Annotated in this window: 114 protein-coding genes and 2 pseudogenes (1 of these 116 running past the window's edge); 48 read left to right on the top strand and 68 right to left on the bottom strand. The window is 60.2% G+C overall.

The genetic code is table 11. The features are described from left to right. Together BUS06_RS30200 and hydA are read left to right on the top strand one after the other, a co-directional pair. Positions 1–85, top strand: the final stretch of a protein-coding gene (locus BUS06_RS30200) for a dihydrodipicolinate synthase family protein (protein WP_074268005.1). 872 nt of this gene lie to the left of the window's left edge; 85 of the gene's 957 nt are visible here — the last part of the coding sequence; its start codon lies beyond the left edge, outside the window; the stop codon is at positions 83–85. Then, the gene (gene hydA / locus BUS06_RS30195; protein WP_074268004.1) at positions 82–1509 is read left to right on the top strand and encodes a dihydropyrimidinase; all 1428 of its coding nucleotides are present in this window, start codon (positions 82–84) and stop codon (positions 1507–1509) included. The genes BUS06_RS30200 and hydA overlap by 4 nt, the downstream gene beginning before the upstream one ends. Before the next feature lie 5 nt (positions 1510–1514). Here the strand turns inward: hydA and BUS06_RS30190 are convergent, their stop codons facing one another. Together BUS06_RS30190 and BUS06_RS30185 are read right to left on the bottom strand one after the other, a co-directional pair. Next, the gene (locus tag BUS06_RS30190; protein ID WP_074268003.1) at positions 1515–3065 is read right to left on the bottom strand and encodes a methyl-accepting chemotaxis protein; all 1551 of its coding nucleotides are present in this window, start codon (positions 3063–3065) and stop codon (positions 1515–1517) included. A gap of 210 nt (positions 3066–3275) precedes the next feature. Next, entirely contained in the window at positions 3276–4160 is an 885-nt protein-coding gene (locus BUS06_RS30185; protein WP_074268002.1) for a LysR family transcriptional regulator, read from the bottom strand. Between the two features lie 125 nt (positions 4161–4285). Between BUS06_RS30185 and BUS06_RS30180 the strand changes: the two genes are divergently transcribed. From BUS06_RS30180 to BUS06_RS30140, 10 genes and pseudogenes are all read left to right on the top strand, one after another. Further along, positions 4286–5134, top strand: a complete 849-nt coding sequence (locus tag BUS06_RS30180) for a transporter substrate-binding domain-containing protein (RefSeq protein WP_074268001.1) — start codon at positions 4286–4288, stop codon at positions 5132–5134. Between the two features lie 13 nt (positions 5135–5147). Further along, positions 5148–5831, top strand: a complete 684-nt coding sequence (locus BUS06_RS30175) for an amino acid ABC transporter permease (RefSeq protein WP_074268000.1) — start codon at positions 5148–5150, stop codon at positions 5829–5831. After that, positions 5821–6483, top strand: coding sequence for an amino acid ABC transporter permease (locus tag BUS06_RS30170; RefSeq protein WP_074267999.1), 663 nt, complete (start codon positions 5821–5823; stop codon positions 6481–6483). The genes BUS06_RS30175 and BUS06_RS30170 overlap by 11 nt, the downstream gene beginning before the upstream one ends. A 53-nt stretch (positions 6484–6536) precedes the next feature. Then, positions 6537–7502 (top strand): agmatinase, encoded by a 966-nt coding sequence (locus BUS06_RS30165; protein WP_074269374.1) that lies wholly within the window; start codon positions 6537–6539, stop codon positions 7500–7502. A gap of 31 nt (positions 7503–7533) precedes the next feature. Continuing rightward, complete coding sequence (locus tag BUS06_RS30160; RefSeq protein ID WP_217272857.1) at positions 7534–7941, top strand: RidA family protein; 408 nt, start codon at positions 7534–7536, stop codon at positions 7939–7941. A 255-nt stretch (positions 7942–8196) separates the two neighbouring features. Then, entirely contained in the window at positions 8197–9126 is a 930-nt protein-coding gene (locus BUS06_RS30155; protein ID WP_083611679.1) for an ABC transporter substrate-binding protein, read from the top strand. After that, the gene (locus BUS06_RS38615) at positions 9126–10742 is read left to right on the top strand and encodes an amino acid ABC transporter permease/ATP-binding protein (RefSeq protein ID WP_074267997.1); all 1617 of its coding nucleotides are present in this window, start codon (positions 9126–9128) and stop codon (positions 10740–10742) included. Before BUS06_RS30155 ends, BUS06_RS38615 begins: the two co-directional genes overlap by 1 nt. Before the next feature lie 130 nt (positions 10743–10872). Further along, positions 10873–12105 (top strand): annotated as a pseudogene (locus tag BUS06_RS30145) (acetamidase/formamidase family protein); the annotation flags it as partial. Continuing rightward, the gene (locus BUS06_RS37620) at positions 12102–12308 is read left to right on the top strand and encodes a hypothetical protein (RefSeq protein WP_143787682.1); all 207 of its coding nucleotides are present in this window, start codon (positions 12102–12104) and stop codon (positions 12306–12308) included. The pseudogene BUS06_RS30145 and the gene BUS06_RS37620, both read left to right, overlap by 4 nt. 86 nt (positions 12309–12394) lie before the next feature. Beyond that, positions 12395–14806 carry an acetamidase/formamidase family protein gene (locus BUS06_RS30140; protein ID WP_074269371.1) on the top strand — a complete coding sequence of 804 codons (2412 nt, stop codon included), beginning with the start codon at positions 12395–12397 and terminating at the stop codon, positions 14804–14806. Between the two features lie 27 nt (positions 14807–14833). Here BUS06_RS30140 and BUS06_RS30135 read toward each other — a convergent pair whose 3' ends face one another. The 20 genes from BUS06_RS30135 to BUS06_RS30040 all read right to left on the bottom strand — a co-directional run bounded on the left by BUS06_RS30135 (position 14834) and on the right by BUS06_RS30040 (position 33889). Next, entirely contained in the window at positions 14834–16360 is a 1527-nt protein-coding gene (locus BUS06_RS30135; protein ID WP_074267996.1) for an amidase, read from the bottom strand. Between the two features lie 34 nt (positions 16361–16394). Next, positions 16395–17039 (bottom strand): GntR family transcriptional regulator, encoded by a 645-nt coding sequence (locus BUS06_RS30130; RefSeq protein ID WP_254369000.1) that lies wholly within the window; start codon positions 17037–17039, stop codon positions 16395–16397. A 40-nt stretch (positions 17040–17079) separates the two neighbouring features. Continuing rightward, entirely contained in the window at positions 17080–18360 is a 1281-nt protein-coding gene (locus BUS06_RS30125; protein ID WP_074267994.1) for an amidase, read from the bottom strand. Next, on the bottom strand, positions 18357–19379 hold the full coding sequence (locus BUS06_RS30120) for an ABC transporter substrate-binding protein (RefSeq protein WP_367946973.1): 1023 nt from the start codon (positions 19377–19379) through the stop codon (positions 18357–18359). The genes BUS06_RS30125 and BUS06_RS30120 overlap by 4 nt, the downstream gene beginning before the upstream one ends. Further along, entirely contained in the window at positions 19376–20194 is an 819-nt protein-coding gene (locus tag BUS06_RS30115; RefSeq protein WP_074267993.1) for an ABC transporter permease, read from the bottom strand. The genes BUS06_RS30120 and BUS06_RS30115 overlap by 4 nt, the downstream gene beginning before the upstream one ends. After that, positions 20191–21060 carry an ABC transporter ATP-binding protein gene (locus BUS06_RS30110; RefSeq protein WP_083611678.1) on the bottom strand — a complete coding sequence of 290 codons (870 nt, stop codon included), beginning with the start codon at positions 21058–21060 and terminating at the stop codon, positions 20191–20193. The genes BUS06_RS30115 and BUS06_RS30110 overlap by 4 nt, the downstream gene beginning before the upstream one ends. A gap of 113 nt (positions 21061–21173) precedes the next feature. Further along, the gene (locus tag BUS06_RS30105) at positions 21174–21974 is read right to left on the bottom strand and encodes a carboxymuconolactone decarboxylase family protein (RefSeq protein ID WP_074267992.1); all 801 of its coding nucleotides are present in this window, start codon (positions 21972–21974) and stop codon (positions 21174–21176) included. A 66-nt stretch (positions 21975–22040) separates the two neighbouring features. Further along, positions 22041–22427 carry a cupin domain-containing protein gene (locus BUS06_RS30100; protein WP_074267991.1) on the bottom strand — a complete coding sequence of 129 codons (387 nt, stop codon included), beginning with the start codon at positions 22425–22427 and terminating at the stop codon, positions 22041–22043. 17 nt (positions 22428–22444) lie between these two features. After that, entirely contained in the window at positions 22445–23350 is a 906-nt protein-coding gene (locus BUS06_RS30095; RefSeq protein ID WP_074267990.1) for an NAD(P)-dependent oxidoreductase, read from the bottom strand. A 33-nt stretch (positions 23351–23383) separates the two neighbouring features. Next, positions 23384–24733: an MFS transporter gene (locus tag BUS06_RS30090; protein ID WP_074267989.1), complete on the bottom strand. Its 1350-nt coding sequence runs from the start codon at positions 24731–24733 to the stop codon at positions 23384–23386. Between the two features lie 32 nt (positions 24734–24765). Next, the gene (locus BUS06_RS30085; RefSeq protein ID WP_074267988.1) at positions 24766–25161 is read right to left on the bottom strand and encodes a carboxymuconolactone decarboxylase family protein; all 396 of its coding nucleotides are present in this window, start codon (positions 25159–25161) and stop codon (positions 24766–24768) included. A gap of 147 nt (positions 25162–25308) precedes the next feature. Beyond that, a complete protein-coding gene (locus tag BUS06_RS30080; RefSeq protein WP_074269368.1) occupies positions 25309–26739 on the bottom strand; it encodes an aldehyde dehydrogenase family protein in 1431 nt (476 codons plus the stop codon). A gap of 28 nt (positions 26740–26767) precedes the next feature. Next, positions 26768–27655 (bottom strand): NAD(P)-dependent oxidoreductase, encoded by an 888-nt coding sequence (locus tag BUS06_RS30075; protein ID WP_074267987.1) that lies wholly within the window; start codon positions 27653–27655, stop codon positions 26768–26770. A gap of 12 nt (positions 27656–27667) precedes the next feature. After that, positions 27668–27994: an NIPSNAP family protein gene (locus BUS06_RS30070; RefSeq protein WP_074267986.1), complete on the bottom strand. Its 327-nt coding sequence runs from the start codon at positions 27992–27994 to the stop codon at positions 27668–27670. Between the two features lie 67 nt (positions 27995–28061). Next, entirely contained in the window at positions 28062–29015 is a 954-nt protein-coding gene (locus BUS06_RS30065) for an NAD(P)-dependent oxidoreductase (RefSeq protein ID WP_302050892.1), read from the bottom strand. A gap of 33 nt (positions 29016–29048) precedes the next feature. Further along, the gene (locus BUS06_RS30060; protein ID WP_143787749.1) at positions 29049–30425 is read right to left on the bottom strand and encodes an MmgE/PrpD family protein; all 1377 of its coding nucleotides are present in this window, start codon (positions 30423–30425) and stop codon (positions 29049–29051) included. 10 nt (positions 30426–30435) lie between these two features. Next, positions 30436–31221, bottom strand: a complete 786-nt coding sequence (locus BUS06_RS30055) for an SDR family oxidoreductase (protein ID WP_074267983.1) — start codon at positions 31219–31221, stop codon at positions 30436–30438. A gap of 12 nt (positions 31222–31233) precedes the next feature. Then, positions 31234–32034 carry an N-acyl homoserine lactonase family protein gene (locus tag BUS06_RS30050; protein ID WP_074267982.1) on the bottom strand — a complete coding sequence of 267 codons (801 nt, stop codon included), beginning with the start codon at positions 32032–32034 and terminating at the stop codon, positions 31234–31236. 74 nt (positions 32035–32108) lie between these two features. Beyond that, the gene (locus BUS06_RS30045) at positions 32109–33509 is read right to left on the bottom strand and encodes an MFS transporter (protein ID WP_074267981.1); all 1401 of its coding nucleotides are present in this window, start codon (positions 33507–33509) and stop codon (positions 32109–32111) included. Positions 33510–33595: 86 nt separating this feature from the next. Then, complete coding sequence (locus tag BUS06_RS30040) at positions 33596–33889, bottom strand: SDR family NAD(P)-dependent oxidoreductase (RefSeq protein ID WP_074267980.1); 294 nt, start codon at positions 33887–33889, stop codon at positions 33596–33598. A gap of 89 nt (positions 33890–33978) precedes the next feature. Between BUS06_RS30040 and BUS06_RS30035 the strand changes: the two genes are divergently transcribed. Next, entirely contained in the window at positions 33979–34227 is a 249-nt protein-coding gene (locus BUS06_RS30035; RefSeq protein WP_143787681.1) for a type 2 periplasmic-binding domain-containing protein, read from the top strand. Between the two features lie 49 nt (positions 34228–34276). On the opposite strand, the gene BUS06_RS30030 is transcribed toward BUS06_RS30035, so the two are convergent. Both BUS06_RS30030 and BUS06_RS30025 read right to left on the bottom strand, forming a co-directional pair. Beyond that, positions 34277–35251, bottom strand: coding sequence for a 2-dehydropantoate 2-reductase (locus BUS06_RS30030; RefSeq protein WP_074267978.1), 975 nt, complete (start codon positions 35249–35251; stop codon positions 34277–34279). A gap of 55 nt (positions 35252–35306) precedes the next feature. Then, complete coding sequence (locus tag BUS06_RS30025) at positions 35307–36275, bottom strand: AraC family transcriptional regulator (protein ID WP_074267977.1); 969 nt, start codon at positions 36273–36275, stop codon at positions 35307–35309. A 157-nt stretch (positions 36276–36432) separates the two neighbouring features. Between BUS06_RS30025 and BUS06_RS30020 the strand changes: the two genes are divergently transcribed. Then, a complete protein-coding gene (locus BUS06_RS30020; RefSeq protein WP_074267976.1) occupies positions 36433–37827 on the top strand; it encodes a dihydrolipoyl dehydrogenase in 1395 nt (464 codons plus the stop codon). 5 nt (positions 37828–37832) lie between these two features. Here the strand turns inward: BUS06_RS30020 and tehA are convergent, their stop codons facing one another. Then, on the bottom strand, positions 37833–38804 hold the full coding sequence (gene tehA / locus BUS06_RS30015; RefSeq protein ID WP_074267975.1) for a dicarboxylate transporter/tellurite-resistance protein TehA: 972 nt from the start codon (positions 38802–38804) through the stop codon (positions 37833–37835). Positions 38805–38969: 165 nt separating this feature from the next. Next, positions 38970–40547 (bottom strand): UxaA family hydrolase, encoded by a 1578-nt coding sequence (locus BUS06_RS30010; RefSeq protein WP_083611676.1) that lies wholly within the window; start codon positions 40545–40547, stop codon positions 38970–38972. Positions 40548–40675: 128 nt separating this feature from the next. Here BUS06_RS30010 and BUS06_RS30005 point away from each other — a divergent pair, with 128 nt between their 5' ends. Further along, positions 40676–41653, top strand: coding sequence for a LysR family transcriptional regulator (locus tag BUS06_RS30005; protein WP_074267974.1), 978 nt, complete (start codon positions 40676–40678; stop codon positions 41651–41653). On the opposite strand, the gene BUS06_RS30000 is transcribed toward BUS06_RS30005, so the two are convergent. The 15 genes from BUS06_RS30000 to BUS06_RS29930 all read right to left on the bottom strand — a co-directional run bounded on the left by BUS06_RS30000 (position 41623) and on the right by BUS06_RS29930 (position 57617). After that, positions 41623–42528 (bottom strand): SMP-30/gluconolactonase/LRE family protein, encoded by a 906-nt coding sequence (locus BUS06_RS30000; protein ID WP_074267973.1) that lies wholly within the window; start codon positions 42526–42528, stop codon positions 41623–41625. The two genes, BUS06_RS30005 and BUS06_RS30000, sit on opposite strands and share 31 nt — an antisense overlap. Before the next feature lie 78 nt (positions 42529–42606). Continuing rightward, positions 42607–43527 (bottom strand): ABC transporter permease, encoded by a 921-nt coding sequence (locus BUS06_RS29995; protein WP_254369089.1) that lies wholly within the window; start codon positions 43525–43527, stop codon positions 42607–42609. A 74-nt stretch (positions 43528–43601) separates the two neighbouring features. After that, positions 43602–44567 carry an ABC transporter permease gene (locus BUS06_RS29990; RefSeq protein ID WP_074267971.1) on the bottom strand — a complete coding sequence of 322 codons (966 nt, stop codon included), beginning with the start codon at positions 44565–44567 and terminating at the stop codon, positions 43602–43604. Further along, positions 44564–46075, bottom strand: a complete 1512-nt coding sequence (locus BUS06_RS29985) for an ATP-binding cassette domain-containing protein (protein WP_074267970.1) — start codon at positions 46073–46075, stop codon at positions 44564–44566. The genes BUS06_RS29990 and BUS06_RS29985 overlap by 4 nt, the downstream gene beginning before the upstream one ends. 64 nt (positions 46076–46139) lie before the next feature. Next, a complete protein-coding gene (locus tag BUS06_RS29980) occupies positions 46140–47156 on the bottom strand; it encodes an ABC transporter substrate-binding protein (RefSeq protein WP_074269366.1) in 1017 nt (338 codons plus the stop codon). 204 nt (positions 47157–47360) lie between these two features. Continuing rightward, positions 47361–47987 (bottom strand): DAK2 domain-containing protein, encoded by a 627-nt coding sequence (locus BUS06_RS29975; RefSeq protein ID WP_074267969.1) that lies wholly within the window; start codon positions 47985–47987, stop codon positions 47361–47363. A gap of 14 nt (positions 47988–48001) precedes the next feature. Continuing rightward, complete coding sequence (locus BUS06_RS29970) at positions 48002–49012, bottom strand: dihydroxyacetone kinase subunit DhaK (protein ID WP_074267968.1); 1011 nt, start codon at positions 49010–49012, stop codon at positions 48002–48004. Between the two features lie 19 nt (positions 49013–49031). Continuing rightward, positions 49032–50033 carry an ABC transporter permease gene (locus BUS06_RS29965; protein WP_074267967.1) on the bottom strand — a complete coding sequence of 334 codons (1002 nt, stop codon included), beginning with the start codon at positions 50031–50033 and terminating at the stop codon, positions 49032–49034. After that, positions 50030–51502 (bottom strand): sugar ABC transporter ATP-binding protein, encoded by a 1473-nt coding sequence (locus BUS06_RS29960; protein ID WP_438803570.1) that lies wholly within the window; start codon positions 51500–51502, stop codon positions 50030–50032. The genes BUS06_RS29965 and BUS06_RS29960 overlap by 4 nt, the downstream gene beginning before the upstream one ends. 147 nt (positions 51503–51649) lie before the next feature. Next, positions 51650–52753 carry a sugar ABC transporter substrate-binding protein gene (locus BUS06_RS29955; protein WP_074267966.1) on the bottom strand — a complete coding sequence of 368 codons (1104 nt, stop codon included), beginning with the start codon at positions 52751–52753 and terminating at the stop codon, positions 51650–51652. Positions 52754–52830: 77 nt separating this feature from the next. Next, the gene (locus BUS06_RS29950; protein ID WP_074267965.1) at positions 52831–53487 is read right to left on the bottom strand and encodes an L-fuculose-phosphate aldolase; all 657 of its coding nucleotides are present in this window, start codon (positions 53485–53487) and stop codon (positions 52831–52833) included. Next, positions 53484–54563, bottom strand: coding sequence for an S-methyl-5-thioribose-1-phosphate isomerase (mtnA, locus tag BUS06_RS29945; protein WP_074267964.1), 1080 nt, complete (start codon positions 54561–54563; stop codon positions 53484–53486). Before mtnA ends, BUS06_RS29950 begins: the two co-directional genes overlap by 4 nt. 44 nt (positions 54564–54607) lie before the next feature. Continuing rightward, positions 54608–55864, bottom strand: coding sequence for an S-methyl-5-thioribose kinase (gene mtnK, locus BUS06_RS29940; RefSeq protein ID WP_074267963.1), 1257 nt, complete (start codon positions 55862–55864; stop codon positions 54608–54610). A gap of 39 nt (positions 55865–55903) precedes the next feature. Beyond that, on the bottom strand, positions 55904–56599 hold the full coding sequence (locus BUS06_RS29935; protein WP_254368998.1) for a GntR family transcriptional regulator: 696 nt from the start codon (positions 56597–56599) through the stop codon (positions 55904–55906). 88 nt (positions 56600–56687) lie between these two features. Beyond that, a complete protein-coding gene (locus BUS06_RS29930) occupies positions 56688–57617 on the bottom strand; it encodes a LysR family transcriptional regulator (RefSeq protein WP_167379448.1) in 930 nt (309 codons plus the stop codon). Positions 57618–57780: 163 nt separating this feature from the next. Between BUS06_RS29930 and BUS06_RS29925 the strand changes: the two genes are divergently transcribed. Then, positions 57781–59184: an MFS transporter gene (locus BUS06_RS29925; RefSeq protein ID WP_074267962.1), complete on the top strand. Its 1404-nt coding sequence runs from the start codon at positions 57781–57783 to the stop codon at positions 59182–59184. Positions 59185–59229: 45 nt separating this feature from the next. Continuing rightward, on the top strand, positions 59230–60291 hold the full coding sequence (locus tag BUS06_RS29920; RefSeq protein ID WP_074267961.1) for an isocitrate/isopropylmalate dehydrogenase family protein: 1062 nt from the start codon (positions 59230–59232) through the stop codon (positions 60289–60291). A gap of 16 nt (positions 60292–60307) precedes the next feature. On the opposite strand, the gene BUS06_RS29915 is transcribed toward BUS06_RS29920, so the two are convergent. Next, positions 60308–60664 carry a cupin domain-containing protein gene (locus BUS06_RS29915; protein ID WP_074267960.1) on the bottom strand — a complete coding sequence of 119 codons (357 nt, stop codon included), beginning with the start codon at positions 60662–60664 and terminating at the stop codon, positions 60308–60310. Positions 60665–60851: 187 nt separating this feature from the next. Further along, positions 60852–61793: an aromatic alcohol reductase gene (locus BUS06_RS29910; RefSeq protein ID WP_074267959.1), complete on the bottom strand. Its 942-nt coding sequence runs from the start codon at positions 61791–61793 to the stop codon at positions 60852–60854. A gap of 302 nt (positions 61794–62095) precedes the next feature. Between BUS06_RS29910 and BUS06_RS29905 the strand changes: the two genes are divergently transcribed. Beyond that, positions 62096–62998, top strand: a complete 903-nt coding sequence (locus BUS06_RS29905; protein ID WP_074267958.1) for a LysR family transcriptional regulator — start codon at positions 62096–62098, stop codon at positions 62996–62998. A 347-nt stretch (positions 62999–63345) separates the two neighbouring features. Here the strand turns inward: BUS06_RS29905 and BUS06_RS29900 are convergent, their stop codons facing one another. Next, positions 63346–63804, bottom strand: a complete 459-nt coding sequence (locus BUS06_RS29900) for a hypothetical protein (RefSeq protein WP_074267957.1) — start codon at positions 63802–63804, stop codon at positions 63346–63348. 383 nt (positions 63805–64187) lie between these two features. Between BUS06_RS29900 and BUS06_RS29895 the strand changes: the two genes are divergently transcribed. The 3 genes from BUS06_RS29895 to BUS06_RS29875 all read left to right on the top strand — a co-directional run bounded on the left by BUS06_RS29895 (position 64188) and on the right by BUS06_RS29875 (position 67915). Then, positions 64188–65426 carry an aminoacyl--tRNA ligase-related protein gene (locus tag BUS06_RS29895; RefSeq protein ID WP_254368997.1) on the top strand — a complete coding sequence of 413 codons (1239 nt, stop codon included), beginning with the start codon at positions 64188–64190 and terminating at the stop codon, positions 65424–65426. A 381-nt stretch (positions 65427–65807) separates the two neighbouring features. Beyond that, positions 65808–67526 carry a methyl-accepting chemotaxis protein gene (locus BUS06_RS37230; RefSeq protein WP_143787680.1) on the top strand — a complete coding sequence of 573 codons (1719 nt, stop codon included), beginning with the start codon at positions 65808–65810 and terminating at the stop codon, positions 67524–67526. Between the two features lie 14 nt (positions 67527–67540). After that, the gene (locus BUS06_RS29875) at positions 67541–67915 is read left to right on the top strand and encodes a hypothetical protein (protein ID WP_074267955.1); all 375 of its coding nucleotides are present in this window, start codon (positions 67541–67543) and stop codon (positions 67913–67915) included. Positions 67916–67972: 57 nt separating this feature from the next. Here the strand turns inward: BUS06_RS29875 and BUS06_RS29870 are convergent, their stop codons facing one another. After that, on the bottom strand, positions 67973–68857 hold the full coding sequence (locus BUS06_RS29870) for a LysR family transcriptional regulator (RefSeq protein WP_074267954.1): 885 nt from the start codon (positions 68855–68857) through the stop codon (positions 67973–67975). A gap of 126 nt (positions 68858–68983) precedes the next feature. Here BUS06_RS29870 and argC point away from each other — a divergent pair, with 126 nt between their 5' ends. Then, the gene (gene argC / locus BUS06_RS29865; RefSeq protein WP_074267953.1) at positions 68984–69913 is read left to right on the top strand and encodes an N-acetyl-gamma-glutamyl-phosphate reductase; all 930 of its coding nucleotides are present in this window, start codon (positions 68984–68986) and stop codon (positions 69911–69913) included. A gap of 35 nt (positions 69914–69948) precedes the next feature. Here the strand turns inward: argC and BUS06_RS29860 are convergent, their stop codons facing one another. Further along, entirely contained in the window at positions 69949–70725 is a 777-nt protein-coding gene (locus BUS06_RS29860; RefSeq protein ID WP_254368996.1) for an SDR family oxidoreductase, read from the bottom strand. 103 nt (positions 70726–70828) lie between these two features. On the opposite strand from BUS06_RS29860, the gene BUS06_RS29855 reads away from it, so the two are divergent. Together BUS06_RS29855 and BUS06_RS29850 are read left to right on the top strand one after the other, a co-directional pair. Next, the gene (locus BUS06_RS29855; protein WP_074267952.1) at positions 70829–71260 is read left to right on the top strand and encodes a winged helix-turn-helix transcriptional regulator; all 432 of its coding nucleotides are present in this window, start codon (positions 70829–70831) and stop codon (positions 71258–71260) included. A gap of 470 nt (positions 71261–71730) precedes the next feature. Further along, entirely contained in the window at positions 71731–72768 is a 1038-nt protein-coding gene (locus BUS06_RS29850; protein WP_074267951.1) for an HAF repeat-containing protein, read from the top strand. A gap of 75 nt (positions 72769–72843) precedes the next feature. On the opposite strand, the gene BUS06_RS29845 is transcribed toward BUS06_RS29850, so the two are convergent. Both BUS06_RS29845 and BUS06_RS29840 read right to left on the bottom strand, forming a co-directional pair. Continuing rightward, entirely contained in the window at positions 72844–73185 is a 342-nt protein-coding gene (locus BUS06_RS29845) for a DnaJ family domain-containing protein (RefSeq protein WP_074267950.1), read from the bottom strand. 353 nt (positions 73186–73538) lie between these two features. Further along, positions 73539–73829 carry a hypothetical protein gene (locus BUS06_RS29840; protein ID WP_074267949.1) on the bottom strand — a complete coding sequence of 97 codons (291 nt, stop codon included), beginning with the start codon at positions 73827–73829 and terminating at the stop codon, positions 73539–73541. 498 nt (positions 73830–74327) lie between these two features. Between BUS06_RS29840 and BUS06_RS29835 the strand changes: the two genes are divergently transcribed. Continuing rightward, positions 74328–75317 (top strand): hypothetical protein, encoded by a 990-nt coding sequence (locus BUS06_RS29835; RefSeq protein WP_074267948.1) that lies wholly within the window; start codon positions 74328–74330, stop codon positions 75315–75317. 20 nt (positions 75318–75337) lie between these two features. Here BUS06_RS29835 and BUS06_RS29830 read toward each other — a convergent pair whose 3' ends face one another. Further along, on the bottom strand, positions 75338–76591 hold the full coding sequence (locus BUS06_RS29830; RefSeq protein ID WP_074269360.1) for a serine hydrolase domain-containing protein: 1254 nt from the start codon (positions 76589–76591) through the stop codon (positions 75338–75340). Positions 76592–76813: 222 nt separating this feature from the next. On the opposite strand from BUS06_RS29830, the gene BUS06_RS29825 reads away from it, so the two are divergent. Continuing rightward, complete coding sequence (locus BUS06_RS29825) at positions 76814–77821, top strand: LacI family DNA-binding transcriptional regulator (protein ID WP_254368995.1); 1008 nt, start codon at positions 76814–76816, stop codon at positions 77819–77821. On the opposite strand, the gene BUS06_RS29820 is transcribed toward BUS06_RS29825, so the two are convergent. The 5 genes from BUS06_RS29820 to BUS06_RS29800 all read right to left on the bottom strand — a co-directional run bounded on the left by BUS06_RS29820 (position 77787) and on the right by BUS06_RS29800 (position 82589). Beyond that, positions 77787–78707 carry a sugar phosphate isomerase/epimerase family protein gene (locus BUS06_RS29820; protein ID WP_217272840.1) on the bottom strand — a complete coding sequence of 307 codons (921 nt, stop codon included), beginning with the start codon at positions 78705–78707 and terminating at the stop codon, positions 77787–77789. The two genes, BUS06_RS29825 and BUS06_RS29820, sit on opposite strands and share 35 nt — an antisense overlap. Further along, positions 78707–79957 (bottom strand): NAD(P)/FAD-dependent oxidoreductase, encoded by a 1251-nt coding sequence (locus BUS06_RS29815; RefSeq protein WP_074267946.1) that lies wholly within the window; start codon positions 79955–79957, stop codon positions 78707–78709. Before BUS06_RS29815 ends, BUS06_RS29820 begins: the two co-directional genes overlap by 1 nt. Next, positions 79954–80319 carry a non-heme iron oxygenase ferredoxin subunit gene (locus BUS06_RS29810; protein WP_074267945.1) on the bottom strand — a complete coding sequence of 122 codons (366 nt, stop codon included), beginning with the start codon at positions 80317–80319 and terminating at the stop codon, positions 79954–79956. The genes BUS06_RS29815 and BUS06_RS29810 overlap by 4 nt, the downstream gene beginning before the upstream one ends. Positions 80320–80380: 61 nt before the next feature. Next, complete coding sequence (locus tag BUS06_RS29805) at positions 80381–81448, bottom strand: fatty acid desaturase family protein (protein ID WP_074267944.1); 1068 nt, start codon at positions 81446–81448, stop codon at positions 80381–80383. A gap of 193 nt (positions 81449–81641) precedes the next feature. Next, positions 81642–82589, bottom strand: coding sequence for a GlxA family transcriptional regulator (locus BUS06_RS29800; protein WP_074267943.1), 948 nt, complete (start codon positions 82587–82589; stop codon positions 81642–81644). A gap of 191 nt (positions 82590–82780) precedes the next feature. On the opposite strand from BUS06_RS29800, the gene BUS06_RS29795 reads away from it, so the two are divergent. Together BUS06_RS29795 and BUS06_RS29790 are read left to right on the top strand one after the other, a co-directional pair. Then, positions 82781–83602, top strand: coding sequence for an SDR family NAD(P)-dependent oxidoreductase (locus BUS06_RS29795; RefSeq protein WP_074267942.1), 822 nt, complete (start codon positions 82781–82783; stop codon positions 83600–83602). A gap of 172 nt (positions 83603–83774) precedes the next feature. Beyond that, a complete protein-coding gene (locus tag BUS06_RS29790; RefSeq protein WP_254368994.1) occupies positions 83775–84767 on the top strand; it encodes an alpha/beta hydrolase family protein in 993 nt (330 codons plus the stop codon). Positions 84768–84882: 115 nt separating this feature from the next. Here BUS06_RS29790 and BUS06_RS29785 read toward each other — a convergent pair whose 3' ends face one another. From BUS06_RS29785 to BUS06_RS29765, 5 genes are all read right to left on the bottom strand, one after another. Then, positions 84883–85374 (bottom strand): GNAT family N-acetyltransferase, encoded by a 492-nt coding sequence (locus tag BUS06_RS29785; protein WP_074267941.1) that lies wholly within the window; start codon positions 85372–85374, stop codon positions 84883–84885. A 623-nt stretch (positions 85375–85997) separates the two neighbouring features. Beyond that, entirely contained in the window at positions 85998–86825 is an 828-nt protein-coding gene (locus BUS06_RS29780) for a class I SAM-dependent methyltransferase (RefSeq protein ID WP_074267940.1), read from the bottom strand. A 280-nt stretch (positions 86826–87105) separates the two neighbouring features. Next, entirely contained in the window at positions 87106–88179 is a 1074-nt protein-coding gene (locus BUS06_RS29775) for an energy transducer TonB (RefSeq protein WP_167379447.1), read from the bottom strand. A gap of 67 nt (positions 88180–88246) precedes the next feature. After that, the gene (locus tag BUS06_RS37970; protein ID WP_074267938.1) at positions 88247–88447 is read right to left on the bottom strand and encodes a hypothetical protein; all 201 of its coding nucleotides are present in this window, start codon (positions 88445–88447) and stop codon (positions 88247–88249) included. Between the two features lie 310 nt (positions 88448–88757). Then, on the bottom strand, positions 88758–89303 hold the full coding sequence (locus BUS06_RS29765; RefSeq protein ID WP_174567551.1) for an arsinothricin resistance N-acetyltransferase ArsN1 family B: 546 nt from the start codon (positions 89301–89303) through the stop codon (positions 88758–88760). A gap of 186 nt (positions 89304–89489) precedes the next feature. Between BUS06_RS29765 and BUS06_RS29760 the strand changes: the two genes are divergently transcribed. From BUS06_RS29760 to BUS06_RS29670, 18 genes and pseudogenes are all read left to right on the top strand, one after another. Continuing rightward, on the top strand, positions 89490–89822 hold the full coding sequence (locus tag BUS06_RS29760) for an ArsR/SmtB family transcription factor (RefSeq protein ID WP_074267936.1): 333 nt from the start codon (positions 89490–89492) through the stop codon (positions 89820–89822). Further along, a complete protein-coding gene (locus tag BUS06_RS29755) occupies positions 89819–90259 on the top strand; it encodes an ArsI/CadI family heavy metal resistance metalloenzyme (protein ID WP_074267935.1) in 441 nt (146 codons plus the stop codon). Before BUS06_RS29760 ends, BUS06_RS29755 begins: the two co-directional genes overlap by 4 nt. A gap of 27 nt (positions 90260–90286) precedes the next feature. Further along, complete coding sequence (locus BUS06_RS29750) at positions 90287–90808, top strand: arsenate reductase ArsC (protein ID WP_074267934.1); 522 nt, start codon at positions 90287–90289, stop codon at positions 90806–90808. After that, positions 90795–91880 carry an ACR3 family arsenite efflux transporter gene (arsB, locus tag BUS06_RS29745; RefSeq protein ID WP_074267933.1) on the top strand — a complete coding sequence of 362 codons (1086 nt, stop codon included), beginning with the start codon at positions 90795–90797 and terminating at the stop codon, positions 91878–91880. The genes BUS06_RS29750 and arsB overlap by 14 nt, the downstream gene beginning before the upstream one ends. Further along, positions 91877–92299 carry an arsenate reductase (glutaredoxin) gene (gene arsC, locus BUS06_RS29740; RefSeq protein ID WP_074267932.1) on the top strand — a complete coding sequence of 141 codons (423 nt, stop codon included), beginning with the start codon at positions 91877–91879 and terminating at the stop codon, positions 92297–92299. The genes arsB and arsC overlap by 4 nt, the downstream gene beginning before the upstream one ends. Further along, complete coding sequence (arsH, locus tag BUS06_RS29735) at positions 92299–93063, top strand: arsenical resistance protein ArsH (RefSeq protein ID WP_074267931.1); 765 nt, start codon at positions 92299–92301, stop codon at positions 93061–93063. Before arsC ends, arsH begins: the two co-directional genes overlap by 1 nt. Beyond that, positions 93032–94297 carry an MFS transporter gene (locus tag BUS06_RS29730; RefSeq protein ID WP_074267930.1) on the top strand — a complete coding sequence of 422 codons (1266 nt, stop codon included), beginning with the start codon at positions 93032–93034 and terminating at the stop codon, positions 94295–94297. The genes arsH and BUS06_RS29730 overlap by 32 nt, the downstream gene beginning before the upstream one ends. 10 nt (positions 94298–94307) lie before the next feature. Beyond that, entirely contained in the window at positions 94308–94742 is a 435-nt protein-coding gene (gene arsN2 / locus BUS06_RS29725; RefSeq protein ID WP_074267929.1) for an arsenic resistance N-acetyltransferase ArsN2, read from the top strand. A 650-nt stretch (positions 94743–95392) separates the two neighbouring features. Beyond that, positions 95393–96205: a hypothetical protein gene (locus tag BUS06_RS29715; protein ID WP_074267927.1), complete on the top strand. Its 813-nt coding sequence runs from the start codon at positions 95393–95395 to the stop codon at positions 96203–96205. Between the two features lie 285 nt (positions 96206–96490). Continuing rightward, positions 96491–96892 (top strand): GFA family protein, encoded by a 402-nt coding sequence (locus BUS06_RS29710; protein ID WP_074267926.1) that lies wholly within the window; start codon positions 96491–96493, stop codon positions 96890–96892. A 678-nt stretch (positions 96893–97570) separates the two neighbouring features. Next, positions 97571–97684 carry a helix-turn-helix domain-containing protein gene (locus BUS06_RS38610; protein ID WP_083611671.1) on the top strand — a complete coding sequence of 38 codons (114 nt, stop codon included), beginning with the start codon at positions 97571–97573 and terminating at the stop codon, positions 97682–97684. 431 nt (positions 97685–98115) lie between these two features. Next, a complete protein-coding gene (locus BUS06_RS29700) occupies positions 98116–98634 on the top strand; it encodes a hypothetical protein (protein ID WP_254368993.1) in 519 nt (172 codons plus the stop codon). 25 nt (positions 98635–98659) lie between these two features. Then, positions 98660–99227: pseudogene (locus BUS06_RS29695) on the top strand (hypothetical protein). 52 nt (positions 99228–99279) lie between these two features. Beyond that, the gene (locus BUS06_RS29690) at positions 99280–100446 is read left to right on the top strand and encodes a metallophosphoesterase family protein (RefSeq protein WP_074267924.1); all 1167 of its coding nucleotides are present in this window, start codon (positions 99280–99282) and stop codon (positions 100444–100446) included. Next, complete coding sequence (locus BUS06_RS29685; RefSeq protein ID WP_302050874.1) at positions 100443–101705, top strand: MFS transporter; 1263 nt, start codon at positions 100443–100445, stop codon at positions 101703–101705. Before BUS06_RS29690 ends, BUS06_RS29685 begins: the two co-directional genes overlap by 4 nt. 21 nt (positions 101706–101726) lie before the next feature. Beyond that, entirely contained in the window at positions 101727–102977 is a 1251-nt protein-coding gene (locus BUS06_RS29680; RefSeq protein ID WP_074267922.1) for an arsenic transporter, read from the top strand. Between the two features lie 15 nt (positions 102978–102992). Continuing rightward, complete coding sequence (locus BUS06_RS29675) at positions 102993–103442, top strand: DMT family transporter (protein WP_074267921.1); 450 nt, start codon at positions 102993–102995, stop codon at positions 103440–103442. 27 nt (positions 103443–103469) lie between these two features. Then, positions 103470–103649, top strand: a complete 180-nt coding sequence (locus tag BUS06_RS29670; RefSeq protein ID WP_074267920.1) for a hypothetical protein — start codon at positions 103470–103472, stop codon at positions 103647–103649. A 67-nt stretch (positions 103650–103716) separates the two neighbouring features. Here BUS06_RS29670 and BUS06_RS29665 read toward each other — a convergent pair whose 3' ends face one another. The 4 genes from BUS06_RS29665 to BUS06_RS29650 form a co-directional block, all read right to left on the bottom strand. Further along, positions 103717–104010 (bottom strand): DUF1330 domain-containing protein, encoded by a 294-nt coding sequence (locus BUS06_RS29665; protein WP_074267283.1) that lies wholly within the window; start codon positions 104008–104010, stop codon positions 103717–103719. Between the two features lie 236 nt (positions 104011–104246). Further along, positions 104247–104753 carry a GNAT family N-acetyltransferase gene (locus BUS06_RS29660; RefSeq protein ID WP_074267284.1) on the bottom strand — a complete coding sequence of 169 codons (507 nt, stop codon included), beginning with the start codon at positions 104751–104753 and terminating at the stop codon, positions 104247–104249. A gap of 45 nt (positions 104754–104798) precedes the next feature. Next, on the bottom strand, positions 104799–105260 hold the full coding sequence (aac(6'), locus tag BUS06_RS29655; RefSeq protein WP_074267285.1) for an aminoglycoside 6'-N-acetyltransferase: 462 nt from the start codon (positions 105258–105260) through the stop codon (positions 104799–104801). A gap of 164 nt (positions 105261–105424) precedes the next feature. After that, complete coding sequence (locus BUS06_RS29650) at positions 105425–106228, bottom strand: lipid II flippase Amj family protein (protein ID WP_074267286.1); 804 nt, start codon at positions 106226–106228, stop codon at positions 105425–105427. A gap of 718 nt (positions 106229–106946) precedes the next feature. Here BUS06_RS29650 and BUS06_RS29645 point away from each other — a divergent pair. Next, a complete protein-coding gene (locus BUS06_RS29645) occupies positions 106947–107420 on the top strand; it encodes a hypothetical protein (RefSeq protein WP_143787677.1) in 474 nt (157 codons plus the stop codon). A 271-nt stretch (positions 107421–107691) separates the two neighbouring features. Here BUS06_RS29645 and BUS06_RS29640 read toward each other — a convergent pair whose 3' ends face one another. The 4 genes from BUS06_RS29640 to BUS06_RS29625 form a co-directional block, all read right to left on the bottom strand. Next, on the bottom strand, positions 107692–108138 hold the full coding sequence (locus tag BUS06_RS29640; protein WP_074267918.1) for a GNAT family N-acetyltransferase: 447 nt from the start codon (positions 108136–108138) through the stop codon (positions 107692–107694). A gap of 372 nt (positions 108139–108510) precedes the next feature. Beyond that, a complete protein-coding gene (locus BUS06_RS29635) occupies positions 108511–108957 on the bottom strand; it encodes an NUDIX domain-containing protein (RefSeq protein ID WP_074267917.1) in 447 nt (148 codons plus the stop codon). 237 nt (positions 108958–109194) lie between these two features. Then, entirely contained in the window at positions 109195–109656 is a 462-nt protein-coding gene (locus BUS06_RS29630; RefSeq protein WP_074267916.1) for a GNAT family N-acetyltransferase, read from the bottom strand. 145 nt (positions 109657–109801) lie between these two features. Next, positions 109802–110338, bottom strand: coding sequence for a GNAT family N-acetyltransferase (locus BUS06_RS29625; RefSeq protein WP_438803569.1), 537 nt, complete (start codon positions 110336–110338; stop codon positions 109802–109804). Between the two features lie 776 nt (positions 110339–111114). On the opposite strand from BUS06_RS29625, the gene BUS06_RS29620 reads away from it, so the two are divergent. Beyond that, positions 111115–111960, top strand: a complete 846-nt coding sequence (locus BUS06_RS29620) for an MBL fold metallo-hydrolase (RefSeq protein WP_074267915.1) — start codon at positions 111115–111117, stop codon at positions 111958–111960. Between the two features lie 265 nt (positions 111961–112225). Here BUS06_RS29620 and BUS06_RS29615 read toward each other — a convergent pair whose 3' ends face one another. Beyond that, the gene (locus BUS06_RS29615) at positions 112226–113680 is read right to left on the bottom strand and encodes a hypothetical protein (RefSeq protein ID WP_167379446.1); all 1455 of its coding nucleotides are present in this window, start codon (positions 113678–113680) and stop codon (positions 112226–112228) included. Positions 113681–114009: the final 329 nt, after the last annotated feature.

The following is a 114009-nucleotide window of genomic DNA, read 5'->3' as shown; positions in this document are numbered from 1 at the left end:
GCGCCTGTCCGCTGCAGAAATCGGCCGTCTCGAGGACGCCCTCTCCTTTGCCCTTGCCACTGACCATGAACGGAGCGATTCATGACTCACGACCCGACACGCACGCTGATTCGCGGAGGACGCCTGATTACCGCCGTTGACGACTACGTCGCCGATATCGTGATCGAAGGCGGACGCATCGTCTGTATCGGCCAGCAGCTCGAAGCCGGACCCGACACTCACGTAATCGACGCGAGCGGCCTGCTGGTATTTCCAGGCGGCGTCGACGCCCACACGCATATGGAGAATACCTTCGGGCCCTCGGTCACCTGCGACAATTTCGCGTCCGGTACCCGCTCGGCGGCGTTCGGCGGCACCACGACGATCATCGACTTTGCGCTGCAAAACGCCGGCACCAGCCCACTCGATGCAATTGCGCGCGCGCAATCGAAAGCGGCCTCGGTTGCCAGTATCGACTATGCCTTTCACGTGATCGTCACGCAGGTCGACGACAAGGTCCTCGGCGACATGCAATACGCGATCCGTCACGAAGGCGTGTCGAGCTTCAAGATGTTCATGGCGTACCCCGGCACGGTGATGTCGGACGATGCGGCGATTTTCCAGGCCATGCGCATGGTGGGTCAGCATGGCGGCATGATTGCGTTGCACGCCGAGAACGGCACCGTGATCGACCTGCTGATTCGCGAAGCGATTGCCCAGGGTCATACATCGCCGCGCTATCACGCGCTCACACGTCCAGCCATCATGGAAGGCGAGGCGACGCATCGCGGCATCAAACTCGCAGAGCTCGCCGAGGCGCCGGTGTACTTCGTGCATCTGTCCGCCAAGGAAGCGCTAAAACATGTGATCGAAGCGCGCGACCTCGGCATTCCTGTGTTTGCGGAAACCTGCCCGCATTACCTGTTCTTCGACGAGTCGGCCTACGCCGACGAAAGCTTCGACACCGCACGCTATGTAATGAGTCCGCCGCTGCGTTCGAAAGACGCGCAGAACGCGCTATGGACGGCGCTGAAAACGGACGACCTGCAACTCATCTCCACCGATCATTGCCCCTACTGCATGAAAGAAGGCCATCGCGGCAACGTGAACCAGAAGCCGCTCGGGCAGGACGATTTTTCGAAGATTCCGAACGGCGTGCCCGGTGTGGAAACTCGCATGACCGTTGTTTACGACGGAGGGGTGCGCACGGGCCGAATTTCGCTGAACCGCTTTGTCGAACTGACGTCGACCGCGCCTGCGAAACTGTTTGGGCTGTTCCCGAAGAAAGGCACGCTGGCGATAGGCAGCGATGCCGATATCGTGCTGTTCGATCCAGGTGAAGTACATACGATCAGCGCGCATACACAGCACAGCGATTGCGATTTCACGCTATTCGAAGGCCACTCTGTGACGGGACGCGTGAAGAAGGTATTGCTCCGCGGCGAGTTGCTGATCGACGACGGCGAGTGGGTGGGCCAAACCGGACACGGGCAATTCGTCCCGCGCGGCGAGTTGGGCGCGCACTGGTAACAGCGTCAGGCCTTCCTGGAAGGCTTCAACCCGTCACCGCGGTTCACGCTGCACTGCACGGCCCAACGGCCGCCGAGCGCGGGCGCGATGTAACCGATCTTCTCCACTGGTTGCTTCGTTACAGGATGCCGCCCGTTGAATTCGATCCAGCCGCCGCCCTGCTCGACCGCGCGCCAACTGGCCTCGCGGATCGCGCTCTGGTCGTCGCCGGGCAACGCATCTTTTCGCAGCTTGCCGGCCTTGCCCGGGTCGGAGCCGAAGGCACGGAAATAGTCGTCGCGATCCGCCACCACGATATAGAGGTCGCGGTCGCGAAAGCCGCCCTGCGGGTCGTGAAAACGACGCACGGCAACTTCGGGCCCCTCGCTGTCCACCAGTTGCGCCGCACGCTGCGCCATGGCGCGTGCCTCGTCGGCACAGCCCTGGCGTAGCCGGATATATTTGACGCCGTCGCTGAGCCGGTCGGCACGGGCCTGCAACTGACTTGCCGTTTCCACCGACCCGCCGACCATCTGGCCATTGCGCTGGGTGATGTCGTCCAGCACCTCGACTGCCTGGGCGATCTCCTGCAAGCCGATGGTCTGCTCGCTGCTCGAGCGTGCGACGTCGCGCAGCAACGCGGCTACCTGGCTGACCGCATCGACTGCACGCGTCAGCAGATTGCGGCTGCCTTCAATGGCTTGCACGCCGTCCGTCACCTCGTCGCGAGAATGCTGGATCAGTTTTTTGACTTCCGCGGCGGCCTGCGCGCTACGCTGCGCCAGGGCCCGCACTTCGGAGGCGACCACGGCGAAACCGCGGCCGGAATCGCCAGCGCGGGCCGCTTCCACTGCGGCGTTGAGCGCAAGGATATTGGTCTGGAAAGCGATGCCGTCGATCACGCTGAGCATCTCGCCCATCTCGTGCGAGCGCTGCTCGATGCGCTCGATGCTTTCGACTGAAGCGCGCACCGCCTCCTGCCCCGCAACCGCATCGGCATGTGCACGGGCGGAGCGCTCATCGGCTTGCTGTGTCTGATTGGTGTTATAGCGCACGGCTTCCAGCAAGGTCTCGAGCGAGGCACGGGTTTGCTGAAGGCTCGCAGCCTGCGATTCGGTGCGCTGCGACAGCGAGGTGGCGTGTTCGGTCGCCTCGGCGCCGCCCATCGCGATCAGTTCCGCTTCGCTGCGAATGCGAGCCACGATCTGCGAAAACTGGTGGGCCAGCAGACGCCCCTGTTCGCCGAGCGCCGCCAGTTCGTCGCGTCCGGGCAAGGATACGTCCCGCACCAGATCGCCTTCGCACAGCGCCTCGAGTTGGGCCCGCAAGATTGAGATGGCGCGGAACAGGCCTGCCCCGAACCAGCCGAAAATCACCAGGAACTGCGCAAGGCCAAACGCGGCGCCATAGTAGCCGTACCAGCGGGCCGCGGCGACCGCGCCAATCGCGCTAAGCGCGACAATCGCCCATTGCACGCGCAGATTCCAGCGGCGCAATGCGGAGCCAAGCGGGAGAGGCGAGGATGATGAATGCGACGGGCCCGCGGCAACGCGTGGCGTCTGTTGACTGGCTGACATGGATCTCCCCCAAACCGCAGTGGCATTGCCTCCGATCGCCGGCCAGATGCATGGGATGCAACCTGGAAGCACGTCGCGGTGGGCATATACGTTCTTCTGGCGATTCTGCCATAGCGGGTGTCGCGCGGTTATCGCAAGTGGCCTCATCTCGCATCTATTCTGTTTATCGGACGAGCGGGACGCAAACGGGACGCGCGCGCGGCAGCGTCGTCAGCGGTGCGCCGCAAGCAGCAGGTCCAGGAATGACTCAGCGCTGCGAGTCAGGGGTCTTGATTCCTCGACGATCGCGCAAAACGGTATGTCGTAGGACGGCGATTGCGGCAGCACCGCGAACTCATAACGCGGCGACAGTTGCGCCGCATAGTGTTCGGGCAGAAGACCGACGTAGCGCCCCGTCGCCACCAACGTTGCGACTGCTTCGAGTCCGCTGGCTTCCGGACCTTGCCGGAAGGCGTGAGTCGCGAGCGCGTCTTCGACGAACGGATGCGGGCGATACACGAGCGGCCACTCGCCCTTCTCGCCGGGTGCATCGCTAACCGCGCCCTGCGCCGGCCGGTAGTAGACGCGATGCGTTTCGGTGAACAACGGATAGTGACGGAAGGCCCGCGCACGTTTATAGACACCTCGAATCGCGATCTGCACGCGTCGCTCGGCGAGCGCCGTGCCAAGATCGCCGAACGTCATCACCTTCAGCGTCGGCGTGACCAGCGGTGCGATGCGGTTCAACTCGCCGAGCGCATCCGCGACCTTGCAGTCCTTGTGCGTCATCACGTGCTCGGACATGCCAAGCACCAGCGGCCCGGACAACAGGCCACGTACCGCATCGACTTCCGGCTTGATCCGCTCGAGTGCTTCGAGCGCCTGCAGCGAGACGCGCAACGCCACCTGGCCGCCTTCGGTCAGTTGGAAACCTCCGGGTCCCCGTTCGCAGAGCTTCAGCCCGAGGCGCGCTTCGACCTCGTTGATATGCCGGCTGATCGATGCTTTAGACATCAGCAACGTGCGTTCGGCGGCAGCGAAACCACTTGCTTGCGCGGCTGCGCAGAAGACCCGCAGCGAACGAAGGTCGCGCTCATCGAGAGGCATCTTTTTCATCGCGGCAACGTCGTCGAAAGGTCTTGGTTTTCGGAACCATATCAGCACAAAAATAGTTATTCAAAACTATTTTGACTGCCTACATTGGCTGCTCAGCAATCGCTTAACCCCTTGCCGGAAAATCCATGACCACGCTCAATCGACGCAAATTCATTACGCTGGCAGGCGGTGTTTCGCTTGCGTTGGCGGCGCCTTCCTTCGCGTTCGCCGAAGGCGGTTCGTTAGCCGACATCCGCAAGCGCGGCAAGCTGACGGTCGGCACCGAAGCCGCTTACGAGCCGTTTGAATTCGTCGAGAACGGCCAGGTGGTGGGCTACGGCCACGACATCCTGGGATACATGGCCGGCAAGCTCGGCGTGCCGCTCAACCAGGTCAATCTGCCGTTTCAGGGCCTGCTGCCGGGCTTGATGGCACACAAGTTCGACTTCGTCGCGACGAGCGTCGGCATCAACCCGGAGCGGGCGAAACGCTTTGCGTTTTCCGAACCCGTGGGCGTCGTCGATACCGTGCTGGTGGCGCGCGCCAGCGACGCTGGCATCACCAGGCCCGAAGATGTTGCGGGCCACGTGGTGGGCACGCAGATGGGATCGTCGTCGCAGCCTGTCGCGCAAGCCTTCGATACGCAACTGAAAGCCAAGGGCGCCGGCTACTCGGATCTCAAGCTGTTTCAGGCCTATCCCGACGTCATGGTCGCGCTATCCAACAAGACCGTGGACGTGAGCATCATGCCGTCGAACATCGTCGCGGTGCTGATGAAGCGCGAGCCGGGGCAGTATCGCGTGATAGGTAAAATCGGAGATCCGAAAGTGCTGGCGTGGGTCGCCCATCCAGACGACAAGGAAATCCGCGCGTTCATCAACAGCTCGCTCGACGAGCTAACCAGGAACGGCCAGCTCGCCGGCCTGCAAAAAAAATGGTTCGGCTACACGATGAATCTGCCGACCAGCGGTTACCTGCCTGAAGGCGCGGTCTGACGCGGGACGCTCAATGCCGTCCTTTGTCAGCGCACAGATCACCGCGCTTGAGCCCTTCCTTCACGACGTGCTGGGTGGCGCGCTGATCACGATCGCGGCGAGTGCACTCGCATTTGCGATCGGCATTGTGTTCGGTTCGATCCTGCTGGTTGCGCGTCTGCTCGGCGGCCGTGCGCTGGCGTGGCTGGTAGTCGGCTACGTCAGCGCGATTCGCGGCACGCCCGCGCTGATCCAGATGATGGTGGCGTACTACGTGCTGCCCGCGGTGCTGAATCTGCCGCTGTCGCCGCTAGAAGCCGGCGTTCTTGCGCTTGCCATGAATACCGGCGCATACGTGTCGGAAATCCTGCGCGGCGCGTTCAATTCCCTCAGTGGCGGCCAGTTGCCCGCCGCGCGCGCGCTCGGCATGCGCTCCACGCAGGCCTGGCGCTACATCGTGTTTCCCCAGTTGTTCTATCGCTCCATCCCGCCGCTCACCAACGAATTCACCATGCTGCTGAAGGCGTCGTCACTGATGTCGATCATCGCGGTCCATGATCTCGCGACCGTGGCGCGCGACGCCACGCTGCAGACGAACTTGCCGCTGCAGGTCTTTTCCGCCACAGCAGTCGTCTATTTTGGAATCCTGTTCGTGGCGTCGTCGGCATCGCGCGGGCTCGAGCGCCGGGTGGCGAAGGTATTGCCCAATGTCCATTGACCCGTCCATCGTCGAGCAATCGGTCGGCCCGCTGCTGAAGGGCCTGAAAGTCACCGCGCAGGTCTGCGGGCTCGGCATTCCGCTGGGCATTGCGGCGGGCACGTTGGCCGCGTATCTGTATGGATCCCCAGCACGTCTCGCGCGTTCGGCCGCGTTGACCTATGTCGAGATTGTGCGCAATGTGCCGTTTCTGATTCTTGTCTACCTCAGCTTTTTTGGCCTGCCGAAGCTCGGCATCTCGATGCCGGCGTTTGCGATCGGCGTGGCGGCGACGGCGTTTTATACCGGTGGCTATTTCTGCGAGATCCTGCGCGCCGCATTCGGCAGCCTGCCGCGCGGACAGTTGCAGGCGGCGCGCTCGCTCGGCCTGTCGGAATGGGACGTGCAGTGCCACGTAGTCCTGCCGCAGATCTTCGGCTATCTTGCCCCGGCGACGACCAGCCTCACCATCATGATGTTCAAGGACTCTTCGATTTTCTCGGTGATGAGCCTCTCCGAGCTCACGTACCAGAGCAACCTGCTCACCGCCGATACCTTCGCCTACGTCGAGGTGCTCGGCACGACCGCGCTGATCTACTGGGTGTGCAGTGTGCTGCTGGACCTTGCCGGCCAGTGGTCGGAGCGCTACGCAACCCGTTACCGGCGGGCCTGAGAGGCAATGCTTTACGCCCCTTTTTTAATTCAGTTTGATAAGGAATACAGATGATGGAAAAGCCACTCACCGTCGCACCGAAAACCGGCCATAAAACCCTGCTCTACGCTGACCTCGCGCTGGACCTCGACCACCTGGAAGCAGACATTGCCGTGCTCGGCATGCCCTACGGCGCTGCGTATTCGGCCGCCGATTTCACCAACGACCAGACCAACGCGCCAACAGCGATCCGCCAGGCGACTGATCGCGTCGTGCGTTCGCCCGGTCATTACGACTTCGATATCGACGGCCCGCTGCTCCAGGAGCGCGATGACATTCGCTTCGTCGATTGCGGCGACGTGATCGCGGACCTCGCCGCCCCCGGCAGTCACTATCAGCGCGTCGAAGCGGCCGTCCGCAAGATTCTCGCCGCAGGCGCGCTACCCATTGTGATGGGCGGCGACCACGGCATCACGACACCGGTGCTGCGCGCGTTCGATTCGCTGGGGCCCATCACGCTAGTTCACGTCGACGCTCATCTCGACTGGCGCGACGAGGTCAACGGCGTGCGCGAAGGGTTGTCGAGCCCTATCCGGCGAGCCTCGGAAATGACCCACGTGGCGAAGATCGTGCAGATCGGTCTGCGCGCACAGGGTAGCGGACGCCCGGAAGAACTTCGCGCGGCAAAGGCGTACGGGTCCGAACTGATAACCGCGTACGAACTGCACGACATCGGCATGGATGCGGTGCTCGCACGCATTCCCGATGGCGGCAACTACTACCTGACGATTGACGCCGACGGCCTCGATCCCTCCGTGATGCCGGCTGTAGCCGGTCCCGCACCCGGCGGCGTAACTTTCTTGCAGGCCCGCAAGCTGATTCATGGCCTCGTGCGCAAGGGTCGCGTGGTCGGCATGGACATCGTCGAAATCCAGCCGGCCAAAGACATCAACCAGATCTCGTGCATGACGGCCGGGCGGTTGATCCTGAATCTGATCGGCAGCGCGATCCGCGCGGGCTACTTCGATCGCCTCAGCTGACAGTGGTAATCAATTGGAGACGCACAGCATGATGGAACATACCCGTATTCGTCCGTTCAATACCCGGGACACTTATCCGGAGCAATCTCTCGACAACGACCTCGCACAAGCTGTCGTCGCCGGCAACATGATTTTCCTGCGTGGCCAGATTGGCCAGAATCTCGACACGCATGAATCGGTGGGCATCGGCGACGCGGCCGCGCAGGCCGAGCAGGCGATGGCCAACGTCAAGATGCTGCTCGAAGAAGCCGGCAGCAAGCTGGCAGACATTTGCAAGGTAACGATCTATCTCACCGACGTAAGGTATCGCGAGGCGGTCTACCGCGTGATCGGCCGCTGGCTCAAGGGCGTGCATGCGGTATCGACCGGCTTGACGGTGGTGGCGCTTGCGCGGCCGGAATGGGTCGTCGAAGTGGATGTCATCGCCGTGAAATCGTAAGAAGCCCAGTGCTAAAGAACCGCCGCCGCGCCGTCCGGCGGCGCGCACTCGTCCCCTGCCCGACCGGATTGCACCCATCCCCGCCCCAGAGAACCCGAAAACGAAACCCAGGCAGCCTCGCTTCACCCCCGTGCAAGCATTTGTGCGTCCCCGGACAAGTCCGCGAAATTTCCTCCACCTACGCTTGCACTAGTGCGATGCAACAAGGCGTGCATGGGGTACGCCTTTGACATCTGCCGCTCAGGGAGTCTCGGGATGCATACCAATCTTGTCGATCATAGGCATGGCTTGCGACGTGCCGGCGGCACGGGTCGCCGCTGGCATGAACTGCTCCTCGGCGCCATCTGCCTGCTGGCGCTGCTGATAACGGGCCACGCCAGGGCAGCCAGCGCGGCCGTGCCTGGCGAATGCAAGGCGCTGCAGGCGAAATATCCGCAATTCAAGGGCAAAACCTTCGTCAATGCGATCAACCCGCACACGCCCGGCTATGAAGCACTAGACCCGAACGATCCGAGTAAATACGTCGGCTTCGATATCGACCTGGGCGAAACCATCGGCAATTGTCTCGGCTTCACGATGACATACAAGCCGGTTACGTTCGCCGCGCTGTTGACGACCCTGCAAAGCGGTCAGGCCGATATCGTGATTTCAGATATTTACGCAACGGAGGAGCGTGCCAAGGCTGCGGACTTCATTACCTACTCGAAGGTGTTTGACGGTGTGCTCGTCGCCAAGGGCAATCCGAAGAAGATTACCGGTATCAATCCGTCGCTGTGCGGCACGGCCGCCGCGGAAAACACCGGCTACGTCGAAGTACCGCTGATCCAGAACCTCGCGCCGGCTTGCAAGGCAGCCAGCAAGCAGGAAGCTGCGGTGCAACTGTACGACAACAACGCGAACTGCATTCAGGCGATCCTTTCGGGCCGCGCCGATACGTACGTCAACGACGTGAACACGGTAGATCAGGCGGTGAAGGCGTACCCGGATCAACTGGAAAAGGCGACCGCGGTGACACTGCCGTATTCGGTTGGTATCGGTGTACCGAAGGACAAACCGGAGTTCCGCGCAGCCGTGATGGCGGCACTGGTCGCGATCCAGAAGGCCGGCATCCAGACCGACCTGTTGAAGAAGTGGTCGCTCGGCGCTGAAAATCTCGAAACACCCAAGCTGATCGTCTCGAACTGATGGACCTGTTCCTGCACTATCTCGCGCTGCCGTATCTGCTCAAGGGCATCGGCTTCACGATCGCAGTCACACTCCTTGGGCTCGCCGGAGGGCTCGTCGTGGGGCTGGTGCTCGCCAGCATGCAACTGAGCAGAGTCGGGCCGCTCGCTCTTTTCGCGCGCGGTTATACGGTGATCTTTCGCGGCACACCGCTGATCTTGCAACTGGTGTTCGCGTACGATGCACTGCCGCATATCGGGCTGAAGCTAAGCGCGATCGGCGCAGCAGGACTCGCGCTGGCGGCCAACGAAGGGCCGTTCATCGCCGAGATCCTGCGGGCCGGTGTGCTGGGCGTCGAACGGGGACAACTGCTCGCCGGACAGGCGCTCGGCATGACGCCCACCGTGCTGCTGCATCGCGTCATCGCACCGCAGGCAATCCGCATGATCGTGCCGGCGCTTGGCAATGAGTCGGTGAGCGCGTTGAAGAACTCATCGCTTGCATCGGTGATCGCCGTCGACGAGCTGACACTGCGCAGCACCCAACTCGCCTCGTCGACGTTCGACTTTTTCTCGATCTTCTTCGCCTCCGGATTGATGTACCTGTTGCTGACCGGTGCGATTGCCGCGATCCAGTTGATCGCCGAGGCCGCGCTCGACCTTGACCGCCCAGCGTCTGAACGCTTCGCACGCTTGCTGCCGTGGCGCCGCATGAGTGTCGCGGTGAGCACGTCTCGCGCGAGTATGCCGTCAGCGCCCGATGCATCGCTCGAACAGCCGCCGCTCGCCACGCTCCGCAAGCCCGACCCACAGCCGGACCGCTCGAAACGCTACGCAGAACTGACCAGACAACGCGCGGCGGTTCAGGTCAGCGACCTCTGCAAACGCTACGGCGACCAGACCGTGCTGGAAGGATTCGACCTGACGGTGCGCGCCGGCGAGGTCGTCGCGCTGCTCGGGCCGAGCGGGTCCGGCAAAAGCACGCTGCTGCGCTGTATCAACCATCTCGAACAATGGAACAGTGGTGAAATCCGCATTGATGGGCAACGGCTCGGCTTTCGTGTCGATGGCCGCCCGATGACCCCGCATGAGATCGCCAACGAGCGGGCAAGCGCCGGCGTCGGCATGGTGTTCCAGCATTTCAACCTGTTCAGTCACCTGACGGCCTGCGAGAACATTGCGGGACCGCTGCGCTGGGTACACGGCATGGCGCCCGCCGACGCCGAGCGCCGTGCGCGCGAACTGCTCGAAAGCGTCGGTCTCTCGCAGCGCGCCGATGCGTTGCCCCGTCATCTTTCCGGCGGTCAGCAGCAGCGCGTCGCGATTGCCCGCGCGCTCGCACCGCGACCGCGCGTGCTGCTGCTCGACGAACCGACCTCGGCGCTCGACCCCGAGCTCGTCGGCGAGGTGCTTGAAGTGATCCAGCGGCTCGCCATCGAAGGCGGTCTGACGATGATTATCTCGACGCACCAGTTGCGTTTCGCCGACGAGGTGGCCGATCGCGTCGTGTTCATGAGCGGCGGCGCGGTGGTTGAAGAAGGTCCCGCGCACGAAATCCTCACGCATCCGCGCCATCCGCTGACCATGCGTTTTCTGAACGTAATGGGCGCCGACAGCCGGCTTGCAGTCCCATCGTGATCGTCGCCGTCAATGCGCTCTTCCAGACCGCGCTCAATGCATGCGTCTTCGCATCGGCTGCGATCATCCACACGATTGCCCACCGCCCGGCTTCGCGCGCGGTGCTCCCAGCGAGGTTCAACCCAATATGAAGCACCACACCCTCCCTGTGTCGCCAGAGACCGTTCATTGGGGCTATTTCAGCAAAGCCGTCGCACCCGCATTGACCGTGCGCTCCGGTGACCGCGTCACGATCGAGACACTCACGCACCATGCCAACGACGACCACGAGCGGATGATCGATGGCGACCCCGGCGCCGAGAGCGTCTTTCACTGGACCCGCGAGCACAAGGCGGTCTCGCGACGCGGTGCCGGCGCAACCGAAGGCCCTTTCACGCTAGGCGCCGGCGAAGGCGTCGGCGTGCATCTGCTGACCGGGCCCATCGCTGTCGAAGGCGCTGAACCCGGCGATGTTCTCGAAGTGCGGATCCTCGACGTGCGGCCACGACCGAGCTGTCATGCATGCTATCGGGGCCGCTGTTTCGGTTCCAATGTCGCGGCTTCGTGGGGCTTTCAATATCACGATCTGATCGAGGAGCCGAAGCCGCGCGAGGTGGTCACGATCTTTGAGCTCGATACCTCCGGCGAGCCGTTTGCACGCGCCGTCTATAACTACGTGTGGACGCCGCAGACCGATCCGGACGGCATCGTGCACGCGAGCATCGATTATCCCGGCGTGCAGGTCGATCATGCGTTAGTCAAAAAGCGCGAGAACATCATGCCGAATGTGAAGGTGCCGGCCCGGCTACACTTCGGCACGATGGGACTCGCACCAGCCGAATCCGACTACGTCAGTTCGATTCCACCCAGCTACAGCGGCGGCAATATCGACGACTGGCGGGTCGGCAAGGGAGCGCGGATGTACTACCCGGTCGCCGTCGAGGGTGCATTCTTCTCGGTCGGCGATCCGCATGCGGCACAAGGCGACAGCGAACTCGGTGGCACGGCCATCGAAACATCGCTGACGGGCGACTTCGAGCTCGTACTGCACAAGAAGAGCGACCTGGACGGCACGAGTCTGGAGGGTCTCACCCACCCGATGCTCGAAACGGACGATCAATGGTCCGTGTACGGGTTCACGTTTCCCAACTACCTGGCCGAACTCGGCGCGAACGCACAGCTCGAGGTGGCCCAGCACGCCAGCCTCGACAGGGCGATGCGCGACGCGTTCCGCAAGCTGCGCCGCTTTCTGATGACGGTGCACCGGCTCAGCGAGGACGAGGCCATCGCGCTGATGTCGGTTGCCGCCGACTTCGGCGTCACTCAGGTCGTGGACGGCAACTGGGGCGTACACGGCTCGATCCGCAAGAACGTGTTCGTGTGAGACACGCTCCAGCGTTCGAGGTGCCGATCGACGCAACAGGTCGCGTCAGGGAAATCAGATGCGCCAGCGCGGTGCATATGCGCGAGGCTGGCGCACACGCGCGCACGACGAAGGTGGACCCTGGCTCGCTGCGCGTCGTGCAGACGCGCCGCAGCACCGTGACGCTCAATGGCGCGAAGGTTGCTTTCAGGTGCACGACATGACGCGCCCAACCCGTCTGATCCAGGCGCAAGGGTACCGGGCGCCGCGCGACGCAGGTGCGTCGTCAGCCACCGCCCTGGAGTCCACGTTGGATCTGCAGCGTTTCACCACCGAGTCCTATCCGGAAGTCGAACGGCCTCGCGCCTGGCGCGAGGCGCTCGACCGCATGGGCCTGCAAACCGGTGCGCTCGCCACCGGCCGGGCGTTGCACGGGACGATCAAAACGCAGACATCGATTGGCGGCTTCGATCTGAGTCTGCTCGCCTCGGTGGCACAGACCCTGGAACTGAATACGTCCGCGGCTGATAGCCTGCTGATCGTGCTGAATGTCGACGGCGACGCCATGCTCATTGCCGATGGCAGGCGCGAACCCGTCGCGCCGAACGACCTGGTTTACCTGCCTTCGCGCGAACACGCATCGCTCGCTTTCGAAGCCGATTTCCGCGCCTTTGTCGTACGGGTGCCGCGCGCGACGATCAGTGCGCGATTGCTCGCGCCGTCGTCGATGCGCGCCGGGCGAATCGCGGCCGACGCCGGTATCGGTCATGTGTTCTCGGCGTTTCTCATGTCGATTGTGGAAAACCTCGATACCTTGTCGGTGAGCGAGTTACGCCCGCTCGAACTGGCGCTCGCCGAGTTCCTGATCGCCAGTCTCGCAGTGCATCAACGCGAGGAAAACATCGGTGGCCTAACTTCGACCCAGGCTGCGATTTTCTCGCGCGTATGCCGCAGCATCGATGCACGCCTCGCCGATCCGGACCTGAGCCTGGCGCCGATCGCGAAAGAGGAGCGTGTCTCGCCACGCTATCTGCAGAAGCTGTTCGAAACGGTCGGCCAAAGCTTCTCGACGTATCTGCGCTCGCGCCGCCTCGAACGCTGCCGTGCCGAACTGATCGACCCACTGTACGAAAAGATGTCGATCTCCGACATCTGTTTCCGCTGGGGCTTTAACGACCCCGCCCATTTTAGCCGCGCGTTCCGCGAGCAATATCACACCACGCCGCGCGCCTTCCGCCACGAAGCCAGCCTTGAACTTGCGCGGCATCTGGTCCAGCGCATTTCACGCGGCCTGCCGTTCAACGCCGAGGCGTTGCTGATTCACGCGCAAGCCGGTGCACAGGCCGCAAGAACGAAGGCAGCACATGCCGATCATGCAGCGGCCAACGATACGGATACGCTCGTTGCAAATCCGCCGGTAAAGACGCATACCGGCCAAGGGAAAGGAATCGGCCGCGCGCCGGGCAAGCCACGGCATCATCTGCTGCGCGCGACCGCTAACACCGTTCACTGGGGCTACTTCTCCCACGACCTGAAGCCTGTGCTCGAAGTGGAGAGTGGCGATACCGTGACAATCGAGACGCTGACGCAGCACGCCTCCGACGATTGGGCGCGCATGGTAGCGGGCGACCCCGGTGCCGAAAGCGTGTTTCACTGGACTGCCGAGCGCAAGAACGTGAACCGGCGCGGCGCCGGACCGATCGATGCGTCGATCTATGGACGCGGTGCGGGAGAAGGCTTCGGCGTGCATATTTGCACAGGCCCGATCGCCATACGCGGGGCAGAGCCCGGCGATGTACTCGAAGTCAGGATTCTCGCCGTGCATCCAAGGCGTTGTGCCAATCCGCAGTTCAGCGGGCGTGCCTTCGGTAGCAATGCCGCCGCGTGGTGGGGATTCCACTACCGCGAGTTGCTCACTGAACCGAAACCGCGCGAGGTCGTCACGATCTACGAACTCGATGCCGAGCTACCTGAGCACGGTGCATCGTATGCGCGCGCGGTCTACAACTACCGCTGGACGCCGCAACGCGATCCGTTCGGTGTCGTGCATCCGACCATCGACTATCCAGGCGTTCCCGTCGACCATTCGACGGTCGAGGAAAACTACGGCATCCTGAAGGGCGTCAAGATACCCGTGCGCCCGCATTTTGGGCTGATCGCAGTCGCGCCGCAGCAGAACGGCTTGATCGATTCGATTCCGCCGTCGGCCTTCGGCGGCAACCTCGATAATTGGCGCATCGCGCAAGGCGCGAGTGTGTATCTGCCAGTCGGGGTGGCTGGTGCCCTGCTCTCGGTGGGAGACCCCCACGCATCGCAGGGCGATTCGGAACTGTGTGGCACCGCGATCGAATGCTCGCTGACCGGCGACTTTCAGCTCGTGCTGCACAAGAAGGCCACCCTGGCCGGCCAACCGTATCTGGACCTGACCTATCCGCTCGTCGAAACCGCGGACGAATGGGTGCTGCACGGCTTTAGCCACGCGAATTATCTGGCCGAGTTTGGCACTCACGCACAAAGCAAGGTGTACGAAAAATCGACACTCGACCTCGCGATGCGCGACGCGTTTATCAAAACGCGTCGCTTTCTGATGACCACCAAGGGGCTCAGCGAAGACGAAGCCATCTCGCTGATCTCGGTTGCGGTCGACTTCGGTGTGACGCAAGTGGTCGACGGCAACTGGGGCGTGCATGCCATCATTCGCAAGGCGTTGTTCGCGTCATAGCGAAGTCGATGACAAGCGAGTGCAGATTCAATGCCTCGCCTGGCCGGCTGTCGACCCACCCTGCGCGAGCCCTTCATCAGGCGCGTCCGTAACAATCGATTTCAGCGCCACCCGGCTCGCCGCCAGTTTGACGAAGTCGGGCATCGGCCGCCGCAACGCATCGTCGAAGCTGAATGCGCTTTCCAGCGACTGAGCAATATCCAGCACGCGACGATCGCCGCGGAACGGTCCCACCAGTTGCAGCCCAAACGGCATGCCGGCATGGTCCGTTCCGGCCGGCAACGAGAGCGCGGGATGCGTCAGCAAACTCACCACGTAGGTCAGTCCCAGCCAGCGGTAGTAATTTTCGAGCGGGCGTCCATCCATCTCCGTGAGCGCGACCTGTTGCCAGGGGAACGGCGAGACGGGACAGGTCGGCGAAACGATCAGATCGTACGTGTCGAACGCGGCCTGGAAGCGCCGAAATATGCGGGTCTGCTCTGCATGCGCCCAGACGGCATCACCGAGCGACATGGCGAGCCCCATCTCGTAGTTGGTACGCGTATTCGCTCCCAGCAGATTGGGGTCACGCTCGTAGATCTCCTTGAAGCCCGCGATGAAATTCTGCGCGCGAATCACATCGAAACAGCGGTTGACCTCGCCCAGCTCAAAACTCACCGGTTCGCAGACACCGACGTAGCCCGACAGCGCCGCCATCTTCGCGCGAAACGTCTGCCGCGTAGCTTGAGATACCTCGCAGACTCCAAAGTCTTCGGTGTACCCGATCCGCAACGCGTTCAGATCGACGTCGCGTGCCCGCAGAATGGTCCGGAAATCGCACTCGACGCCGAGCGGTTCGCCACCGTGCAGGCCCACCGTCGCCGCCATCTGCAGACGCATATCGGCCACGGTGCGCCCCATCGGGCCCGACACGGTCAGTGGCGACCAGCCGAGCAGGCGGGTGTCGCCAGGCACCAGTCCCGGAGACGGGCGAAATCCCGCGACACCACAATACGCAGCGGGAATACGCAGCGAGCCGCCGGTATCGGACCCCGTGCACAAGGGCAGCATGTCCGTCGCCAACGCGACAGCAGAGCCACCGGACGAGCCGCCGGCGTTCAGCGCGGGATCGAAGGGGTTACCGGTGGCGCCCCATACCGCGTTGCGTGTATTGGCGCCCGCGCCCATTTCCGGCGTGTTGGTCTTCGCGGTCAGAATTGCGCCCGCTGCGCGCAAACGCGCGACCATCGCGTTGTCGTGAGCGGGCACGTTGCTGCGAAATATCGGCGAGCCGTAAGTCGTCAGCAGACCGCCAGTTTCTTCCAGGTCCTTTACACCTAGCGGCAGCCCATGCAGCAAACCCAGTTTTTCACCACGCATGACCGCCTGCTCGGCAGTGCGTGCTTCGCTGCGCGCCTGTGCGAAACGCGTCGCCGCGACCGCATTGACGCTGGGATTGACGGCTTGCATCTGCGCGATACAGGCGTCCAGCAGTTCGACGGGCGAAAGCTGGCGGCTGGCGATCAGACGCCTGGCGTCTACCGCCGACAACGTGTTCAATGCAACGGAATCCATATGCGGGCTTTCCCGGCTGATGATTGAGGGACGATCAGCCCGATTTTCTCTGAAGCCGGCTCTCCGTGTCGAGCCACTGGTTCACGTACTCGACCACGGCATCACGGGTATTTTCCAGGTGGCTACGGGTTTGCGCATATACGGCGTCGACATCGCCCGCCTCGTAGGCCGCGAGAAGTCCTGCATGCTCGCGATTGTTCGATGCCATGATGTCTTCATTCACATGCATCGAAAGACTCACATAAGGACGCGCCGCGAGCGAAAGCGATTCGCACATGTCGAAGAGGCGCGTGTCCGCCTGGCTCTTCACCAGATGCGAGTGGAAGTCTTCGTTCAGCAGCGACCACTGTTCCGGCGATGTGGTCGCCTCCATCGCGTCGTGCGTGCCTTGCGCCGCTTCCAGATCGGTTGCCGTAATCTGCACGCAGGCGCGCTGCGCCAGCATTGGTTCGAGCATCATGCGCAGTTCATAGATGCCGGTCACATCCGCGAGCGTTAGCCCTCGGGTGACGACGCCCTTGTTCGCGTCAATCGAAACAAGACCTTCTGCGCGTAAGTCGCGAAACGCCTCACGAACCGGCGTCGTGCTGACGCCAAGACGCTTCGCCACCTCCTCCTGACGCAGATGCGTGTTAGCCGGATACAGCCCTTGCAGGATTTCCGCTCTAAGCGTACTCAATACATATTGTTGAGCTGTCCGATAGAATCTGGTCAATGCCCTACCCCAAAACAGTTTCGATCCACGCCGCGGCTTGCAGGGTCGGCAGATCGTCACCCTGTCTGCCCAGCACCTGAAAACCTAGCGGCATGCCGTCCGAAGTTTGCCCCGCAGGCACCGTCACCGCTGGAACACCGAGAAAACTCCACGGCGCGCAGAACGTCGCGTCGCCCGTATCGGCCAGGCCTTCGGGCGCTCCACCCGTTGCTGGTACCGTCACCAGCGCGTCGCAGCCGTCGATGAAACCAGCAAATTCGCTGCGTAGCTTCGCCTGAAGCGCCAACGCGGTTTCGTACTTTTCTGGTGACACCGCTGCGCCTGCGCTCGTCAGCGCAAGCATATGCGTACTGATCAGGTCCGGATGGTCCGCTGCTAACGGTCCGATCGCGCGAGCTGCTTCAACCTGGAGAATGGTCTGCAAGGCATCGAGCATCGACGGCATTGCGTCGAACGGATCGAGTTCGATCAATGTCGCGCCCGCAGCCTGCAGGCGCGCGAGCGTGGCATCGAAACTGGCCTTCTGTTCCGGTGTCACGCGGTCCCAGAACGGCGTACGGACAACACCAAGCTTACGCGGCGGTTGCGCCGTAAAGTAGGTATGCCAGGCATCGAGACTTTCGAGCACCTCGGGTTTCGCGTCGACGAACAGCGCGTGACAAAGTGCAGCGCCTTCTACAGTCCGGGCAAAAAATCCCACGTGGTCCAAAGACGGCGCCAACGGATGCACGCCCGCCTTCGATACATTGCCGTGACTCGGCTTATAGCCGACCACACCGCAAAACGCTGCAGGCCGGATCACCGAGCCGACAGTCTGCGTGCCGACCGCAAGCGGTACGATGCCTGCACCGACCGCGGCAGCCGAACCACTCGACGAACCGCCTGGCGTATGAAGCCGGTTCCACGGATTGACCGTCGGACCCGGCTCGCGCCAGGCAAATTCGGTGGTGACGGTCTTGCCGAACACAATGCCGCCGAAGTGGCGAATCCGTTCGACGATCCACGCGTCCTCGGCAGGCTGAAAACCTTGATAGATAGGCGAGCCGTAGGTCGTCGGCATGTCGTGCGTCGCCATCAGATCCTTCACGCCGATCGGCAAACCAGCCAGCGGTTTAGCCACTGCGTTCACGGTCTCGTAGCTATCGGGCCGGTAGACGAAGGCCTTCAGCCATGGTTCGCACTCTTGAGCACGTAGCTGCGCGGCTTCGAGCCGCGCGCGACAAAGCTGCGGATCACCGCGACTGGCAATCAGTTCGGCGATAAATGCGCCACTCTGCTCACTCATTTCGCACTGGCCTTGGCAAAGGAATCGTCTACCGCGCTGTCGTACGTGACACTGCCCGGTTTGATATTGCCGATGTATTCCTGCAGGTCCAGCGCATTGCGGAACGCCTGCTGCGAGATGTCGGGGTTCGCCGCATAGATTTTCTGGCTGATCAGACGGTCCACTGCAGTCTCCACGATCTTCTTGTCGAGCGTCGGAAATTCCGCCACGGCGACAGCCTTGGCCGTATCGGGCGATTGCTGGATCAACGCTTCCGCCTGCGCGACCGATTTCACAAAGGCCGCCACCATCGCCGGCTTCGACTTGATCGTGGCCGCAAGTGTGTCCATCGTCGAGAAAGCGTAACCGCCAGGGTAAGCCTTGGGAAACGCATAAAGAATCTTGTAGCCCGACGCGATTCCCTGATCCACTTGCGGCTCATAGATTGCAGCGGCCTCGGCGCGTCCTGCCGAGACGGGCGCCAGTTCAGTGCCGATCTGCACCGTATTCAGATTGACGCCAGCAACTTTCTCTTCCTTGATCAGGCGCTGCAGCAGATACGTGCTGGTCGACGGCGGTAATGCCGTCGACACCGTTTTGCCCGCGAGGTCCGCTGGATTCTTCAACGCCGAGTCGGGCGGCGTCAGGATCCACACCGGCACGCCCGCCACGACATTCGCCACGTTGACGAGCGTTGCGCCTTTGAGGTTAGCCAGCACCGCGGTCATCGGATCCTGTAGCGAGAAGTCGGCGTGCCCGCCGATCACCGCGGCAACGCCTTGCGCGCCGCTGCCGGCCGTGACCTTCTGCACGTCGAGACCGTTCTGCGCGAACAGGCCCTTGTCTATCGCGACATAGAGCGGCAGATACTGAATCGATTGAAATGCCTGGTAGACCACAACTTTTTCCGGCGCGGCTACTGCGGGCTGACTCGCCGCCATCGCAAACACCGCACCGGTCGCGGCGCCAAGCATGAACCGGTTAAGCGTCAGAACGCTGAACGACGACGGTTTTCGCTGCGAGACAAGAGACTGCTTCATCGCTTCGTTTTCCATGAAATGATGCGGTTTTCCGCGAGTTGAACGATCCAGGAGAGCAGCGTCGCCATCAACGTCAGGATGATGATGCCGAGCCAGACTGTATTGAGGTCGAAGAGCGAGCCTGCCACGAACACGGCATGACCAAGACCTGCTTGCGACGCGATGTATTCGCCTACGACAGCGCCGATCAACGCGAAGCCGATATTCACGCGCAGCGTCGAGAAGATCCACGGTAGCGCGCCCGGCACGATCAGTTTGCGAAAGATCATCCCGGGCTTCGCCTTGAAAGAGCGAAACAGGTTCAACAGATCCTGGTCGACCTCGCGCGCGGCGGCGCAGGAGGAAATCATCGCTACGGCGAAAGTGGAGATACCGGCCAGCCAGACTTTCGAGGTCATGTCCGAACCGAACCAGATGACAATCAGCGGGCCGAGCGCAATCTTGGGAATACTGTTGAGAATCACTGCAAAGCCTTCCGTGACACCCGCTACGCGCGGCACGAACCAGAGCAGCAAGCCGAGCCCGATCCCCAGACCGCTGCCGATCACGAGTCCCAGCACGGTCTCATACAGCGTCGTCAACGTGTCCGTAATGAGACTGCCCTGCGCGAGCCCCACTGCCGCGGCTTTATAGATGCCGAGTGGCGAGCCGAACAACTGGCCGTTGATCCACCCGCGCCCAGCGGCCACCTGCCACAGCACAACGAGCGCCACCATGATCAGCGTCACAACGCCACTGGTCGCTCCCAGGCCTTTCAGACGCCGCACACGCATACGCCGTCCTGCTGTTTGTGCTGACATAACTGCATCACTCATGTCGACGCTCCTGCATGATGAATCGTATTGCTGCGCAGACCGCCCCAGATGCGCTTATGCAAGGTGCGAAACTCCGGCGCCTCGCGAGCCGATACCGCCGTGCGCGGCCCCTGCGTAGACAGTTTGACGTCGACGGAGTCTTCGATGCGCGCAGGCCGGCCGCCGAGCAGAATCACCCGGTCGCTCATCGCAATCGCCTCTTCGATGTCGTGCGTGACGAGCACCACGCTGGTTCCGCTGCTTTGACGCAGCGCCATGACGTCGTCCTCGAGTGCCAGGCGCGTTTCATAGTCGAGGGCCGAGAACGGTTCGTCGAGCAGCACGAGGGTGGGGTCGACCAGCAGTGTGCGGGTCAGCGCAACCCGCTGCCGCATGCCGCCCGATAACGCCTGTGGGTAGGCGTCGACCACCGAGGTCAGCCCATAGCGCGCGAGCATCTCACGGGCGCGGGCGATGTCGTGAGGCGTCACCTTTCTGTAAAGCTCGATGCCCAGCAGCGCGTTTTGCAGGACCGTGCGCCACGGCATCAGCAGATCTTTTTGCAGCATATAGGCGATGCGGCCCGCACCGCCGTCCGCGCGGCGGCCGACTTCGATACGCCCGCTCTGCGGACTAAGCAGTCCCGAAACCAGATTGAACAGCGTGCTCTTGCCCGCGCCGCTGCGACCGACGATCGAGACGATCTCCCCCGCTCCGACGCTGAAATTCAGCCCGGAGAAGAGCGCGGTTCGCACGCCGTCGTCGGTTTCGAATCCATGGTTAAGACCTGCAACCGTAAGGCGGGGATCCGGCCGGACATTGGGAGAAGAAACCGCCTTTACGGACTCGGACGATGTCGTCGAATCCGGCGTGTTCGGTGTGTTCATTGGCAAGCCCGAAATCCGTTGTGCACAATGCACAATGAGCGAAAAAAATTCGGATCACAACTCGCCATAAAAAAATCTAGAGATTTACACCGATGCCTACCGAAGGCGCTTTGTCAGGATGGCGGTGCAGTTTCTTTAGTTTTTTGTAATGCCGCCTCAAGCAACGGCGCACCGAGTTCCGCACCGTGAATGCCCGTCGTGCTGACAATCTCCAGCAGTTCCATGATTTCCTCGGCCGTTGCTCCGTAGCGCAGCGCGTTACGCATGTGAAGCTTCAGTCCCGGGACGTACAGATGCGTGGAAGAAGCGTCAAACGCGCAGTAGATCAGTTCCTTGACCTTCGGACTCAGCACGCCGGTTTTCCATGGCACCGATGAAAACTCGACGTAAGCTTCAAACAGATCGGGATCGAGTTCAAGCAGCCCCTCCCAGGTGGGATGCCAGTAGCCGCGGTTCTTTTCAAAAGCCGCCTTCAATGCGAGCCTTCGATCGTCGAGCGGTGCGGGGCCCGTGCGCAGGCCCTCTTCCTCCAGCACTTCAAGCAGTACCGGCACGCCTACATTGCTTGTATGGATGCCGATCGTGCACACCAGTTCGAGCACCTCCATCAATTCATCGCGCGTCGCGCCGAACGACAAGGCGCGCTGCAGATGATGCGCGACGCCCGGCGCGTACAGTTGCGTCGCACAGGCATCGGCGGCGAGCGCGATGAATGCCCGGACCTTGTCGCCAAGATGGTTTTTCCGCTGCGGCACGCAAGAAAACTGCAGATAAGCCGCCACGAAACCCGCGTCGAGACGCAACATGCTCTCCCACTCGGGAGACCACGCACCATGCATGCGGATGAATTCGTCCTTGATATGCTGGACGTCGTGCTCTTGAGATGACGGCTTGCCTGACTCGTTTGAACTCATCGCGTTGTTCCTGTCGAAAGCGGAGAGGGCCGTGTGCGCGCCATTCTGTTGGTGCCGCGATCAGCGTCACACGCCGGCCGGATAGTCCTTCTCTGCGACTTCTTCCTGCCACGTCGCCTTGCCGAGCGATGTCGCGATATGCACCATATAGCTGCTGTCGCTCGCGCCATGCCAATGCCGCTCGTTCGGTCCAATGAAGACGATGTCGCCCTGGCGAATCGGTTGGGGAGCTTCTCCATCCTTGCATATCCAGCCCTTGCCAGCCGTGACCGTCAATACCTGACCGTACTCGTGCGTATGCCAGTAAGTTCTGCCTCGCGGGGCAAACAGCACCGTGTTGATCGTAACGCCATCAGTCGCCGGCATCACCGGATCGGCCCACACCTCGCCCGAAAACGTCTCGCCCCGAAGCTCCGATTTCGCGCCGTCCGTCCTGCCGTGAAATACCTTCATGCCTGCTTCTCCTTTTCTCAGTTGTCCTTGCCAGCGTCATGCAACCGCACGCCGCCCGACACATCGCCGATCGCATCGACGACCCGATTGCTGATCACATCGCCATAGCCGAGTGCCGTACCAAGGCCGAAGCTCGCCAACGGCCCTGCGGAATTCAGCGACATTACGCCCAGTTCTCGCACGCGGTCCACATATAGCACCACGTCTTTGGTCATCAGCTTGCCGGTGAGACCGCCTTCCAGATAATCGCCGTCGACGATCTTCGGAAAGCGGTTCAACGTTGCAAAGTTGACCCCGCTGCTGCTGTTCAGCACATCGAGCAGCAGATGCAAATCGAGGCCGGCCTTTTTCCCGGCCACCATCACTTCAGCGCTCGCAGCAAGGCTCACCGCATTCAGAAAGTTATTCAGCAGCTTGGTCGTGTGGCCTGTTCCGCTCGCGCCCATGTATGCGATCTTTGCGCTGATCGGCTTGAATGCCCATTTCAGCTTGTCGACCGCGCCGGCGTCGCCGCCCACCATCAATGTCAGCGTGCCCTTTTCAGCGGCCGCTGCTCCGCCCGAGATGCCGGCGTCGACATAGTGAACGCCACGTTCTGCGAAACGTTTTGCCAGGCGGATGGTGGAACTGGCCGCAGCCGTGCTCAGATCGACCACGACCTGCCCCGAACGGCAATGCGCGAGCACACCATCCTCCCCTTCGACCACCGCCTCCACGATTTTGCTGTCCGGCAGGGACATCATCACGACATCCGCGAATGCCACGACATCGCGCAGCGTACCGGCAGGCTCTGCGCCAGTTGCCGCAATACGGTCCTTCACGGTATCGAAGCCGAGTACAGCAATACCTGCATCGACGAGCCGTCTCGTCATCCGGCCACCCATGTTGCCAAGGCCGATAAAGCCGATCCGATTCTGATTCATGAAACGCGTCCCTCTTAAAGAAAAACAGTTGCTTTAGAAATCGACGTCCTTCGTTTCCGGGCCCATTAGCGCGCCGACCATCCCAATCAGGCCACCGAGGCACAGCAACGCGACCGCCGTCATACGCAGCGGCATGAATGCACTGAGCCAGTTCATATAGAACGCGTAGAACGACGGAATGATCACGGAAAGACTAAAGCCGACGCCGAATCCGGTTGCGCGCACATCGGTCACGAAACGCTCGTTGATGTACGTGACGATTACGCCCCATGGTGACGTCACGAGTACGGCAAGCACACAGACCAGCAAAATAATTGCTGTCAGCGACAAACCCTCGACATTAGCCAGCACATACAGCAGCGCCGCGCCAACCGTCGCGATCAACGGTCCGACGATGACAAAGAAACGGCGGCGTCCGATCCGTTGCGCGATCAGCCCCGAACCGATATAGCTGAAAAACAGCACGAAATAGGTGATCATCAGCGTCGATGCCATCTGGAAGCCCGACAGGTGCAGCGTTTTCACGAGCAAGCCGGTGGGCAGAAAGATCGTCACAATGTTTTGTGTGAGCCAGAAGCCGGTCATCATCACCAGCACCTGCAACAGGTTGCGTCCGCTCTTGCCGCGAATCAGGTCGGTAAGCGGCAGTTTTTCGGCTTGCGCCGCTTTGTCAGCGGTTTCGCTTTGCCAGATTTCCGACTCCGCGACCTTGCGCACGTAGTAGGTCGCGAGCACACCAGCGAGCGCCGCGCCCAGCACGAAAGGCACGCGCCAGCCCCACTGCGCATACGGCGAATTCATGCCATTGAGCGGAAAGAGCGCGAACATCAGCATCGCCACGAGGTTGATCGTCACATACGCGGCGGGAAAGCCTGCAATGATGAAACCGCCGACGAAGCCACGCTGCTCTTTCTTCGAGTATTCGATTGCGAGCGGCATGGCGCCGGTGTAACCGCCACCCAGAAAAATGCCGTCGACAAAACGCAGCAACACCAGCAACCAGTACGATGCGAGGCCGATACTCTGATATCCGGGCAGCAGCGCAATCAGCAACGTGACCACCCCGAAACCCGTCACCGACCAGATCGACGCCTTACGTCTGCCGATCCGGTCCGCGATCATGCCGAACAGCAATGCGCCGACCGGCCTGCCGAGTAAAGTTGTGATGAAAACCAGAGACGCCAGAATCGTCTCTGTCCCGGTCGAAAGATGCGGCGGTTGAAAAAACCCGAGCACCGGCGAGAGTACGACGACCGGTAGGTAAATATCGAACATGTCGATAAACTCGGAAAAGAACGCGCCCTTGATCGCATTGCGCCTTTTCGTTTCGATCGACTGCTCGCCTTCCGACTGGACTACGTCATTGGCAGTTATGGTTTTCATCGTTGTCTCCTGGGTGTTGGTCTGCCACGTAATCAGGCCGTCGAGTTCTCCGCCTCGTAGGCCTTGATCGCTTCACTCGCGACGCGGAATGCCGCCAGCGCAAGCGGTGCTCCACAATAAACAGCTGCCTGCATCAACACCGCGCGAATCTCGTCGCGTGTCACGCCATTGCGCAATGCGCCCCTCACGTGCACCCCCAGCTCATGGTGCTGGCTCATCGCCGTCAGCATGCCGAGGTTCAACATGCTGCGCGTCTTGAACGACAACGTCGTATCGCCCCAGATGTCGCCCCAGCAGCATTCGGTGACGAACTTCTGCATCGGGCGATTGAAGTCATCCGCGTTGGCCCACGACTTCTCCACGTGCCCTGCACCGAGTACCTCCTTGCGGTTCTCAAAGCCTTTGTCGAAGCGTTCGTTGTTGTCCATGGTGAGATCCTCTCTGGTTCATTGCGGTTTCAGATTCAAACCGTCCTGTTGCCGGACACACTGATTGTCCGACAATGAAAAAGTGCAAATTTTTTTGCCCCATCCGGTCTAGCCGAACCGGGCAGTCCAACAATAAAGCGGCTTTCGTCAGGCCGGGCCATATCCGACCATCGACTTCGTCTCCAGATACTCGCGCAGGCCGGCTTCGCCCCACTCACGGCCATTGCCCGAGCGCTTGTAGCCGCCAAACGGCGCGCCGAAATCAGCCGCGGGATAGTTCAGGTGCACACCGCCTGCGCGCAAGGCACGGCCTACTTTGCGTGCGCGCTCGAGGTTGCCCGATTGCACGTAAGCGGCGAGACCATAGTCGGTATCGTTGGCAATGTGGATTGCCTCTTCTTCCGAGTCGTAAGCGATGATCGAGAGCACAGGTCCGAAGATTTCCTCGCGCGCAATCGTCATATGTGGCTTCACGTCGGCGAAAACGGTTGGACGCACGTAGTAGCCGTGTCCAATGCCGGCAGGCAGGCCCGTCCCGCCCGTCACGAGCCGTGCTCCTTCGTCGATGCCCTTCTGGATCAGTGTCTGCACGCGGTTGAACTGATTACGGTTAACGAGCGGTCCGAGTTGTGTAGCCGGGTCGTCGGTTGGACCCATACGGTAAGCCTCTGCAGCACGCTTTGCGATTTGCGCGGCGTCGTTCATCAGATGACGCGGCACGAGCATACGGGTAGGAATCGAGCACGACTGACCGGAGTTCGTAAAGCACGCTGCCAGACCACGCGTCACGGCCTCGTCGAGGTTGACGTCGTCGAGCAGGACGTTCGCGGACTTGCCGCCAAGCTCCTGAGCGACGCGCTTAACCGTAGGCGCTGCCGCCTGCGCCACCAGCACACCCGCGCGCGTCGAACCGGTGAACGAGACCATGTCGATGCCCGGATGCGACGCGATCGCCGTGCCAACGCCAAGCCCATCGCCGTTGACCAGATTGAACACACCGGCGGGCACTTGCGCTTCATCGAGCACCTCGGCGAACAGCAATGCGCTCAATGGCGAATACTCGCTGGGTTTGAGCACCATCGTGCAACCGGCCGCGAGCGCCGGGGCGATCTTCACTACGATCTGATTGATTGGCCAGTTCCATGGCGTAATCAACCCACATACGCCGATGGGCTCCAGCACGACGCGCGTGCTGCCACGTTGCTCTTCGAAGTCAAAGCGCTCGAGCACGTCGATCAGCGCATTGAGATGCGCCGGGCCGCGCGCGGCCTGGCCGCTGCGAGCAAAGGTAATCGGCGCACCCATTTCACGGCGGATCAGTTCAGCGAATTCGTCGTAGCGGCGCTCGTAGACTTTCAACACGCGTTTGAGCAGCTCGACGCGTTCGCGGACATCCGTGGCGGACCACGCCGGAAACGCCCGGCGTGCGGCGGTCACGGCCTGATCTACATCTTGTGCGTTGCCGAGCGCAATCTGCCCAATCGTTGTTTCCGTGGCCGGATCGACCACATCGAAGCGGACCTCGGACAAGGGTTCGACCCATTGTCCGTCGATAAAGAACTGCGCTGTGTGTGACATGATGGACTCCGAATCTGTCGGTTTCAGTTCAGGATGCATCGCGAGGCAATAGCCGGTAGAGTTCCGTGTGATCCGTGGACGGTGTCGAACGCTGCGCTGCCTCATCCCAGACTTCCGCGCACGTCGCGCCGAGCGTCATCGGATAACCGACGGATTGCCCAAGGGCCCGCGCAATCTTCAGGTCCTTGTTCATCAACTGAAGCGCGAATCCTGAAGCAAACGTGCCGCTCAGCATGAACTGCTTGACCTTGTTCTCGGACGTGTTGCTGCGGCCCGACGACGCATTCAGCACGTCCGTCATCACCTCGGGTTCGATGCCGAAACGCTGCGCGATGTGCAACACTTCGACAGTCGCCGCGAGGCCCGCGGCTGAGACGTAGTTGTTTAACGCTTTGGCGGCATGGCCCGAACCCGCAGCGCCAATGTGAAGCACGCTCGTTCCCATCGCGTCGAGCAGCGCCTTGCAGCGAGCGAGAACTTGCGCATCGCCACCGACCAGGATCGCCAGCGTGCCCTCCTTCGCCCGCTTGACGCCGCCCGAGACCGGCGCATCGAGATAGGCTAGACCGCGCTCTTCGAGCGTCGCACCGAGCTTGCGCGAACGCTCGGGTTCCGACGAACTCATGTCGATGACGACCGCGCCTTTCACAAGCCGGTTCGCCCAACCGTTAGCACCGTCTCCAAGCAACACGCTTTCCACGATCGCCGAATTGGGCAGCATCGTGATCAGCACGTCTAGCTCCGCGGCGTTTTGGGCTTGCAGGCGCTGGCCGCCGGTTTGTGCGGTCAACGTATCGACACGAGCGGCGTCCGCGTCGTCGAGATATAGCTCGAACCCGCTACCCGCGAGACACTGCACCATCGGCGTACCCATCATGCCGAGTCCGATGAAGCCGATGCGTTTCGGTTGGGTCATGACATGCGTCTCCTACTTCAACGCCGAGAAGACCGTCGGCGTCAGAAAGTGATTTTCAACGCGCTCGACAATCGGCTTCTCCGCCTCAGTAGCAGAGCGCTTGGCGATCCACTCCGCGTCCGCCTGGAATGCGTTCCACTTCTGCTCGCGCTCCGCGAGACTCTCCCACTTCACCATGTAGGTGAGCGTGTGATTGCTCGGACCGATCAGCGTGGTCCAGAAGCCGATTTGCTCAATGCCGTATTTCTCGAAGAATCCGAGCGTGATGCTGGTAAAGCGATCGAGCAACGCCGGCAAACGCGTGGGGGCGCAGTGATAAATACGCATTTCAACGATCATGTAGTTCTCCAGTTAAGGTTGTGTGGTCTTCTATTGTGCTGTATTTCCGCAGCGGCGATCAGGTGCCTCAGTCCGTAAGCCCTTCGTTAGACGACCAACGTTCGACGTATTTGACGAGTTCGGTCATATCGCGCTTCGTGCCGTCCTGCATTGCAGCGTAGTTCCATACCTGGCGCGCAACATTGCCCACCCACATCGGCACGCCGAGGGCCTGGCATTCTTCGACGGCAAGACCGATGTCCTTGCAAACGCTGCCGATTGGAAAGCCGAAATCGAAGGTGCGCGGTAGCACCTGCTTCGGAAACTTGTCCAGCGTCGCGCCGTTTTTGCCGCTACCCGCGTTGATCACAGACATCATGACTTCGGGATCGAGGCCGCCGCGCATCCCTGCGACGAACGCCTCGGAGGTGATGGCGAAGGCCGTCGACGACAGCATGTTATTCAGCAACTTCAGCAACTGGCCCTGTCCAGCTTCTTCACCCACGATGAACACCTTGCCCAGTACTTCGAACAATCCACGCACTTCGTCGACCGCCGCCGGGTTGCCTGCGGCCATGATCGCAAGCGTGCCCTTCTTCGCTCCTGCTGCTCCGCCGCTCACCGGTGCATCGACAGTTGCGATGCCTTTTTCCAGCAGTCCGCCGGCGACTTCCTTCTCGGTGCGGGACCCGACGGTCGACAGGTCAACCAGAATCTTCACGCCGCTGCCTTCAATCAGGCCGCCATCGCCTAACGCGACCTGCTTGAACACGGCTGGAGTGGGCAGGCTTGTAAACACGATGCGTGCGTTGTCGGCTACTTCGCGAACAGATTTCGCTGCCCGCGCGCCAAGCGCTGCGAGTTCCGCGACCGCCTGTTCGTCACGGTCGTAGACAATCAACGGGTGACCGGCTTCGATCAGACGCCGCGCCATCGGACGGCCCATCACACCCACACCGACAAAGCCGATTTGATTCTGTTGCTCACTGCTCGACATGATTTCCCTCATCCATGAAAGATCGTTTGTTTCGCGTTGCTGCAGCGCTGTTTCAGCTTCGTTTCTGCTTCGCAGCCGTCAAGCCGCTTGCGTTGGGCGCGCCATGCGCATCAACGTTGCGGCATCCGGCTCACGGTCGAAGCGCCATAACATCTCCGTCAGCGGTTGCGGCTGGACGCCGGAGCCGCCATATGCAGCCAGCTCGCGCAGCTTCGCCGCCAGTTCCTCATCCGTCAGCGGCGCTGCGAGGCTGCCGCGCCCGGCATCGACTCGCCGCGATACGGACTCTCCCGAACGCAACACGATGCTGACCTGCGCCGACTCGACATCCCACGACGCATCATCGATGAAACGCAAGCGACCCGTGAAGGCCTTGAGCGAACCATCGGCGACCGCCTCGTCACTGAACTCGGCGAGACCCGCTTTGCCGCGCGCCAGGGTCACTGCAACGGCATGTTGCGCGCTGACCTGCGATTCACGCCCCGAGCGCACGCCGGGCCGGTCGGTCCGTTCACGCAGAAGCGGATGTCCGGTCAGCTCGACGCGCTCGATATCGTCAAGCGTCCAGCTCGCGTCGCGGCGCAACTCAAGACACGCGTCGATGACCGGGTTGAGCACGACACCACACGGATAGGGCTTATATGTGTTCGACGACAACGCCCAGTCACTTCCAAGGCCATCCGTGATCGCGCCCAGATCCGGTCTGGCAGCGCTCACGCGCAAATATCCGCGTGCTCCTTCGAGAGGCGCGTCGGGACCCGAAAAACCCTCTGCAGCCAGCAGTGCAGACAACAGTCCATTGCGCGCCGCATTCCCGACGCTAATGCTTTTCGACATCGTGCCAAGTGTTTCAACCAGACCACCCGCCTGCGCCGATGCATTGCCAAGCGCCCAGACGATCTGTTGTTCGCTCAGCCCGCGGGCTTTAGCAACCGCCGCGGCGGCACCGAAGACGCCGCACGTCGAAGTGATATGCCAGCCGCGCTGATAGTGTTCGGGCGACACTGCGTTGCCGATCCGGCATTCCACCTCTACGCCAAGCACGAACGCAAGAAGCAGCGCTTCTCCACTGATCGTTGCGGACTCCTCCTGCGCTTCTGCCAGCGCAAACAGCGCGGCCGCGACCGGCGCGGTTGGATGGATGATCGTCGGCATATGCGTGTCATCGAAATCGAAGACATTGGCGCTCATTGCGTTGAGCGCCGCTGCGTTCAACATGTCCGTCTGATCGGCACGTCCGATCACGCTGGCGCTCCGATCCGCGCGAAAGCGACCGTAGACTGCGGCCGCCTTGTTGATCACTGGATCGTGACAACCGGCGAGCGCAACCGCGACGTAGTTCACCAACGCACGTTTCGCCTCATGTCGTACAGCAGCCGGTATCTCGGACCATCCGGTCGTGGCGACGAATCGTGCCAGCGCACATGTGATTGTGTTTGCCGGGATCGTTTGCATCGCGAAGGAATCAGCCTGCAAGCCAGCCTCCTTCGATCGGCATCAACGCACCCGTGATCTGGCTTGCCGACGGGGAGCACAAGAAGACGATCAGATCGCCGACATGTGCCGCATCGATCAACTCGCCCGTAGGTTGCTTTCCCTTTAGAAACTCATGCACCGCATCGTCACGACTTAGCCCGCGCACATCCATCAACTCGTTGATGCGACCGTCGATGTTCGGTGTCAGCACCGAGCCCGGGCAGATTGCATTGCACGTAATGCCCTGATTGAGCGTCTCGATCGCTACCGAGCGTGTAAGTCCGAGCAATGCCGTCTTTGTCGTCACATAGTCGACGCGATTTGCCGTCGCGCGTGCGCCGTACACGGAGGTCATATTGAAGATGCGCCCCCAGTTACGCTCGCGCATGCCGGGCAACGTCAACTGGATGGCGCGAAACGCTGCCGTAAGATTGACGGCCAGTGCGTTGTTCCAATGCTCGATAGGGAACGACTCAATGCCCGCGAAATGGCGCACCACCGCGTTGTTGATCAACACATCGATCGTTCCAAGCTGCGCACGAGCCGACTCGACAAGCGCATCGACGCCGTCGATTGCCGAAAGATCGCCGCGCAAGTAATGCACCCCAACATCGAACGACGTAGCGAGTTCGCGAGTCGTATGCTCCATACCTTGTGCGTCTTCCAGACCATGCAGGACGATATTGCAGCCCGCCGCTGCAAGCGCCCTCGCCATGGCCAGACCCAGTCCATCCGACGAACCGGTCACGAGCACATTTTTGCCTTTTAGCGCCATGTAATCTGTTCCTCAGCGCGGCGCAGCATCGAGACGCACAATCCAGCCTTCCGTCTCGCGATCATGTGCCGGGTAACGCGCAAGCACATCCGGATCGTGACCAGGAATCACATGATTCGGCGACGCGGCGAGACGATGGGCGGTTTCATAGCCTTCCAGCATGTCGCCGACGTTATACACAATCGGGAACGGCCGATGCTCCTGCATGTTCGCGTAGAAGTGCGATGCATCCGACGCCAGCACGACCCATCCGCGCTCAGTATGGACGCGCACGATCTGTAGACCGTTCGTATGGCCGCCGACCCAATGCACGGTGATGCCCGGTGCCACCTCCGATGCGCCGTCATGAAACCGCACGCGTCCATCGAACAGACGGCCGACCATCGACTTCACATCTTCCGGTTCGAACGGGTGGCTGAGCGCGTGATGGCACATGCAACGGCCCGTGCAATAGGCCATCTCGCGGTCCTGTACGTGATATCGCGCATGCGGAAACAGCGCGTGGTTGCCCGCATGATCGTAGTGCATGTGGGTGATGATCACGTCCTCGACGGACGCAGCGGCGATGCCGATTTTCTGCAAACCGCGCTCAACCGAGTTGGTAATCGTGCGGCCGCGTTTGTCGGCCATGGGTTGATCGAAGCCGGTGTCGACGATAAATGTACGCGTATTGCCGACCACGGCCCACACGAAGTAATCGAGCGGCATCGGGACATCATGCGAATCGCCGCCGATAAAGTTGTCGCCTGAGCGGCGCTCGAAATGTGCGTACTTGACTGCAAAAATCCGGTAATTCTCGATCTGCGATGACATGTCTCGGGTGTCCTCGTGATGGATGATTTGCAACTTGGCGTTTCAACCCGCCCTTGACTCTGCGGCGTCCGGTTTCATCTGATTGCTCCGGCTGCGCCGCTCTCGATTGCGTCAGGCGATGCAATGCCCGCTTCCTCTTCGATGGCTTCGAGCGAGCGCCGTTTTGTTTCCGCACCGATCAGGCCAACGATCAACGCCTGAGCAAGCAGCGTTCCGACAATCAGCGTCAGCACGCCGGCGATGCCGAACCTCATGAACGATGCTGCGACTGCGTAAGGAATCGCGATGCTAACGGCCCGCCCAACCGTATTCGACAGCCCCGCCCCGCGCAGCCGCAAGCGGGTCGGAAACAGTTCGGGGACATACGTCGCCACACTGAAAGAGGACAGCACGTAAATGCAGCACGTAATCGCAAAGCCCAGCGCGGCAATCGCAACGGCGGACTGCGCGAATGGATAGGCGACGCCAAACGCCGCGCAGATCAGCGAAAACAGCACGATTCCCCATTTTCGCCCCGTCCGCTCGGCAAGCAGAAACGCGATCAGCGAACCGACCGGCCCTCCCGCGAACATGACGGCCGTCAGCCCCAGCGAATTGGACACGCTATGCCCCTGCTTGACGAGGAACGTCGGTATCCAGCTGACGAATGCGTAATTGACCGTGAAAAGCGCCACCAGCACCGTAATGCCGGTAATGGTGCGGCCCAGCAGTTGCCGGGAAAACAGTTCGCGGAGCTGGCCGTGATCTTCCTGATCGATGCGGCGTGGAGCCGCTTCGTTTGCATGGGAGGTGGCGGCATCCACGCCACAGGCAGCTTCAATACGCGTCACGATGCCTGAGGCTTCCTCGGCGCGGCCACGCGCTTCGAGCCAACGCGGCGACTCCGGCATCGACTTGCGCAGGAACCACACCACCAGTGCCCCGCAGCCGGCGATCGCGAACATCCAGCGCCAGCCGTAGTGGGGAACGATGAGCCAGCCGAGAAACGTCGAAAGAAACAGCGATGTGTTGATGATGAGGTTGAGGATGGTGCCGAAACGGCCGCGCCAGACGGCCGGAATGAACTCGCTGAGCGTGCCGTAGCCCACCACGATTTCCGCCCCCATCCCAATCCCCATGATGAGGCGGAAGGCAATGAGCCATGGCATCGACGGCGCAAACGCAGCCGCAATCGAAGCAAAGCCATAGATGCCGAGGTTGAACTGATAGCAGAAGCGACGCCCGAAGCGGTCGCCAAGGACACCTGAGAGCCATGCTCCGGTCATCATGCCGATGAACGTAACGGATACGAAGGCGGCGTTGAGACCGAGCGTGGATTCGCCGCTATGGATCATCGCGGCAAGCACGCTGCCTGCGATGTAAATGTCGAACGAATCGAAGTACATGCCGGCTGCGATCAGACCGAGCAGCCGCCAGTGGAAGCCGGACAGCGGCAGGCCGTCCAGACGTGCTCCTACGCTTGCATAGCCCGGCATGATGGCGTCTCCGTCTCTATCAGTCTTTGCCCACGAGCCGCCCGGCACCCCGGATAAGACGGCAAACGTAAAGCTGATAAGTCAGTCTATACGCCTGTCATACAATCCGTCAAGAAGACGAATGTTCGTGTTGGCTGACAATGCGAAAATACTTCATGAATGCGGCTCCTCTCAAGCGTGCCCGCCTTCGCGGCGGCCACGCTGTCGTAGTCGGCAATGTCGACTTTCTCCGTATGCACCGCGCCCTTGCCAACGGCGTTCAGGTCGGCGCTCGCCTGCTCCGGGGTCGCCTCGTTGATGTCCCACACAACCAGCTTCGCCCCGGAAGCGAGAAGCCGGCGGCCGACCGTCAGCCCAATGCCCTGCGCGCCGCCTGTCACGATAGCGACACGGCCCGGCGGACGGTTGCCTGCGTACGAAGTGATCTTCGAACAATGACACCGTCGTATCGAGCACCAGAGCGAAAACGGTGAGCAGCAGAAAGGGAGCCATCGACAATCCAGGGATCGTCATGGCGGTGCGAACGCTGATAGAGGATGATCTGTGCAGCGGACGGCTGGTGGCACCGTTCGAACTTCGGGTGCCGACGCCGGGTGCGTATTATCTCGCCTGCTCGCAGGTTAGCTCGGCGTCGCCGCAATTGCTTGCCTTCGAAACGTGGCTCGTTCAGGAGGCCCTGGACTTTGAAAAGGCCCTGTTGCAGCGCGTGCCGGAGTGAAGGAAGGCAACGGCCAAAACTGAAACCCGGGCCACCGTAAACCTGACTATCAATAGAGACCCAGGGTGCGCGCATGCAGGCGCGCGAGACCCAGCAACGCATCGATAAACGGTGTCGGCACATCCGTGATCTGCCCCAGTTCTCGCACCGCGCCCACCAAAGCATCGATCTCAACCGTCTTGCGAGCCAGAACGTCCTGCAGCATGGATGTTTTCATCGCGCCCAGTTTCAACGTTACTGCATGCCGATCGCTAGGCTGTTGATCGATGGTGATGCCGAATCGCGCACCGATCTCCTTTGCCTCCAGCATTGCGTGCGTAACGAAGCCGCGTACCAGGTCGTCGCCCAGAATCTTGTCGGTGGTGGCGCCTGTTATCGCGCTGATCGGGTTCATTGTCATGTTGCCCCACAGCTTGTACCAGACGTCCCGCTGAATCTGGTCTGACGCCGAGGCGTTAAAGCCGGCTGCCGCGAACGTCTCCACGAGTTTCGCGACCCGCTCGCTCGGCTGTCCGGATGCCTCGCCGAGGATGAGTCCGTTACCCTGGTGATGCCGGATCACGCCCGGCGCGTCCTGCAGGCAACTTGCGTGCACCACGCAGCCGACCGTCTGCGCGCTGGGAATCGCTGCTGCTATGGCGCCCTCCGGATCCACCGATGTCAATCGCTTACCCGCAAAGCCCGAACCGAGACCATCGCAGAACCACCACGGAATGCCGTTCATTGCCGTGATGATCGTGGTGTTTTCGGTCAGCAACGGCGCGATGCCGGCAGCAACCGCAGCCATCGCCGGCGCCTTCACCGCGACGATCACGATATCCTGAGGACCAAGGTCCGCAGCGTGCTCGCTGGCCGCGACTGTCGATGCCGTCGTCTTGCCACCCTCCACGAGTTGCAGGCCGTTTTCCCTGAGCGCGGACAGTGTTGCGCCTCGCGCGATCACGCTGACGTTATGCCCCGCCTGTGCAAGCCTCGCTCCCATCCAACCGCCAATGGCGCCGGCACCGTAAATACAGATCTTCATGCTTGAATCCTTGTAGCGGGTTTCAACCCGGTCAAAGCCTGGCGGTCTGGTCATTCTATGCCGCTTCGACCTTGCCGCCCAAAGTCCGGTAACGTGACGGCGTCACGCCTATCAGACGCTTGAAAACACGCTGGAATGCAGCGTTCGACTGATACCCCACCATCTCTCCGATCTCGGCGACACCCACGTTCGACTCAAGCAGTTTGTGCCCGGCGAGCGTCATCCGGATATCGGTCAGCATGTCGGTCGCGGAGCGGCCGATCACATCCTGGAACTGTCGTACAAACGTCGCTCGCGACATATTGCACAACGAAGCAAGCTGGTCGAGCGTCCATGGCTTGTCCGGTGTTTCGAACATGGCCGTGACCGCAGGTTGCAGGCGCGGCCGTGCCGCGAGAGAGAGCAAGCCATGCGGCGGTTGCGAGCCGCCGCTTGCAAAGCGCAACGTCAAGGCGAACAGGGCGGCCGAAAGATGGTTGATGAGAGCCTCGCTGCCCGGCCCTTCGTCGACCGACTCCTCACGCATCAGCTCGATCAACCGTGTAAGCCGCGTGCTCGCTGGCGTTCCTGTGGCTTCGCTACTGCCGTTCGCGGTGCCGCCAGCGCTTTCAGCGCTGTGTACCACGAGGCGTCCGGGTAAATGCTCGCGCAGCAGCCGGTCAGGCACGGCACCAATCAGAAACCGGCCACACAGGATGTCCGCACGCGCGCCCGAGCCTTCGTTCTCTGCGATCAGCAACGAGACGTCTTGCCGTTCGACTGGCGGCGCCGGTGGACGTCCGCTGCCATCGTGGATCCGATGCGCGCCGCCGGTCGGAAACAGGACGATGTCGCCTGCAATCAGCTGCTCGGCAGGACCGCTCCCATGCTCCAGCACCGCCTCACCCGAAAGCAGCACGTGGTACGGAATCTCGCGCACGGCGGCGCTGCCCTGCGCAATCGCCCACGGCGCACCGAAATGACAGCGCACGTCCAGACGGCCGCTGACGGGGATAAGGGCGAGGACTCGACTGAGCAGATCCATATGAGCCGCTTGAGCAGATTCTTGAGTCGGTTGAGGATTAGCGCCGAGGGGGTACGCGCCTAAAGTTACAGGTAATCAAGCAGCAGATTCTACCCGAGCATGTCTCGATGAGCCTGCGGTGCTTCTCCCTTCATCGCATCATGGTTTCGAGGAATTCATGAACACAGTCCAGACCGATGTAGCCATTATTGGTGCCGGCAGCGCCGGTTTGCCGGCGTATCGCGCCGCGAAGGCAGCCGGCGCGTCCGCGATTCTCATTGAAGGCGGACCGCATGGTACGACGTGTGCACGTGTCGGGTGCATGCCATCGAAACTGCTGATCGCCGCCGCAGAGGCAGCGCATGCCGCGCAGCACACGGCGCCGTTTGGCGTGCACGTCGACGGGACCGTTCGGGTCGACGGCCGCGAGGTCATGCAACGGGTGAAGAGCGAGCGCGATCGTCTGGTCGGTTTTGTGCTCGATAGCGTCGACGCGATTCCGGCTGCCGACAAGTTGACTGGGTATGCCCGCTTTATCGACGACGGCCTGCTGCAGGTTGGCGACCACACGCGTGTAAGGGCACGCAGCGTGGTGATCGCAACCGGTTCGTCGCCGGTTGTCCCGGCGAAGTACCAGGCGCTTGGCGAGCGCGTCATCGTCAATGACGACGTGTTCGAATGGTCGGACCTGCCGCGCAAGATCGCGGTGATCGGCGCAGGCGTCATTGGGCTCGAACTGGGACAGGCGCTTGCCCACCTCGGCGTAGACGTGACAGTGATCGGCGCGCGCGGACGCGTTGGCCCCCTTACGGATCCGGCTATCAAGGCGTATGCCGAACGGACCTTCCAGAACTCGTTCCGTTTCGAAGCCCAGGCCGAAGTAGAAGTGGCAACGCGCGTGGGTGACGCGGTGCAGATCCGCTTTCGGACCGGCGCTGGAGAGGTTGTCGAGGACACGTTTGAATATGTGCTGGTTACGGCTGGCCGCAAGTCGAATTTCGAAAAGCTTGCACTGCATAACACTTCTCTTACGATCGATAAGCACGGTGCCCCTATCTATGATCCGCTTACGCTGCAGGCAGGGGCGCACCCTGTGTTCATTGCCGGCGACGCAAATGGCGTCCTGCCGCTATTGCACGAAGCCGCGGACGAAGGTCGCGCCGCGGGGACAAACGCTGCCCGCTTCCCGGACGTCGCACCGTTGAAGCGCCGTGCGTCGATCGCCGTGCTGTTTTCGAACCCGGGCATTGCGATGGTCGGCGCGCGACACGCCGATCTGGAACCGGGCACGTTCGCAACCGGCGAAGTCAGCTTTGAAGACCAGGGACGCAGCCGCGTGATGTTGAAGAATCGCGGCTTGATGCATGTGTATGTGGACAAGGCGAGCCGGCAGTTTCTGGGCGCGGAGTGGATCGGTCCGGATGCCGAACATATTGCCCACCTGCTTGCCTGGGCACTGCAAATGAAGCTGACAGTGGATGCAATTCTTGAGATGCCCTTCTATCATCCAGTGGTTGAAGAAGGTTTGCGCACGGCACTACGGCACGCTGTGGCCGCGTTACAGTTGCCTTGAACGCGTCACTTCATAAACAGCTTCCCTAGCAACAGCAGTCGTAACGTAGCGACGAAGAGCGCCAGAATCGCGACGTTAAGCAGCACAAACAGCGGCAATGCAAGGACATCGACCGCCGGGTGAGCATGCACGCTAGCCGCGTGCATGCTGGCGAGCACCAGCGCGGTCGCCCCGAAGCTGAAGGCCCAGTACGAGGGCGAAAATCCCGTCTCCACGAACCAGTGCAACAGGCGCGATAGCAGCAGCAACTGCAGGACCGCGTAGCCAAACAGGCCCAGAAACACCATGTCGATGCTGTTGTGGGAAATTGAAAGGTACGCGATCGAAGCCACGGCGGGCGGCGCAAGCTGGATGCCCAAGGTGGGACGAATCGCGTGCGCCAACGGCTCGGATGTATAAAGCCGGTTGGTAATCACCGACTCGAGCGCAAGCCACGAGAAAAGACCGGCGCCGAAAAACAGCTTGGCCGCGTCTGCATATCCAATCGAACTCAGCGCGATGGAGGACACGAAATTGCCCGCCACGGTGGGCAGATACATGACGGCGGTCGTGTCTTCGTGCCTGCGGCCGCCGCGCAATAGCGCGCCGGAGCGGTACGTAGAAAACCCAAGCTGGCCCGCCGCGCCCAATATCACCAACACGGACCCCGCGCTATCGCTCCAGGTGGCCACCCACGCTCCGACCAGGACCGTCGAAACCGGCACAAGCCCGATGAAACAGCAATGTATGGGGTGTTCGAACTCCGTCATCGCGTCGTCGTGGTCGCGCATCCACTTGGTTACATAGCCAACCAGTAGAACAAGCCATACCACTGCGGTCAGTGTAAAAAGTGCTTCGCCAATCCTCGCGTCCACGCCCCAGACCACATGGGCAAAACGCCAGCAATTGCTCAACCCTGCCATTCCCAGGACGATTCCGAACGAAGAGGCCGGAACGGAAAAGTGACGCACTTGCGGAGACACCGAAACAGTGGACATGACTTCCTCCGAGGGCTGATGTCGGCCGGGGCCGGGCTTGCCCGTCCAGACGTATCAACACTATAGGCGTCACTGTTCGGCACGCAACCAGAAGTTAGTCGCAGCACACCTTGGCCAGCGAACGGCGGCAGCAAGCGGTTCGTGCAGGAGCGTCGTTAGGTGCCCTCAGGTAATCGCCCCGATCTGCCACGGCACGAACTCGTTCTGTCCGTAGCCGTGAACCTCGCTCTTGGACATCGTGCCGGAAGCGGTGGCCAGCATCAGTTCGAAGATTTCCTGCCCCAATTCGTCGACGCTCTTCTCCCCATCGAGGATCGTGCCGCAATTCAGGTCGATGTCTTCTTCCTGCCGCTTCCACAACGCGGTGTTCGTACCCAGCTTCAACGAGGGCGAAGGCGCGCAGCCGTATGCGGAACCACGTCCTGTAGTAAAGCAGATCAGGTTGGCACCGCCTGCGACCTGCCCCGTTGCCGAAACCGGATCGTAGCCGGGTGTGTCCATGAAGACGAGGCCATGTGCGCTGACGGGCTCGGCGTAGCGATACACGTCCACAAGGTTAGTCGTACCGCCCTTCGCTACCGCACCCAACGACTTCTCCAGAATAGTCGTCAGGCCTCCTGCCTTGTTGCCCGCCGACGGATTGTTGTTGAGGTCGGCATTCATCCGCGCGCAGTAGTCTTCCCACCAATGGATGCGTTCGACCAGTTTCTCGCCCACTTCCACCGAGACCGCACGGCGCGTCAGCAAATGCTCTGCACCGTATACCTCCGGCGTTTCGGAGAGAATCGCGGTCCCGCCATGCGCAACCAGACGGTCAACCGCAGCGCCAAGCGCGGGGTTCGCCGTGATGCCCGAATAACCATCGGAGCCGCCGCATTGCAGGCCGATCACGAGATGGCTGGCATCGACCGGTTCGCGCTGTACCTGATTCGCTTCGACAAGCATCGCCTTGACGGTTTCGATTCCCGCCGCCACCGTGCGCGCGGTGCCACCGGTGGCCTGGATCGTCATCGTCTTGAGCGCGGCGCCTGGCGTCAGGCTTTCGCTACGCATGAGACCTTCGATCTGGTTGGTCTCGCAACCCAGGCCCACAATCAGCACCGCGGCGAAGTTCGGATGCCGCGCGTAGCCGCCGAGCGTGCGGCGAATCAGGCCAAGCGCCTCGCCTTCGGCATCGACCGCGCAACCCTGGCCATGCGTCAAGGCAACGACGCCATCCACGTTTGGAAATGCCGCAAGCGCTTCGGGATGGATATCGCGCCGGAAATGGTCGGCTATCGCGCGCGCTGCGGTCGCCGAGCAGTTCACTGAGGTCAGAATGCCAATGTAGTTGCGAGTCGCGACACGTCCGTCGGCGCGCACGATCCCCATGAAGCGCGCGGTTTTAGTCTGCGGTTCCAGCGGCTTCGCGTCGGCGCCATAGGCGTAGTCGCGATCGAATTGTCCCATCGACAGATTCTGCATATGGACGTGCTCACCCGCTTCGATCGGACGACTCGCAAAACCGATGATCTGCCCATAGCGCCGCACCGGGGCACCCGTTTCAATTGCACGTACAGCCACCTTGTGGCCCGCGGGGATCAGGCCGCGCACTGCAAGACCGCCGCCAATCTGCGCGCCCGTGACCAACTGGTGCCGCGCGATCACCACGTCATCCTGCGGATGCAGGCGCACCACCGGCTCCGCACTTGCGGATACATTGCCGGCGGATCCGGCCGCGGTATTTTCAGCCTCGAACGTCATGGTGATTTCTCCAGTTCTTTAAAGCCACGAGGGGAACAGGCCACTCTAAGCCTGCCTCTGCCAAACTTCCAATCGCACCTTGAGTACAATCGATTCCAAATGGTTATGAGCTAATTGGTGCTTACCCTATGTCCAGATCGCCCGCTGTGCCTCCCCCGAGTGTGCTGAGCCGACTACGTTTCAAGCATCTCCAGCTGCTCGATATTCTCGGACGCACCCACAATCTGCGTATCGCGGCCGAGCAAATGCATATGACCCAACCCGCCGCAACGAAGATACTGGGCGACATCGAGTCCATGTTCGGCGCGCAATTGTTCGAGCGTTTGCCGCGGGAAATGCGGCCCACCGATCTCGGCGTGCTGTCTTTGCGTTACGCGAGTGCCGCCGTGGCCGATCTGGGCAAGTTCGCCAGCGAGTTCCACACCATGAAAAGCGGCGGCTATGGCCACCTCGCGATCGGCGCCATTACCGCATCAACCGCGCAGGTCGTCGCCGCGGCGATCAAGGAAATCCAGCAGCAACGGCCGCGGCTCATCGTCAGGCTGATCGACCAGAGCAGCGACCAGTTGGCGATCTGGCTCGAAGAGAAAAAACTCGACCTGATGATCGGCCGTCTGACCGAAGCGCGCCAGGAGACCCTCTTCAACTTCGAAGACCTGTCTGCGGAGCCGGTGTGGGTCGTCGTTGGACGGCATCATCCGCTGCTCAAACAGGCGTCTGTCGAGATCGCCGATCTCGGCGCATGGCCGTGGATTCTCTATCCGCCGGCCACGGCGATCCGCCATCTGTTCGACGAGACCTTCGCCGCCGCCGGGATGCAAGCGCCCGTCGGCATGGTCGAAACGCCATCGATCTTCTCGACGCTCGAACTGCTGCAGGCCACGGACATGATTTCGCTGCAGCCGCGTGCCGCCGTCGCGAAGTATGTCCAGAGCGGACTGCTCGGTCAGCTCGTCGTGCCTATCCGGCGCACCATGACGAACTATGGCGTCATCACCCGCAAGAACGAAATTCCGTCGCAGCCCGCTCAGGAGTTCATGGCGATCCTGCGCACCACCGCCGAGCGGCTCGGCGATCACGTCGCTGTGCCACGCACAGCGACATAAAGCGAGTACAGCGAAGTATTCGCGGCAATAAACAGGCGATTGCGATGCAGGCCGCCGAAGGTCAGGTTAGCCACCACTTCCGGCAACAGGATCTTGCCGAGCAGCGTGCCGTCTGGCGCGTAGCAATGCACGCCGTCGAGCGCACTGGTCCAGAGGTTGCCGTACTCGTCCACTCGCATGCCGTCGGGAACGCCCTGCTCGATCTCGACGAACACACGCCCGTTGCTCAGCTTGCCGCCCGCCACATCGAGAACGCGAATGTGATGCGGTGCTCCTTCGATATGCGAGGCCGCTGAATCCGCGATGTAGATGCGGCTCTCGTCCGGTGAAAAGGCAAGCCCGTTAGGCTTGACGAATTCGTCCGACACCAGCGTGACTTCGCCGCTTCCGGGCGTCACGCGATACACGTTGCAGCGGCCAATCTCGCTGTCGGCACGACCACCTTCGTAATCGCTAAGGATGCCGTAGTCGGGGTCCGTGAACCATACCGAGCCATCGGATTTGACGATTACGTCGTTGGGCGAATTCAGCCGCTTGCCCTGATAGGCGGAAGCGAGCACGGTGATGCTGCCGTCGTGCTCGGTACGCGTCACACGGCGCGCGCCGTGTTCGCAAGTGACAAGCCGCCCTTCGCGGTCACGCGTATTGCCATTGGAGAAATTCGAATTCGCGCGAAACGTGCCCACACCCATGTCGGGCGCCCAACGCAGCATGCGGCTGTTAGGGATGTCGCTCCAGACGAGGTAATCGCCCGCGGGAAAATATGCCGGGCCCTCGGCCCACAGACAGCCGCCGTATAGCTTTTCGAGCTGTGCGTTCGGTTGCAGTAAGGCGCGAAAACGTGCATCGTGAACTTCAAAGTCTTTAGGTTCCATTGTCTTTGTCTTCCCATTGCACTTGAGATTAAGCCTGGGCTAACCGAGGCTCGAACCGTTGCGTTTGATCTTGCGTTACTAGTAGCGCGCCGAGCGGCCGCCTGCCGCCACCACGACGACAATAATCAGTACGCCGTACGCAATCGAGCGCACGCCGGCACCCGCGCCCAACGCGTTGAGCACAGCATTGGTGAGGAACAGGAACATCGAGGCGCCCCACACACCGATGACCGTCGCGCGGCCACCGGTGACCTGAGTGCCGCCGATCACCACCACCGCAATCGAGATCAGCATGTATTCGACGCCCATATCCAGCGTCGCGCCACCCGACACGGCAGCGAGCAGTACACCTGTGAGCGCCGCAATGCCACCGGACAGCATGTACACCTTGCAACGCGTCGCCTCGACACCCACGCCCGCCAGCCACGCCGCTCGCGGATTCTGGCCGACCGCGGAAAGACCGCGGCCGAATACCGTCAGATGCAGCAGGACCGCAATCACAACCGACAACGCCAGCGCGATCAACGCGAGATGCGGCACACCGAGCAGGTGACCATTGGCAAATGTCTCGAGCGCGACAGGCGGCGCGTTCATGCCGCTGCTTTGCGTGATCGCCACCGACTGGATAATGAAACTCGACGACAACGTCGCAATGATCGGCGGGATACGAAGCACACGAATCAGCAGATAGTTCGCGAGACCGACGACGACACCGGCAGCGAGTGCAGCAACGAAGCCGGCGAGAATGCCATACGCGCCCATCACGTGAACGCCGATCATGCCCGCGAGCGCAATGACGGATGGCACCGACAGGTCGATATTGCCCGGCCCCGACGTGATGACGAGCATCTGCCCCAGACCGACCAGCACCATGAAGACGCCAAACACCAGCGCCGTCAACACGACGTTACCGGCAATGGAAATCCCAAACACGACCGCGATGAGGATGCCTACGCCGATCGCCCCGACGAAGGACCAGACCCACGGCGCGCGCAGCATTCTGAGCCGCGCAGCGAGCGTTGGTTGCGCGTCGGCGCTGGAGCTTGCCGTGGATTGAAGTTCGGACTGCGGGTTCATCTGCGCCCCCCGCTTCGTTGCAGCAAGACGCGCAGCGACAGCACCGCAATCAGGATCACGCCTTGCATGCCCACCTGCCAGTCCGGCGAGATGTTGAGGAAGGCAAGAAACGATGCGGCCACGGTGAGCGTGATAGCGCCCAGCACGGCTCCCCAAACGGAGACCCGTCCGCCGACAAACTCGCCGCCACCAAGTATCACCGAAGCGATCGACAGCAGCGTGTAGCGCAGTGCGAGGTTCGGGTCCGCGGAAGTCGTCAGGCCGAGCAATGACAGGCCGGAGCACACCCCGAAGAAGCCAGCGACGCCGTACAGGATGGCGCGGCTCTTGACCATCGACCAGCCAAACCGGCTCATCGCCCGAGGATTGCCGCCAGCACCCCGCACCCGCACGCCTGCCGACGAACGCATCAATAACAGATGCCCCACCAGCGCGATCACGACCGACCATACTATCGGCGCGGCAATCAGCGGCGTTTGATACGTCATCAGGCTGCCAAGCCATTGGGGGCTGCTGCCACCGGGCGAAGGCAACAGTAACACCGCGAGTCCCGTCCACACGAACGACAGGCCGAGCGTGACCACAATCGATGGAATCTGGCGGAATTCGATCAACGCGCCGATCGCCGCATACGCCAGCACGCAACCTATCAGCGCTACGATGCCGAGCCACGGCTCGCGCACGCACAAGGTCGCGCCAATGCACGCGGTCAGGCTGACGAACGCGCCGATCGACAGATCAAGATCGTTCACGGTAATGACGGCCAGTTGCGCGAGCGTCGCAAAGACGATCGGCACGGCAAGATTGAGCAGCAGTCCCAAGCCGAAGTAACTGAACGTCGCCGGCTGCAGGATAAAGATAGGCACCAGAATCACCACCAGTGAAAACACCGGCAGCAGCGCCCTTAGCCGTGCATTTCGGACGTTGCGGACATTGAGCCCTGTCGCGACGGAAGGCGTCATGCGGCTTGCTCCTCGAAGCTGGCTGCGAGGAGTACCTCTTCGGTGCATTCGTCCGCGTGCAGCACGCGCGTGACGCGGCCAGAACGAAACACATAGGCGCGATCGCAGTATGCGAGTTCGTCGTTCTCCGTGGTGTACCAGATAAATGTGCGTCCGTTCGACGCCTCGCCGCGTACGAGTTCGTAGATGTCGCGCTTGGTGCCGATGTCGACGCCGCGAGTCGGATCGTCCATCAGGATCAGGTCCGCGTCGGAGGCCAGCGCGCGTGCGAACAGCACCTTCTGCTGGTTGCCGCCCGAGAGCGACAGGATGCCTGCACGGGTCGCGGCGCCGCGAATGCCGATCTTCGCGCGCCAGTCCTGCACCAGCTTGCGTACGCCGTCGGCATCGACCAGCCAGCGCTTGCGCAGACCGTTCGACGCACCATACAGAGAGCGGATCGCGAGGTTCTCGCTGATCGACCAGAGTGGGAATACACCGTCGTCAGCACGATCGCCGGCCACAAACGCCACGCGCGTCGCTGCTCCTCGGCGGGTGGAGTCGCGATAGATGGCGAGCAACGCTTCGGTTTGGCCCTGCCCTGCGAGGCCCGCAAAGCAGACAATCTCGCCGCGTGCCGCGTTGATCGTCGAGCGCTTTACTGCCGTGGGCCCAACCTGCCACATGAAATCCGCGGCATTGACATTGCCCTGCGCGCGACCGGCCTTTTGAGTTTGACGCCCGACATCGACGTGCTGCCCCATCGCACGCACAATCGCATCCTGAGTCAACGCATCGCGCGGCAACACCGCGGCCGCCATGCCATCGCGCATCACCAGCACGCGGTCCGCGACGCGTTCGATCTCGCCAAGCATGTGGCTAATCAGAATACAGGTGATGCCACGGCTCGCCGCCTCACGGATAAAAACCAGCAGCTGTCCGGCGGTATGCGCATCGAGGCTGGACGTCGGCTCATCGAGAATGACCAGCTTCACCGGCGCAACCACCACCGTAAAAGCTCGAGCGATCTCGACCATCTGACGTTGTGTTAGCGTCAGGTCCGCGACCAGTTCATGCCCCTTCAGACCATGGCCCGGAAAAATCGCGTCAAGCTGTTCGACCATCAATGCGGTTGCTTTCTTGCGCCAGCCGCGTCCTTTGAGTTGCGGATGCAGGATGCACATGTTCTCCGCGATCGACAGGTTGGCGCACAGGGAGAGCTCCTGGAACACGCAACGCACCCCTGCTTCGCGTGCCACGTTAGCGTCGTAGTGGCTGACGGGCAGGCCCGCCACCGAGAGCGTGCCGTGATCCGGCGCGTACACGCCCGCGAGCACCGCCATCAGCGTGGACTTGCCCGCGCCGTTATGACCGGCGACGCCGACGCATTCGCCGTTCCGGAACGCAAAGTCAATGCCGCTCAGCGCCTTGACCTGGCCGAACGTCTTGCCGATACCGGCAAGACCGATCAGTACCTCGCCAGATACGCCGCCGGGCGAGCCCGATGATTCACCGAATGAAACCGTCATAGATCCCTTCGTTGTGCCGACGACGGCCAGCGGCGACCTCACGCATCGCCGCTGGCCTGTTGCCTTATTTCGAGTCGACGACCTTGAGCACTTCGTCGCGCGTGTATTCCTTGTTGGCAAGCTGGCCCGGCGGCGTTTTGGCGAGCACCGAGTCGAGCTCGTCCGCTTTCACCTCGAGCAGCGGCATCTGGATATCGTGCGGCAGCTTTTTACCCGCCAGCAATTGCTGGGTGATCCAGAAAGCAAACGTCGAGCAACCCGGCGGGATGGTGACCGACAGCGTCTCGTAACTGCCCTTCTTGCGTTGCCCGGCCCACCACGCCAGCTCTTCCTGACGATTGCCAAGAATGATGATCGGCGTCGGACGGTTAGCCTCGGCGAACGCCTTCGCCGTGCCAAAGCCGTCGCCACCCTGGTCCACGACACCGTCGATTTTGGGCAGCGTCGGCAAGATACCGGCTACCTGCTTTTGCGCAACCGTCTGGGTCCAATCGCCATGCACGGAGCCCACGATCTTCAGCCCTGGGTACTTCTTCAGCTCGTCGACGATACCCTGATGGATTTCGTCATCCACGGAAACGCCGGCAAGACCGCGGATCTCGAGCAGATTGCCGGTGCCGTTCAGGCGTTTCGCCATATAGTCGACCTGCATCGAACCGAGTTTGCGAAAATCGACCGTGATGCGATAAGCGCAGGGCTCAGAGGCGATGCCATCGAACGACACCACCGTCACCCCTGCGCCGCAGGCCTGCTTGATGACGCCATTGAGCGCGGTGGGCGACACGGCATCCACCGCAATGCCTTTGAAGCCCTGCAGGATCAGGTTCTGCATTTGCTGCACCTGCTCCGTGGCCTGATTCTCCGCGGTCGTGAACGTCGGCGCGGCGGCGACCACCTTCTGCTTGACGGCGGCATCGGCGACATTCGACCAGCTCTTGAGCATCGCCTGACGCCAACTGTTGCCCGCGTAGTTGTTCGAGAGCGCGATTTTCAGCGACGAGGTATCGCCGCTCGCTGCCTGTGCACTGGCTGTATTGGTAACGCTGACGCAAACCACGGCGGCAAGAATGCCGCAGGCCACTTTCGATCTCACGTGATGTCTCCGTTTTGGAATTGTAAAGAAGCAGATCTGAGGCACTTGGGACGAGCGGTAGCCGCGGGCACCGTCCGCTCCCCGCCAAGTCTAGTACGAGGGAAGACGTTATCCAATTGCGTATTCCGCGCAACCGATTCCTGCTGGTTATCGATCCGACAACGTAAACCCTTATCGAAACCGCTCATTGTTCTATGCCTGCAGCGCCGAGCGCAGCGCTTCGAGAAAACGCAGATACGCTGTCGCGCCTGGATCGGCATGCCCGATGCTGCGCTCCTGCACCCATGCGGCGCGCCCCTTCTTCGATTGCTGGCTTGCCGTCGCCGTTACCTGCTCCTGCGATTTCGCAATCATCGCGTCGAGCAAGGCATCGGTGGAGCCGGATGTGGCTTCGAGCGTATCGAGGCTAGGCACGAGCGCGTCGAGTACGGTCTTGTCGCCCACCTGGCTTTTGCCGCGTTCGATAATCCGGGCTGCCACCGCACGCCCGATCGCGAGTGCATCGGCTTTATCGATCGCGTCCTTGCCTGTCACCGCCTTCGATGCAGCGAGCAGGCCGCCGCCGATCAGCGCCGCGAACGTCGACGGGTTCGCTGTCGAAAATGCCTTTCCCGACGCAAGCAAAAGTTCGGATACCGATGCTGTTTCGGGCAATGTGCCAATCGCCTTGACGACCGCGGCCGATCCGGATTGCACGGTGATGCCGAGATCACCGTCGCCAAGTGCGGCATCAAGCTCCCGCAACTCTTCGGCGTGAGTGGGTAACGCAGTAAGCGTACGCGTGAGCAAGTCACGCAGTTCAATGCAGGAAAGACTCATGACGTTCCCCTCTTTCAGCTTTGCGACCAGTCATGAAAGAAAGGTGAGCGCGCAGGCGCGGCGAGCAGCGCTTCAAGCTCGTCGTCGACCAGCATGATCGTGATCGAAGCACCGGCCATTTCCAGGCTCGTCACATACTCGCCCACATACGAGCGTGCAATCGTCAAACCCTGCTCTGCGATGAGCGCGGCCGAACGTCGATAGAGCAGATACAACTCTTCGAGCGGCGTGGCGCCAAGCCCGTTGATCAGCACTGCTACACGCGAACCCTTGGGCGCCGCGAGATCGCGCAAGATTTCTCCGGTAAGCCGCGTAGCGATTTCATCCGCCGTTTCCAGCTTGCCGCGATGCGTGCCCGGCTCGCCGTGGATGCCAATGCCAATCTCCATCTCGCCTTCGGGCAGCGTGAAGGTCGGCTTGCCGGCTGCGGGCAGAATGGTCGGCGACAAACCCACGCCCATCGTGCGGCACTGGTTGTTCGCCTTCGCCGCGATGCGCGCCACTTCCTCTAGCGAATCGCCGCGCTCCGCCGCTGCGCCCGCACACTTGAAGACGAATACCATGCCCGCCACACCGCGCCGGTCAGCGCTACGTTCGCTGGGCGCGGACGCTACGTCGTCGGTCAGCAATACGGTCTTTACATCGATGCCGTCCGGCTCCGCAAGATCTGCTGCCAGATCGAAGTTAAAGACGTCACCGCCATAATTGCCGTACACATAGAGCACGCCGGCGCCGCCGTTCACTGCTTTGGTCGCTTCATAAATCTGCTCGGATGACGGCGATGAAAACACGTTGCCCACCGCCACACCGCTGCACAGCCCCTCGCCCACATAGCCGAGGAAGCCCGGCATGTGTCCCGATCCGCCGCCTGTCACGATGCCCACGCGGCCCTGCTTTGGCGCATCGGCGCGCACGAGCGCGCGGCGGTCGGCCGTTGCTGCCTTGATCCAGCCCGGATGTGCGATCAACAGCGACTCGATGATTTCATCGACGAACTGATCGGGCTGGTTGATGATCTTTCTCATGCGTGTCTCCTGAATGAGGTTAGTTCTTGCGGCGCTGACTGAGCGCGTCGAGCATGACGGCAGCGAAGATAACGCCGCCCTGAATGAATTGTGTCCAGAATGGATTGACGCCGAGCAGCGACAGACCGACGTTGATCACGCCGATCAGTACCACGCCAATGAACGTGCCCACGATCGAGCCGCGCCCGCCCGCAAGCGACGTACCGCCGATCACCACACCGGCGATCACCTGCAATTCGAGTCCGTTCGCCGCCGACGGCAAGGCCGAATTCAACCGCCCTGCGAGCACGATGCCCGCGATGGCCGCTGTCACGCCTGCGAGCGTGTACGTGAGAAAAATCACGCGGCCTACCGGAATGCCCGCGAGCCGCGCGGCTTCCTTGTTACCGCCGACCGCGAACACCTGATGTCCAAACGTGGTCTTGCGCAACAGCACGTGACCGACGATAAACACCACCAGCATCACGAGCATCGGCGCTGGAAGGCCTGCTACGCTCTTCGCGCCGAACGCGGTGAACGAATTGGGAAAATCGAACTTCGTGCGGCCATCGGAGATGGCGAGCGTGAGACCGCGCGCCATTGCCATCATCGCCAGCGTGACAATGAATGGCACGAGCCTGAACCACGACACCGAGAAGCCATTCAGCGCACCCACGATCGCACCGACCGCCAGCGCCACCCCGAGTCCGCCGATCCCGAGCCCGACGTTCCCCGCCGCCGAGCCGGCCATGACGGTTGCAGCCACCATGCCGCTCAGCGCCACGAGCGATCCGACCGAGAGGTCGATGCCCGACGTGATGATCACGAAAGTAGCGCCGACTGCCGCAATGCCGACCACCGAGACCTGCACCATGACGTTGGTCAGCGTGCTGGTGGTCAGGAATTCCGGCGATGCGATCGAGAGCACCACACAGATCAGCACGAGCGCCGCGAAGAGCGGCCCGATGCCGCTGCGCAGTTGCCGGATGAGGCGCTGCGAGAACGCCTCCGAATCCGCCTGTTTGGTTGTCGTGGACGTCATGCCCCTACTCCTGTCGTAGCCCATTGAATCACCGTTTCCGAATCCGCCTTGTCGCGAGCAATTTCCGTGACGATGCTGCCCCGGTACATCACCAGCACACGGTCCGACATGCCGAGCAGCTCCGGCAGTTCAGAGCTGACCATGATTACCGCCGCGCCCGCCCGCGCCATGGAAACCATGTGCGCATAGATCTCCGATTTCGCGCCCACGTCGATACCGCGCGTGGGCTCGTCGAGCATGATGACGGCCGGATTCGTGGCGGTCGCACGCCCGAGAATGACCTTCTGCTGATTGCCGCCCGAGAGGTTGCCAGTGATCTGCATGACCGACGGCGCACGCACGCCGAAGCGCGTGCTTGCCTCCTGCGCGAGTGCACGCTTGCGGGCATTGCTGACGAAACCGCCTGTGGCAAGCGCCTTCAGGCTCGATAGAGCAACGTTCTCTTCGATGCTCGCTTCCAGCACGAGGCCTTCGAGTTTGCGATCCTCAGCGGTGTAGACAAGGCCGTGTTGCACGCCGTCGCTAGGCGATTTGATGTTGACCTTCTGGCCGCGCACGACGATTTCGCCTTGCGTCACCGGCAACGCGCCAAAGATCGCCTTCAGCAATTCGGTGCGCCCTGCCCCTGCGATGCCCGCAATGCCGAGGATCTCGCCCGCTCGCACACTGAGCGAGGCGTGCCGCACGATGGGCGGGCTCGCCAGATCGCGCACCTCCAGCACAACCGGGCCATATTCGCGCGGCTCCCACGGATAGAACGATTCGAGGTTGCGCGCGACCATCGCCTGGACAAGCTCCTGCTCGGTCCATTGCGACATCGGACGCGAACTGACGGTGACGCCGTCACGCATGACGACCGCCGAGTCCGCCAGTTCGAACACTTCTTCCAGGTGGTGCGAAATAAAAATGATGCCCATGCCCGCTGCACGCAGACGGCGCACAACGGCATAGAGGTTCGCGATATCGCCACGTTGCAATGCGGCGGTAGGCTCATCCATCACAAGGATGCGCGCCTCGCGCGCGACTGCTTTCGCGACTTCCACGAGTTGCCGCTTGTTGAGCGGCAGATCGCCAAGGCGCATTGACGGCGACACGCTCTCGAGCCCGACTTGCGCAAGCGCCTTGCGCGCATCGTCATTCGCTTCGCGGCGCTTCACGAAGCCGCCTTGCGACGGCATGCGCCCGAGGAACAGGTTTTCCGCCACGGTCATGTCGTTGACCAGCGAAAGCTCCTGGTAAATCACCGCAACACCCGCGTCGATAGCAGCGTGCGTCCCGCGCCCAAGCGGCACGCCGTTGATCGCGATGCTTCCCTCATCAGGCTCGTACGCACCCGACAACGTCTTGATCAGCGACGACTTGCCCGCGCCGTTCTCGCCGACAATCGCCATCACGTGACCGGCTTCCAGCGTCAAGCTCACGCCGCGCAAGGCCTTCACGCCCGGAAAACTCTTGACGATGCCTTCCATGCGCAACAGCGGCGCATGACCGCCCGGCGTGGCGGCGAGCCCGCCGCCTGCCACCTCCGGCACATTCGTTTCGGCACTCATGTTCGATTCTCGTCTGGCTTGAAGCATGCGGCGCGCAATGCGGGCGCGCATGTTCGCATTTACAGATTACTGGCTGACCTGCAGCGACCAGAGGCCGTACTTCTTGGTTTCATCGGAGTCGATATTCGACTTGTCGATCAGCAGCGTCGGCCACGCGTAGTTCGCCGGCACGTCCTTCTTCGCTTCGTAGTCCGTGATGAAGCTCAGCGCCTTGGCCGCCATTTCGATCGGGTTCTGCGAGATCGTGGCGTCCTGCTTGCCTGCGCGAATCGCCGACAAGGCCTGCGCCGTGCCGTCCGCGCCGATCACCATGATGTGATCCTTGTCGCCGAGCGGCTTGTAGCGGTTCGCGTTGTCGATCGCCTTTTCCGCACCTACCGTGTTGTCGTCGTTCGCACCGAACACAGCGTCGATCTGCGGGAATTTCTGCAGAATGTCCGTCATGGCATTAAGCGACTTCTCCTGGTCAAACGCGCCTTCCTGGCGTGCCACGATCTTGATGTCCGGATACTTCGCCATCTCGTCGGAGAAGCCTTTCTCGCGATCCGTTGCGGCAGTCGTGCCGACAAGGCCGATCAGGTCGACTACATTGCCCTTCGGCGAGCCGTAACGCGCCTTCAGTTGATCCGCGATCCACTTCGCGCCTGTCGCGCCGAGGGCCACGTTATCCGACGCCACGAACGAGGTCACCTTGCCGCCGTCCGAGCCGCGATCGAGCATGAACACGGGAATACCCATGCTATTGGCTTTTTCTACGGCCGGAATGATTGCCTTCGAGTCGATCGGGTTCAGCACGAGTGCATTCACGCCCTGGCTCAGTAGGTTGATCGCGTCATTGACCTGCTGCTGTGCGTCGCCGTTCGCGTTGGTCTGTACGAGGTCGAAGCCCTGATCTTTGGAGCCCTTCTCCACACCCAGCTTCAGGCCGACGAAGAACGCGTTGTTGAGCGTGGACACCGAGAAACCGATCTTCGTCTTGCCACCCGCTGCGGGTGCCGCACTTGCCACTGCCGGTGCGCTTGCGCCCGCGTCGCTCGCCGCCGTGCCCGAAGACGACGGCGATTCGCTCTTCGAACAGCCTGCCAGCACTGTAGCCGCACACAGGACCACCGTTCCCGCCGTGGCGCCGAGCTTGCCCCATGCATCGAATCTTCCTGAATTCCAAGCCATGTCTGTCTCCGTTTTTCACGTTATTAAGGCGGTTTTGCTACGCGTTGCAGATGTAGCGTGCGATGCAACGATCAGTTCTACTGCGTCCTCTTCGGACCATAACTTCTGAACTTCTCTACGACGATCTGCATCTCTTCGTCGGGTAGCACGGGCGGCGTACCAAGCTGGCAAGCCAGCAGGTACTGCTTCGCCAGCACTTCGACCTCATGCGCGAGCCACAGCGCACGCGCAAGATCGGGGCCCAGCGCGATCACGCCATGATGCGCAAGCAGACAGGCGCTGCGTCCTTGCAGGGCGGCGACGGCATGATCGGAGAGCGCTTGGCTGCCGAAGGTCGCATACGGTGCGCAGCGAATGGAGTTGCCGCCAGCCGCTGCGACCATGTAGTGATGAGCGGGAATATCGCGGCCGTGAATGGCAATCGCGGTGGCTGCTGCCGAATGCGTGTGAACGATCGCATTCGCGTCCGGCCGCGAGTGCAATATGTCTCGATGAAAGCGCCACTCCGACGAGGGTCTGGCCTGATCGAGCACCGGCGACGGTTCCTTGATGTCCATCGGCAACCATACAATCCCGCTTGCCCGCAACTGCGCGGCCGGAACACCGCTTGGCGTGATCAGAAAGCCGTCGAGCCAGCGCGCGCTCACATTGCCGGAGGTCCCCTGGTTGATGCCCAAGCGCTCCATTTCGCGCACGGTAACGACGATCTGTTCGCGCAAAGCGTTTTCGCTCATGCCGCGTCTCCTTCCATGGCGAACAGCGTTGCAAGGTTTCGCGCAAAGGGCGCCTTCACGATGCCGCGCTCCGTGATAAAGCCGGTCAACAGCTCGTGCGGCGTCACATCGAATGCGGGATTGCTAACCTTCATATTGGCTGGTGCGATACGCTGACCATAGAGGTGCGTGACTTCATCGTCACGGCGTTGTTCAATCACGATGGCGTCGCCCGTTGCCGTGTGCAGGTCCAGCGTGGAGGACGGACAGGCCACGTAGAACGGGATGTCGAAATGCCGCGAGACGATCGCCAGCGCCAGCGTGCCGATCTTGTTGGCGAAATCGCCGTTAGCCGCAACACGATCCGTCCCGACGATCACCACGTCAACGAGTCCGCGCGCCATGAGCGAGGCCGCCATGCTGTCGGTGATCAGCGTCACGTCTACACCAGCCTGCTGCAACTCATAGGCGGTGAGGCGGGCGCCTTGCAACAGAGGGCGGGTCTCGTCGGCGTAGACGCGGAATTTCGTACCTGCGGCGTGCGCCATGTAGATCGGAGCGGTTGCCGTGCCCAGGCCAGTCGTGGCGAGCGCCCCCGCATTGCAGTGGGTCAACACCCCGCAACCTTCGGTGATCAGCGGCAAGCCGTGTTCGCCGATGCCTTCGCACAGCGCGCGGTCTTCGTCGTGGATTGCGACGGCTTCATCGATCAATACGCGTAGCAGCGATGCCGTTTCGCTCGCAGGCGACGCCTGCGCCGCCTGAAGCATGCGTCTGAGGCTCCAGCTAAGATTGACCGCCGTGGGCCGCGCGCTGTCGAGATACGCCGCCTGCTTCGCCAGTTGCGCGCGGAACTCGGCTATTGGCAGATGCAGACTCGCGCGCATCGCCACGCACAATCCGTACGCTGCAGCGACGCCAATAGCCGGTGCACCGCGCACCCGCAGCTCGTGAATGGCGCGCCAGACTTCCTCGGCTGTCGTCAGTTTTTCAACGACGGTTTCATGCGGCAAACGCGTTTGATCGAGGATCGACAAGCCGTCGTTTTCCCATGCGATGGTCGCGGGAAGGTTAGAAATGGACGGCGTGGAAACCATGTGTGCTCCGTAGGCATCACGGGTTGAAAGGGAATGGGCGCGGGTCATGAGGCAGATCCAATCTCCCGCGCAAGACCAATGACGTCTTCTACACCTGTCAGCGAGGCGCGTTGGATTAGCAGCGTTTCCGCACACTGCAGGCAGCGCACTTCGATCGCGGCTCGGGCAATATCATCAGGAATACGCGTGATCTCTGCCACTTTTGCCATGCCGACAATGCGCCGGATCATCTTGCATCCTGCAAAGCCGAGCGTGTCCGCAAAGAGTTGTTGCATGAAGCGCGCCCTGAACGCATCGGCGCATACGCGACTCGGGTCGTTGCCGATGAAATGCGTCTTGCTGCGCCCTTCGTGATCGCGCCAAAGCGCCTGAAATTTTGCCGAGAAACCTGACCAGATGTCGCGCACCTGATCGAGCAACCACGCCTGATACGGTTCCGGCGATGCGCCGTTGACGCGGCCATGCCAGTCGCGCGAGAAATAGGCCAGCAGCAGGTTGGCAATGATCGCGCCGACGTCGAACGCCATAGGTCCGTAGAAAGCGAACTCGGGATCGATCACGTAGGTCTCGTCTTCATTGACCATGATCGAACCGGTGTGCAGGTCGCCGTGAATCAGCGTCTCGGCATGGTTCATGAATGCCCACTTCATCTCGCCAACCGCGGTGCGCAATTCGGGCGTGTACCGCAACCGGTCAATGGCCGCGCGTGGCAACGCCGCGCTATAGACGTTCGAAGAATGGTCCTCGAACGGATACGTAAATACGAGATCTTCAGTGATCCTGCATAGTTCGCTATTGACCGCAGCGGCCATGGCCTGCTTCTTGATGTCGGGCGCGAGAAAAAGATCCGAGCCGAAAAACAGCGTATTGGCGAGAAACGTGGAGAGATGGTCGGCGAGCTTTGGATACAGCACGCCATTCATTAACCCCTGGCGCAGAATGCAATGCGACGACAGTCGCTGCATCACCATCAGGAAGAGCTCGCTGTCGGCATGGTAGACCTTCGGCACGTGCTCCGGGCATAGCGCACCGAAGCGCCGGAGCGCTGCAACCTCGCGCTCGAGCCGCTCGCGCGTGAGCGGCCAGGTCTTGCCTACAAGCCGTAGAAACGGCGGGGCCTGCTTGACCACCACGCTCTTTGCCGGCGTCCTCGCATTGCTCGCGAAGTAGACGTAGTTCAGATTGCCGTCGCCGACTTCGGCAATATCCAGCTCAGCCGGCTCGCCGAGCAGCTTGTGTAGAACAGGAATGCCTCGCAGATACGCCGACAGCTCGGACGCATTCAACGCCTCAAATTCCATAGTGCCTCCTCCGCGATCGACCCAACCGCGCGCCCGCTATCAGTGACGCTTGCGTACCAGGTCGAACTTGAAGATGCTCGTGTTGTAATAGTCGTTGCTATAGCAAAGCGGCTCGCCGCTTTGATCAAAATCCACTTCGTCCAGCAACAGGAACAACCCAAAGCCGTCGCCCAGTTCGGGCAGATCGCGCGGTGTCAGGATGGTCGGCTGGATCGATGAATGCGTATGCGAGAGTCGCCTCCCGGTACGGTAGAACATGGCAAACAGCGATTCGCCTAGCTCGCCGTTCGCGGCATCGAACACCTGCTTCGGGACGATGTCGATGCAGTACGCCGCCACGGCATCATCAGCCCTTCTGACCCGCTCGATCCGTACACACGGATCACCCGGTTTCAGTCCCAGCTTTTCGGCCAGACTTTCCGATGCCTCGATGTGCTCAATCTGCAGACGACTGGTGGACGGCACCGCGCCGACGCTCTTGATCATATCGGTCACAGACATCAGATCATCGAGACCGCCCTGCAATTTCAACGAAACTTGTCTGATGAAGGTACCTCGACCCTGCACACGCGAAAGCAGCCCGTGCGAGATCATCTGCGCCACGGCTTCACGCAAGCTCGAGCGTCCCACGCCCAGCAATTCGCAAAGCTCGATCTCCGTAGGGATCTGATCGCCCGGTTTCAGGCCCTTCTCGCGAATCATCGCAAGAAGCGAGTCCTGAATCTTGTCGCTCATCGATCGTTCTACGCTCAGGCGCATACGCAGGCCCATCCGTTGTTCTTTGTTAAAGAATACATCAGACGTCTGATGTTTTTCTCAGGATTTACCCTGGCTGATGCAGCCAGGGCGCGTCGGCAAGCCGGCCTTCAATGAACTCCTTGAGCAGTCTGACCCGTTCCGGCAAATGCGGCCGGTACGGCGCAATCCACTGAACGTCGGAGTCCAGCTTCGCGTAATCACGCAACACGTGAGTCAGGCTCCCGCTCTGAATGTGTGCGTAGACATCCCAGTACGGACGAAGCGCGATGCCTGCCCCACTCAGTGCCCAGTCACGCAACGCCTCGCCGTTGTTGCTGGAAAGTGGGCCCGAAACGCGCACGTCGATGGTCGACTCCTCGGCGCCCGGCGGCGATACACGATTCAGGCGCCACACGTACGATGGCATGTCGCGCTCGAGCATCAACAGGCACGTATGGCGCGAAAGATCAGCGGGCGTCTGCGGCATGCCCGCACGCTGCAGATAGTCGGGCGCCGCGACAATCACACGGTTGTTCTGCGCCAGGGTGTGGATGATCCATTGCGTGGACAGGGGGCGCCACAGCCACACCGCAGCATCGAAACCCTCCGCCTGGAGATCGGGCAACGTGTTCCGGAGATGCAGTTCGATCCGGACGGATGGATACAGGCGCGAAAATGCGTCGATGACCGGTGCCATCCACTGTCGGCCAAAGCCAACGTTACACGCCAGCTTGATCAGACCTACCGGCGTGGTGCTGAAATCCGCAATGCGGGCCTCAAGGCTTTCAAACCCTGCAACCAGTTGCATGGCCTGCTCGCAATAGAGATCGCCTTCAGGCGTGGGCACGACGCTACGGGTGGTCCTCCTGAAGAGACGCACGGCCAGTTGAGCTTCAATCTGCGCAAGCCGCTTGGTGATGGCTGCGCCGCTCACCCCCAAACGCCGCGCCGCGCCGATCAGACTGCCCGTTTCCCGCACCGCCAGCACCAGCATCAGGTCCGCTCGCTCCAGCATTCCTAACCTCAGGTAAATAAAGAAGTGAGCCATTATGGTATTGCAAGATCGCAATGAGGCGCCAAGAATGCATTGATGCAGCGGCGATGAATACGGCGTCGCAACAAAGTGCTGCACGGCGCGCCTAATGATGCGCAAAGCCACTATAAAGACGGAGACAAACATGGAACTCAGCTTGCCGTCAGCGCTGCGAAGTAACTACGCGATCATGGCGAGAATCGACCGGTTGCCGAGGTCGCGTCATCTGATGAAGATCGTCGCGCGAATTGCTGCGGGCGGCTGGTTCGAATTCTTCGAACTGTTTATGCCGGGCTTTATTTCGTTGGGTCTGGTGCGCTCCGGCATCTATACGATCGCCAACAAGGGCTTGCTGGATGTTCATAGCTTTGCCAGCTTTCTCGCTTCGTTCTTTATCGGCATGTTTCTTAGTACTGCTGCTTTCGGCGCGGTGTCCGACCGTTTTGGACGGCGCGCGGTGTTCGTGTATTCGATGATGGTCTACTCGGCTTCGCAGTTTGCGGTGGCCGTCCTCAGCGATCCGTTGCTGATCGATCTGGCGCGCTTCATAGCCGGCTTTGCCGTCGGCATGCAACTCGTGAACAACGATTGTTACGTCACGGAGCTGACTCCCCGGGCGAGCCGCGGCCGCTACATGACGACTTCGTACATCTTCGTGCTGTCGGCCATTCCAGTGGCGGCCTTGCTTGCTGCGATCCTCGTGCCGCTCGATCCGTTCGGAATCGCTGGCTGGCGGATCGTCGTGATGATCGGCTCGGCTAGCGGCATGATTGTTTTCCTGCTGCAACGCGGTTTGCCCGAATCGCCGCGCTGGCTCGAAGTCCACGGCCGGGTGGAGGAAGCGGACCGTGTGGTACGCGGGATCGAACAGGCTGTGGAAAGCGAGCGTGGCGAGCCTTTATCCGCGCCTGACCTGAGCGTGCCGGATCCGATTATCGAAAAAGGGCGATGCAGAGAAATCTTCAGCCGCTTCTATCTGCCGCGCACGATCATCGTGTCGCTGTTCCAGTTCTCGCAGACCATTGCGGTGTTCGGCTTTACCGCATTCGTGCCGGTTCTGCTCATGCATCACGGATTTTCGATCGTCCACTCGCTCAACTATTCGCTCGCGATCGTGCTGATGGCGCCGGTTGGCGCTGCCGTAGGCAGCTATTTTTCCGAACGTATCGAGCGCAAGTGGCAGCTCGTTTTATGCGCCTGTCTGATCGGCGTGGCGGGAACGTTGTTTGCCACGGGCCACAACGTGCCGCTGATTGTCTGCACGGGTGGACTGATCGCGCTGGGCAACAACTGGATGATTGCCATCTTTCACCCCTATGCGGCGGAACTCTTCCCTACGCGCATTCGTGCCCGCGCCATTGGTTTCACCTTTTGCTGGAGCCGCGTCAGTTCGGTTTTCGTCGGCTACTGGGTGGGCGATCTGATGGCCAGTTATGGTCAACGTGGCGTGTTCCTCATGATTGGCCTTGCGATGGCAGCGATCATCGTTGGTATCGGCGGGTTCGGTCCACCGACTAACGGCCGCAGCCTTGAAGAGCTTTCGCCATGAATCGTATCGATCATTAGACATCCTCATTTGAACGGAGAAAGCAGTATGAAAATAGGTATTCTGGAAGGCGACGATATTGGTCACGAGGTCGTGCCCGAGACGGTGAAAGTGATGCGAGCGGCCGCTGAGGCGACCGGTCTTGAGATCGACTGGCATCCCATTCCGATTGGCCGCAAGGCGTATGACACGCTCGGCCATACGTTGCCTCCCGGCACTCTGGAAAAACTGGAATCGCTCGACGGGTGGGTGCTCGGACCCATCGGACATATGGCTTATCCGAAAGTGCCTGAGGCAGTCAATCCGCATCCGATCTTGCGCAAGCACTTCGATCTGTTTGCGAATATCCGCCCTTCGCTTTCGTATGCCGGCATTGAGTCGCTGCATCAGAACGTCGATCTTGTCATCGTGCGGGAGAACAATGAGGGGTTTCAGCCAGACCGCAACGTTGTCGCCGGGTGCGGGGAATTTCGGCCTACTCATGATGTGACCATTTCGGTGCGCGTGATCACCCGCGCCGGGTCGTCGAAGGTGTTGCACGAGGCGTTCAAGCTGGCACGATCGAGACGCAAACAGGTCACCGTGGTTCATAAGGATACGGTTTTCAAGCTCGGCTGCGGCATGTTTGTTGAGGAGGCCAAGCGTATCGCGGCTGAGTATCCGGATGTGGTCATGAACGAAGCGATTGTCGATACGTTCGCGATGCGTCTCGTGATGACGCCGCAGAAATACGATGTAATCGTCACCACCAATATGTTTGGCGACATTCTTAGCGATGAGGCAGCGGGACTTGTTGGAGGTCTCGGTTTGGCGCCGGGGCTTTCAGCTGGGCCGCGGCATGCGATGGCTCAGGCCACGCATGGGTCGGCCCCCGACATTGCTGGTCGCGGCATTGCAAATCCGTACGCGATGGTTATGTCCGGGCAGATGCTGCTTGATTGGCTCGGGCGCAAGCATGACGTCGCCAAAGCACGCGAAGCCGCTGTGCTGATCGAGAAAGCGGTGGGCACCGTTATGCGTGAGAAGCGTTCGCTTACGGCTGATCTGGGTGGGACCAGTAAGACTCATGAGATGGGTGACGCTATTGTGCGGGCCATTGGGCAAAACTAAGTACCCGTCGACTCACTCAAGACGATCGCGGCCAACCCGATGGTGCTTCGCACCTGATCATCGTCGTGTTGGCCTTTTCAACCGTCAGGTTAACCGAGCGTGCGCCGTGGGGTCGCGTCCGATGACGCATACCCGCCGGCACAGTGAGCAGCTGGCCGGATTGGAGGTCGACCGATCCATCGTCGAAATCAATGGTGAGCACACCCTCAATGACGAGGAATGTTTCGTCAGAGTCGGGATGCAGGTGCCAGAAATATGGGTCGTCCATGACGCTCAAATGAACATCGTGGTCGTTCACGCTGGTCAGAACCCGATTTGAGTAGCCCTGAAGTGTGTCACCCGCGAGCGCACCAATGTCGATCGGCTCGATCATGTCGTCTCCAGTGAAGCGCCGTTGGACTAACACTGCACGGCGCAGGCGCGCCGCGCTTTCCATCGTCCCAGCATAGCCCGCGGTTGAAGCGTTCTCCAAGCCAAAAATTCTCGTGAGTATGTGAGCGGAATTGACCGGTCACGGCAGAACCAAACCGGTTGGGTTCGGTTCGATGATGGCGGAATGATCAGGTAGTCCTTGCAGCTTCGCCTATCACGGCGTTGCTTCGCATCCACTCCTCGAGCCCGCTGACCGCGATACCCCGTTGCGCGTTGAACGTGCTTTGCTGATCCCACGCTACACCGCGCCCTTCCGCAAAAACAACACGATACTTCCGCAGAGAATCACCAGGTTCCTGGACCAGTTTCCGCTTCAGTTCATCCACGCTCCAGGCACTGCGAAGGACTTCCGTGCCCATCAGTCTGTCGATCGTGTCCGCCAGTTGCCGGTAAGTCACTGTGTCGCCCGCGATGTACACCACCTGGTTGGCAATTCTCGGCTCCGAGAACACAATCTCCGTGGTCAGCGCGCCGATGTCCTCCGCCGTCGTCACCGTCACCGCGTTGTCCCAACCGCCCAATGCGTTCACAGTGTTCCGGGCCAGATCCACAACACCGAACGCTGGTTCGAACAGGAAACTCGTAAACATACCGGTCGAGACAATGACCCATTCGGTCTGCACTTGCGAGCGGAGAAGATCGCGCACGTCGAGTTGTTCGTCGAACAGATCCTGCGCGCTTCCTCTACCGATCACCTCATAGTCGACGCCGAATTGCCAGGGGAAATACCGTTTGACTCCGGCATCCAGCGCGGCTCGGGCGAGCTTGAGTTGTACACCCGGACCGCCGACAAACCCGGTGCATGAAATGACGGTATCGAACCGTCGGAAAATGGCCGCGAGCGCAGCGCCCGATTGGTCCGAAAGATCTCCTGGAACGATTTCGACGCCTAACGAGCGTAGCTCTTCCACGTCCTTCTGTTTGACGGGGTCCGTAGACTGGATGGTCGCCGGACGGAGTAGCACTGCCACGGGGATGGCGGCAGGCGCCGTTCGGCGCACCAGTGTGCGCACTACAGCCATGCCGAGCTCGCCAGCGCCTAGAACGAGAATGCCGTTGTCGTGCAACATATGCGTTACCTCTTTGAGGAAATGGAGTTGAGTAGAAGCGGAGTTCGCGGACCGGACTACGTAGCACTCGCTTTGTGCAGACTGGAGAGTCGGGCCGTCGAATGATCAGGAGTGTAGGGGCGCACAGGCGCCGCATTGTTCGCCGTGGCGGAATACAGAAAGCATCCGCGGCGAATCAGCCGGCTCTACTCGCAAGCCGGACAGACTCATTGAGCGGGAACGTCCGGCGGTGACGGTATGATGGGTGTCCCTCAAGCTGCCGGTCGCGCTTTGCTGACGACCAGACCAAACGCCGACCACGTATGGACAAACTTCTGGCAATGACCACCTTTGTACGCGTCGTCGAGGCACAGAGCTTCAGCAAGGCAGCGGAGACGTTGTCGATGCCTCGATCGTCCGTCACGACAGTCATCAAGAATCTGGAGACTCATCTTGGCACGCCGCTGCTCAGGCGCAGTACCCGAACGCTCAGCCTGACCGATGCGGGCTCGCGTTACTTCGCATCGTGCCAGGCCATTCTGTCCGACATTGCGAAAGCGGAGATCGATCTCTCCTCTGACGCAATGACCCCGCGCGGGCGTGTGCGGGCAGGTATGCCGGGGCTGATCGCCCGGGCGATCGTCTTGCCGAGGCTGCCCGAGTTCGAGAAGCGCTTTCCGGATATCGAGCTGGTGCTAGGGCTCAGCGACCGACCCGCGGACTTGATCTACGACGGCATTGATTGCGTCATCCGCACTGGCGAACTGACGGACTCGACACTGGTAGCGCGTCGGCTTGGGCAACTAGGTTGGCTGACCTGCGCGTCGCCCGGCTATCTCAGGGAGCATGGCGAGCCCGATTCGGTGAGCGCGCTAGGCGCTCACCGCATAGTCAACTACATATCGAATGCGACCGGCCGTCCGCTTGACTGGCGCTTCAAGGTCGACGGTGAAGATCTTGCGATCACGCTGCAAAGCCGTTTTTCCATCAACGAAACGGAAGCCTATTTGCAATGCGGTCTGGAAGGCCTGGGGCTGATCCAGATATCACGATTCGCAGCATCTCCCTACCTGCAAACCGGACGGCTCAAGGAAGTGCTGGCTGACGTGCGATGCACGCCGGTACCGATTTCCATTGTCTATCCACTTGGCCGGAATGCAAGCGCCGCGATCAAGGCATTTGTCGATTGGATCGTCGAGATCGCGACGACAGCTTCGTTTCAATGACGTGTAGTCCGAAGCACTATCAGGAAACGGGTGTGCGGATGATCGAAACACCCTTCTGCCTTGCGATGCCTCGTTAGTCGCCGCCTTGGTAGAGTTCGCGCATCTGCGCTGCCTGGCCATTTTTCTGAGAATCTTCCAGTTCACGCATCACTTGCTCGCGTGCAGCAACTCGATGTTCGGGAAGAGCTCCCTGAGGAGAAGCGCCAATCCGGCTCTGAAGAGCTCGTGATCATCGACGATCAGTACGCGCATTTCATCGTCTCCCACGACCGCATTCAAAGCGAGCGGCAATTACACAGCGGACGATGCTACATCTGTAGCAATCATCCGCTGTGTTCACATCGATTTCATCTGACCGGTTCAATCTTGAAGGCATCGACCGCGACACCAAGGTCTACACCCTCCCCGCTGCCGCTCAACGCCATCGACGTCGTTCCCTTCGTCAGCACCTGGGCAGTACCGCTATTCCCCACGCCGGCCGAAGCACCAGCCTGCGCATAGCTGCCGTACACATCCCTGATGCTATAGACATTGCTGATATCGCCGTGGCCGGTGACGTGGAACTTGCCGGCCGTCAGGCCGCCGCCGTGCACGCTGATCGTGACAGCGGCCTTTTGCCCATTATCGCAAGTTACTCTGCCGCGCCCTTCGGCATGTTGATAAATCGCCGACCATCCGGACATGCTGAAGGTCAGATGGCACTTCACCGGTGCACCGGCTGCCTGAGCCGAGGTGGCGGTCAAACCAGTCAGGGCACCCACGCACAGCAACGTGGCGGCAGTCGATACAAGGGTACGCTTGCTCATAGAAGTCTCCTAGCACATGAATAAACGTTATCAAGTGTAACCATCATTCGGCGTTTCGGCAGGACTTTTCAGGCAACTCAGGGCTAGGCCTAGTCAAGCCACCCCTGCCTGCAATGGGGGTGCGCAACGCTCGGCCTTGCCGCGGGAGGACCGGGGTTGCGGCGACGCCGCGTTTCAGGCAAAGTAATATTCACCGAGAAGAGGATGCCAACCGGCGCCCCACCTTAAGCGTATCAACGCGACCAATCCTCGGTTTTTGGACAGAAACAAGACATCATGGAATTTTTGAGGAACCTTCCGCAACGACCTCCGGTGCCCGCAGTAGCGGCCGGAGTTTGCTCGCGACCTCAAAATGCGCACAAGAAAGGCTAGTCGCCTGCGCCTTGCGTGAGACTGAACGATCCGGACGCCCCCTGCGGGCGTTTTTTATTTTCAGACCTATTTTTTCGCTGAATTTAAATCCGGAGCACATGATGAAATTCTCACAGCAGTTTTTCTCGAACAGCTTTTTTGAGCAAGACAACGACAGGCTTGAGCTGACCGACCTCGCTCGCAAGTCATGCCTGATCCACCAGGACGCCGCGGGACTTTACTCGTGGATGTCACTGGGATTGAGAGCCCAACGCCGCGTCGAAAGCATTGTGCGCGAGGAGATGGACCGAGCCGGGTTCTGCGAAATGCAGATGAGCCTTCTGCAGGATGCCGACCTGTGGCGGCAAAGCGGGCGGATAGACGTCTACGGCGACGAGCTGATGAGGTTGACCAACCGGACCGGCCGTCTGTTTTGTCTGGGTGCGACGTGCGAGGAACTGGCCACCAACATGGTCAAAACTCACTACAACAAGACAGACATGAGCGTGGGCCTCTATCAGTTTGGCAACAAGTACCGTGACGAGTTACGGACGCGAGGCGGATTGGCGCGGGCCAAAGAATTCATCATGAAAGACGCCTATACATTCAACGCTACGGAGGAAGGCGCACGGAAGGCGTATGAGGCCGTTCGCGAAGCATATATCCGCATCTTCCGCCGCCTGCAGCTGGACGTCGTCATAAAGTCTTCCGACAACGGGGAAATTGGCGGCCGAAGTTCGGAGGAGTTTCACGTCTTCAGTGAGCTGGGCGAGGACGAAACCGACGGACGCAAATCGCTTGAGTGTGCCCACATTTTCGACCTTGGCGACCGCTACTCGAAGGCTATGGGACTAGTCAACGCCAAAGGCGAGTTCGTCAAAATGGGCTGCTTCGGAGTGGGTATCTCGCGTCTGGCAATGCTCCTGCTCAACCGTCAGCGCGACGAGCGAGGATTCTGGGGCAGCGAGTCGTTCAATACTTTCGACGTCGTGCTGACGGTCATCGATTGGGACCGCCAGGCGCACCAGGAGGCAGCCGAGGCAATGCGGCGCGATCTGCAGGCGAGAGGACTGAGCGTGCTCGTGGATGACCGCCAGGCGCAAGCTGGCAAAAAGCTCGCCGACGCTGAGCTGATCGCGTGCCGGCAACGCGTGGTAATCGGCAAAAACGCAATCGCCTCCGGCCGCTTCGAGTGGATGAACCGACGAACGATGGCGCGCGCAACCGCGACGGCGGGAGAAGTCGCGGATCTCTGCGCGAGACAGCTCTAGCAACACGAGCCGCGAATCGCTACCAACGTCGCTTCCATGAACCGGCGGAAGTCCTCGTGCACCAATCGCGAGATAAACAATCCGTCGGGCAAACTCCTCGGGCGAAACTTATATTCCCAACGTATGTGCGTGCCCCGGTCGCTTCCTGAGAAGCGAAAATCCGAAAGCGCGTAGGTGACGTATCGACCCGTATCGTTCGTGAGACTCCATATCTTGAACAGAGTCGGCACTCCATCTTCCCTACAATAGCAAGGGAAGTGCTTACGAAAATTCCAATAAAAACTTACAGTAATTACCCTTATCAGGATTCGCTAATCGACTTAGCATTCACCCTTCGCGTGACATACGAATAAATTACAGACCAATGTCGAGCCGGGGTGAATTGTGAAATCAAGTGTCAGTAGTAAGCTTTTGTCCGTGGTTATCCTGCTTGTGCTTAGCATGGTGAGCTTAAGCGTGTTTTTTCTCGTCAAGCTCAACGAGTCTAACGCACGCTCGGCCGAGATGTATGAACGAGACTTCCGCGACGTATTGACGATAGGCGAAGTGGATGGCCTTCTTACCCGATCCGACATCAATATTCTGCGCATGATCGCGATTGGTGATCCTGCGTCTATTGCGATCTGGAAGCAGGAGAACAACGACCGCTTTGCCGCAGTGGACAAGGCGCTCAACGAACTAACTGCGCATGATGACGGCACTCAGGCCAGCGTAATCGCGAATTTGCAGAGTGCCTACCAGCGCATGCAGGCCGGCATGAAACACCAGGTCGAGCGAATCGAAGCTGGTGACATCAAAGGCGGAGCGGAGGTTAACCGGCTTGAAGTTAAAGAGAATGCCAATCAGGTATTCAGCATTCTGACCGCCATGAAACAGCATGTGCAATCCGCTGCTCAGGCAAAGCTCATTGACGAGCAGACGGCCGCCAGTCACCTTCGGATTTTATCTATTGTGATCGTGGCTCTTGTATCGCTGCTGGCCATGATCGTTGGTATTCGGGTTGTCCGCTCGGTAACGACGGCGCTGCAAACCGCGCTTGATGTCGCAAATCACATCGCGGCAGGAAAGCTCGGCAATGACATCGTCAATGTTTCGCTCGACGAATCCGGACAACTTCTGGATGCGCTCAAGAAAATGGACCGGCAACTCAGCGATACGGTGCGCGGAATCAAGGCAACCACTGAATCGGTCACGGTGGCATCGCGCGAAATCGCCAGCGGCAATACCGATCTCTCCGCTCGCACGGAGCAGCAGGCGAGCTCACTGGAAGAAACCGCGGCCAGCATGACGCAGTTGACCGAAACGGTGAAACAGAACGCCGACAACGCCCGCCAGGCGAATGCCTTGGCCACCCACGCTACGGACATAGCCGATGCGGGTAACGACTCGGTTCAGGCCATGGTCGGGACAATCGGGGAGATCAGCAGCAGTTCCAGCAAGATTTCCGAAATCACCGGCGTGATTGAAGGGATTGCGTTCCAGACGAATATTCTCGCGCTGAACGCTGCTGTGGAAGCAGCGCGTGCTGGCGAGCAGGGTCGAGGCTTTGCCGTCGTAGCCAGCGAGGTTCGCAGTCTGGCTCAGCGTTCGGCCGCCGCAGCCAAGGAAATCAAGGAACTGATCAGCTCTTCCGTGACGACGATCTACGAGGGTGCGCAGCAGGCAACCGAAGTCAGCGCCACCATGGGTCGGGTCAAGCAGGCGATCAAACAGGTTTCCGATATTGTCGGCGAGATCGCCGCGGCGTCCGAAGAACAAAGCCGCGGCATCGAGCAGGTGAATCAGGCCGTCAGCCAGATGGACGAAGTCACGCAACAGAACGCGGCGCTCGTCGAGCAGGCTGCCGCCGCAGCTCAATCGCTGGAAGAGCAGGCGATCAGTTTGAAGGATGCCGTGGCCGTGTTCAAGGTAGCCGATACGGGGCAATTCGCGTCACACGTCGCGACTCCGCAAAGCAAGCCTCGCCTGCCCGCTCCCAAGGCTCCCGCCGTGCGTCGTACGGAGCCACAAAAGCCGAAGGCTGCCGCCCGGGCTCCCGAGGCTGACAGGCACGCTACTGCCGTTGGGGATACCGGGAAGACCGACTGGGAAACATTCTGATCTGCAGATACATCATGTTCAGTCTCTTCAAAATACAGGGCGACGACGCAGACGTTGAGGCGGGCCTGGTTTCACCGGCGCAATCGTCGCCGGTACCGGCCCCTCAGTCCGCGATGGCGAGCGACGACACGTTGCTCGATTCACTCGCGACCCTGTCAACGCTAAACGGCGTCAGTCTGCTACAACACAGCGCACGCCTTGAAATCATCAGTGGGTTGCTGGCTTCCGTGTTGACCCGCTTGCCCCTTGCGATGCGCGAAGGTGTCGCCGAGTCGTTCCGCGGCAGGGTTGAGAAGCTGATGTCTCTCAGTGACGACCGGCCGTTGCCGGAAACATACCACTCGGCGCTGTTGACGGAGGTCAACCGGTATTTGAACGCGCTTCGGTAGGCTGGGTACGAACTCTTTCTACGGGGTCAACCCAGCCGAAGCAACAAATAACGACCGCTATCTCAATCGCAGATCCCACAACACATCAAGTACGTGTTGTGTGGAACGCTCGACATACCCCGCACGATGTGCGATGCCGAGCCGGCGCCACAACGCAGGGCGCAGAGGACGCATAACGACGCGCCTGTCGGGCAATGGAGTACTAGCCTCGTGGGGCAACAGCGCTGCGCCGTAACCCGCTGCGACCAGACTCTTGATCGCGTCGTTGTAGTTAAGCTGGATGCGCGGCGCAGGATGGTGACCGGCGCTCGCGAACCACTCCGCACTCAATCGCGAGAGACGCGTGGTGGCGTCATTAAGAATAAGCGGCTGAGCAGCGAGCCATTCCGGCGTGACGCGAGCCGGACACCGCCAATGCGCCGGCACAAAAGCCATGACAGGGTCGCGACGCCATGGCTTTATCACGAGTCCAGCCGCCGGAGGCTGAGGCAGCGCGACCAGCCCAACATCCAGTGTCCCTCCCGCCAGTCGGGTTAGCGTTTCCTGCGAAGTGAGGACCGCAACCTGAATGTCGATAGCGGGATGGTCCTGCCGCAGCACATCCAGGGCTTGCGGCAACAGATGTGCGATTGCACCGGTCGACGCACCGAGTCGCACGCGTCCTGCAAGGCCCTGCACCTGGCGTTGAACATCGTCCAATGCCTGCTCCGTATCGGCCAGCAGTCGACGCGCGCGCTCTACCAGCACCTCGCCGATCGCCGACGGCCTTACGTTTCCGCGCTTGCGTGACAGGAGCGGCGCCCCAATGCGGTCTTCGAGTTCTGCGATATGCAAGCTGACGGTCGGAGGCGCCAGGTGCAACGCGCGCGCCGCATCGGCAAACGAGCCGCGGTCGGCAATGGCAACCAAGGTGCGCAAACGGTCCAGGCTGATCTCTCGCATAGCGGCGTCCTGATTCAGAAAATCTGAATGTGTACGTTATGAAATTCAACTTTTGCTATTGTAGCCGCGCGTAGAAAATGATGGCTCACTCTACTTGTTACAGCCCAGCCACCGGAGTATTCACGCATGAGCTCTCCCCTTGTTTTCATCGACGGTGACCAAGGCACCACCGGGTTGCAGATTCACGAACGGCTGCGCGACCGGACCGACATGAGACTCTTTACGCTTCCCGCTGCGGAGCGTAAGGATCCCCGGCGCCGTGCCGAGGCCATCAATGCCTGTGACATTGCCATTCTCTGCCTGCCCGACGACGCCGCGCGCAAGGCGGTAGACGCCATCGTCAATCCCGCCGTCAGAGTTATCGACGCAAGCTCCGCCCACCGCACGCACCCGGACTGGACATACGGCTTTCCAGAAATGGCTCCGGGACAGCCGGAGCGGATCGCGAACGCACACCGGGTCACCAACCCTGGTTGCTATCCGACCGGCGCGATAGGTCTGCTGCGGCCTCTGTTGCAAGCCGGACTCATACCCGGCGGTTATCCGGTCAGCATTCATGCGGTGTCCGGCTACTCCGGACGCGGGCGAGCCGGCGTGGAGGAACATGAGGGGCCGGGCTCCGTCGACGCCCCCGCCTACCAGGTGTATGGTCTGGAACTCGCGCACAAGCACACCCCGGAAATCCAGCGGCACGCGGAGCTCACGCAGCGGCCCTTGTTCGTCCCTGCGTATGGTGCGTTTCGCCAGGGCATCGTGCTGACGGTGCCCCTGGAGCTGCGGCTGCTGGCGCCTGGCGTCGACGGCGCCGCGTTACACACATGCCTCGCGCGCCACTATGACGGCATGGCCCACGTGCGCGTCTCGCCGCAGGAGGAATCGCGCGCCGTAAAGCACCTCGATCCGCAAGTGCTAAACGGTACGAACGACATGAACTTGAGTGTGTTTCTCAACCAGGAACACGGACACGTGCTGCTATCCGCCGTTTTCGATAATCTGGGCAAAGGGGCGTCGCGTGCTGCGGTTCAGAACCTGGACCTGATGCTCACACATTCATAGAGGCCGATGGATATCGACTGCTGACGCAACTTCTCTCAGACGCTGGCCGGCTTCGGACGGCCAAGTTTTACCATTTGCCGGAACATGAAGTGCGGTGCAACGCGGCTGGCGATCTTCAATATATTGCTCACGCCTGGGCGAATTTCGAGTTTTCCAGCCTCGATACCCGCAATGGCACGCTTGGCGAGCACGCTCACATTCATGCCTTTTTCGCCCTTCATTTCCTCGGCAAACTCGCCCTGAAATAGCGGTGTTTCGGTGCCCGGAGGGGCCAATTCGACTACGGACACGCAGGTGTCCGTCAACTGCGCCCTCAGGCACTGCGTGTAGGCGTGAAGCGCGGCTTTTGACGCACTGTATATCGGAGCCGCAGGAAAAGGAATAAACGCCAAACCTGATGACACGTTCACAATCAGGCTGTCGTTCTGCTTCAAGAGCAGAGGCAGGAAAGCCTGAATCATCCACATGGGTCCTCTCAGATTTCCGTCGACTTCAGCGGTCAGATCACTCAACCGATGCTGCTGCCCCAGTTTGATATTGCGCATCGTTCCCGCGTTGTTCATCAATGTGTTCAACGCTGGAAACTGGCCAGACACGGTTTCGTACAACGACTCGACACTCGTCGGATCGCTAACGTCACTTTGAAAAGCATGGAGTCCCGGCACGGCTTGCCGCGCCGCCTCCAGCCTGTCGAGATCCCGTCCGGTGACGATCACCGTGTTACCCCGAGCGATCAATTGCCTTGCCAACTCCAGACCAATCCCGCTGGTCCCTCCCGTAATCAATATGGTTCTTCCGGTCATCTTCATCATTCACTCTCTGTTTTGTTGAGCACGAGCCTAGTTTGACCGGCATACTCTCTAAAGGGAAGAAGGCACCAGACGGTTATATACGCACCAAAAGGAGAGCGTGAAAATGAAGCGAGTCCCAGATTTCACCAAGGAACAGATCGCTGCCGCGCAGTACTACGCCACCCTGACACCGCCGATCGATCTTGATCCTCGAATTGCTTCGTTAGTCACGGATCTCATCGGCCGAGTGGCAGACAAATGGACGATGTTGATTCTCGACGTGCTTGCTGAGAAGTCACCGCTGCGGTTCAGCCGGCTTGCCGAACTGGTTGAGGGAATCAGTCAGAAAATGCTCACCCAGACCTTGCGCGCGATGGAGCGCGATGGTCTGGTGACACGCACGGTGTATCCGGTCGTGCCGCCGAAGGTCGAATACAAACTCACGGACCTCGGGATCACATTGGGCGCTGCGTTTTGCGGAGTCTGGGTCTGGGCGGCCAACAATCTGGATGCAGTAGAGAAGGCACGCGGAGATTTTGATCAACGCCCCGCGTGAGGGCTGCGCTTCGCACATGGCTCGCCTTGCTGCTGACTTTCGCGCATTCGGCGTGAGAAGTCCAACGGGGCGAGCGCTCTAATTCAGGCGGTCGTTTAGTCCGCTATCGAGCAAAGCCACGCAATGGCAATTTCGCATTGTCATTAATTTGCCTCGCTATTTAATCAGTTGAAAAAAGGCATTCCATAGACTAGAGTGGACCGTAACTTCTACCCCGCTGTGCCGCACATAAATCGCAGTCGTTCTGACGTTGATGTCGATGTTGGTGCATATGCCTCTGAATGGTTAGGATTGCTTTTCGTGATCGCCCGGCGGTGTATGCCGTGACGCTCGCTGCCCACAGTTCTCACGAATTCCGAAATAGCACTGCATTCCTGGTATTGGCTGCGTCGTTGTCAAAATGCATTCGGCACGCTGACGGCCAGGCGGCCAATCGCGATCCAGGTTACGGCTCAGGAAAGGGGTTTGCCATGCGATCCGCAATCAAGGTAGTTAGTAGTGTGTACTATGTACGCCGCGTCCTGATTGTTTTCACCACCCTGCTCGCGGTCGCCCCATTCCAGCTTGCCTCAGCCGAAAGTCTCGTCATCAAGGATCTCGGCGCGCTCCCCGGTAGCTTCAACTCCAGCAGTGCTCTTGGGATCAACGAGCGCGCCCAGGTGGTCGGCTATTCGATCACCGCGAGCGGGAGCACGCACGCTTGTCTCTTTGAAAAAGGGGTGGTGACCGACCTGGGCACGTTCCCAGGCGGTAGCATCAGTACAGCTACCGCGATCAACAATCGTGGCCAGGTGGTCGGTTCCTCGAGCACCGCACGCGGGAACGACCACGCCTTTCTATATGAACACGGCGCGATGACCGACCTGGGTACGCTCCCCGGTGGCGACTTCAGTTCAGCTGCCGCGATCAACGAGCGCGGCCAGGTGGCCGGTTCCGCGTCCAACCTGCGCGGCTATGTGCACGCGGCCCTGTTTGAAAACGGGTCAGTGACCGACCTGGGCACGCTCCCCGGTGGCACCGATAGCGGAGCTCTGGGAATCAACAATCGCGGCCAGGTGGTCGGCTATTCGTCCACCGCGGGCGGGTTCGCACACGCCTTTCTGTATGAACACGGCGTGATGACCGACCTGGGCACGCTTCAGGATAGCGGCCTCAGCCATGCTCAGGGGATCAACGATCGTGGTCAGGTGATCGGCATATCGTCTACCGCAAGCGGGGACGTGCACGGCTTTCTTTACGAACACGGGGTGATGACCGACCTGGGCACGCTTCCCGGCCGCAGCGACAGTAACGCTTTTGGGATCAACAATCGCGGCCAGGTGGTCGGCGAGTCGGATACCGGAACCAGTCCGTACTTGCCGAACGCCTTCCTGTTTGAACACGGCGCGATGACCAACCTGGGCACGCTCCCCGGCGACAACTTCAGCGAAGCTGTCGGAATCAACGAGAGCGGCCAGATCGCGGGTAACTCCACGTTGCACGCTATTCTTTGGACGCGAGAAAAATGATCGCTGCTCGCTAGTTGTTGCTGCCTGACCCTGCAAGCGCCATCGAACTCAAATCTGATAGGTCAATCGTATGTACTAGTAGCCGCCACGAGCAATGTTCTCGAGCCGTACAGATACCTTTAGTTGCAGCTCGCTGATTTCCCGCTTCAACGCCAGGGCCTCGCTACTCGACGCATCGATTGTGGATAGCCGGGCTCGCTTATCCGCGAGGGCTTTCATCATCTCGACCTCGGCTGGCACGTATCCGGAATCTTTCAAGGCCTTGAACGCCATACGATACTCTTCCGGCGTTTCTTCGTAGCCGTCCGCGTAAGCCGTGCGTTTTCCCCAATCCTTTGCTGTTTGCAGTTCGCCGCTCTCCTGACTACGACGGATGCTTTCGGCGATTTGTTCGTCAAGCGTGCGCGGGTTCGCCATGGTGTGTTTCCTTCTTTATCATCGCGGTGTTTTTAAATGCGGCCGAAAAAAATGTGTGGGCGATTGGTTGGATTTGAATCAATTGCCTTGAATCTGGACTGCGTTGGTTGAGTGCAGGCTAACAGATTGTCGTCGATCTGCTACGAAGGATCAAAGTCTGCAGATGGCTGAGCAAAGGTCAATGCGGAATGCATCATAGCGGGCCTGTGCGAAGCGGTCATCCTAAGGACAGGCAACCAGTCGGTGTGCCGCACGCCTCTCCCAGAAAGAGGCCCAAAAAAGACAAAAGACCGCTGCCCGTGAGGACAGCGGTCTTTCTTAGGATAGCTGGTGAATGACCAGGCTTGATACCGTTACTGACCAGCCGGCGACACAGTGCTCGGAGTCGCCAGCGTATTGTGACTCCCGGGCGCATTGACGAGAGACGTCGAGCTATTGCTGACGCTATTCGGCATGCTTGAGCTCGTAGACCCGGAGCCCGTACCACTGTCCGAGTTAGTCGCACCAGGGGTGCCGTATCCGCTCGTTGCAGCGGCCGGCGACACGGTGCTCGGGGTCGCCAGCGTGTTGTTCTGTGCATAGGCGCCGGCCGACAGCGTAAGTGCGGCGACCGCCGCGATTAATGTGCTGGTTGCCTTGTTCATGACCCGTTCTCCTTGATTGGACTGGAATGTCAGCGCAAACGATCCATTCGCTTTATCCACGGCGGTCGTTGTGCGCTTGTCTCGTGGCGATCCAAACAAACTCGCGCGACCATTCGCAGTGACATACGTGAAGCACACCGGAGATCGCCGCTCAGGGCTGGCACGAGACACGTTTCATTCCTGGCAACAATCTATGCCTGCGAAAGGCCTAGACTCTCAGTTTAGGAAAGTGATCGATAATGATTAAGCGCGTTGTCCGCAAGGGTGAATTTCTATTTCTGGAATTACCCCCAAATGGCCCCCGTCCCCAATATGAAACCCGCATATACGATGCTTACGTCTGCGCGACAAGCCGGAACGAGGAAACCGCGTTTTCCAGCTGACGTGCCTATGCCTCGAGCGAGCCGGCCGCTGCAGCGGCCTCTTCGACAAGCGCTGCGTTCTGCGTCGGAAGTGACGTAAAGTAATCCTTCAGCTAACTGAGACGGAGCACACCCGATGACAACAGCTGCAATTCCCATCGATCCGATCAACGGCATTCTTGAAGCCTTCAAAACGCATAACGTCGTCGCACTTTGCGACGGCGGCCACGGCTGCGAACAAGCCTATGCCTTAAGAGTCGCGCTGATACGGGACCCGCGGTTTGCTGACATCGTGAGCGATATCGTCGTTGAATGCGGCAATTCCCTTTACCAGAGGATGATGGACCGCTTCGTTGCGGGTGAAGATGTGCCGGAAAAAGAACTGCGCCAGGCTTGGCAGAACACCACGCAACCTCACGATGTGTGGGATCGCCCTGTTTTTGAGGGGTTTTTCCGCGAAGTACGCGCTGTGAATGCTTCGTTGCCAAAGGACCGGCAGATTCGCGTCCTGCTGGGAGACCCGCCGGTAGACTGGTCGAAGATCAACAATGCCGAGGAATACAAAGCCACCACCGTCATGGCTAACCGGGATAGTTGTCCCGTGGAAATTATCCAGCGTGAAGTGCTAGCCAGGCAGCGCCGCGCTTTGGTCGTCTACGGCGCGATGCACTTTTTGCGTAAGAGCCCGTACTGGCAAATGAAAGACCAAGCGAAAGCAGAGCAACGATTCAACAAGCCGGCGAATTCAATCGTTTCGTTGCTGGAAAGTCAGGGTGTCAAAGTCTATTCAGTCTGGTCCACGGTACTCATCGATCTGGCAGCGTTACATCCCGACGTCACTTCCTGGAAGGTGCCAGGTCTCGTGCCGATTCATGACACTCCGCTTGGAGCAATGAGCTTTCGCTCATATTATCCGCACATCGCGATCACGATGCACAATGGTGTCGCGGAAGAAATTTCTATTGATCCGATCCGCTCTCCTGTCATGCAGGAGCAGTTCGACGCCATTCTTTACTATGGACGACCGTCGGAGTTGACCTGGAGTCAAGTCTCTCCAGCGTTAGCCGCCGATCCAGACTACGTGAAGATGAGGTCGGACAGAATCGCGTGGGTGGGGTTGCCTTAAGTGAGCGCCAAGTGCGGACATCAGGATCCAGAGTCCGTAATCGCGCTATAAACCATCGTCCGCAACTGACGACGCACCGGGTGCGCGGACGACGGCAGGAGTTGAGTGAGGAACAGCACAATCAGGTCCTCGCGCGGATCGACCCAGAAGAACGTACTGGCCGCACCGCCCCAGAAGAAGTCACCCGCGCTGCCCGGAATCAGAGTGGCCGCGGGCGTAATAGTAGTGGCAAAGCCGAGTCCAAAACCGATCCCTTCGTAGATGGCCTCGCTGAACATCGAGCGCGACAGGCGAGGCAGATCAACACCACCCGGCAGATGATTGCTCGTCATCAGTGCCAGCGTCCTGGGGCCGAGCAGACGCACGCCATCCAGCTCGCCACCCTGGAGCAGCATGCGCGCAAAGCGCATGTAGTCGGTCGCCGTGGATACGAGGCCACCGCCGCCGGAAACAAAAGTGGGCGGCTTGAGATACGGGCTGACGTGAGGATCGTCCTGCAGCGTCGGCGCTTGCGCGGAGGCGATCTTCGAGCCGAGTGCGCCGATGGCATAGCACGCGCAGAAACGGGACACCTTTTCTTCCGGCACGTAGAAGGCCGTGTCGACCATACCCAACGGATCGAAGATCCGTTCTTTCAGAAAGACCTCGAACGGCGTTCCGCTGACCTTGCCCACGATATAACCGAGTACGTCCGTGGCAACGGAATAGTTCCACGCTTCGCCCGGCGAAAATTCGAGCGGCAACGTGGCCAGCTTCTCGATCATCTCCTCCAGCGTGCCCGCAGTCGCGAGCTCGCCGAGCTTCAGCTTGCGATAGGCCGCGTCGACATTGGTATTCTGTTGAAAGCCATACGTCAAACCGGAGGTATGGCGCAGCAGATCGACCACGAGCATCGGGCGGCCCGTCGGACGCGTCTGGAAGCTTTCCATGAAGCCCCCCGCGTGAACGCCCAGCTTATCCCATGACGGGATGTACTTGCTGACAGGATCGTCCAGAGCAATCTTGCACTCCTCGACCAGCATCATGACCGCCACCGACGTGATGGGCTTGGTCATCGAGTAGATACGGAAGATCGAATCCTCAGCCATCGGCACCTGCCGCTCGCGGTCGGCGAGGCCAAGCACCGAGTTCAACGCAAGTCCGCCACCCCGCCACACCTGGACAAGGGCACCTGCCAACTTGCCGGTGGCAATATAGTTGTCGTCGACGAAACGCTCGATCCGTTCCAGCCGTTCACACGACATCCCCTGCTTTTCCTTGTCGCCCACACCCATGCCGCCTCCTTTGTTGAATGCGTCCTTCAGGTCGACGCCCGACAAAAGGCATCTTACTCGCCATGAGCGTGATGAACTACATGCTCGCGTCGGGCGGTGGCGAATCGGTCACTTGATATCGCGCCGGTCTTGATGCGATCATGCATCGACGCAACCCATCGCCGACCCCAACTGCGCGAGTCCTCCGTATCGATGCCCTCGAATCCGCACCGCAAAACCAGCATGGCGGATGTCGCCAAGGCAGCCGGCGTCAGCGAGGCCACCGTGGATCGCGTCCTCAACGGCCGCGGCGGCGTGGCGCGCGACAAGGAAGCGCGGGTGCTGGAATGGGCGCGCAAGCTGAAACTCGACCGAGCGCTCGGCGCGGTGCCGGCGCGCTGGCTGCGCATCGCCATCCTCATGCAGCAACCCGCGGCGCCCTATTTCGTCAGCCTGAAGCGCGGCTTCGAACTCGCGCAGCAATCCTTCGAGGCGCAGCGCGCGATCTGCGCGGTCACCTACTTCGATAGTCTCGACCCCGCCTGCATCGTCGACACCATCCACCGCGCGACGCAAAAAGCAGACGCCCTGGTGATGGTCGCCTACGAGCATCCGGACATTAGCGCGGCGGTTCGCAAGCTGAGCCCGGTCATTCCTGTCGTGACGCTCGCCAGCGACCTGCCCGGCACCGGGCGCCTCGCTTACGTCGGCATCGACAATCGCGGCGCGGGCCGGGTCGCCGGCGAACTGATGGGGCGATTTCTCGGCGATGCCGGCGGCCAGGTTCTCGTCATCACAGGCATGCATGACTTTCTGGCGCACGAAGAGCGCGAAAACGGCTTTCGTTCAGTACTGCGGCGCTGGTTTCCGCGCTGCGATATCGTTGAAACAGTCGAAAGCTTCGAGCGGCCGGAGCGCACCGAACGCCTGACACGCGATACGTTCGCCCGCTATCCGGATCTGCACGGCATCTACAACATTTCGGCCGGTGACGAGGGCATCAGTGCCGCGCTGCATGCGCTCAACCGCGCGCGCTCCACGGTCCTGATCGGTCACGAACTCAATCAGGCTTCGCGCCGTCTTTTAATGGAAGGTACGCTCGATGCGGTGATCGACCAGAATCCGGTTGCCGAGGCCACGCGTGCGGTCCAACTTATTCTTCGCCACTATCATCGTGAGCCCGGGGTTGCACCGCTTCAGCAGATTCCGGTCACGGTCATCTTGCGCGAGAATCTGCCGCCTGAAGATTGAGGGCGGTTCGTGCCGCTCCATTTTCGTGTGCGCGCATACCGTGAGCACGTTGCTGCTGCACGTCGTGCCAAACGTCACGGATCCAGTCGCGTAGCATCAATGATTCTTGCCAACGGTCAGTCGTATCGTTGCCGTCGCGGCCGATGATTGCATAGGGCTTTGGCCCGAGCTCACAGGTGAACGACAAGGTGTCGTCGGCGCCGGCACGCTCGCACCATGATTCGAAGCCATAACGCCACCAGTCGAGAAACAGGTCCACCCACATCCGGTGCGGCCCGAACGACAGCTCGATCTGCACCTGCTCGCGGCTCGCCACGCGGCCGTGAAAGGCCCACGAACTATCGAGAATGCGATGCATCAGCGCATGGTTTTCGTCGGAGACCGGCCATGCGAACTCGCGTCCGACGAGGTAGTGCGAAATGTCGCCAAGCAGTTTCAGGTGCGGTCGCGCGTCGAGCAGATCCAGTGTGAAAAACAGGTCTGTTGTCATCCGATCGCGGTGCGTCTCGATGTACACCGGAAAGTCCACCTGTTCCGCAAGACGCGTCCAGCCGTCGAGCAGCGTCAGCGCTTCCCCGAGACTGCGCGGACGGACATCCGGCTGCAGGTCGATGTGATGCACACCGAATTCAGCGGCGTTTTCGAGCACGGGTTGCAGATCGTCGACGGTGCGCGGAAAACACTGGCCTTCGGCGTCGAGACCGTGCGTCTTGCGCAACGCGGCCAGTCGCTGCACATCCTCGCGGTGTGTATAGTCCGCGCTGATGCCGTCGAATCCCGCCTCGGCGATCATCTGCAGATTTGCTTCGAGCGAGCGTTCAAAGCCGTCGGTATGACGCCGTTCCATCGCCCACATCGACTGGAATACCAGCAAGCGTTGTGTCATCACGCCTCCACCGTCAGCAGCGACTTCAGTTTCGTCGAATGATCGGCGAGCACGGCGGGTTCGACGCGTGCACGGCGTGCGATCAACTCCTGTGCAACGCGCACTTCGCGGGAAATCTCACTTACCTTGCCAACGCCGCTCGCGCCCACCAGGATGCCATCTCCATCAAGAGCGAAAAATACTTTGGATGCCGAACCGGTTTCGCGCACCACGCTGGTCGTACCGAATGCAGGCATACCGGCAATCTGGATTGTCATGTCGTACTGATCCGACCAGAACCACGGCACGGCCGAATAAGTCTCACCGTATTCGAGCATGTTGCGCGCCACGACTCGCGCATGGTCTTCGGCGTTCTTCCAGCATTCCAGCCGGATGCGTCGGCGAAACAACCGGTGTGGGAACGAACATACGTCGCCGGCCGCGAAAATATAAGGATCGTTGGTCCGCAATGTGTCGTCGACAGCGATGCCATCCGCGACATCGATGCCCGCCGCCTCTGCCAAGGCGGTGCGGGGCGTTACACCAATCCCGACGACGACCGCATCGCATTCCACCGTAGTGCCGTCGGACAGTTTGAGTCCCGACACGCGCGTGCTACCCAGAACCTGATCTACTTGAACCGCGAAGCGCACCTCGACGCCCATCTGCCGATGCCTTTCAACCAGAAAGCCAGCGACGACTTCCGGCACGGCCCGCATCAACGCACGCGAGGCCGCTTCGATCACCACCACTTCACAGCCTCGCGCAATGGCTGTCGCCGCGACCTCCAGACCGATGAAACCTGCGCCGACCACGGCAATCCTCTGCCCTGGCGCAAGTTCGCCGACGATCGACAACGCATCGGGCACGGATCTCAGCACATGCACGCCGGCGAGCGCCGCCCCCGGCACCGGCAAGCGGCGCGGCTGTGCACCGGTGGCGATCAGCAGCCGCCGGTACGACACCGAGCGGCCCTCGCCCAGCACGACACGCCGTTCTACACGGTCGATGGCGGTGACCTGCGCGTCGACCCGCAAATCGATTCGGTTGTCGCGATAGAACGCATCGTCGTAAAGCGCGCACTGCGCCACCGTCTTTTGTCCCAGCAACACGCCCTTCGACAAAGGCGGGCGGTCGTAGGGCGCGAGCCCCTCGTTGCCGAGCAGCGTGATGTCGCCTTCCCAGCCGTTAGCGCGCAGCGCCTGCGCGGTACGCGCGCCGCACTGGCCCGCGCCGACGATAACCATCGCGCCACGCTCAGCGGTTTTCATGTGGCGTCCTTTGCGACATCTGTGGCGGCTGTGGCAGGCAGGCCAATCAGCACGTTATGCCCATCGACGCGGACCGGATAAGTCTGCAGCTTCACGCAGACCGGCGGGCTCAGGGGCTTACCGCTGACGATGTCGAAACGTCCCTGATGCAACGGACATTCGATCTCGCCATTTACGACGAAGCCGTCGGCCAGATGAGCCTGCTCGTGCGTGCACCAGCCGTCCGATGCATGAAAGCCCTTCGCCAGCCGATATACCGCGTAGCTCGCGCCTTCGTGATCGAAGCGCAGCACGTCCTCTTCATCGATGTCGTCGGTTGCGCACGCAACGACCCACTTCGTGTTGCCGGTATCGACTGCCACGATGCCTCCGGGATGCCAGAACTAGATTGAATACGGACTGCTACCGAAATCTGAACGGGTTTTATGCACTCGGTTGAGCAGTGAAATTCGACTGTGCGCCGGAACCCTGATCGGGCAACGTGCGCTTGATGACATGGGCCGGATCGCGCCGTTGCTTCCACAATGCCGGCACCATCTCGCGATAAGTCGCATAGAGGCTCGGATAGGCCGGTGGCAACTGCTCCTTGATCACGTCGTGCAGGCGCGGCAGTGCATGAAAAGGCACCATCGGCAACAGATGGTGCTCGAGGTGATAGTTCATGTTCAGATACAGGAAGCGGAACACCGGATTGATATACACCGTGCGGGTGTTGAGCCGATGATCCTTGACGTTGACGCCAAGCCCGGCGTGCTGCGTGAGGGCGAGCAGTTGATGCAGCCAGCCGCCGTAGAAACGCGGGGTCCAGATGAACATCAGCGGCAGGAAGCTGCGCAATGCAATTGCTAGCACGATCGTCGCCACGATCACCGCAAGATAGATCCGTGACGACCAGATCATCTTGGGTTTTTCGCTGGCAGGCAGAAACGCTTCAGTGACGGCGTCGACGCGCCCAAACGCATGGCGAACGGTCTTGCGAATTTCAGCGACGCCGCCGATCAACGCCAGGAAGTCGAGCACTATCGGCAGCACCTTGGTCGGACGCGTCACCTGAATTTCCGGGTCGCGCTCGACGAAATACGTATGCGTGTGGTGCCGTGCATGACTCCAGCGCCACCAGTAGGCTTCGCGGATCGTCATGAACGACGACAGGTGATAGAACGCATCATTGAGCCAGCGCGTCTTGAACGGCGTGCCGTGCGCGAGTTCATGCCAGCGGGCGTCGCTCGATGAATAGATCGTGCCGTACACGAAGAACGCCGGCACCGCCCACCAGGTGCCCCAGGTCAAGCCGGCGACCACCCCCGAGACAATCAGCAGCACGAGCCACAGTCCAAAATTACGTAGACCTGCTGCGTCGCTGCGTTTCATCAGATCTTTGAGGACGGCGCGCGGAATGCGCGGCTGATACCACTGCTCGCTGATGCGATCGTCGAACGTCTCGTCGGTCAGGCCGGGTTTGGACGTGCCGGGCGGGGGCGTCGATGACATGCTTGTCTCCTGTCTGCCTGCTGGCCGGAGGGCCGCTGCGGTTATGACCCAGCGGTGAACGCCGCTGGGTTGGAACAAACAGTACTTGATCGACGGCCGGTCGGCACGACGAAATTTGATGGATTTCCCTCAATGCTTTGCCTGCGGATCGGGGCTGGCGGACTGCAATCCGCGTTCGAAGCATTGTCAGGCTTTACAGCGCCAGCGCTGCTCCCGCCGAGGTTCGCTGGATGGCTTGGGGCGGCTGGCCAAATGCGCGGAGAAACGCCTGCCGCATGCGTTCCCGGTCGCCGAATCCAGTCTCGCGGGCAATGATTTCAATCGGGTGCCGTGTCGTCTCCATCATCAGCCGTGCCGCCTCCACGCGCAGACGCTCGACGGCCTTGGCGGGCGACTGGCCGGTTTCATCACGAAACACCCGGCTGAATTGACGTGGACTCAGCCGCGCGACTTCAGCCAGGGCCTCGACCGACAGGTCGCGGCCAAGATTCTCCGTTGCATAGGTAAGCGCCATCTGCACGCGGTCGGACTTTGCATCCAGCTCCAGCAGCGCTGAGAACTGTGACTGCCCGCCACCGCGCCGCTGATGCAACACGAGCTTGCGCGCGACCATGCGGGCCGTCTTCAACCCGAAATCTTTTTCGACGATCGCGAGCGCAAGGTCGACTCCGGCGCTCATGCCCGCCGACGTCCAGATTTGTCCGTCCACCACGAAGATCCGGTCTTCATCGAGCAGCACGTCGGGGTATTGCTTTTTGAAGTCCTGAGCATGAAACCAGTGCGTCGTGGCGTGCTTCCCTTCGAGCAACCCGGCCGCGGCCAGTACAAACGTCCCGGTGCAGATCGCTGCGACGCGCCGGCTCTGGCTCGGCGCGTTGTGGATGTAGTCCAGCAGGCTGGCGGGCGGGAGACGGCACTCATTGTCACCGGCAACAATGAGCGTGTCGTATGTCGAGTCCCGAAGCCGATCCGTATTGACGGAAAAGCTCTGCGACGTCATCACGGGGCCGCCCTCTTCAGATACGAGGCGGAATTGATACCCCCTCTCTCCGCGCAGGAGATTCGCGTATTCGAAGACGCTGGCAACGGCAAGCCCTAGCGCCTGGAAGTTGGGATAAACGACGAGTCCGACAGTGTGCATGATCGCCTCGCACGCAGTTGTCACAATACATTGCATATATCATAAAGCAGACATTTGTGCGAGAGATGAAGGCCAGAACGTCATGGCGTAAATCATTGCATCTATGTCATTGAGGATGCGTGATGTCACAGTCAGAATGGCCTCCAACCCCTGACATCCCGTCGGGCAAACATTCCGAAAGAGAAACGACCATGACCTCTTCTACCTCTAACACCTCTCCGAAAGGCACCGCGCTGATCACGGGTGCATCCGCCGGCATCGGCGCCGTGTACGCCGACCGCCTGGCCAGGCGCGGCTACGACCTCATCCTGGTGGCCCGCAACGCCGATCGCCTGAACGCGCTGGCCTCCCGCCTGCAGGCGGAAACTGGACGCTCGGTGAACACCATCGCCGCTGACCTCAACGACAAGGCCGGGATTTCGAAGATCGAGAACGTGCTGCGCGACGACAAGAGCATCACGATGCTGGTGAACAACGCTGGCGTCGGCTCGGTTGCGTCGATTCTCAAGGGAGACGTCGACGAGATGGAGGCGATGATCGACCTGAACATCACCGCGCTGACGCGCCTGACCTATGCCGTGGCGCCAGGGTTCGTCAGCAAGGCGTCCGGCACGATCATCAACATCAGCTCGGCAGTGGGCATCGCCGTGGAACTGCTGAACGGCGTCTACAGCGCCTCGAAGTCCTACGTCCTGAGCTTCGGTCACGCGCTGCAGCGCGACCTCGCTGATAAGGGCGTGCGCATCCAGACGGTGCTGCCGGCAGCGACCGCCACCGAGTTCTGGGACGTGGCTGGCTATTCCAGTCAGAAAGAGGCTGCCAGCACAATGACGGCTGAAGACCTGGTCGACGCGGCGCTGGCCGGCCTGGATCAGGGCGAACTCGTGACGATCCCGACACTGCAGGATGGAAACGACTGGACGCGCTGGGAAGCGGATCGCCGTGCGCTGACGCCGAAGTTCGCCAACGCCAAGGCAGCACCGCGCTACGTCGTGACGACTAACAAGGCCTAAAACGGACGACGGCGTGGGCGCGTGGTTATCGAAGATGGGGCGGGCTGTGTTCGATGATTCGTCGTCGTCACCAAAGCGCTTCGTCGGGGCAACAGCCACCGGGGCGCGTCGGGTTGACAATCCTCTGCGTCCTGGGGCACTTTAAGCTCCCACTCCTCCATGGAGCTCTACCGTGCGCCCCGTCACGACCCTGCTTCTTGTGGCGTTCCTTCTAACCACGCTGCAAACTGCGTGCGCTGCCGATGTCGGTTTTCAGGCGATCGAGATTCCCGATGGCGACGAAAAGCCGCTAGACGCCGGCGTCTGGTATCCGACCGATGCGCAGGCGTCGCCGCATCGGATCGGCGGGGCGACCCAAACAGTCGCGTTGAATGCGCCCATCGCTGGGCGGGACCTGCCGTTGATTCTCATATCGCATGGCTCTGGCGGGTGGTACGGGGGTCATTACGACACGGCGCTTGCGCTCGTACGGGCCGGATTCGTCGTCGCGGCTGTGACACACCGCGGCGACAGTTTCGACGATCACAGCCGTCCCGCGCAGCTCTGGGTTCGTCCCGAGCAACTCAAGCGGCTTACGGATTACATGGTCGCCAGTTGGCCACCACATGCGTCGATCGATGCAAGCCGGATCGGCGTGTTCGGCTTTTCCGCCGGCGGCTTGACCGCGCTCGTCGCTGCCGGCGGCGTGCCGGACCTCGGTCTGATTGGACCATACTGCGTTGAGCACCCGGACACCGACACCTGTGCCGTCGTGCGTGGCACGCCTGGACTAATGGATCGTTTCGCGACGCTGCCAGCATCGGTCTGGGTGCACGACACGCGCGTTCGTGCAGTCGTCGTCGCGGCTCCGGCTGTCGGCTTCGTCTTTGATCGGGGAGGACTCGTCGATGTTCACGTCCCCGTTCAGCTGTGGAGCGCACGGTTCGACCACGTGGAGCCCGCTCCCGACTACGCGGACATCGTGCGTGCCGCGCTGCCCACCGCGCCGGATTTTCACCTTGTGGAGAATGCTGACCACTACGATTTTTTGCCTGCGTGTAGCGCATCGGCCGCGCGCGAAATTCCGGAGATCTGCACGTCCCGATCGGGCTTTGATCGTGCGGCGTTTCACAGCGAAATGAATCGCGATGTAGTGGCGTTTTTTGAGCGGACGCTTGGGCAGTGATATGCGTTCTGGTTCGTTGGAGTGGCAGGTTTGTTCGGCACCCACATTTCGCGTCGCCGATATCGTCCGCGCATATCAGCGATGCGTACCAGGTGAAGCGACCGCGAGAAGCGCATCAGAGCGCGCGCTGCATCCAGACCGAACTCACGTAGCGACCGTTCTTGATAGCGTACTCGGCAAACGTCCCGACTTCGGTAAACCCGGCTTTCCGATGCAGGCGTACTGAGGCTTCGTTTGGTAGGGCGATGCCAACGACAGCGCAATGCAGGTCCTCTCCCGAGATTTCTTTGAAGAGCTTTTCATACAACGCCGACCCCACGCCACGACCTCCCGCTTCGGGGTCAACGTAGATGCTCGTTTCGACCGTTTTTTGGAAGGCTGGGTGATTACGATATTGCTGACTTCCTGCGAACCCAAGCAATCGCCCCGATTCGGTAGCTACGAATAGCCGATGCGGGCCTGAGTTGCTGAATGAGCCTATCCACGCGCTCACCGCTTCCTTCTGCATCAACTCCTCGTCAAAGGTCGCATACGAATTGGAAATGTAATAGTTGCGAAGGCTGAGAAGTGAATCAAGGTCCGCTGTCTCTGCAGGCCGGATAATCATAGGCGTTCTATTCGAAGAAAGGTTACGAGGCCGTGACGCGCGTCGCCTGCTTTGGCTGGGACGCATATCGGCAAACGCCATCCGGAGAGTGAGGCAGGCTCAACGGCATCAAGCAACCACCCCGGAGAAAAACAAACAGGACTTCATCAGCTTGTATCAGTGGAGACGGTAAATATTCGTCGCGCAACTGCGCGGGAAATTGCGCGAGATGACTCATTGGCCGACCGCATTCTTCGCGCACGGGCCAACGCTCTATGGGGAAGCCCCTCTCGACGAACGCCTCCCTTATCAATCCGATTTCCTTTCACTTTTTAACTCGTTGCGATCTCTACGGTAATTTCCGGTTCGGACGGCGATGCAACGTCCACAACGTGATTCAGGCAATACGCAGCCAAATGCTTATAGGGTCTTTGCCGCGTCGACGGCACTGCCTTCGGTTGCCTCCAACAGAACAAGCCGCAATGTCCCATCGTCCATTTGACCGATGCCTTTGAGATAGAGATATCGGCAGTTCAGAAAAATATCGGTTAGTTTTGACATCGTGTTTGGCGTTCCCCCGCGAGAATCGGGGCGCTTGTTAGCGATCAATGCGATGGTATCGAGTGGCTGTTGTTGGCCGGGCGTTAGGCAGCACTAGCCTGGATAAGACGCAGGCCCCATCCCGTCTTTAACGTTCCGTCTTCGCGTTGCATGGGCGCAAACGCCGACAATAGTTCGCTCTTGAACTGTGCCCGCGCTGTTTCCGACATCCTGTCCGCATCATAGGTGTCCAGCATGTCCGACCATAACTGCTCTGGCGTAGGCGTCCAGTCAACTTCGATGTCTTCGAAGACGACATTAGCGAAGCCATGCTGGAGTAGTTCGCTCCAACCGGATTCGCTGCGTGTGCGTGCATCACCGAGTGGTAGGTGTGCCAGGTTTGCCTTCGCAATCGGTCTGAATATGTTTAAAAAGACTTCACCAACTGGCCCGGTCAGAAAGGCCCGCCCGACGACAGCCGAAAGACTACCGCCTTCACGCAATACCCGACGAATTTCACGGATCACTTGCTCTATGTCGTCCATCAACATCAAAGCCATGTGCGACAGAACGTAATCGATCGAGCCGGTATCAAGCGACAAGTCTTGTGCGCGCTCATTGATCAAGCGAACATCCTGCGGCAGCACTGTCCGGGCAGCGCTCAACTCGCCGTCGCTCATGTCGATGCCAATCAACTTCGTTGCTGAGTTGCCCCTGTCATTCAGAATTTGCAGCAGTGGTCCGTCGCCGCATGCCAGATCGAGTACTGTGCGCGGCATCCCATCATTTGGCACCCGCTTCGCCAGCGCATGATAGGAAGACGGGTATTCCGCATGCGCGGATCGCGCAGGGTGGTTGCCATAGGCTCGACGCGTTGCTCCTGCCCGGCGCCGATGAAAATCTTTTAAATAGATTTCTGTTTGAGATGTCATTCTTGCATTGCCCGATTGTTCAATTCCTGGTTCTACGCCTGGACTCTGGATCGTCCCTCTCGTGACGAGTTGTCAACGAAGCAGCCCACGATGTCGACCGTCCACTGTTAGCCGATGACTGCCCGATGCAATAGGCATGCGACACCCGAAACGCACCGGCCCGCGATCAGTAGCACGCGCCCAGGAGCGGTCCTTCACATTGGCCGACAACAGTCATCCGACCGGGTATCGAGGTTCTGTCGATGCGGTCTTTCGTCGTTCTGCCATCGCTCCAATCGGGTTACTGATTCTTAGATTGAATCGTAAGATTGAAGTGTTCCCGCGCTTTCCCGCTAGCGTCCAAGGGCAATGGATCAGAATTCCTGACCGCCTCAAGCACCGCCGTATCCCATGAGGGATTGCCGCTGGATCGAATGATAGTTGCCGACAGAAGTTTGCCGTCTGAGGCGCAATGGACGGCAACCGTAGTCCGCCAGCCGCTCCCCGCCCCATGCCATACGATCTGCGGGTTGATGCGTCGAGCGAGCTTCGCGATGTACGGCATCGATGCCGGTTCAGGGTGGAGGGCCGAGGCGTTGAACGGAACCGGGTAAGCCGGCGCAGCTGGCATCGGCGGCTTGTCGTCCAGTTCACGCACTGACTGAACGAAAGGTACGTTCAGCAGGCCGGGATTGACCTCGACGTCGTAGAGGTGAGGTTCCGGAACGGCGCGATAATGCACCTCGCCACATCTCAACGGTAACCTTCCCAGCGATAGACCTGGTACCAGATCCAGCATGGGATGCTCAGGGTACAGCCAGCAGCTCGTGTGTCGTCCATGCGTAACGCCGACGGTACCCTCAATATGCACATCCTCGGGTGCTCGGAGCCTTTCTCCCAGATAGGTATTCGCGATCATCACCACGCTCGACGCCAGAAAAAATGACGCCGTCACGGTCGAGATAACTGCCTTGGAAACAATGGCCCCTGCGACCAGGGACTGACGCAGATGCCAAGGCAGCAGAAAACCCGCCACAACAGTTGCCAATAGCCCGCCGAGGATCATCCCCCATATGGCCATATACACGGGTGCAAGCGACGGTGGAATCAGGCCAAAACAAAGACCGAACAACACAGCCGCTGCAAATGAATAAACCTGATACGGGCGAAGCAGGTGGGCGGGAGCATCGCTGTCATTCAGGGACTGTGCGCCCAACGCCTCAATTCGTGTCGCCGCTATGCCAACGTTGGAAGACAGCTGGGACTGCGACTTTTCGACGTGTGCATTGCCGACGGTGAGGGTCAATCGACTGTCCTGTAACTCCAGTCGCGTCCCCATGCTCAGCAATATATCTACGGCTTTCACGAATTCCATATCGCGCTTCAGTGAGTCGAGTGCGTGACCACTCAGCCCGAAAACAGAAATGTCATCGATGAACACTTCAGGGGGTGTAAGCCCGAATAATCGATTCAACCATAAACTCTGCCCCTGTGCGCTGGATCGAATAAAGCAGATACTTCCCCCCGACATTGCACTCAGCGCCCATCAAGGTCAGCTTTTTGACGCGTCGCACGGTCACAATGCGGGTGACATCAGCAGCGGAAGCTTGTCCGAAAGTCGGTTCAATCGGTTCGAATCTCATCAGGCGCCCCCTCCTTTATGTAGTTGTTCGTCTCCGCCCTATCCGCTTCGGCGTGTTTTCGCGAAGATTGTCGGCGAAATGCCAATCGTTGTCGATCGACCGCTATGGCTGAAGCCAGCCGACGGCGAACTTCCGTACTCGACCCACAACTGCCTGTCGCCGTTGCTCAATCAGTGTCTCATGCCGGTCGCAAAGCAGACGCTCAAAGCGTGTGTTCGACGGGACTCGTATCGGATTCCGACAGCATAGAATTACGCGCCCGTCCCATGCCTGGCCGGGTTGATATCACCTTGGTACTCAATCGAAGTTTTCAGAAATTACCGGATGCGTTAAAAGCTCTCGGCGTGACAGGTTCACTTGCGTAAGAACGCAGCGTCTTTTGCCACCAACCGACGTCTCGCCATGCACCGAGCTTGAATCCGACCTTTTCATAGACCCCGATATGCTTGAATCCAACTGCTTCGTGCAGCGCGATACTCGCGGCGTTGGGTAGCGCGATGCCCGCGAACGCCTGCGCGTAGCCGAGCTCCGTTAGCTCCGCCAGCAAGGCTTCGTACAGTCCGCGACCAACACCTTGCCCTCGACTGGCAGCGCGGACATAGACTGTCGTATCGACCGACCATTGGTAGGCTTGCCTCTCACGATGTGCGCCGGCATAGGCGTAACCATTCACCAGATCCGCATCATCGAGACTGACTAGCCACGGGAACCGTCGCAACGTCGCGATCAATCGTCGACGCATCTCGTCCGCTGTCGGTGGTTCAAGTTCGAAAGAGATGGCGGTGCCTGTGACTACTGGGGCGTAAATCGCTGAGATGGCCTCAGCATCGTCAGGCGTCGCGATGCGCAGTCGCATGAAAGCCCCCATGTTTGATGGGTAGAAAGGAACTGATTCTGTAGCGCCAATTATCGGACGTACATTCCGTGTCCTGTCCTGCCGAACCTCCGCGCAACGGAGGCGGCACGATGTCGCCCCGTAGCGCCCCACCCGTCAATTCAATAATACTTGAAATGTTAAAATGAATGACCTATTGTTCCGGGCATGGACTCAAACCTCGTTGTACGCGCCCTTAGCGCGCTCGCCCATGAATCGCGCCTCGCGATCTTCCGTGCCCTGGTTGTGGCCGGTCCAAACGGTATGGCCGCCGGTGAAATTGCACAGCAGTTGGAGCTTTCCCCTTCAAGCCTGTCGTTTCATCTGAAGGATCTGTCACATGCAGACCTGGTGAAGCCGCGACAGCATGGGCGTTTCATTATCTACACGGCGAATTTCGATGCCATGACTGGCCTGATCAGTTTCCTGACGGAGAACTGCTGCGCGGGAGCAACCTGTGCCGCGAGCGATTTCCCCAACTGCTGCGGAGACACACCATGAAGCGTATACATATCCATGTCGCTGTCGAAAATCTAAGCGACAGTATTCGGTTCTACAGCGCGATGTTCGGCAACGCCGAGCCCACCGTTCTAAAGACCGATTACTGCAAATGGGAGCTGAAGGACCCCGCGGTGAATTTCGCGATTTCGCAGCGTGGTGCAAAACCGGGTATTGACCACGTCGGGATTCAGGTCGAAACCGACGCGGAGTTGGCAGAGATGAATGCGCGATTCGCGACGGCGCAACTGCCAGTTGCGGCGCAAACCGGCACGACCTGCTGCTATGCCAGGTCGGACAAGGCGTGGACCATTGATCCGCAGGGCGTCGCCTGGGAAACGTTTCGAACACTCGAAGCCGCGCCGGTCTACGGTCACTCGCGCGAGCAAACACAATCGCATCCGCAATCGTCGGCAGCATGCTGCACGCCGGGCAATTGAACCGATCGTGACTTTCCGGAGCCGCCTGTGAGCGACAAACCTTACTCGATTCTCATTCTCTGCACGGGCAACAGTGCGCGCAGCATCATGGCCGAAGCGCTTTTCAACGTACTTGGGAAGGGCAAATTCCAGGCGTATAGCGCCGGCAGTCATCCATCCGGGACGGTGAACCCGTTCGCCATTGAGCGCTGTGAAGCGCTTGGTTACGACACAGCAGGGCTGCGCAGCAAGAGCTGGGACGAGTTTGCGACGCCTGACGCTCCGCACATGGATTTCGTCATCACGGTCTGCGACCAGGCTGCGGGTGAAGTCTGTCCAATCTGGCCTGGCCACCCGATGACAGCACATTGGGGTTTCGAGGACCCGGCGGCTTTCGAGGGTAGCGACGACGAGAAACGCAAGGTATTCAGCAAGGTCTATCGGCAGATCATGAACCGCGTGAGCCAGTTCGTGAATCTGCCTCTGCATGTGCTGGACCGTAATGCGATTCAGCGCGAAATGCGCGCGATCGGTGACAAACCCGCAGAGGAACCAAATGAGCAGCACTGATACAGCGATCGGCGCGGCACGGCCGGCGATCGGATTTTTCGAGCGTTATCTGACGGTCTGGGTTGCCCTCTGCATCGTGGGGGGCATCCTGGTCGGGCAGCTCCTGCCCCAGCTCTTCCAGGCGATCGGCCGGATGGAAGTGGCGCACGTCAATCTTCCGGTCGGTGTGCTGATCTGGGTGATGATCATTCCGATGCTGATCAAGATCGATTTCGGCGCGATGACCCAGGTCAGGAGCCAGTGGCGCGGCATCGGCGTTACGCTGTTCGTGAACTGGCTCGTCAAGCCCTTCTCGATGGCATTGCTGGGCTGGATCTTCATCCGTCATGTGTTTGCGTCATGGCTTCCCGCCGACCAGCTCGACAGCTATATTGCCGGCCTGATCCTGCTGGCCGCGGCCCCCTGTACGGCCATGGTGTTCGTGTGGTCACAACTCTGCAAAGGCGATCCGTATTTCACGCTCTCTCAGGTGGCGCTGAATGACTCCATCATGATCGTGGCATTCGCGCCCCTTGTAGCGCTCCTGCTCGGCCTGTCCGCGATTACGGTGCCGTGGGATACGTTGATCATTTCGGTTGGGTTATACATCGTCATTCCCGTCATCCTTGCCCAATTGCTGCGCCGGCACCTGCTGGCAAGAGGAGAAGCGCATTTCCGGCAGGCGGTTGCACATCTCGGCCCGTACTCGATCAGCGCGCTGCTCGCGACACTCGTCCTGCTGTTTGCTTTTCAGGGACAGGCAATCGTCAAGGAGCCGCTCGTTATCGCCATGCTCGCGGTGCCGATCCTGATACAGGTGTTCTTCAATTCCGGCCTCGCTTACCTGTTGAATCGCAGGCTCGGCGTTGCGCACTGCGTCGCTGGGCCGTCGAGTTTGATCGGTGCCAGCAATTTCTTTGAACTGGCGGTTGCAACGGCAATCAGTCTGTTCGGGTTCCATTCCGGTGCAGCCCTGGCCACAGTGGTTGGCGTGCTGATTGAAGTGCCGGTGATGCTCTTCGTCGTCGGCATTGTCAACCGTTCGCAGCACTGGTACGAAACGAAACACAGCACAGAAGGGCAGCAGATATGAGCGTCACGATTTATCACAACCCCGACTGCGGTACGTCGCGCAACACGCTGGCAATGATCCGCAATGCGGGGATCGAGCCGCAAATTGTCGAGTATCTGAGGACTCCGCCTGATCGGGAGACATTGAAGGAACTGATTACTCGAGCTGGCCTGGCGGTACGTGCCGCGTTACGTGAGAAGGGCACGCCCTACGCCGAGCTTGGTCTGAGCGATACGTCCCTGACCGATGCGCAGTTGCTTGATGCCATGATGGACCATCCGATCCTGATTAACCGCCCGCTAGTCGTGACACCGCTTGGCGTCCGCCTGTGCCGGCCGTCCGAAGTCGTGCTCGACATCCTGCCTGCCGGGCAGAAGGGCTCGTTCACGAAAGAGGACGGGGAGCAGGTTGTCGATAGCGAAGGGAGGAGACTTCTCTAATGAAGCAGGACACGCCTAACGTCAGTGCCCCGCATCTCGACACGCCTGACCTGAAGAAGCTCGAACCGCGTGCAGTTTCGCAGCACGCGCCCCGAATCCTGTTGCTCTACGGTTCGTTGCGTCCTACGTCGTACAGCCGATTTCTCACGCTCGAAGCCGAGCGCATCCTGCGCCATTTCGGCGCGGAAACGCGTGTCTTCGATCCGCACGGCCTGCCGCTTGTTGACAGCGTGCCGGCCGACCATCCGAAGGTGGTCGAACTACGGAAACTCTCGGAGTGGTCGGAAGGGCATGTCTGGTGCAGTCCTGAACGTCACGGAACCCTGACGGCAGTATTCAAGAACCAGATCGACTGGCTACCGCTGGAAAGCGGTGGCGTTCGCCCTACGCAAGGCCGCACGCTCGCGGTAATGCAGGTGTGCGGCGGATCGCAATCGTTCAACGCTGTGAACGCGCTGCGCATTCTCGGCCGGTGGATGCGTATGGTGACGATCCCGAATCAGTCTTCGGTAGCAAAAGCCTGGCAGGAGTTCGACGCAAACGGTCGTATGAAGCCCTCGGCGTATTACGATCGCGTCGTCGATGTGATGGAAGAGTTATACAAGTTCACGCTGCTGGTGCGTGACCGCTCGGACTACCTGACCAATCGCTACAGTGAACGGAAGGAAGCGCACCCGGAGCTTGCAACGACACTGGCGGCCGCCGCCATGAACCAGGAAGCGGTGACCGCCAATGCAGACACCGACGACAGCGAAACGGAGTGACGGACGCAACAGTGGTCGCGACACTATCGCAACGTGGGCGCTCGCAGTTGCGCAACTCGTTTCCTGGGGATCGATCTATTACGCGTTTTCACTCTTTGTCGTGCCCATGGAAGGAGCGATGGGATGGAGCCGGACGGCGACGAACGCAGCGCTCTCGGTCGGCCTGCTGATTTCAGGGTTGGCGGCTTATCCGGTCGGGAAGTGGATCGACCACGGCCATGGCCGGAGTGTCATGGTATGTGGGACCGTGTTGGCCGCAGCAATGCTGGCCCTGTGGTCGCAGGCACATAACCTCGTGACACTGTTCGTCGTCTGGATCGGCCTCGGCGTCGCGATGGCCGCGACGCTTTACGATCCTGTTTTCGCGGTGATAACACGGGACTTCCCAGGCAGCTTTCGCACAAAGATTACATTGGTCACGTTGGTGGCCGGCTTCGCCAGTACCGTCTTTATCCCTCTGACACAGGTTCTGGTCGACCTTCTCCAGTGGCGAGACGCGCTTCTCGCGCTTGCCGGATTCAATCTGGCAATCTGTCTACCCATACATGTTTTCGCAATCGGTCGCGATGCGTCTCGCGAAGACGATCGGGACTACAAGGCCGCGCTGAAGGCGATCAACGCAGCGGCAACCGGGCGCGCTTTACGGACGCCGACATTCTGGGCGCTTGCGGTCTGTTTCACGGCCTACTATGCGACATTTGCGGCGCTGACCTTCCACCTGGTCCCGCTTATGGCGGAGCGGCGAGTGTCGCCAGCCATGATCCTGATGACCATGGCGGTGATCGGTCCGGCTCAGGTGCTTGCGCGCGTGCTGTGGTTCACGGTCGGCCGCAATGTTCGTCCGTCGATTGTCGGCGTCGTAATTACAACAGCGTTTCCCGCATCGGTTGTTGTTCTTATGTGCGCAGGCACGTCGCCTGCGTTGCTGATCCTGTTCGCGGTCGTCTACGGTGGCGCAAACGGCATGATGACGATCCTGCGCGGGACGATTGTGCAGGACGTGATGTGGACGGAAGGCTATGGAGCCGTGAGCGGACTGCTATCGATGCCCTCGAACATTGCCAAGGGGATCGCACCGATTTCAGCCGCGGCGATCTGGACGGTCGGCAGCAATTATGTGCCTGTCGAATGGACCGTTCTGTTGGTGTCGCTGATTTCGGCTGCTGCGTTCATTCTCGCCATACGCTTCGCCTCCGGCAAAAATTTTGGCAAACATCAGGTCAGTCTCGAGTGAGCATACTGCCATGCAGATAAGAAACGCCAACGAAGCCGACCTCGGCACGATCCAAAACTTGTTAAACGCGAATGATCTGCCTGTTGAAGATCTCTCGACGGCACTCATCGAAGGATTCCTCGTTGCCGAAGACGCAAGCGGAACGATTGTCGGTAGCGGTGGCCTTGAGCAGATTGGTTCGAGTGTGCTATTACGATCGCTCGCCCTCAAGCAAGAATGGCGCGGGACAGGCGTCGCAAGGAGGCTGGTCGAACTGCTCGAAGACAACGCACGCTCACTCGGCCAACAGGAAGTCTGGCTGCTGACTACGACTGCTGAGCGCTTTTTTGAACGAGCTGGCTATGAGCGGGTAAGCCGCGATGACGTGCCCGGCGACGTGCGGTTGTGCAGGCAGTTCGCGACTCTGTGCCCGTCAACCGCCATGTGCATGCGAAAGAGGCTCTAACAGAAACATCCGTCGGCGGTGATCGAACGACCGGTATCAAGCTGATTTCTGCCGCCCGATCAAAATCGTCAACGGCTCTTGTTGGCCGAAACCGGGCCGACGGCGAGCGCACCAAAGCGACCCTGAACAGACTTCCACGTGCCGGGAAACGGATGCCCGTTTGCTAGAGGTACAGCGGCCGTAGGGCCGTCGATGTTGTCGGTGGTGCACGTCGCTCAAGGAAACTCACTGGTGAGTCGGCCGGTAAGTCGGATGCGGCTGGGGCGGCGGTTGAGATAACGGTACGCATACTTGTCTCGCGGCGACAGATGCCCGTGCAAAGATCGGCGTATCGATCGACCAAGATCAACATTTTCGTGCTTGCCGTCCGCCCGTTGGGGTGACTACGATTACACACCCAGCGGAGATCACAATGAGAACCACCTACAAAGCACTACAGGCACACGTGCGCGCGTCGCACGGGCGCGTCATGCAGTCGTGCTGGATTGCTCATCGAAAGGTAGTGAACGGACTGCCGGTGAATTCCCGGCGTACAGGCGAGCGGCGAAAACCCTGCCCGCCACAATGGGAAACCGTGATCGACCAAGCAATGAGGGAACTTGGATGGCTCTGACGGGCGTAAGTAATCAACCTCGGACGGTGCCCATCGCATGACGGACACGAAAACCATTCAAGTGGGTAATGCATCCGATTCGACGTATGTAGCCTTCGGCGACGACTGCCAGTTCAACGACATTTGCGGATACGTGCTGATCGGCCTGCGGCGCTCGCGTATCGGGGTAGTCACCCGGGAGCTAGATCGCATAAAGGACGGCTTCAAGATACCGCATAGCACGCCGCTTCATTGCCGCGTACTCTTTGGATTTCATCAACGGGAGAAGGCTGGGCTAGGGCATCTCACGCGGGAAGACGCGCAGAACACCGTGCTTCGCTGTTTGCTGTTGCTGAATAACTACGGCATGCACGTGAAGTTCGCTCACGCACGTCTTAGCGAGTTCTCCGCAAAACTGGGCGATACGCTAACGCTATCTGATCAACAACGGGCGAATCCAATAGACCTTGCGGTCCACCACGACCCCAAAGGGCTTATTAGCCTACTCTCGCAAACGTCCATGATTGTTCCCTGGGCTGATCGCAAGTTGTCGAGATTCAATGCTGTGGAAATCGTTGCCTCAGCGGATAAGACACAAGCAAAACTCTTTGGCAATGGCAGTAGGCAGGCGCACAACCTGCTGCAGGGCTTTTCCGACATCGGAGCCGCGCCAGGTTCAGTGTTTCAGTTTTCGCCACGAATCAGTACTACCGCTGAGGATCCACTGTTGCAACTTGCTGACGTAGTGGTTTATGCGTTGTGCCACCAGCTTGACGAAGAAAAAGGTCAGTCGTTTTGGCGCACGCAACTGCCTCCCATCAAAAATCTGCAACCTATCCCGTGGGGTTACCCGCCAATCGCGAATGGCTGATGTCGGAGCCGAAGCCGCCGCACAAACGGCCCGCCGATTGCGCTGGCGACCGTCCCTTCCTGGCCGAAGAGCGTCTCATGTGACTGGCATAACGTGCCCCACGACGAGTTCTAGGCTTTTCGGGAAGCGGGCATTCGTAACGCAAAATCGATTTTTTGAAGAGGTAAGATAACGCGCTTCTCAGTAGGTGCCCACACACGACTGAGACCAAGGTTTTTATACCGGATTACGCCGAAGCGTTGACACCAGATGTGTACATCACCGAGTTGAGGGAGCGCGAATAGGATGCTCGAAACGAACCGAACTGCCAGTTGCGCTTGTGGCCAACTCACAGCCACGACATCGGGTGCCCCGGTCGGCGTTTCCGTTTGCCATTGCCTCGATTGCCAACGCAGAACCGGTAGCGTGTTCGCTGCACAGGCTCGATTTCCCGCAGAGTCGGTGACCATTACCGGTACCTCAAACACGTTCGTTCGGGTTGGTGACGGCGGAAGCAAGAGCACGTTCCATTTCTGCCCCACATGCGGTTCCACGGTGTATTACACCAATGAGGAACGCGAAGACAGCATCATCATCACCGTCGGGGCATTCGCAGACCCGACGTTTCCTGCCCCGACCTTCTCCGTGTACGAAGAACGCATGCACTCCTGGGTTGAAATGCCCCCGGACATCGAGCACATGGATTAGCCAGCGACAGCAGTCGCATTAGCTACCCGAGTTGCATTGTCGACGATTCGGCCGCTCGCACCGACCGTCTCTTGTTGGCCGATGACTGCCCGATGCAATCGGCATGCGACACCCGAAACTCAAAGGTCGGCGATCGATAGCACGCGCCCCGGGCGGTCCTTCACGTTCGCCGACAACAGCCATCCGACCGGGTATCGAGGTTCTGTCGATGCGGTCTTTCGTCGTTCTGCCATCGCTCCAAACGGGTTACTGATTCGCCGACGGTGAGGGTCAATCGACTGTCCTGTAACTCCAGTCGCGTCCCCATGCTCAGCAATATATCTACGGCTTTCACGAATTCCATATCGCGCTTCAGTGAGTCGAGTGCGTGACCACTCAGCCCGAAAACAGAAATGTCATCCATGAACGATTCAGGGGGTGTAAGCCCGAATAATCGATTCAACCATAAACTCTGCCCCTGTGCGCTGGATCGAATAAAGCAGATACTTCCGCCGACATTGCACTCAGCGCCCATCAACGTCAGCTTTTGACGCGTCGCACGGTCACAACGCGGCTGACATCAGCAGCGGAAGCTTGTCCGAAAGTCGGTTCGATCGGTTCGAATCTCATCAGGTGCCCCCTTCTTCATGTAGTTGTTCGTCTCCGCCCTATCGGCTTCGGCGTGTTTTCGCGAAGACGATGATTTCCCACGCGTTGGCCGCAGCGGACAACAACCGCGCCGATGCTGCTCGCCAGTTGGACATTAGCCGCCAAACGCCCTATGCCAAGCTCTCGGCACTCGGGATCGAATGAAGTGTCAAGCAATCCGACGCGAGGTGTCGGGCCTCTCGACACTTGCGTCGCTGGGTTGTCCGCAGGGCCCTCCCCTTCAGGGCTTGAGTAACATGGCATAGCGCTTGCAAATGTCTCCGTGTCATTCAACGGAGAGCATCATGTCCTCAAAACAGTTCATCCGCGGGTGCCGCCAGCGTGAGCCTGTGAGCCGTACTAATTCGGCTTCCAAAATTGCGCGGGGTGCTGCCCTATCGCTTTGCCTCGTCACAATCGCTTGCGTCGCGCAAACCCCTCCCGCTCCGGGGCCTGGTCTACCAGTCCCTCCGCCGGTTGCTGGCGGGCCGGGCGGCGCGGCGCCAACCATGCCCTCGCCGCCCCCACCGCCTGCACCCGCTCCCATAGCGGCGCAGCAGCAGTCTGCCGTCGCAACCGGAACGGTAAGCCGCTTCGTGATCAACCCGGAAGGCGACGTCGACGGATTTCTTCTGGCCGATGGTTCGCTCGTCCACTTCCCGCCACATATGGGCTCGCAGCTGGTGAGCGTCATACATCAAGGGGACGCGGTCCGGATCGCGGGCTTTCGGGACGGTGCGGGCAACATCACTGCGCAGCAAATCGCAAATGAACGAACGTCACAGCAGGTCGTCGACCAGCCGCCGCCAGTCGATGCACTGCGTGCTCCACCAGCATTGCGCGGCGCAGGACTGGTCAGGCTAAGTGCCAAAGGCACCGTTGCACGCGTCACGACCGCGCCACGGGGAGAGCCCGACGGCGTGATGCTCCGTGATGGAACGATCATCAAGATGCCGCCACCGGTCGCACAGCAGTTTGCGAATCTCCTGCGACCAGACGTCGTCGTCGCCGCCACCGGATACGGAACGCGCAACCAATACGGCGAGGCGCTGCAAGCGATAGCCTTCGGGACCCCGGGCAATGTCACGCAGTTGTACAACGACATTCCCAACTGATTTTCATTTTTATCGGAGTTACACCATGCATTGGATTGACCCGGAATGCCTGCAGGAGACGCGCGGCACCGTCACCCAGTTCCTTTTGAATCCACACGGAGAACTGGACGGATTCATCCTCGGTAACGACAGACAGGTGCATTTCCCACCACATCTGTCCAGACAGGTCGCAAAACTGATTGGCATTGGCGACAAGGTGCGCGTGCGCGGTGTGAAGCCCCGCGAGGCCGACGTCGTGGCTGCCGTTCAGTTGACGTCTGGCACGGGCGTCACGATTGTCGACGAAGGACCGCATCACGACGGTGAGAAACATGAGAAGCCCCACGTTGAGAAGCGCCCAATGGAGGCGATGGGCGAAATCAAGCTCTCGTTATATGGACCAAAAGGTGAACTTCGCGGCGCGCTGCTGACCGACGGAACGGCAATTCGTATGCCCCCCGCACGCCGCTGCAGAGCTGGCCAGCTACCTCGCACCCGGCGTCCATATCCAGGTCTGGGGGCACGGGGTAAAGAACCGGTACGGCAAAACCATCGAGGTCGATGACATCGCCGAACTGGTCGACGCTGACAGTCTTTCGGCGTCGACGGAATAGTGCCCCCGAACCCGACCTGATACCGAAGAGTTCATCGAAGGAGAAACGCGAGATGGCACAAGAGAAAAACGCACAACAGGCATCGAAGATTTCAACACGCGGCGGGCCGCTTGTGTGGATGCATATTGGGGACCTGCATCTGACCAATGCCGGACTGCCCAACCATCTCGCTCTACGCGACATTGTCCTGCAGGACAACGCGCATCTCGCGGGGCGGATAGACTTTGTCGTGCTACCCGGCGACAACACCGACGACGGAACAGCCCGGCAATACGAAATTCTACGCAGCGAACTGGACCAGCTCGAGCTCCCAATTCACATCATCCCGGGCGACCACGACTTCAAGTCGGGCAACCTGCATGCATTTCACGACGTGCTTGGTGCAGAGCATGTCCCGAAGGTAATCACGGTGGGAGGCTACCGCTGCATCTTCCTGGACTACGTTTCGGCCGGTACAGGCGGCCCCGACTTCAGACTGGGGGAGTCACAACTCGCCTGGCTCCGGGCGGTGCTACAAAGTGCTGCGGCAGAAGGCAGAGAGTTGGTGGTCTTCGCGCATGCGTATCCGGCAGACCTCGCCGACTCTGTGGAAGCCAACGCTTTCCACGGGATGCTGCAGGAGTTTCGCGTCGCGGTGGTTGATATGGGACACACACACTACAACGAACTCGCGAACGACGGCAGGACCATCTACGCATCGACACGCTCAACCGGCCAGATAGAGGAAGGACCGGTCGGCTTCTCACTCCTCGCGGTGGATGAAGGCGTAGTGAGCTGGCGCTTCAAACCCCTGGATGAGCCATGGCCTGTCGCGATGATTACCTCGCCAGCCGACAGGCGACTGATCACCCGACCTCATTTACCCAATCACGTGCCCTCAGGTCAAACCACGGTCAGGACAAAGGCATGGAGCGCACGAGGTGTCACGCGGGTCGACTGCAGGATTGACGACAGTGACTGGCAACCGATGAATTTCGTCGCGTCGAAAGAAATCTGGACGCTGGATTGCAAAATCCCCGAGGGAACATTCAAGGTTACCGTTCGCGCAACCGACCAGGCCGGCTCCACAGGGTTCGACCGCATCGAAGCCACGACGACATTCGACGAAACGGATGAACCACGGGCCGATGGCAGTGACCGCGATGCGATTGGTGCGTGGGAAGAAAAGCACATCCTGGGTACCCAGCTCGGACCGAATCGTAACGGGAGAAAGTGGTGAGCAAGGCCGCCCGCTCCACACTCCACGCGCTGGATGCAACCAACTTCTTCATGGCTGACGTGCAGGCCGGAATCGGTCCATTCGTCGGAGTCTTTCTGCAAGCGCGGGGTTGGGGTCCTGGCGTGATCGGCGCCGTGATGACGGTGGGCGGCATCGCCGGGATGCTGGCGACGACGCCCGCAGGTGCGATCGTCGACGCAACCCGATACAAGCGCGCGGTGGTGGTCATTGCCTGCGTGATGACGATGTTTGCCTCTGCATTGCTATGGGTCTCGAATTCGTGGCCGGTCGTCGCGCTGTCGCAGGTCGCAACCGCGGTGACAGGAGCGGCCATCGGGCCGGCCCTGGCGGGCATCTGTCTTGGCCTCGTCCATCGTGCCGGATTCGATCGCCAGTTCAGCCGCAACCAGGTTGCAAACCACGCGGGCAACGTAATTGCCGCCGCGTTGTCGGGCTGGCTGGGCTGGCGCTTCGGTTATGGAGCGGTCTTTTTACTCAGCATCGCGTTCGCGCTACTCTCGCTCGCGTCAGTCCTTGCGATCCCGGCCCACTCTATTGACCACGACGCGGCGCGCGGGCTCGTCCACCGTGACAAAACGCACGATCCCGATACAGCGGAGCGCTGGAAGATGCTCCTGCGGCACCGGCCACTGCTTGCGCTCGCGGTGTCGTTGGGACTGTTCCACCTGGGGAACGCCGCGATGCTGCCGCTATACGGCCTCGCCCTCGTTGCCGGCCATCGGGCCAATGGCAGTGTTGCAACGGCCGAGACAATCGTCATTGCCCAGTCGGTGATGGTTGTGGCGGCGCTTGCGGCGAATCGTCTGTTCCGGTGGCGCGGCTACTGGTGGGTCATGCTGCTGTCGTTCCTGGCTTTGCCATTGCGCGGGCTGATCGCCGCCCATGTGGTCAGCCTATGGGGCATCTGGCCGGTCCAGATGCTTGACGGGATCGGTGCCGGTTTACAAAGTGTCGCCGTGCCAGCACTCGTTGTCCGCCTCTTGCAGGGAACGGGACGCGTCAACGTAGGACAGGGACTCGTCATGACTGTTCAGGGTGTCGGGGCAGGCCTGAGTCCGGCGCTTGGCGGATATCTTGCGCACGCATTCGGTTACCCAGCAGCGTTTCTGGCACTTGGCGGTATCGCAGTGGGATCGGTCGCGGTCTGGGTGTTGTTCGGCGCCGAAGTGCGGCAGGCCTGCAAAGACGGCGACGCAGAAGTTGCGCCAGAACCTTCCCAGCCTGCCGCGGCGACCTGACTCACTCAATCCGGGAGATTCATGAATTCAATCTGGGCATCATGGGGTATTGCCGCCGCAGCCACATTCGGCGTCATAGCACGTCCGTTCCGCTGGCCTGAGGCTATCTGGGCCGTGGCCGGCGCGGCATTGCTCATCATTCTTGGTCTTCTTCCCCTTGATCTCGCCTGGCAGGCCGTCGGCAAGGGGGCAGACGTCTACCTCTTTCTGATTGGCATGATGCTGCTTTCAGAGGTGGCGCGGCGCGAAGGCCTCTTTGACTGGGTGGCCGTGCAGGCTGTGAACCACGCGCGTGGATCGCCGAAGCGGCTGTTCGTCCTGGTCTACGGCGTCGGTATTGTCACAACCACGTTCCTGTCGAATGACGCGACCGCAGTTGTGCTCACTCCCGCCGTATTCGCCGCGGCGCGTGCGGCAAAAACCAGGCCGTTACCGCTGTTGCTGGTGTGTTCGTTCATCGCGAATGCCGCGAGCTTTGTACTGCCAATCTCGAATCCTGCCAACCTTGTACTGTACGGCAATCACGTGCCGCCGCTCGGGCCATGGTTCGCCCGGTTCGCGTTGCCTTCGGTGCTTTCGGTCATCGTCACGTTCGCCATGTTGCGCGTAACGCAGCGTCGCGCGCTCGACGGGACGTGCGAGTCTGAGCTTGAGCCGGTGCCGCTCACTACGGGCGGACGTATTTCTCTTGCCGGTATTGCGACGACGGCCCTCGCCCTGATGACCGTCTCCGCCCTGGATATGCAACTCGGCCTGCCGACCGCGCTGCTCGGCGTGCTGACAACCCTTGCGGTGATGCTAACGGAGCGTCGTTCACCGTGGCCGGTCGTCAAGGAAATCTCATGGGATGTACTGCCGCTTGTTGCCGGGCTATTCGTCCTGGTCGCAATGCTTGAGCACACCGGCGTGATCGAGATGCTGGCGCGCACCCTTGCGGCGGCCACACGCTCCGGGGAAACGGCAGCCGGGTTAATTGCGGGTGCCGCGCTGGCAGTCGCATGCAATCTGGTGAACAACCTGCCAGCGGGCCTGGTCGCAAGTTCCACACTGATGCAGGCGCACAGCCCAGAACGCATCGTTGATGCACTGCTCATCGGCGTGGACCTCGGTCCGAACCTGTCAGTCACGGGGTCGCTTGCGACCATACTCTGGCTGAACGCGATACGCCGTGAAGGAGAGAACGTGGGATTTCTGGATTTTCTGAAGGTGGGAGGCGTCGTGATGTTTCCCGCGCTCGCCTGTGCGCTCGCGGCGCGCATCTTTTTCGGTTGAAACTGGAGGTCGACCATGCTCAACGGCATCTGGCTGTACCCGTTCATCGTTATCGCCGGCATCCTGCAGGCGGCCGGTGCGCCCATCAACGGCCAGCTCAAAGGTTCGCTCGTCAATCCGTGGCTCGCATCGAGCGTCTCATTTCTGCTGGTGACCTTTCTGGCGATAGCGCTGTTCTGCATTCAGCCGCATCCATTACCGACTCTGGCCGATCTGCGCAACATGAAATGGTGGGCGCCGTTGGGCGGCATCGTTGGCGCGGTTGCCGTATTCGCCGGGCTGACCCTTGTGCAAAAGGTAGGGGTGGGCACGCTGAACGGGCTGACTATATGCGCGAACCTGGTGGCCTCTGTCGCGATTGACCACTTCGGGCTGATCGGTGTGCCGGAACATGCGCTGAGCTGGCCGAGGCTGGCGGGTGCGCTACTGATGGTCGCCGGTGTTGCGTTGGTCATGCGCTTTTAATGCGGGTAGCGCCGCGGAACTGCCACGTTGGAAACGATGCATGCGCGCGGTCGACTGGCGCAGCGTGCCGGTCCTTGCGCTGGTCGTAGTCGCAACGGCCACCGGCTATTGCTCGCGCAACGCGATCTGATTGAGCACACGTATGAGGTCATCTCGACGCTCGAAGCGATCCTGCAGCAGGTCACCGACGCGGAAACAGGGCCCTAAACTCACGGGCCGGTGATAGACAGCACGCGACCCATTTGGGACCGTCGCGCCTTCCGAAAGCGGTCACTCACGAGGGCGTTTCGACTATGAACATCCGCGCTTGCTGGGCTTCCCGACGTTCGACTTTGATCGGCGCATACCTCTCGGAATTGTAGAAAGCTAGCGCTTGGGCGAGAGTCGGAAACTCGAACACGCCGGCCATCGGCAACGGCACCTCATCCCCCTCTAGAACCTGCGCAACAGGACCAAAATGTAGAATCTTCCCGCCCGCCTCTTTTAGCGCCGCCTGAAAGCGTGGAGCGAGCGCGGCCTGCTTGGTGGAGTCGATGACGCGTAGATTGACGTGCACGAATGCTGGCATTGTGCCTCCCTTCAATAACGTATACGCATGATTATGTATGCGACGGTGAACTTCTTTTCGTGGGCGCAGTGTCTCACAGTCGCCTCGACGCTCGCGTGATACATGCGGCATGGACCGACCCGAAAGGAACGCTCCACAAACTCAAAAGCGGTCATTGGCCCGGACTTCCGCAATTGCTCGTGCGTGCCTCGGCCGTATAGTCAGCCATGCGCGAGCCTCGGCGCTCCGATTGAAAGTTAGTCAGCCGATCTCTCGTACAGTGAATCGATATAGTCGCCATGCTCGGGTGTTGGCGCGATACCTACCCGGACGAAACCAAGCGACTCATAGTAGGCACATAGCTTCGTGTTTCTCGCATCGCACCCAAGCCGAACAAAACGTCGGTCCAAGGCGCTCACCAAATCAGCGCACCAATCGATTACAAATCTGCCAAGTCCACGACCGTTAAAACCCTTTCTCACAGAAAGTCCGTGCACATAGCCCGCGATAGGTTCTTGGCGCCCCCAGTACAGTTCATCGTCCCAATCCAGAGAGAACGTCCCCACGGGTACACCGTCTTGCTCGACAACATACACCTGTCTTCGCGAGATACTGTTTAGTACCCACCCTTCGGAAAATCCGTCTCCTTCCCTGCCCCACGCATAATCACCATGAGCTACCTTCTTTGCGTGCGCATCGTTCCGGATCTGTGTAAGTACCGGTACATCCTCCGCGGTTGCTCTGCGAATGCTTCTCGAGGTCATAGCTCTTATCTCCGTTGAGCTGTCTTCGTGAATTTCCAAACCGGTCTATATAAGCCGCTTCAGGAAGAAGACCACGCGCTCGGTTTCATCGAAGCCAAGGGCGCGGTGCACCGCTTGCCCGTCGATATTGTCGACCGGTGTATCGGATGCGAATTCTGTGCAAGCGTGTGCCAAGCCCCATTGACCAACAGCGGCACACAATGCCTTCGCAATACCTTGCCGACGCGCGACCGGAACGACATAAATACCTTCGAGGAACAGCACCGGCGACGCTTTACAACCGTTTACGTAGTCGTGACGCACCGTGGCTTCGGCGAAACCAACTGGGTCACCTTCGCAAGAAAACGCCATGAACGTCGCGAAACGATCCCCGTCGGCAAGCAGTCGTTCAGCTTCGCGGATATGGTCGTCATCGCTCACATGTTGCCAAAGCACGCGACGCAACGAACACCATGCCGCAGCGTCTTGCGGTATAGCAGCCCGGACAATGAAGGAAGCTGAAAGCATATTCTGAGGGTCGTCAATGAACGTGAAAGGCTTGACGGGCCTAAATACCCTGGACTCTCAACGATTCAGGCGATCGTGTCGAACAACCGAAACTGGCTGCTGGACACGTGTGGCTCGGTCCGACGCGCAAGAGACCTTCGCGATTTCCAGTATTGGTCGCCGCGCTAAATGAGTTCAGCGATACGAACGATGATAAATGCCGCTGGAACGAGCACCGCCTGCGCACACAGTGTCCCGAGAACGCGTGCGCCCGCGAGAGTTGTAATTGCCCGCCGGAAGCTGTTTTCCGAAATCCGGCCTTCGATTACGTCGTCCGTCATCACTGAGACTTGCGGATCGATGACGACTGCCAATACCACGGTCGCAAAGCCATTGATAACTGATGATAGATTCGCGCATGTAACCCGCAAATCGGGCTTCAAGTATCCAGCATAAAGCGATGCGAAAACGCCGACCGTCCAGATCGCCATCGCGATAACGTTCAGTCCTATAACTTTCCAGGAAACGCCTGCGCCAGTTGCCAGTTGGGTGACGTTGTGCCGGGACGGAAGCCTTGCTCCAAGCCGAATGTAGCTGACGCCCCCGCGGCTGAAGATATGGAGCAGCAGGCGAGGGATCGAGCGGTTTGCTTGAAAGTGATCGACAGCGCGGCTGAAATAACGCTGGAACGTGGGAATTAGAAACGCACCGACAGTGCTTGCCACCGTGGCGGTCAGCAGGAAAAGCCGAAAGTCGCCGAGCAGACCGTGCTCCATGTGATGAGCAATGTCTAGCTCAACCCGCTTCGCTATGAATGGTCCTTGAAAGGAATTTGCCGTCCGGGAAACCAGGGCGATGATCCCGAATAGAGAAAATGACACGGCGATACGGCGCGTGCGAACACCAGCGATCCGTACCGCATACGCAAGCGTCGCGATCACATGGATTACGAATGTAAGCCCGCATATAACCAGAAGCTGGGTGTCCATGTTGTCGCCGCGAGGTTGGCAATAACCAAAGTCTACCGGAGTGCACTGCCGGCCCGATTGTCGACGAATCAGGTTACGAGGTCGAACGTCGCAAAGTGGCCGGACATGAACCTTCGCGTTCTCATGTCCGGCAGCCCGCTGGAACCGCCGGTCTGCGGCCGCATATCGCCGAAAACCCGTGGCATCGGATGCCGCACTGACCAGTTACGGCAACCATCGATCGCGGCGATCACGGCTTGCGTCCCTAGCGACGTCGGGCTCGGACCGGTGTTGTTGTGCCGGTACCACCGTATGCGTGATACCGCACATCGCGCGAGCGCTTTCAGGTTAAATATTTCTGGAGGAATTCCACATCGCAACTGGCCAGAAAGATTTCGGTAGTTTCTCTATCGCTTACGATGGCTAGCGCGAGCCAGAGGCTCTCCAGTTCTCGCAAAGAGCGACCAACACGATGAAAGGATCTCTTTTCGACAAATGCTGCGTGCTTCGTGGCCACCGAAAGGCAGCGAGAATTGCACTATTGGTGGTCCTGTCACCCTTGTTTGGGACTACGGCGGCTGGCGAGCAATCGACGATTCAGCCGGTTTCGCAGGCCGATACGCCTGTCTTTCGGGTGGGCGATACATGGGCCATTGGGCCAACCCGGGGGGACCCGAGCTCGCAGCACCCGCCGCGTCAGACAGTAATCGAGGTGACGCCTGAGCAGACCCGGATAGCGGTGCAAACGACCAGCGGAAACCCATACGAAATCGACCTGAATAGCGCGGGCGCCGTGACTGTATCTGGTCCGACGCAGTATCGCCCTGGGCGCGGTTATGTGCACTTCCCGCTCTCAGTAGGGGCAAGCTGGGACGAGAACTATACCGCCACGGCAACCGGGCGGGAGACAAGCTGGGTTGCGCATCACGTTACAGTGGATGGGGTGGAGATTGTGCACGTGGTTGCCGGCAACTTTTTTGCTTTCAGACTCGTGGCACGCGGCGAGGTTGATCGCGTCGTAAAAGGTGCATACCACCGCGGGAGCACATTCACGGAAACCTACTGGTATGCGCCATCCGTAAAACGCGTCATCAAGCACGAGAGCACGAATTATTACTACGGCGCGAGCGCGGATGACCTTAACTGGGAACTCTACAACTACAGTCTTGTGGATCCGCTTAAACCCGCGGCGGCGGCGGCAAAGGCTCCATAACTGCGCCAACGCTGATCGCCGGGACTTTTGGGCCGCTGTAGCAGGTGAGACGCGCGTGGCGTGTGTTCCCGCTGTTTGTCGACGCTTTGCGCACCTGTCCCGACCGACCGCATATGGCCGAACCCGGTCCGACGCAGACGTCGGGGGATCCCTGCCGGCAGGGCGTCAATTCATGCGAATAGCATGCGCGCTTCAACCTTGCGCGGCTGCGATCGGCAGCACGCGACCCAGAACGGGGAATTAATGTCAGGAAGTCGACGCGCTAGATGGATTACCTTCCTGGCTTCGCGATAAATGCGAGCTTCTCATGTCCGTCAAATCCCGCTGACTCATAAAACTGCACCGTTGCTTTATCCTTTCTTCCCGTCAGCAACATGACCTTATAGCAGCCGGCCGACCAACTCCATGTCAACGCCTCTCGAAGCACTGCTTTGCCGTAGCCCTTCCCGCGATGAGCGATGTGAGTGACAACGTTCTCCAGGACACCGTAAGGCCTGCAACCACGTGTGAGATTTGGTATGACAGTCAGGGCACAGCTAGAAACCAGCTCACCACCAACATATCCACCGAACAGTGTGTGACGAGGGTTTGCCATAAGCTCATTCCAGACTGAGCGAATAGCCGGTTCATCCGGGAGCGCTTCGTCGGCTGAATGCAGGTGGCGATAGAGAAGGAGTAGTTGTTCAAGATCGGTCGGGGAAACGCTGCGTACTTGCAATTAAAGACCCTCCTTCTTTCCAGAAGAGACTTTCCTTCATGCTGGACCGAGTGATAGATAGTCCGATACTGCCGGACCTCTGTCGATGAAGACCGACACGACGCCGCGCTGCTTTCCAAACGATGACCGTAGCGGGGGCGGTCCAGATAGCTGAGATTCGGCCGTGTGGCCTGGATTGTCACCGATTCATGCGTGGTTGTCGAAGGTCCATTCATGGCCGGTCACCGTCCCATGCAAACCGCATGGTTACCCGGTTCTTTCGTTGAGCTTATTCGACGGCGCGCGACCCACCAGAGACCTTCAACTCAACACAAAGCGGACGCTCGGCAGTCGCGGACCCGCGACGTCACCTAAGGTGGCCGTCAACCAATATCACGGCCAGCCGTAGGTTGAGTAGGTGACTCCATCACGAATGCGGCTTATGGCTTGGCGAACATAAGGGATCGTATTGTTTGGCAGATTCGATTTATCTTTCCATGCCAGCAAGTCATGTTTATCGGTCTCGATCAGTACGGGTTCACCTCCCGGCTTGCATGTCGCGAAGAAGAAACCGAGCCATTCAGTCCCGTCAGGATTGCGAACGTGAATGGTGTGGGCAAGGCGGAACGATGCCGATGAAACGATCAGGCCAGTCTCCTCCGCGAGTTCCCGAGCGGCAGCTACTTCCAGTCGCTCTTTGCCGTCCAGCGCACCTGCCGGAAGGCTGAAATCGCGGTCGTGCCACCCGGTATTCGAGCGGCGCAGCATTAACACGGTGTTATCGAATTCGACGTAAGCAAAAACGCTAGCACTAAGTGCGAACCTTTCACGACTACCCATATGATTCGTTCCTCACGAAATTTCCCCTCCGAACAAGCTCGACGAGGAAGGCGAGATTCTAATATCTCTCGGACTGTGGAATAGAGCGGACCACTGCTGGCTTGGGCAGTATTACCGTGAGTGCCGCTTTCAGGTGCATACGTCGGGCGCTACCCTTTGGCCGGCAGGTGACAAGCGTATCGCGTTAATCAACGCGGAGCGGCCTGACGCTAGTAACCAGCTAGCGACGGCGGCCCCTCAGATGGCTGGGGTAAACTGTCGGCGGTATTTCACAAACCCACGCTTGAGGTCGGCACGGAACCCGACATGCTCAAAGAATCGGTGTGCGTCGGCGCGGGAGGCCGAACTAAGCAGCATCATCTTCGAACAATTCCGCGATAAGCAATACTGCTCAACCTCACGTAGTAGAGCCTGCCCGATTCCATTTCCGCGACATCGATGATCGACGACGAGATTTTCAATCACGGCAAAAGGCTGGCCCGCATACATCACGTCGGCGCAAAGAGAGACCAGCACGGTAGCGCAGACATCGCCGTCAATCTCGCAGACGAACAACCGAGTGCGCGCGTCTTCCGCGATCATTTGAATCTGCGACTCGGTGACATTCACGTTCACGTCGTCAACCAACTGGCAATACAACGACTGGAGGGCCGTAGCGTCTGTGCGATCCGCCAGGCGGACGATCGGGAGGTAACTCATGATGTAACGTGAACATGTCGGAAATGAGCGCCGATTCTAGATTATCCGAGCCGCCGAGTGGCGGTCTTGTCCCGGTCATCTGATTGTCGACGATCCAGGAGGCGGCTCCGACCGGCGGCTCTTGGCCGAAGCTCGCCGCCCCACGCTATATCTTTCCCATCTCGTCGCGGGTCAATTGTTGGGGTATTCGGTAGATGACGGACATATATTTGGCTGTCTCACGCCGCTCCACGATGACACCGCCGAGAGATTCGGCGATGCGGCGGCTGGGGCTGTTTTCTTCGGCTACCGGGTAGGCGAAGCTCTCAATGCCAAGTGCCAGGCTTGCCCACCTCGCCACTAGTCCCACAGCCTCGCGGCCAAAGCCTTGCTTATGGCAATCCTCCCGAATCCAAATACCCAATTCCGGGATTGTGTTCCGAACACGATGGAGTCCGACCAGCCCCAAGAAGCTCCCGTCACGCCGTTGGCGGATTGCAAATACGAAGTCCGTCCCATCGGCGATCGTCGGCAACCAACCCTGCCAGATGCGATCAAAATCCTCCCTGCTAGCGGGTGGATCCCATGACATGAAACGGGTAAGTGAAGGTGTAATGCAGCGAAACGCGGCATCGGCATCATCAGCGGAGAATGGCCGAATTGAAAGCCGCTCTGATTCAATGTGGATTTCGTCCAGGTCTATCGCCACTTTCGTCCCCATTTGCTTGTAGGTGCCGTCGGATTGTCGACGAACTGCGCCGTGTTGTCGAACGGCCGCTCGTGGCCCCACTCGGAATGCCGCCCCGAACGCAGCTAGGCGCCTCTAGTTTCGGCGGCTGCGGCGTCACGTATGTCTGGTGCCTATATAGTGCTACCAAGACTGAGGGCAACAAGCAGGAAAATAACGACGGGAAGAATCAGTAGCAAGCTTAAGAGGCCAATCACCAACACGCGCAGCTTAATTCGCACCGAACGTACGGCCAATAGAGACGTCAGCGCTAAGGCAATGAGAATTAGGAGCCCTACAGCGAGCTGTCTTTGCCAAGAGTCCACAGGGCCGGTCCGTAAGAATTATGTTGAGCATTTGTTCGCGACTGGCCGTGGGGTGCTACGCGCCAAACGGCACCTGCTGCCGGCCGCACGACCTGCTTCGCGGGTCATGCGGTTTCGATTCTCGACGATCTTCCACCTGCCGTCGACTGTCCATTTCTGGCCGAACCTGCCCGACGACGACGGACAGCGGCCGACCCAGCGGCCTCATACACTGGCGTTGCCGCCGGGCCGGTCCTAAGGTCCAGCGGTCATTCAAACGACGTGGCGGTGCTTGTATGGAGTATCGGCGATAGCAAGAACCGCGCTGCTGTTGGAGCGAATCCAGAACTTGTGTATTCGCGAGAGCAATCTAAGCGCACCTCAACTCTCAATCGCGCAAGGATGCTATCTTTGAACCGTCTACCCAATATCAGCCGGGAGCGCGCTATGGCAGAGGACAAAGGTGATGTTGACGATCATTGGCACGTAAGCGCAGCTTGCTTCAACTGCGGTGCGGTTCGAACGGCCGCTCCGAATCTGTTCGTTGAGCGAAACGGCGCTTCGGCGTTTGATCACCAGCCTGCCAGTGACCAGGAAACAGAAGATGCGTGGCGAAGCGTCCTCATCTGTCCAGTGGCTGCCGTTCGGCCGCCAAAAGGATTGAAGATGCCGACAGGTCTCTTCCCGCAAGCCTTGGCTCCCGGCGTTTGGAGGCTCGGGTATAACGCCCGCTCTTCATACGGCGCTCACAGCTACATCACGCTTGCAGGCGGCTTGCGTCTGATGATCGACGGGCCGCGCTGGTCCGGCCACATCGAGCGCTGGATCGCGGAAGCCGGAGGATTGGATCACATCTTGCTGACCCACCGCAACGATGTCGCTGACGCAGGCATCTATGCGAAGCGCTTTGGCGCCCGCGTCTGGATGCATGCAAACGACGCGGATGGCACTCCGTTCGTCACTGACATAATCACGGGTGATCTGGCTCATGAGATGTTGCCCCGCGTTCGGGTCATTCCGGTGGCGGGACATACACGGGGAAGCGTCATGTTCCTCATCAACGACGCCCTTTTCTCTGGAGACTCGCTGTGTTGGGATTTCCGCAGGCGCGCTCTGCATGCCTTTCGAGACGCCTGCTGGTACGACTGGCCCACCCAACTTCGCTCGCTCGAGCGACTCGTTCACGAAAGCTTCAGTGGCGTGTTCGCTGGACATGGCGGGAGTATCGCTCTGGATGCACCGACTATGCAGCACGAACTGCGAGCGTTTCTCGATACGGTAAAAGCGGACTGAGACTTTCCCCGTAAGTTGATCGCCTTGGAAATGACTATCGGACAGCGAGACGGGATGACCGCTCCTGGCCGATAGCGCCAGTTCGGCAAACCGTCCTACAGAACAGTCAATTGTCAGGCGCGCGTTGAAACAATTGCAATGGCGCATCAATCTGGAATCATGAGATCGAAGCAACGCCGACGAAAGAACGCATTGTGCCCGCGACCACGACGATCGAACGGGCACTGATGCGATAAATGAAGCAGGCGGTCTGTCGGCCCTGCTGTCAAACCGTAATCACGCCAGGGAAGCCCGTCGCTAACAGGAAGTTGGGAGGCTCGTAAGAACCTATCATCTGGAGTTCCGCGACGGGGCCGCCTGGTCCCGTCGCGGTGAGTACGCCGTTAGCGAATGCGACGTTGGTCACGTCGGCTTCCAGCACAATTTTGTGGGTCTTCCCGAAGTTGCTGATCGAGCCCGCGAACTCGCCGGGACTTCGCAGGACGAGGCGGGCGTGCGCGCCGTCGAACGAGACGGTCTGCCCGGACGCCACCGCTTCGAGCGACGCCACGCTGTCGGCATGAAGCGAGAGTGTGCCATCATCGGTCAATGCGCCGAAAACCTGCAGTTCGCTGTCAGCGGCGACCGTCATTGAGCTGCCATGGGCGATGGGAGCATTGTCGACGTCGCCGACCAAGATAAGTTTGCCGACAGCCGTGATCACTCCGCCGTTGTTGTCAACACCCTGCGCGGCGATCACAGTACCGTTGCCCGACAGCGTCGCGCCGGTGTTGACGCCCAATGCCAGCGTATCGATCACCCCATTCGCCAGCGATAGCGTGCCATTCACGATGATTCCGACGCCCGCCGACACGAAGCCGTGATCCGCGACCGTCAGTGAGCCGGTTCCCATGTGCTGGACTTCCAACTGGTTATCAACGATCAGTCGGGCGTCCCGCCCTTTGACCGTCACCGCGCCGATGCCCTCGGTCGGTGGAGAATTTTGCTGGTTCGTCGGTTCCCAGCCGATCGCAAGATCCTCCGCGACGACCAGACCGCCTTCGTCCACGTTCAGCGTGCCCGTCGAATTGCGACCAACGATGATCTCGCCGTGCCCAAGCAGCGACGCGCGCTGAACCTGGACCGTGCCGCTGGACCCCGGGTGATTGCCGATCACCAGACACCACGGGTAGATGAGCGGGTCCGCATTCCCGACGCTCACGACGCCGCCGTTCCTGATCGTCAACAAACTGGGGCCGGCCTGTCCCACGGACATCGGCAGATTGCCGCCGTTGACGACGGCGCCAGCGCCCTCGACCACGAGACTCGAGTTCGACCCAGCGAGTTCGGACATCTCGATCGCGTAGTTATTTGGTGTGTGGCTTCCTGCGATCACGACAGCGCTGCCCTCACCCACCGTCATATTGCCGATCATTGGCGGGGGGGAATCAATGCCCACGACGAAGTGCACCATCGGCGTAGTCAGCACGGCACCCGGCAGCAAGGTTAACTGCTGTGCATTGACGGGGCTGCCATAGGTTTCCGTGAAGTGCCCCGCTAATTTGACTGTGCCTGATGTGTACAGGATTTCCGGGTTGCCCGTTCCTGTGACCGGCACGGCAGCGCCTTCGATCTTCGCCAGGTCGTTGGGTCCGGGCGGCGCACCCGCTACGGGCAGCCAGTTTCCGGCTGTAGAGAAATCGCCTGTACTCGCACTTCCTGTCCACTGAAAGACGGCCATGATGACCTCCATTGCGCGCGCAATGCGTCGACGTGCAACTGCGTTCTCCTACGGGCAAACAAAAGCGCCGGTGAAATCGTTTCTATCGATGGCAATAGCATCGAGGTGCCGGCGAAAGAAAGACGGCTGAAGGTTCTGTCTTTTTCACGCTTCGCGCGAAGCGGCATTGCAATGCGCGAGGAGCAACGCGGCAGCCGACGCTCGGCTCGAGTCGACCCACTGCGGCCTCCCGTCTTTGCCGAAAAAGGCCATTCGCGCCTCGCCAGTCCGTGGGCCCTAGATCCCTAAGCGGCAACGTATCGCAGATCTCGCATATATCAGGTCACAGT

Origin of the sequence: Paraburkholderia phenazinium (assembly GCF_900141745.1) — a bacterium.
GTDB classification, from domain to species: domain Bacteria; phylum Pseudomonadota; class Gammaproteobacteria; order Burkholderiales; family Burkholderiaceae; genus Paraburkholderia; species Paraburkholderia phenazinium_B.
This window is presented reverse-complemented; position numbering and strand designations above follow the sequence as displayed.

Excerpts from the sequence above, each read along its gene's own strand:
- mtnA (WP_074267964.1), bottom strand. The coding sequence starts at position 54,563 with ATGGTTTCCACGCCGTCCATTTCTAACCTTCCCGCGACCATCGCATGG.
- BUS06_RS29690 (WP_074267924.1), top strand. The coding sequence starts at position 99,280 with ATGGCACAAGAGAAAAACGCACAACAGGCATCGAAGATTTCAACACGC.
- mtnK (WP_074267963.1), bottom strand. The coding sequence starts at position 55,864 with ATGGAATTTGAGGCGTTGAATGCGTCCGAGCTGTCGGCGTATCTGCGA.
- BUS06_RS30160 (WP_217272857.1), top strand. The coding sequence starts at position 7,534 with ATGGAACATACCCGTATTCGTCCGTTCAATACCCGGGACACTTATCCG.
- BUS06_RS29775 (WP_167379447.1), bottom strand. The coding sequence starts at position 88,179 with ATGGAATTCGTGAAAGCCGTAGATATATTGCTGAGCATGGGGACGCGA.
- BUS06_RS30020 (WP_074267976.1), top strand. The coding sequence starts at position 36,433 with ATGAACACAGTCCAGACCGATGTAGCCATTATTGGTGCCGGCAGCGCC.
- BUS06_RS30180 (WP_074268001.1), top strand. The coding sequence starts at position 4,286 with ATGACCACGCTCAATCGACGCAAATTCATTACGCTGGCAGGCGGTGTT.
- BUS06_RS29760 (WP_074267936.1), top strand. The coding sequence starts at position 89,490 with ATGGACTCAAACCTCGTTGTACGCGCCCTTAGCGCGCTCGCCCATGAA.
- BUS06_RS30030 (WP_074267978.1), bottom strand. The coding sequence starts at position 35,251 with ATGAAGATCTGTATTTACGGTGCCGGCGCCATTGGCGGTTGGATGGGA.
- BUS06_RS30105 (WP_074267992.1), bottom strand. The coding sequence starts at position 21,974 with ATGAGTTCAAACGAGTCAGGCAAGCCGTCATCTCAAGAGCACGACGTC.
- tehA (WP_074267975.1), bottom strand. The coding sequence starts at position 38,804 with ATGTCCACTGTTTCGGTGTCTCCGCAAGTGCGTCACTTTTCCGTTCCG.
- BUS06_RS30055 (WP_074267983.1), bottom strand. The coding sequence starts at position 31,221 with ATGGCGCTAAAAGGCAAAAATGTGCTCGTGACCGGTTCGTCGGATGGA.
- BUS06_RS30185 (WP_074268002.1), bottom strand. The coding sequence starts at position 4,160 with ATGAAAAAGATGCCTCTCGATGAGCGCGACCTTCGTTCGCTGCGGGTC.
- BUS06_RS29960 (WP_438803570.1), bottom strand. The coding sequence starts at position 51,502 with ATGGAAGGCATCGTCAAGAGTTTTCCGGGCGTGAAGGCCTTGCGCGGC.
- BUS06_RS30095 (WP_074267990.1), bottom strand. The coding sequence starts at position 23,350 with ATGAATCAGAATCGGATCGGCTTTATCGGCCTTGGCAACATGGGTGGC.
- BUS06_RS29630 (WP_074267916.1), bottom strand. The coding sequence starts at position 109,656 with ATGAGTTACCTCCCGATCGTCCGCCTGGCGGATCGCACAGACGCTACG.
- BUS06_RS30075 (WP_074267987.1), bottom strand. The coding sequence starts at position 27,655 with ATGACCCAACCGAAACGCATCGGCTTCATCGGACTCGGCATGATGGGT.
- BUS06_RS30000 (WP_074267973.1), bottom strand. The coding sequence starts at position 42,528 with ATGGAACCTAAAGACTTTGAAGTTCACGATGCACGTTTTCGCGCCTTA.
- BUS06_RS29815 (WP_074267946.1), bottom strand. The coding sequence starts at position 79,957 with ATGAAAACCGCTGAGCGTGGCGCGATGGTTATCGTCGGCGCGGGCCAG.
- BUS06_RS30090 (WP_074267989.1), bottom strand. The coding sequence starts at position 24,733 with ATGAAAACCATAACTGCCAATGACGTAGTCCAGTCGGAAGGCGAGCAG.
- BUS06_RS29755 (WP_074267935.1), top strand. The coding sequence starts at position 89,819 with ATGAAGCGTATACATATCCATGTCGCTGTCGAAAATCTAAGCGACAGT.
- arsC (WP_074267932.1), top strand. The coding sequence starts at position 91,877 with ATGAGCGTCACGATTTATCACAACCCCGACTGCGGTACGTCGCGCAAC.
- BUS06_RS29875 (WP_074267955.1), top strand. The coding sequence starts at position 67,541 with ATGTTCAGTCTCTTCAAAATACAGGGCGACGACGCAGACGTTGAGGCG.
- BUS06_RS30135 (WP_074267996.1), bottom strand. The coding sequence starts at position 16,360 with ATGGATTCCGTTGCATTGAACACGTTGTCGGCGGTAGACGCCAGGCGT.
- BUS06_RS29910 (WP_074267959.1), bottom strand. The coding sequence starts at position 61,793 with ATGTTGCACGACAACGGCATTCTCGTTCTAGGCGCTGGCGAGCTCGGC.
- BUS06_RS29915 (WP_074267960.1), bottom strand. The coding sequence starts at position 60,664 with ATGATCGAGCCGATCGACATTGGTGCGCTCGCGGGTGACACACTTCAG.
- BUS06_RS29925 (WP_074267962.1), top strand. The coding sequence starts at position 57,781 with ATGGAACTCAGCTTGCCGTCAGCGCTGCGAAGTAACTACGCGATCATG.
- BUS06_RS29765 (WP_174567551.1), bottom strand. The coding sequence starts at position 89,303 with ATGCGACTGCGCATCGCGACGCCTGACGATGCTGAGGCCATCTCAGCG.
- BUS06_RS29870 (WP_074267954.1), bottom strand. The coding sequence starts at position 68,857 with ATGCGAGAGATCAGCCTGGACCGTTTGCGCACCTTGGTTGCCATTGCC.
- BUS06_RS29950 (WP_074267965.1), bottom strand. The coding sequence starts at position 53,487 with ATGAGCGAAAACGCTTTGCGCGAACAGATCGTCGTTACCGTGCGCGAA.
- BUS06_RS30170 (WP_074267999.1), top strand. The coding sequence starts at position 5,821 with ATGTCCATTGACCCGTCCATCGTCGAGCAATCGGTCGGCCCGCTGCTG.
- arsH (WP_074267931.1), top strand. The coding sequence starts at position 92,299 with ATGAAGCAGGACACGCCTAACGTCAGTGCCCCGCATCTCGACACGCCT.
- BUS06_RS30005 (WP_074267974.1), top strand. The coding sequence starts at position 40,676 with ATGTCCAGATCGCCCGCTGTGCCTCCCCCGAGTGTGCTGAGCCGACTA.
- BUS06_RS29615 (WP_167379446.1), bottom strand. The coding sequence starts at position 113,680 with ATGGCCGTCTTTCAGTGGACAGGAAGTGCGAGTACAGGCGATTTCTCT.
- BUS06_RS29845 (WP_074267950.1), bottom strand. The coding sequence starts at position 73,185 with ATGGCGAACCCGCGCACGCTTGACGAACAAATCGCCGAAAGCATCCGT.
- BUS06_RS29965 (WP_074267967.1), bottom strand. The coding sequence starts at position 50,033 with ATGACGTCCACGACAACCAAACAGGCGGATTCGGAGGCGTTCTCGCAG.
- BUS06_RS29780 (WP_074267940.1), bottom strand. The coding sequence starts at position 86,825 with ATGACATCTCAAACAGAAATCTATTTAAAAGATTTTCATCGGCGCCGG.
- BUS06_RS30165 (WP_074269374.1), top strand. The coding sequence starts at position 6,537 with ATGGAAAAGCCACTCACCGTCGCACCGAAAACCGGCCATAAAACCCTG.
- BUS06_RS30175 (WP_074268000.1), top strand. The coding sequence starts at position 5,148 with ATGCCGTCCTTTGTCAGCGCACAGATCACCGCGCTTGAGCCCTTCCTT.
- BUS06_RS30080 (WP_074269368.1), bottom strand. The coding sequence starts at position 26,739 with ATGTCACACACAGCGCAGTTCTTTATCGACGGACAATGGGTCGAACCC.
- BUS06_RS29805 (WP_074267944.1), bottom strand. The coding sequence starts at position 81,448 with ATGTCATCGACGCCCCCGCCCGGCACGTCCAAACCCGGCCTGACCGAC.
- BUS06_RS29995 (WP_254369089.1), bottom strand. The coding sequence starts at position 43,527 with ATGCTGCGCGCGCCGTGGGTCTGGTCCTTCGTCGGGGCGATCGGCGTA.
- BUS06_RS30110 (WP_083611678.1), bottom strand. The coding sequence starts at position 21,060 with ATGAACACACCGAACACGCCGGATTCGACGACATCGTCCGAGTCCGTA.
- BUS06_RS30070 (WP_074267986.1), bottom strand. The coding sequence starts at position 27,994 with ATGATCGTTGAAATGCGTATTTATCACTGCGCCCCCACGCGTTTGCCG.
- BUS06_RS29970 (WP_074267968.1), bottom strand. The coding sequence starts at position 49,012 with ATGAGAAAGATCATCAACCAGCCCGATCAGTTCGTCGATGAAATCATC.
- BUS06_RS29635 (WP_074267917.1), bottom strand. The coding sequence starts at position 108,957 with ATGGGTAGTCGTGAAAGGTTCGCACTTAGTGCTAGCGTTTTTGCTTAC.
- BUS06_RS29830 (WP_074269360.1), bottom strand. The coding sequence starts at position 76,591 with ATGGGTGTGGGCGACAAGGAAAAGCAGGGGATGTCGTGTGAACGGCTG.
- BUS06_RS29840 (WP_074267949.1), bottom strand. The coding sequence starts at position 73,829 with ATGAACAAGGCAACCAGCACATTAATCGCGGCGGTCGCCGCACTTACG.
- BUS06_RS29860 (WP_254368996.1), bottom strand. The coding sequence starts at position 70,725 with ATGATGAAGATGACCGGAAGAACCATATTGATTACGGGAGGGACCAGC.
- BUS06_RS29900 (WP_074267957.1), bottom strand. The coding sequence starts at position 63,804 with ATGAGCAAGCGTACCCTTGTATCGACTGCCGCCACGTTGCTGTGCGTG.
- BUS06_RS29955 (WP_074267966.1), bottom strand. The coding sequence starts at position 52,753 with ATGGCTTGGAATTCAGGAAGATTCGATGCATGGGGCAAGCTCGGCGCC.
- BUS06_RS29710 (WP_074267926.1), top strand. The coding sequence starts at position 96,491 with ATGCTCGAAACGAACCGAACTGCCAGTTGCGCTTGTGGCCAACTCACA.
- BUS06_RS29800 (WP_074267943.1), bottom strand. The coding sequence starts at position 82,589 with ATGCACACTGTCGGACTCGTCGTTTATCCCAACTTCCAGGCGCTAGGG.
- BUS06_RS29620 (WP_074267915.1), top strand. The coding sequence starts at position 111,115 with ATGGCAGAGGACAAAGGTGATGTTGACGATCATTGGCACGTAAGCGCA.
- BUS06_RS29785 (WP_074267941.1), bottom strand. The coding sequence starts at position 85,374 with ATGATTATCCGGCCTGCAGAGACAGCGGACCTTGATTCACTTCTCAGC.
- argC (WP_074267953.1), top strand. The coding sequence starts at position 68,984 with ATGAGCTCTCCCCTTGTTTTCATCGACGGTGACCAAGGCACCACCGGG.
- BUS06_RS30060 (WP_143787749.1), bottom strand. The coding sequence starts at position 30,425 with ATGCAAACGATCCCGGCAAACACAATCACATGTGCGCTGGCACGATTC.
- BUS06_RS30050 (WP_074267982.1), bottom strand. The coding sequence starts at position 32,034 with ATGTCATCGCAGATCGAGAATTACCGGATTTTTGCAGTCAAGTACGCA.
- BUS06_RS29855 (WP_074267952.1), top strand. The coding sequence starts at position 70,829 with ATGAAGCGAGTCCCAGATTTCACCAAGGAACAGATCGCTGCCGCGCAG.
- BUS06_RS29795 (WP_074267942.1), top strand. The coding sequence starts at position 82,781 with ATGACCTCTTCTACCTCTAACACCTCTCCGAAAGGCACCGCGCTGATC.
- BUS06_RS38610 (WP_083611671.1), top strand. The coding sequence starts at position 97,571 with ATGATTTCCCACGCGTTGGCCGCAGCGGACAACAACCGCGCCGATGCT.
- BUS06_RS30115 (WP_074267993.1), bottom strand. The coding sequence starts at position 20,194 with ATGAGTGATGCAGTTATGTCAGCACAAACAGCAGGACGGCGTATGCGT.
- BUS06_RS29650 (WP_074267286.1), bottom strand. The coding sequence starts at position 106,228 with ATGGACACCCAGCTTCTGGTTATATGCGGGCTTACATTCGTAATCCAT.
- BUS06_RS30100 (WP_074267991.1), bottom strand. The coding sequence starts at position 22,427 with ATGAAGGTATTTCACGGCAGGACGGACGGCGCGAAATCGGAGCTTCGG.
- BUS06_RS30010 (WP_083611676.1), bottom strand. The coding sequence starts at position 40,547 with ATGACGTTCGAGGCTGAAAATACCGCGGCCGGATCCGCCGGCAATGTA.
- BUS06_RS29660 (WP_074267284.1), bottom strand. The coding sequence starts at position 104,753 with ATGACCTCGAGAAGCATTCGCAGAGCAACCGCGGAGGATGTACCGGTA.
- arsB (WP_074267933.1), top strand. The coding sequence starts at position 90,795 with ATGAGCAGCACTGATACAGCGATCGGCGCGGCACGGCCGGCGATCGGA.
- BUS06_RS29905 (WP_074267958.1), top strand. The coding sequence starts at position 62,096 with ATGGACAAACTTCTGGCAATGACCACCTTTGTACGCGTCGTCGAGGCA.
- BUS06_RS30025 (WP_074267977.1), bottom strand. The coding sequence starts at position 36,275 with ATGGATCTGCTCAGTCGAGTCCTCGCCCTTATCCCCGTCAGCGGCCGT.
- BUS06_RS30155 (WP_083611679.1), top strand. The coding sequence starts at position 8,197 with ATGCATACCAATCTTGTCGATCATAGGCATGGCTTGCGACGTGCCGGC.
- BUS06_RS30085 (WP_074267988.1), bottom strand. The coding sequence starts at position 25,161 with ATGGACAACAACGAACGCTTCGACAAAGGCTTTGAGAACCGCAAGGAG.
- BUS06_RS30045 (WP_074267981.1), bottom strand. The coding sequence starts at position 33,509 with ATGCCGGGCTATGCAAGCGTAGGAGCACGTCTGGACGGCCTGCCGCTG.
- BUS06_RS29850 (WP_074267951.1), top strand. The coding sequence starts at position 71,731 with ATGCGATCCGCAATCAAGGTAGTTAGTAGTGTGTACTATGTACGCCGC.
- BUS06_RS29825 (WP_254368995.1), top strand. The coding sequence starts at position 76,814 with ATGGCGGATGTCGCCAAGGCAGCCGGCGTCAGCGAGGCCACCGTGGAT.
- BUS06_RS29985 (WP_074267970.1), bottom strand. The coding sequence starts at position 46,075 with ATGACGGTTTCATTCGGTGAATCATCGGGCTCGCCCGGCGGCGTATCT.
- arsN2 (WP_074267929.1), top strand. The coding sequence starts at position 94,308 with ATGCAGATAAGAAACGCCAACGAAGCCGACCTCGGCACGATCCAAAAC.
- BUS06_RS30190 (WP_074268003.1), bottom strand. The coding sequence starts at position 3,065 with ATGTCAGCCAGTCAACAGACGCCACGCGTTGCCGCGGGCCCGTCGCAT.
- BUS06_RS29975 (WP_074267969.1), bottom strand. The coding sequence starts at position 47,987 with ATGAGTCTTTCCTGCATTGAACTGCGTGACTTGCTCACGCGTACGCTT.
- BUS06_RS30125 (WP_074267994.1), bottom strand. The coding sequence starts at position 18,360 with ATGAGTGAGCAGAGTGGCGCATTTATCGCCGAACTGATTGCCAGTCGC.
- BUS06_RS29715 (WP_074267927.1), top strand. The coding sequence starts at position 95,393 with ATGACGGACACGAAAACCATTCAAGTGGGTAATGCATCCGATTCGACG.
- BUS06_RS29675 (WP_074267921.1), top strand. The coding sequence starts at position 102,993 with ATGCTCAACGGCATCTGGCTGTACCCGTTCATCGTTATCGCCGGCATC.
- BUS06_RS29730 (WP_074267930.1), top strand. The coding sequence starts at position 93,032 with ATGCAGACACCGACGACAGCGAAACGGAGTGACGGACGCAACAGTGGT.
- BUS06_RS29920 (WP_074267961.1), top strand. The coding sequence starts at position 59,230 with ATGAAAATAGGTATTCTGGAAGGCGACGATATTGGTCACGAGGTCGTG.
- BUS06_RS29820 (WP_217272840.1), bottom strand. The coding sequence starts at position 78,707 with ATGACACAACGCTTGCTGGTATTCCAGTCGATGTGGGCGATGGAACGG.
- BUS06_RS30120 (WP_367946973.1), bottom strand. The coding sequence starts at position 19,379 with ATGAAGCAGTCTCTTGTCTCGCAGCGAAAACCGTCGTCGTTCAGCGTT.
- BUS06_RS29930 (WP_167379448.1), bottom strand. The coding sequence starts at position 57,617 with ATGCTGGAGCGAGCGGACCTGATGCTGGTGCTGGCGGTGCGGGAAACG.
- BUS06_RS29665 (WP_074267283.1), bottom strand. The coding sequence starts at position 104,010 with ATGCCAGCATTCGTGCACGTCAATCTACGCGTCATCGACTCCACCAAG.
- BUS06_RS29990 (WP_074267971.1), bottom strand. The coding sequence starts at position 44,567 with ATGACGCCTTCCGTCGCGACAGGGCTCAATGTCCGCAACGTCCGAAAT.
- BUS06_RS29935 (WP_254368998.1), bottom strand. The coding sequence starts at position 56,599 with ATGAGCGACAAGATTCAGGACTCGCTTCTTGCGATGATTCGCGAGAAG.
- BUS06_RS38615 (WP_074267997.1), top strand. The coding sequence starts at position 9,126 with ATGGACCTGTTCCTGCACTATCTCGCGCTGCCGTATCTGCTCAAGGGC.
- BUS06_RS29680 (WP_074267922.1), top strand. The coding sequence starts at position 101,727 with ATGAATTCAATCTGGGCATCATGGGGTATTGCCGCCGCAGCCACATTC.
- BUS06_RS37970 (WP_074267938.1), bottom strand. The coding sequence starts at position 88,447 with ATGAGATTCGAACCGATTGAACCGACTTTCGGACAAGCTTCCGCTGCT.
- hydA (WP_074268004.1), top strand. The coding sequence starts at position 82 with ATGACTCACGACCCGACACGCACGCTGATTCGCGGAGGACGCCTGATT.
- BUS06_RS29835 (WP_074267948.1), top strand. The coding sequence starts at position 74,328 with ATGACAACAGCTGCAATTCCCATCGATCCGATCAACGGCATTCTTGAA.